The following is a 111,742-nucleotide window of genomic DNA, read 5'->3' as shown; positions in this document are numbered from 1 at the left end:
TCGGCGTGGAACCGCGTGAAGTGCGCGAGATGGAAAGCCGCCTGACCGGCCATGACATGGCCTTCGACCCAGCCGCCGAAGCGGATGACGACAGCGCCTTCCAATCGCCGGCCAACTACCTGGAAGACCACCGGTACGACCCGGCGCGTCAACTGGAAGACGCCGACTGGAGCGACAACTCCAACCACAACCTGCACGAAGCGCTGGAAGTGCTGGACGACCGCAGCCGTGACATCCTCTACCAGCGTTGGCTGGCAGAAGAAAAAGCCACGCTGCACGACCTGGCGCAGAAGTACAACGTGTCGGCCGAGCGGATTCGTCAGCTTGAGAAAAGCGCGATGAACAAGCTGAAGTTGTCGATCGCCGCTTAAAACGCTACGAACAAAAAATGCCCCGGTCGAAAGATCGGGGCATTTTTGTATGTGTTCGAAAAGTCTCAAGCCCAACTCGGCTTAATGTGGGAGCTGGCTTGCCTGCGATGAGGCCGTGTCAGCTGAAGCATGGGTTACTGACCCACCGCTATCGCAGGCAAGCCAGCTCCCACAGGTCCCATATTGTGTCAGTCGGACCAGGGTGCCTTTCGAGAGTTGTTCAGCTCCACCAGGTAACCCTCCCCACCCAACTGGCTCATCTGCTGGCGAATCCACGCCGCTCGCCGTGCCACATAGGCCGTCGGATGGCTGGCACTCCACACCCGTGGATTGGGCAACACCGCCGCCAGGTAACTGGCCTGCTGCCGCGAAAGCCCTTTGGCACTCACGCCAAAATGGTGCCGCGCCGCTGCCTCTGCGCCAAACACACCTTCATCCCATTCCACGCTGTTGAGGTACACCTCAAGAATCCGCTGCTTGGGCCACAACACCTCGATCAAACCGGTAAACCACGCCTCCAGGCCTTTGCGCAAATAGCTGCGGCCGGCCCACAGGAACAGGTTTTTCGACACCTGCTGGCTCAGGGTGCTGGCGCCGCGAATCGAGCCGCCACGCTCGTTGTGCAGAATCGCCGCCTGGATCGCGCCGAAATCAAAACCCCAATGTTGTGGGAAGCGCTGGTCTTCACCGGCCATCACCGCCACTTTCAGGTCATCGGATATTTCATCCCACGGCACCCAGCTGCGTTGCAGGTCGATAGGCTCACCGTCGACCCAGGACTCGACCTTGCGCTCCACCATCAGCGCAGTGAACGGTGGCGGCACCACACGAAACAGCAGCACCAGCAACACACTGCCGATGGCAAACCATTTCACGACGTTGAGAAAGCGTTTGAAGAGGACACGCAGCATAGAGATGGCTTGGCCGAACCCGTTGAGCGGGCCATTATACAGACCCTGCCCGATGAGTCTGACTGGAGTTCCCCATGCTGCGTAGCTTTCTGATGCTGGCTGCCTTTTTCGGCTTTACCGGTGTCGCCCTGGGCGCGTTCGCCGCCCACGGCCTGAAAAACCGCCTGAGCTCCGACTACCTGGCGATCTTCCATACCGGTGTGACCTACCAGTTGGTGCATGCCCTGGCACTGTTCGGCGTGGCCTTGCTGGCGGCGCATATTCCGGGCCGACTGGTCACTTGGGCGGGTATTTCGTTCACTGTCGGCATCTTGCTGTTCTCGGGCAGCCTGTATGTGTTGACGATGACCGGCATCAGTAAACTGGGGATCATCACGCCGTTTGGCGGGCTGGCGTTCCTGCTCGGCTGGTTCTTCCTGGGCCTGGCGGCGTGGCGTTTGCAGCTTTGACCGCTTGACGCTTGGAGCTGACCTTCAGGTTCCAATCGCGCTAGAATGCGGGCCCCTAAAAACGATGGCGGCCCGTGGCATGCGCATTCAGTTGAACGGTGAACCCTTTGAACTGCCCGACGGCGAAACCGTTGCGGCCCTGCTGACCCGTCTGGAGCTGACCGGGCGTCGCGTCGCAGTGGAGCTCAACCTGAATATCGTCCCGCGTAGCCAGCACGCCGAGACTGCGCTCACCGAAGGTGACCAGATCGAAGTGGTCCACGCCATCGGCGGCGGCTAGCCCGCCACGGCCGCAACGCATTCTGCAGAACCTCATCCAACCAGAGGATTTCCCATGAGCATCGTTCGTAGCGACAAGCCTTTCGTCCTGGCCGGTCGTACCTACCAGTCCCGTCTGCTGGTCGGCACCGGCAAGTACCGCGACATGGAAGAAACCCGCCTGGCCATCGAAGCCTCGGGTGCCGAGATCGTCACCTTCGCCGTGCGCCGCACCAACCTCGGCCAGATCGAGGGCGAACCGAACCTGCTCGAAGTGCTGTCGCCGGAGCGCTACACCTTTCTGCCAAACACCGCGGGCTGCTACGACGCCATCGAAGCCGTGCGCACCTGCCGCCTGGCCCGTGAGCTGCTCGACGGCCACAACCTGGTGAAGCTGGAAGTGCTGGCCGACCAGAAAACCCTGTTCCCCAATGTGATCGAAACCCTCAAGGCCGCCGAAACCCTGGTCAAGGAAGGTTTCGACGTGATGGTCTACACCAGCGATGACCCGATCATCGCGCGCCAACTGGCAGAAATCGGCTGCATCGCGGTGATGCCGCTGGCCGGTCTGATCGGTTCCGGCCTGGGGATCTGCAATCCCTATAACCTGCAGATCATCCTCGAAGAAGCCAGGATTCCGGTACTGGTGGATGCGGGTGTGGGCACAGCCTCCGACGCGACCATCGCCATGGAACTGGGCTGCGACGCCGTACTGATGAACTCGGCCATTGCCCATGCCCAGCAACCAATCATGATGGCCCAAGCCATGAACCACGCCATCGTCGCGGGCCGCCTGGCCTACCTCGCCGGGCGCATGCCGAAAAAACTCTATGCCAGCGCCTCTTCGCCGCTGGATGGTCTGATCAAGTAAGAGCTATTGATGACTGAATCAAACGAAACGCCGAACACCGTGGAAGAAGGCGACGAGTCCAAGCACCGCCGCATCAAGAGTTTTGTGATGCGCGCCGGCCGCATGACCGAAGGCCAACAAAAGGGCCTGGAACAGGGCACGCCGCTGTTCGTGTTGCCCCTGGCCGACGCGCCGGTGGACTATGACCAAGTGTTCGGCCGTTCGGCCCCACGCTCCCTGGAAATCGGTTTCGGCATGGGCCATTCCCTGCTGGAAATGGCCGCAGCCGCGCCGGAGCAGGATTTCATCGGTGTGGAAGTGCACCGCCCAGGCGTCGGCGCACTGCTCAACGGTGTGCTGACCCAAGGCCTGAAAAACCTGCGGGTCTACGACTGCGATGCGATTGAAGTGCTCAACCGCTGCATCGCCGACAACAGCCTCGACCGCCTGATGCTGTTCTTCCCTGACCCATGGCACAAGGCCCGTCACCACAAGCGCCGTATCGTCCAGGCGTCCTTCGCGGAGCTGGTGCGCAGCAAACTGAAAGTGGGCGGCATCCTGCACATGGCCACCGACTGGGAACCGTACGCGGAATACATGCTGGAAGTGATGAACGTCGCCCCCGGCTACCGCAACCTGGCCGAAGACGGCAAATGCGTGCCACGCCCGGCCGAGCGGCCGATCACCAAGTTCGAACGCCGTGGCGAGCGATTGGGGCATGGGGTGTGGGATTTGAAATTCGAGAAGCTGGCTTAAACAGTCATCAGCTTGAAACGCAATCAAATGTGGGAACTGGCTTGCCTGCGATAGCATCACCTCGGTATCACTGATACACCGAGGTGTCTGTATCGCAGGCAAGCCAGCTCCCACATGTGTTTTGTAGTGCCTGCTGGATCAGCGGCGGTCTGCTACCACGCCAATCAACACCAGCACCACGATCAACACCGGCGCCAGGCTGTAGTTATTGAACTGGCTCAACCCCCGCACAATCCACGGCGTGGCATAGATCAACGCCGCGCCGCTGCCGATCAGGCACAGCAGGGCCATCAAGGGTACGCGCAAGGCGCCGGCAATGTTGCCCAGGCGTGCTTCCACCCAGCCCTTGATGTCGGCGCCGAACAGCACCAGCAAACAGCCCACAAGGGCCAACGAGATTTCCGACAGGTTGCTACGGCTCCAGCGGGATACGGTGGCGAGCAGGTCGAGTACCAGATCCATTCGATTTCCTTAAGAGCTATCAGCTCAAAAACTTCTGCAACAGGTCATTGAGAAAGAGTTGCCCGCGGTCGGTGGCCGCCAGGCGTGACGGTTCGACCTGCATTAATCCACTTTGTTCTGCGTCGCGGCGGCCTTCATCGAGGCTCGCCAGATCGAGGCCGGTGCGCTCGGCGTAGAGCTTGGCATCAACCCCTTCGGTGAGGCGCAGCGCGTTCATCAGAAACTCGAACGGCAGTTCATCGTTGGTCAGTTCTTTCGCGCCGGCCTGGAAGCTTTTGGCCGGGTTGAGGTAGTCCTTTGGTGCACGGGTTTTCCAGGTGCGGATAATGCGCCCGTCCGGGTGGCTGAGCTTGCCGTGGGCCCCGGCGCCGATGCCGATAAAGTCGCCAAAGCTCCAGTAATTGAGGTTATGCCGCGCCGGCCGCCCCGGTTGGGCGTAGGCCGAGACTTCATATTGTGCGTAACCGTGTTCGGCGAGCAGTGCCTGGCCGGCTTCCTGGATATCCCACAGCGTGTCGTCTTCCGGCAACGCGGGTGGCTGGTTCCAGAACACGGTGTTGGGTTCCAGGGTCAGTTGGTACCAGGACAGGTGCGTCGGCTTGAGTGCAATGGCCTGGCGCAGGTCGCCCAAGGCGTCCTCCAGGGACTGGTTGGGCAGGCCGTGCATCAAGTCCAGGTTGAAGTTGTCGAACCCGGCCTGGCGCGCCATGCCGGCTGCGCGCACGGCTTCATCGCCATTGTGGATGCGGCCCAGGGCTTCAAGCTTCTCTTGCTGGAAGCTCTGGATGCCGATGGACAGGCGATTGATCCCCAGTTTGCGGTACGCCACGAACTTCTCTTGTTCGAACGTCCCGGGGTTGGCTTCCAGGGTGATCTCGATATCGTCAGCAAACGGGATACGCGCTTGAACGCCCTTGAGCAGGCGGCCCAGTGCAGCCGCGCTGAACAGGCTGGGCGTGCCGCCGCCAAAGAAGATCGAACTTAGCTTACGGCCATATACGGCGTGCAGGTCTTGGTCCAGGTCGGCCAGCAGGGCATCCACATACTCTTCTTCCGGCAGCACTTTGCTCGCGGTGTGGGAGTTGAAGTCGCAATACGGGCATTTGCGCACGCACCACGGGATGTGGATATACAGCGCCAGGGGCGGCAGATGGGGCAGGGCCGCCCGTGGTGTTTGCGCGCCACCGTGGATCAGCGGCTGCGCAGAGGTGTTCTGGGTCATTTCAAGCCCAGGCGCTGGCGCAGCAACGCCATGGCGCGGGCGCGGTGGCTGATCTGATTTTTGTCGGCCGGGCTCAGTTCGGCGCTGGAGACATTGCGCTCCGGCACCCAGAACAGCGGGTCATAGCCAAAGCCATGTTCACCGCTGGCCGCGTGCAGGATGCGCCCGTGCCACAAGCCTTCACACAGGATCGGCAGCGGGTCGTCGGCATGCCGCACCAGGGCCAATACGCAAACGAACTGCGCACCACGCTCGGCCTCCGGCACGTCCTTGAGGGCGTCGAGCAGCTTGGCGTTGTTGGCTGCGTCGCCCCGGCCGTCGGCGTAACGGGCCGAGTAGATACCAGGGGCGCCGCCGAGGAAATCCACGGCCAGGCCCGAATCATCCGCCAGGGCCGGCAGGCCAGAGATACGCGCAGCATTGCGGGCCTTGAGGATGGCATTCTCGACGAACGACAGGCCGGTCTCTTCCGGTTCGACCTGGCTGAACTCGCCGATCGAACGCAGTTGCACAGACTCGCCGAGCATGGCCTGCAGTTCTTTGAGTTTGCCGGCGTTATGGCTGGCGAGTACGAGTTGGGTGAGGTTCATCATTGGGCCGGGAACAGTTCTTGGTTGAATTGGAAGCCGTGGGCCTTGCCGCCGGTTTCAACGTTGATGGTGAAGGTCTTGTATTCCCGTTGCGTCACGGTGTAGGGCGCGAGGTAGCTGATGCCGCCTTTTTCTTCGATCTGCTTGAACGTCAGGATCTCGCTTTTGCCGCCCAGGTCCTTGATAGTGCCGGTGACTTGCGCGGCCACTGGGCTTACGCCCTTGATCACGGTCACGTTGATCAATCCCTTCTCCTTGCTGCGCACCACGCCGACTTTCTGGGCGGTCTCGGGTGGCAGGAAGCTTGAAGTGAAGGTGTTGTAATGAACGGTGATATCGCCAAAGTCTTTTTTGCGATTAGCGTCGATAGTGTCGGCGGCCATGGCGCTGGCGCCCAGGCATGCGGTCAATAGAAAAATAGCCAAACGACTCATGAACGTCCCTCTTGAAGATGATTAGACGGCAACTTTGTGGTCGGTCAGGCCAGGACTGCTGACCCGGTAGATACCAATTTCGCCCAACAGGTTGGGCCATAGCTTACTCGCCCAACCGTGGCGGTGCTGTTGATCGACGGCAAGGCGGTTGATCACCTTGGCTTCACGCTCGCCACACAGGGCTTCGAAGTCTTCGAAGGTGCAAAAGTGGATGTTCGGCGTGTTGTACCAGGTATACGGGAGGAAGTCGGAGACCGGCATGCGCCCCTTGGTGGCCAGGTACCAGCGGCAGCGCCAGTGGCCAAAGTTGGGGAAGGTGATGATGCATTGGCGGCCCACGCGCAGCATTTCGTCGAGGATGCGGTCCGGGTAGTGCACCGCTTGCAGGGCTTGGGTCATCACCACGATATCGAAGCTGTTGCTGGCAAAGTTGCCCAGGCCCTTGTCCAGGTCCTGCTCGATCACGTTGATGCCCTTGGCCACGCATTGGGCGATGTTGTCCGGGTCGTTTTCCAGGCCGTAGCCGGTGACTTGCTTGTGGTCGCGCAGCCAGCTCAGCAGTTCGCCGTCGCCGCAGCCCAGGTCGAGCACGCGGCTGCCGGCGGGGATCCAGTCTTGGATGATTTCCAGGTCGGCTCTCATGGCGTTCTCACAAGCGAAATACGGTTCATGTAGTTACTGAACGCCTGCAGGTAGCGTGGGATCGGAATCAGGAAGGCGTCGTGGCCTTGCGGTGCATCGATCTCCAGGTAGCAGACGTCTTTCTTGGCGGCCATCAGGGCATCCACCAGCTCACGGGAGCGCGCTGGCGAAAAGCGCCAGTCGGTGGTGAACGACATCACGCAGAACTTGGCCGTGGCGTGCTCGAAGGTTTTCGCCAGGTCGTCATCGTGATTGGCGGCCGGGTCGAAGTAGTCCAGGGCCTTGGTCATCAGCAGGTAGGTATTGGCGTCGAAACGCCCCGAGAACTCCTCGCCCTGGTAACGCAGGTAGCTTTCCACCTGGAACTCGACGCTGTGGAAGTCGTAGTTGAGCTTCTCGCTCTTGAGGCCACGGCCGAATTTCTCGCCCATGGAGTCATCGGACAGGTAGGTAATGTGGCCGACCATCCGCGCCAGCATCAAGCCACGCTTGGGGATCACTCCGGCTTCCTGGAACGAACCGCCGTGAAACTCGGGGTCGGTGAGGATTGCCTGGCGCGCCACTTCGTTGAAGGCGATGTTCTGCGCTGACAACTTGGGCGCCGAGGCGATAGCCAGGCAATGGCGCACACGGTCCGGGTAAGTGATGGTCCATTGCAGCGCCTGCATACCGCCCAGGCTGCCGCCAATCACGGCGGCCCACTGGCTGATGCCCAACAGGTCGGCGAGGCGTGCCTGGCTGTGCACCCAGTCCTCTACCGTCAGCACCGGGAAGTCGGCGCCGAACGGCTTGCCGGTTTCCGGGTTGAGGCTGCTGGGGCCGGTGGAACCGTTGCAGCCGCCAAGGTTGTTCAGGCTGACCACAAAGAACTTGTTGGTGTCGATGGGCTTGCCGGGGCCGATGCAACTGTCCCACCAGCCGGGCTTGCGGTCGTCAACGCTATGGAAGCCGGCGGCGTGATGATGGCCGGATAAGGCATGGCAGATCAGCACGGCGTTGCTCGCCGTGGCGTTCAACTGGCCATAGGTTTCGTAGATCAGGTCGTAGGCTGGCAACGAACGGCCGCAGGCCAGGGCCAGCGGTTCGCTGAAGTGCGCCACTTGTGGCACGACCAGTCCAACAGAATCGGGGGGGAAGGCAGCTGGCATCGACCCTGCTCTCGTTTAAATGAGGCGTAAGTCTAAAGAGCGGGGACCCTAGCGGCAAGCAAAGGCCTGCACCCTTACGCAGATACAAAATACGGGAAGGGTTTCTGTGGGAGCCGGGCTTGCCCGCGATGCAGGCACCGCGGTTTTTCAGACACTCCGAGGTGATGCTATCGCAGGCAAGCCAGCTCCCACACAAGCCAGCTCCCATAGGGGCTACGGCATTCAGATCAGGCCAAACAACTCTTTTGGCATGTAGGCAAAGTACGCCAGGCGTGGAATCACCCAGCTCTGCAGCAGCTGAATCACGATAAACGCGAAGATCGGCGAGATATCCAGGCCACCCAGGTTCGGGATCAGGCGACGGAACGGCGCCAGCACCGGCTCGGTGATCTGAGAGACCAACTCGGCACCCGGGCTACGGCTGCCGGGTGCGACCCACGAGAGGATCACGCTAATGATCATCGACCAGAAAATGATCTTCAGGAACAGCGAGAAAATACCGATCAGGCCCCATGGCAACAGCAGCACGGTGAAGGCCTGGTAGCCATTGAGCATCAGGATCACCACGAACAGCAAAATCTGCAGCAACAGCGCCAGCACCAGCGACGACATGTCCAGGCCGAACAGGCTTGGGATCACCCGGCGCAGCGGCTTGAGCAGCGGTTGGGTGGCCTTCACCACGAATTGGCACAGCGGGTTGTAGAAGTTCGCACGCACCAGTTGCAGGATAAAGCGCATCAGCACGATCAGCAGGTACAGGCTGCCCAGGGTCTGGATGATGAAAATGGCAGCGTCATTGATTCCGAGCATGTTTGATTACCTTGGTAAGGGACGACTATTTGCCCAGTTGCTCAGCCATCTCGGCTGAACGATGTGCGGCGGCACCCAGTGCTGTTTCCACCAGGGCTTCAAAACCCCCGGCCTGGAACGACTCGATAGCCGCTTGTGTGGTACCACCTGGCGAGGTGACGCGACGGCGCAGTTCGGCGGCATCCACCTCGCTGCCGACCGCCATTTTCGCGGCGCCCAGGGCGGTTTGTTCCGCCAGTTGCTCGGCCACGTCGTGGGGCAGGCCCAGCTTGACGCCGGCGGCCGTCATGGCCTCGATCAACAGGAAGAAATAGGCCGGGCCACTGCCGGAGACGGCGGTGACCGCGTCCAGTTGCTGTTCCTGCTCGAGCCACACGGCGATGCCCACCGCAGACAGCAGTTCCTGGGCCTGGTCACGTTGCTGCGCGGTGACTTCGCCAGTGGCATACAAACCGCTGACGCCCTGGCGCAGCAGCGCCGGGGTGTTGGGCATGCAGCGCACGATGGGCTGGGCGCCGAGCCAGTTGGTCATGCTGGCGCAGGTGATGCCAGCGGCAATCGACACCACCAGTTGGTGAGGTTGCAGGCTCGGGCGCAGGCTCTCGCACACGGCCTTCATGGCCTGGGGCTTGACCGCCAGCACGATCACATCGACGCCGTGGATGGCCTCGGCGTTATCGGCGAAGGTCTGGATGCCGTGTTCGGCGCTGACGCGCTCGCGGGTCTCGGCGCCCGGGTCGCTGGCGCGGATCTGCTCGGCGTCCAGGCCCTTGGCCCGCAGGCCACCGATCAGGCTGGCCGCCATGTTACCGGCGCCGATAAAGGCAATACGCGTGTTGCTCATGACAGGTCCTTATTTTCGAGGGATGTCAGCCATTTCACGGCTGGCCGTAGTCGCGGGCGCCAAACAGGGCGGTACCGATCCGCACCCAGGTGGCGCCTTGGGCAATGGCCGACTCAAGGTCATGGCTCATGCCCATGGAAAGTGTGTCCAGCGGCAGGTTCAGGCTGGCTTGCAGGTCGCGCACCGTGGCAAACGCCGCATCCTGCTCCGCCCGGTCTTCAGTCGGCTCGGGAATTGCCATCAAACCCCGCAGCTTCAAGCGCGGCAGGGCGCTGATCGCCGTGGCCAGGGCCGGCAGGTCGGCGGGTGTACAGCCGGACTTGCTGGCTTCGCCACTGACATTGACCTGAATGCAGATATTGAGCGGCGGCAGGTCGGCCGGGCGTTGTTCGGACAGGCGTTGTGCGATTTTCAGGCGGTCCACGGAATGCACCCAAGCGAAGTGCTCGGCGATAGCGCGAGTCTTGTTCGATTGAATGGGGCCGATGAAGTGCCAACTCAAGGGCAGGTCGGTCAAATCCGCCTGTTTGCCCAAGGCTTCCTGCAGGTAGTTTTCCCCAAAGTCGTGCAGCCCGGCGGCATAGGCTTCGCGTACCGCCTGCGCGGGTTTGGTCTTGCTCACGGCCAGCAGGTGGATGCTGCTTGCGTCACGTTGCACGGCGTCGGCTGCGGCGCGGATGCGCTGGCTAACCAGGCCGATGTTGTCTGCTATCGTCGACATTCAAGATACGCCCGTGGATATGGAGTCCGCGGCATTCTACTGGAAATGGAAAGCCCTATGGATATCACGCAATTGCTGACGGCCAGCGTAAGCCGAGGCGCCTCAGACCTGCATCTGTCAGCCGGCCTGGCACCGATGCTGCGCATTGATGGCGAGGTTTGGCCGCTGGATGGGCCAGCGCTGAACGCTACCCAAGTGGTCGACTTATTGAGCCCTTTGCTGAATAAACATCAACAAAAGGATTTCGAAACATCTCTTGAAACGGATTTTGCCTTCGAATTGCCAGGCGTCGCCCGGTTCCGGGCGAACGTGTTCCGCCAGGATCGCGGCGTGGGTGCGGTGTTCCGGGCTATTGCGACGGAGGTCCAAAGCCTGGAGGACCTGGGACTGGGCGAGGTGTTCCAGCGTATCGCCCGCCTTCCTCGCGGCCTGGTGCTGGTGACCGGGCCCACCGGCTCGGGCAAGTCCACGACCCTGGCGGCGATGATCGACGACCTCAACCGGCATCGACGCCAGCATATCCTCACGCTGGAAGACCCCATCGAGTTTATCCACAGGCCGAAACTGGCGCTGGTCAACCAGCGCCAGGTGCATCGCGACACCCACAGTTTCTCGGTGGCCCTGCGTTCAGCCCTGCGGGAAGACCCGGATGTGATCCTGGTGGGTGAATTGCGCGATCTGGAAACCATCCGCCTTGCGCTGACGGCGGCAGAGACCGGACACCTGGTGTTCGGCACCCTGCACACCTCGTCGGCGGCAAAGACAGTGGACCGGCTGGTAGACGTCTTCCCGGCCGGGGAGAAGGCCATGGTCCGCTCGATGCTGTCGGAGTCGTTGCAGGCGGTGGTGTCTCAGGTGCTGGTGAAGAAGGTGGGCGGTGGGCGCGTGGCCGCCCATGAAATCATGCTGGGCACCCCGGCGATTCGTAATTTGATTCGCGAAGACAAGGTGGCGCAGATGGTTTCGGCTATCCAGACGGGAGGGGCGTTGGGGATGAAGACCCTGGATATGAGTTTGAAGGCGTTGGTCGGCGCGGGGCTGGTCAGTCGGGAAGAGGCCCGGGAGAAGGCGAGGGTGCCGGCAGATATCTAGAACAGACAGATACACAATGTGGGAGCTGGCTTCCCTGCGATAGCGGACTGTCAGGCACTCTCTCTGCCAACTGACACACCGTCATCGCAGGCAAGCCAGCTCCCACATTTGATTGCATTTCAAATGGGGAGCTTCAGTGGCGCCAGGCTTAGCGCTGCACGATTCGCAGGTTGTTGTTCTGCTCTTTAGGCAGTACCCGCTTGGCAATCACGTAGTTCTTGTCCCAGAACGGCTTTTTCAGTGTGTCGATGCTCACCGACTTGCCACGGCGCGGTGCGTGGATAAAGCGGTCGTTGCCCAAGTAGATGGCAACGTGATTGACCTGGCGGCTCTTGAGTTTGAAAAACAACAGGTCGCCCGGTTTCAGGTCTTTGCGGTCAACCTTCAACCCATGGCCGGCCGCCATGGCGTTGGAAGTGCGTGGCAGGTCCACCGCTTTTACATCGTTAAATGCATATTTCACCAGGCCGCTGCAGTCGAACCCTTTACTTGGGCTGCTGCCGCCCCAACGATAAGGTGTACCGAGCACGTTGACGGCACGACTCAAGACGTTGCTGCTTTGCTTGGTGTTCACGGCCAACTGGGTGGAAAGCGCTTTGCCGTGGGCCTTGCTCAGTTGAGTCGGGCGGCTGACGGTCGGCTTTGCCGATTTGGCAGTGCTGGGCGTGCTATGGACTTTAGGGGTGAAACCGTTAACGTTCGGAAGTCGTTGCTCACGATTGGTGGCGTGGGCGGCCAGTGGCATTAATAGGCAAATGGTTAGCCATGTCTTGAAAAATGGTCGCATTAGGCGTGGCTCTTATGGGTTTGCGCGCAACTTTATAACAGCTTTTTGTGCTGTTCTCAGCCCGTTTGTCGACTGAACCTTGGGGTCAAATTCAGGAAAAACGCGACGATTCGCCGCAATTGTCCTACACAAGTCAGGCGCTACAAGGCTTTGAGGGCAGAACGATACCATTTGCCGTACGTCGGGCGCCCGTAAAAAAGTCACAAAGAAAATGAAAAAATTTATCTATCGAAGCAAAAGAGGTCCTTCATGAACACCTATCAACAGGTTGCTCAGCAGCAAGACACCCACAGCAAGGCGATTGGTTACCTGCTGTGGATTTTCGGTTTTACCGGGGCTCATCGCTTTTATTACGGCAAGCCTGTGACGGGCACGATCTGGTTTTTCACCTTCGGCTTGTTCGGCATTGGCTGGTTGATCGACTTGTTCCTGATCCCGGCCATGGACCGTGAAGCCGACCTGCGGTTTACCGCTGGGCCGATTGAATACAGCGTCGCGTGGATTCTGTTGGCGTTCCTGGGGGTGTTTGGTGTGCACCGTATGTACCAGGGCAAATGGATCACCGGCCTGATCTACCTGCTGACCGGCGGTTTGTTCCTGATCGGGGTGCTGTATGACTTCTGGACGCTGAACACGCAGATCTCGATCCGCAATGCCGAGCGCAACAGCGGGCGCTGAGCACTTTAGCGCAATGTGGGAGCTGGCTTGCCTGCGATGCAGGCACCTCGGTGTATCAGGTAGACCGAGGTGATGCTATCGCAGGCAAGCCAGCTCCCACATTGACCGTAACCACATTAGATCGGCGAGCTATCAAGCCTGGTAGCTGATCCGCCCATCCATCAAGGTATACCGCACCGTCGCCGGCAGGCTGTGGCCGATGAACGGGCAGTTTTCGCCCTTGGACAACCAACGCTCACCAGCCACCGTCGAGCTTGCCAGGTCGAACAGCACCAGGTCCGCCGGTGAACCCACCGCCAACTGGCCCGCCGGCAAGCGCAGGGCCTCGGCCGGGCCGGCGCTCAGGCGTGCCAGCAGTGTCGGCAGGTCCAGCAAGCCGTCTTCCACCAGCGTCATCGCCAGTGGCAACAACAACTCCACGCTGCTGATGCCTGGCTCGGTCGCGCCAAACGGTGCCAGCTTGGCGTCTCGCTCGTGAGGTTGGTGATGGCTGGAAATCGCCGACACCACACCCGACTTCACCGCCGCACGCAAACCGTCAAGGTCAGCCTTGGTGCGCAGCGGGGGCTGTACGTGGTACAGGCTGGAGAAGTCGATCAGCGCCTCATCCGTCAGGATCAATTGGTACAGGGCGACATCCGCGGTGACCCGCAAGCCGCGGGCCTGGGCCTGGGCGATCAGAGCCACGCCCCGGGCGCTGGTCAACTGGCTGAAATGCGCACGCACGCCGCTTTGTTCCACCAGCAACAGGTCACGAGCGAGAGCCACGGTTTCTGCTGTTTCCGGAATGCCCGGCAGGCCGAGGAAGCTGGCCACTGCGCCTTCGTGGGCCAGGCCGCCTTCGGCCAGGTCGCGATCCTGGGAATGGAAGATCACCGTCAAGTCGAAGGTGGCCGCGTATTCCAGGGCGCGGCACAAGGTGCGCGTGCTGCGAAAGCTTTCCAGGCCGTTGCCGAAGGCCACGCAACCGGCGTCACGCAGAGCGATCAATTCGGCGAGTTGTTCGCCATCCAGGCCCTTGCTCAAGGCACCAATGGGAAACACTTTGCAGTTGCCGGCTTCGCGGGCGCGGTCGAGGATCAGCTCGGTCACGGCCGACGTGTCCAGCACCGGCTTGGTGTTGGGCGGGCAACACAGGCTGGTCACGCCACCGGCTGCCGCGGCCTGGGTTTCGCTGGCGATATTGCCTTTGCGGCTGTAGCCCGGTTCACGCAGTGCGACATTCAGGTCCACCAGCCCAGGCGCGGCCACCAGGCCCTTGGCATCGATGCTCTGGCCGGCGTTGAAGCCTGCGGGGGCGGCGCCCATGGCGACGATCTTGCCGGCGTCCAGGTGTAGATCGGTAACTTGGTCCAGGCCACTGGCCGGGTCGATGACTCGGGCGCCGAGAATGCTGAGCTTCACTGGGCCTGCTCCTGCTCGAATTGACGTTGCGCGGTTTGCCCGCTCATGGCCATGGACAGCACGGCCATGCGCACGGCGATGCCGTAGGTCACTTGGTTGAGAATCACCGACTGCGGGCCATCGGCCACCGCCGACTCAATTTCCACGCCGCGGTTGATCGGCCCCGGGTGCATCACGATTGCATCCGGCTTGGCCATGGCCAGGCGTGCGGTGGTCAGGCCGAACAGGCGGTAGAACTCACCTTCGCTGGGCAACAAGCCCCCGGCCATGCGCTCGCGTTGCAGGCGCAGCATGATCACTACGTCCACATCCTTGAGGCCCTCGGCCATGTCGGTGTAGACCTTCACGCCATACTGTTCGATGCCGATTGGCAACAGGGTCTTGGGCGCGATCACGCGGATATCCGGGCAACCCAGGGCCTTGAGAGCCAGCATGTTCGAACGCGCCACCCGCGAATGCAGGATGTCGCCGACGATGGCTACCGAGAGGTTTTCAAAGCTGCCCTTGTGCCGACGAATGGTGAGCATGTCGAGCATGCCCTGGGTCGGGTGCGCGTGACGGCCGTCGCCGCCATTGATGATCGCCACGTTCGGGCACACATGCTCGGCGATGAAATGCGCAGCGCCGGAGTCGCCGTGGCGTACCACGAACATGTCGGCTGCCATGGCTTCCAGGTTGCGCAGGGTATCGAGCAGGGTTTCGCCCTTGCTCGCCGACGAGGTGGACACGTTCAACGTGATCACATCGGCCGACAGCCGCTGGGCCGCCAGTTCAAAGGTGGTGCGGGTGCGGGTGGAGTTCTCGAAGAACACGTTGCAGATGGTTTTACCGCGCAACAGCGGGACTTTCTTCACTGCCCGGCCACCGACTTCCAGGAACGAGTCGGCGGTGTCGAGGATCTCGGTGAGCAACTCGCGGGGCAAACCGTCGAGGGACAAGAAGTGTTGCAACTGGCCCTGAGCATTGAGCTGCAGCGGGCGCTTGGCATCTAGAGGCGTCATCGCGGGGACTCTTTACAAGGCGGTTTAAAGGACAAGGTCTTGCAGTTCGAGTTCGAGCGGCGTAGGACCGGACAATTTTACCCGCTGCTGGGGGGCAAGCGACAGGGTCGCGCCTACGACGTCCGGGCTGATCGGCAGTTCGCCGGCATCCAGGTCCAGCAGGCACACCAGGGTCACGCTGGCCGGGCGGCCATAGTCGAACAGTTCGTTCATGGCGGCGCGGATGGTGCGGCCGCTCATCAGCACGTCGTCGATCAGTACCAGGTGCTGGCCTTCGATCTCGAAGGGCAGGGCCGAAGGGCGCACTTGTGGATGCAGGCCGTTCTGGCTGAAATCGTCGCGGTAGAAGGACACATCCAGGGTGCCCAGGGGCGAATCGCTGCCCAGTGCTTCCAGCAATGCCTGGGCTACCCACACGCCACCGGTGCGTATGCCGATAAAACGCGGTTCGCTGATGGCACGGTGTTCCAGGTGCGCCTTGAGGCGTATCGCCATCTGGCTGATCAGTTCGGCAGGGTTCGGCAAGCTCATGGTGGCTCCTTATCAAGTGTGTAGGAGCGAGCTTGCCCGCGAAAAACTCATGGGCACCGCGTTCATCCAGCCTTATCGCGGTATCGTTAACGTTCTTCGCGGGCAAGCCCGCTCCCACAGGATCGCGGCGGGTCAGGATTCAAATAAAGCGGTGTTTTCATCCAGCCAGCCCTGCAACAGCAAGGCCGCGGCGATGGCGTCTACCGGGTTGTCGCGGTAACTGCCCTTTTGCCCGCCACGGTCGCGGCGCTCCCCCTTGGCTTCGAAGGTGGTGAGGCGTTCGTCGTGGGTATAGAAGGGCAGGTTGTAGCGGCCATTGAGGCGGCGCGCGAATTTCTCGGCGCGCAGGCACATGTCACTGGGGGTGCCATCCATGTTCAGGGGCAGGCCGACCACCACCGCGTCAGGCTTCCACTCTTTAATCAGGGCTTCGACCTGGTTCCAGTCCGGCACGCCGTTCTGGGCCTTGAGGGTGCACAGTTCGCGGGCCTGGCCGGTGATGACCTGGCCAACCGCTACGCCGATCTGTTTGGTGCCGTAGTCAAAACCGAGGATCAGACGCAAAGCCATCAGGCGTGCCCCGCCTGGCTGGTCAGCAGGCTGAGGTTGACCCGCAGCTTGGCTGCTGCCGCTTCCAGGCGCAGTTCGCTGGCGGTGTTGAACAGGATGTCAGCGTCGAACGGGCAGGTCAGCCAGGCATTGCTGGCCAGTTCGGCCTCCAGTTGCCCGGCTTCCCAACCGGCGTAGCCCAGGGTGATCACACTTTGCTCAGGGCCGACGCCGTCGGCGATGGCGAACAGCACGTCCTGGGATGTGGACAGTGACACCCCATCAAGGTCTACCGTGGCCTGAAACGTCGGCCCGGTGGGGTGCAGCACAAAACCGTGATCGGTCTGCACCGGCCCGCCGATGTAGATCGGTACGCCCTGGCAACGCGCCGGCGGGTCGATTTCCGGGCGCAGTTGCTCAAGGATATCGGCCAGGTTCAGCTCCTGCGGGCGGTTGACCACCAACCCCATGGCACCATTGGCCGTGTGCTCGACGATGTAGGTCAAGGTCTGCGCAAAGTTCGGGTCGGCCATATGGGGCATGGCGATCAGGAATTGGTGCTTGAGGTAGGTCGGGCTGACGTTTTTCATGTCCGCTAGTGTGGCGTTGGAGGGACGAACTGACAAGTGCGGGCGCGAGCCCGGTCGCGGAGCGTGGGAACGATCTGTGCGATCAGTTGCTGGACAACCGGTCGCCCTTGGCGAACCGCCAGGTGCGGATGATTTCCAGGCGGTCCACGTCGCTCAAGTCGCCGCTGAACGGCGCAAAGGGCGCGGCCAGGCGCACGATGCGTTGCGCAGCCTGGTCCAGCAGCGGCTGGCCGGAGGACTCCAGCACCTGCACCTCATACAGCGAGCCGTCACGGTTGATCGACACCAGCAAGCGCAAATTGCCATAAATCTGTTGGCGCCGCGCCTCGTCCGGGTAATTGAGGTTGCCGATGCGTTCGACCTTCTTGCGCCACTCGTCCTTATACCAGGCACCTTTATCGCGCATGGTTGAGGCGGCGTTCAGGCGGTAGATGCGCGGGCGCTTGGCATAAAGCTGTTGCTCATGGGCCAGTTCGGCTTCCAGGCTGGAAATTTCGTCGGATAACGTCGAACTGTCGAACGTCGGCGCAGGTTTCACTGGCTCGGGCTTGGGTTCGGTCTTGGCCTTTTCGCGCTGGGTCGGGGCTTTTTGCGGTTTGGGCGCGACAGTGGTCACCGCAGCCTTGGGCGTGGCCTGCCTGACCTCAGGCTTGGGCGCTGGCGGCGGAGTGACCTTCTTGACCTGGTTGTCGTGGAAGGGCGCTACCTCGGTGGTCTTGGGCACTGCTTTCTTGTCGAGGGTGCCGCTGCCCTGTTGGTTGTCCTGGGCGAGAAAGTCAGCCTTTTCGGGCTTCTTTTCGCTCTTGAACGTGGCGAGAGTGATTTCCAGGGTCTTGGTGATCTGCTTGGGTTCGACCAGGGTGAATCCCACGCCCAGGAGCAGGGCGAGATGAATCAAGGCAGCAAGAAACAGGGTAAAACCGAGACGATCGGCCGGGCGCACGCCGCTGGGGGAGAATTCGGGGGGCAGATCGGACGGGAGTGTCATGACAAGAAAACCAACATCGCGCGTTTCACAGGTGGCGCATGATAACGCAATGTTGGTAGGTGTCCGGCTGTTCTATGTCACTTGGCTTGTAGCTTGCGTTCAATGGCGGCCATCAGCATTTCGCCGATGTTCGTGCCAAATGCGTTGTCGATCTCGCGAATACAGGTCGGGCTGGTGACGTTGATTTCAGTGAGGCTCTCGCCAATTACGTCTAATCCGACAAATAGCAGACCTTTTTCCCGCAGGGTTGGACCGACTTGAGCGGCAATCCAGCGGTCTTTTTCTGATAACGGCCGCGCTTCACCGCGACCACCGGCCGCCAGGTTGCCACGGGTCTCGCCGGCTGCCGGGATGCGCGCCAGGCAATAATCCACCGGCTCGCCGTCAATCATCAGGATACGCTTGTCGCCATCCTTGATCGCCGGCAGGTAGGCCTGGCCCATGATCTGCTGGGTGCCTAGGGCGGTCAGGGTTTCGAGGATCACCGACAGGTTCGGGTCGCCGGCGCGGTGACGGAAGATCGAGGTGCCACCCATGCCGTCCAGCGGCTTGAGGATCACGTCGCCATGCTTGGCGGCGAATTCACGCAGTACATCGGCGCGGCGGCTGACCACGGTCGGTGGCGTGCACTGCGGGAACAGGGTGGCGAACAGCTTTTCATTACAGTCGCGCAGGCTTTGCGGCTTGTTGACGATCAACACGCCTGCACGTTCGGCCTGCTCCAGCAGGTAGGTGGAGTACACAAATTCCATGTCGAACGGCGGATCCTTGCGCATCAGGATCACGTCGAGGTCGCTCAGCGGGCTGTCGATTTCGTCAGAAAGCTCGAACCACTTCTCGGGGTTGGCAAACACCTGCAGCGGGCGCATGCGTGCGCGGGCCTCGCCGTCACCCTGGTAAAGGTCGCGCTGCTCCATATAGAACAAGGTCCAGCCGCGGGCCTGGGCGGCCAGGAGCATGGCCAGCGAACTGTCCTTTTTATAGGAAATGCTGGCGATAGGGTCCATGACAATGCCGACGCGAACGCTCATGGGGATTTCCTCTAGCAAATTAGGGCGCATAAAAGTGGCGTCAGAGTGGCGCTGCGGCTGTTGTGGGTCAAGGAAAAACCACTGGGCGGGTGCCTCGATAGATTGCGCCAGGAGACTGTGCTAAAAAGGCTGGCACGGCGCAGCAGCCCTTGAATTCCAAGGCTTGCGGCGTTCATCCTGTGCAACATCAGGCAGTACACACCGAAAACCGATTCGCTGTGGCGATGGTAGAGCAGATATGGAACAGCATTCCAACGCCTTGAAGGTGATGGTGATCGACGATTCGAAAACGATCCGCCGCACCGCCGAGACGCTGTTGAAGAACATGGGGTGCGAGGTCATCACGGCGATCGACGGTTTCGACGCCCTGGCCCGTATTGTCGATCATCACCCGCACATTATCTTCGTCGACATCATGATGCCGCGCCTGGACGGCTACCAGACCTGCGCCCTGGTGAAGAACAACCCGGCGTTCAAGTCGATCCCGGTGATCATGTTGTCTTCCAAGGACGGCCTGTTCGACAAGGCCAAGGGGCGCATCGTGGGTGTCGATCAATTTTTGACCAAGCCTTTCAGCAAGGAAGAACTGCTGGGGGCGATCAAGGCCTATGTGCCTGGGTTCGCCGCAGTAGAACAAGCACACTGACGCCGCCTCACGAGGGCCGGCGCCGACCAATGTAGCGGGGAAAACCATGGCACGTGTTCTGATCGTCGACGATTCGCCGACCGAAATGTACAAACTCACCGGCATGCTGGAAAAGCATGGTCACCAGGTGCTCAAGGCCGAAAACGGCGCGGACGGCGTGGCCCTGGCCCGCCAGGAAAAGCCCGACGCGGTGCTGATGGATATCGTGATGCCCGGCCTCAACGGCTTCCAGGCCACGCGCCAGTTGTCCAAGGAGCCGGAAACCAACGGTATCCCGATCATTATCATCACCACCAAGGACCAGGAAACCGACAAAATCTGGGGCGCACGCCAGGGCGCCAAGGACTACCTGACCAAGCCTGTGGATGAAGAAACCCTGATTGCCACCCTGAACAAGGTGCTGGCCGGCTAAGGCTTGCGATCATGACCGAGTCGCAAACCGCCTTCGAGCTGCTGCTGGACATCGACCGCCGCTGCCGCTTGCTGGCCGCGGACCTGCCATCCCAGGAAACGCGCCTGCAACGCTGGAGCGGCATCGCTTTCCGCATAGGGCCAAACGCCTACGTGGCGCCCATGGGCGAAGTCGCCGAGGTGTTGCATGAGCCACGTTGCACCTTGATGCCGGGGGTCAAGCCCTGGGTCAAGGGCGTGGCCAACCTGCGCGGGCGCTTGCTGCCGGTGATGGACCTGGGCGGTTTCCTGGGCCTTGAGTTGTCCAGGGCGCGCAAGCAACGGCGGGTGCTGGTGGTGGAGTTCAACGACCTGTTTGTCGGGCTGCTGGTAGATGAGGTGGTAGGCATGCAGCATTTCCCATTGGATGCCTGGGTGGCGAGCGCTGCCTCGAGCGCGCCGTTTATTCAGGGCCAGTTCGACGGCGACCCGCCGTGGCACGTCTTCAGCCCCTTCGCCCTGGCCCAGGCCCCTGGCTTCATGGATGTTGCCGCATGAGCACCGCTACCACGCCCAAACCCCAGGCCGCTTCACGCAGCCGTTCGCAGATCATCGTGCTGTTTATCGCCTTGATCGTGTTCATCATGCTGCTGTTCGCCAACTTCGCGTACCTCAACACCCAGTCCACCTACGATAAGCAGTACATCGGCCACGCCGGTGAGCTGCGCGTGCTGTCCCAGCGCATTGCCAAGAACGCCACCGAGGCCGCTGCCGGGAAAGCGGCGGCGTTCAAGCTGCTGGGCGATGCGCGCAACGATTTTGCCCAACGCTGGGGCTACCTGAAAAAAGGTGACCCGCAAACCGGCTTGCCGGCGGCGCCCAGTGCGGTGCGCGCCGAAATGCGGGCGGTGCAGACCGACTGGGAGGCGCTGCTGAAAAACACCGACGCCATCCTGGCCAGCGAGCAGACCGTGTTGTCGTTGCACCAGGTGGCGGCGACCCTGGCCGAAACCGTGCCGCAACTGCAAATGGAGTCGGAAAAGGTCGTCGATATCCTGCTGCAACGCGGCGCGCCGGCCAGCCAGGTGGCGTTGGCCCAGCGCCAGTCGCTGCTGGCCGAACGTATCCTGGGGGCGGTCAACACGGTGCTGGCGGGGGATGAAACCGCCGTGCAGGCCGCCGATGCCTTCGGTCGCGATGCCAACCGTTTTGGCGTGGTGCTCAATGGCATGCTCAACGGCAACCCGGGGCTGCGTATCACCCAGGTTGAAGACCCGGACGCCCGGGCGCGGCTGGCGGACATCGCCGAGCTGTTCGAATTTGTCTCCGGCTCCGTGGATGAAATTCTCGAGACCTCGCCGCAGTTGTTCCAGGTGCGCGCCTCGGCGAGCAATATTTTCAACCTGTCGCAAACCCTGCTCGATGAAGCCTCGCACCTGGCCACGGGTTTTGAAAACCTCGCCAGCGGGCGCAGCTTCGACACCATCGGCGGTTACGTGCTGGGCTTGCTGGCGCTGGCCTCGATCATCCTGATCGGCCTGGTCATGGTGCGCGAGACCAACCGCCAACTGCATGAAACCGCGCAGAAGAACGAGCGCAACCAGAACGCGATCATGCGCCTGCTGGATGAAATCGAAGACCTGGCTGACGGCGACCTCACCGTCACCGCCTCGGTCACCGAAGACTTCACCGGCACCATCGCAGACTCCATCAACTATTCCGTGGATCAACTGCGCGACCTGGTCGCCACCATCAACCTCACTGCCGGGCAGGTCGCCGGTGCGGTGCAGGACACCCAGGCCACCGCCATGCACCTGGCCCAGGCGTCGGAGCATCAGGCCCAGCAGATTGCCGAAGCGTCCACGGCGATCAATCAGATGGCGCAGTCCATCGACCAGGTGTCGGCCAACGCGGCCGAATCCTCGGCGGTAGCTGAACGCTCGGTAGAGATCGCCAACAAAGGCAACGAGGTGGTGCACAACACCATCCACGGCATGGACAACATTCGCGAGCAGATCCAGGACACCGCCAAGCGCATCAAGCGTTTGGGCGAATCGTCCCAGGAAATTGGCGACATCATCAGCCTGATCGACGACATCGCCGACCAGACCAACATCCTCGCTCTCAACGCCGCGATCCAGGCCAGCATGGCCGGTGACGCCGGGCGCGGTTTTGCGGTGGTGGCCGATGAAGTGCAACGGTTGGCCGAACGCTCCTCGGCGGCCACCCGGCAGATCGAAACCCTGGTGCGCACCATTCAGGCTGACACCAACGAAGCGGTGATTTCCATGGAGCAGACCACCACCGAAGTGGTGCGCGGCGCACGCCTGGCCCAGGACGCCGGGGTGGCGCTGGAAGAGATCGAAGGCGTGTCCAAAACCCTGGCAGCGCTGATCCAGAGTATTTCCAACGCGGCGCAGCAACAGACCTCATCGGCGGGGCAGATTTCCCTGACCATGAACGTGATCCAGCAGATCACCACCCAGACGTCGTCGGGTTCCACCGCCACCGCAGAAAGCATTGGTAACCTGGCGAAGATGGCCAGCCAGTTGCGCAGGTCGGTATCGGGTTTTACCTTGCCGCCGCCCAAGCAGGTCGATGATTGAAATACGACCTGAAGAACACCACAGTCCAACTATGGCAAGCCAGCTCCCCCATTGGATCTCCATTGTTTGTGAGATACCAGCAACTCATGAATTCTAAGCGGAGCAGTTATGGTTGATCGGCACGACTATGTGGCCCTCGAATGGGTCAAGGGCGATATTGCCGAAACCCTGAAGCAGGCCCGGTCGGCCCTGGACGCGTACGTTGAAACCCATGACGACGACGCTCTAAACGAATGCCTGGCCGGTATTCATCAGGTACATGGCGCGCTGCAAATAGTCGAGTTCTACGGCGCGGCGCTGCTGGCCGAAGAGATCGAGGAACTGGCCCTTGCGCTACAGGCCGGGCACGTTGGCCAACGCGATGAAAGTATCCGCCTGCTGCAACAAGCCCTCGGCCAACTGCCGCTGTACCTCGACCGCGTGCACAGTGCCCGCCGCGACTTGCCGCTGGTGGTGCTACCGCTGCTCAACGACCTGCGCAGCGCCCGTGGTGAAAGCCTGCTATCGGAAACCAGCCTGTTCAGCCCGCAACTGCTATCGATCGAACCGTTGCCTGAGCAAGCCCTGGCCCAACGGGCCACGCCGGATCTGCATGAGCAGTTGCGCCAATGGCGCCACCTGCTGCAACAAGCCCTCGCCGGGTTGCTGCGTGAAGACCACGGCCCCAGCAACCTGGAAGACATGGCGCGGGTGTTCGCACGCCTTGAAGCGCTATGCCAGGGTGCGCCGCTGCTGCCTTTGTGGCAGGTCACCTCGGCGTTGGTCGAAGGCATGCTCACCGGCGTGGTCGCCAACAGCCCGGCGCTGCGCAGCCTGCTCAAGGCCAGCGACAAGCAACTCAAGCGCTTGCTGGTTCAAGGCATCAATGGCATCAACCAGCCGGCACCGGACGAGTTGCTCAAGAGCCTGTTGTTCTACGTCGCCAAAGTCACCCGGCCGACGCCGCGCATGCAGAGCCTGAAGGAGCGCTACGGCTTGGACGAAGCCTTGCCCGACAGCGCCGTGGTCGATGCTGAACGTGCACGGCTGGCCGGGCCGGATCGCAATGCCATGGGCTCGGTACTCGGGGCGTTGTGTGAGGAACTGGTGCGGGTCAAGGAACGCCTGGATCTGTTCGTGCGCAGTGATCGGCAGCACACCCAGGACCTCGAGCCGTTGCTGGCGCCGTTGCGGCAGATCGCCGATACCCTCGCGGTGCTGGGTTTCGGCCAGCCGCGCAAAGTGATCATCGACCAACTCGCCGTGGTGTTGAGCCTGGTCCAGGGGCAGCGCGAACCCAATGACGCGGTGTTGATGGATGTGGCCGGCGCGTTGCTGTATGTCGAAGCGACGTTGGCCGGGATGATCGGCACCGTCGAACCGCAAAGCCGTGAAGACAGCCGCTTGCCCACCACCGACCTGACCCAGATCCATCAGTTGGTGATTCGTGAGTCGTGCCAGTGCCTGCGCCAAGCCAAGGAGCTGGTGATCGACTGCATTGAGGCTGATTGGGATCGTCAGCGCCTGGAGTCCTTGCCCGAGCTACTGAGCCAGGTGCGTGGTGCCCTGGCGATGATTCCCTTGCCGCGTGCGGCGAGCCTGATGCGCGGTTGCACCGATTACGTCGACGAGCAATTGATGATCAACGAGGCCGCCCCTTCAGCGACACAACTGGCGCATTTCGCCGAAGTGGTCAGCAGCCTGGAGTACTACCTCGAACGCATGCTTCAAGACCCTGACGCGGCAGGGGAAAAAGTGCTGGAGTTGGCCACCCAGGGCTTGAATGCATTGGGCTACCTGCCGGTGGAAAAACCCTGGCGCCAGGCCTTGGTCGCGCCGGAGGGGGCACTGTCCACCGAGGTTGCGCCAAACCAATCCCAGTTCGATGCCTTGGCCAGCCCTGCATCACGTCTCAACCCTCCAGCCTTGCAGCGTCCCGGTAGCCTGTTGCCGCCGCCGGCCGGTGAAGAACCGATTGACGATGAACTGCGCGAAGTCTTCCTGGAAGAAACCGATGAAGTCCTCGACGTGTTGCATCGCTACCTGCCCGACAGCGCGGACAAAGCCGCCCAGGGCGAAATGCGCCGGGCTTTCCATACCCTCAAGGGCAGCGGCCGCATGGTGCGCGCCCTGGTGCTGGCCGAGCTGGCCTGGGCCGTGGAGAACCTGCTCAATCGCGTGCTGGAACGCAGTGTAGTTCTTGGCCCTGAGGTGCGGCAGGTGTTGGATGAGGCCGTGGCCCTGCTGCCGGAGCTGATCGCCGATTTCGCTAGCGACGACCAGCGCCAGCGCGATGAAGTCGACGCCTTGGCCGCCCGTGCCCATGCCCTGGCCAGTGGCGCTGCAACGTCGACCACCGAGCCCCATGACCCAATGCTGCTGGAGATCTTCCGCAACGAAGCCCTGGGCCATCTGGACAGCCTCGACCACTTCCTGCAACAGGCCGCCGAGCAGGTGCCGCTGCAGGTCAGCGATGAACTGCAGCGCGCCTTGCACACCCTCAAGGGCAGCGCCTACATGGCCGGCGTGTTGCCCATTGCCGAACTGGCGCGCCCGCTGGATCACCTCACCCGTGAGTACAAGGCCCACCGCGTGCCGCTGGACAAGGACGAAGTGGCGTTGTTGCTTGAGGCACAAGGGCTGTTCCAGCGCGGGGTGCGTGACCTGGACAACAATCCCCTGGCGCCGATCCACGGCGCGGCCAGCGTGATCAGCCGCACCCAACACCTGCTGGAGCATCAACTGGCCGCCTTGCTCGACGCGCCCACGGCCGGCCTGCGCGTCAAGCGTGACCCGCACTTGATCACCAACTTCCTGGCCCAGGGCATGGACATCCTGCTCGACGCTGAAAGCCTGCTGCGCCGCTGGCAGCAACACCCCGGCGACCGTCAGGAACTCACGGCGTTGCTGGACGAACTGACCACCCTGGGCGAGGGTGCGCACCTTGCCGACCTGCATCCTATCGACGCGTTGTGCGAAGCCTTGCTCGACCTGTATGGCGCGGTAGAGGAAAGCAGCCTGGCGGTCAGCGCCCGGTTCTTCCACGAGGCCGAACAGGCCCATGACGCGCTGATCAACATGCTCGACCAGTTGGCCGCCGGCCAGGAAATCAGCCCCGCGCCCGCACGGCTGCAGGCGTTGCGTGCGTTGCTGGACGAAGCCTTGGACCCGTCCGCCACAGGCCTGATCAAAAGCGACGGCAGCCGCACCCTGAGTATCTCCGAGTTGGGCGCGGCCACTGCGCAGTTGGATCACGCCACCGCGATGGACGACGAGATTGTCGAGATCTTCCTTGAGGAGGCCGTAGACATCCTCGACAGCGCCGGCCAGTCGCTCAAGCGCTGGTTACTGGAGCCCGACAGCGCTGCGCCCTTGTCCTCGTTGCAGCGGGATCTGCACACCCTCAAGGGTGGTGCGCGCATGGCCGAAATCGACCCGGTGGGCGACTTGGCCCATGAGCTCGAATGCGTTTATGAGGGTCTGGTAGACCGCCGCTACAGCTATTCCGTCGAGCTGTCCCAGGCACTGATGGCCAGCCACGAACGCTTGGCACAACAATTGGAAGAACTGCAACAACAGCAACCCTTGAGTGACGGCGCCGAACTGATCGAAGGGCTGCGGCAATTGCGCCAGGCCAGCAGCCCGGCAGCGCCGGCTGCGGTGGCGCCAGCCTCGGGTGCCGACCCGGAATTGCTGGATATATTCCTCGAAGAAGCCGCCGATATCCTCGACAGCTCAGGCAGCGCGCTTTTGCGCTGGCAAGACGAGCCGGGCAATCGCCAAGAGGTGGAAACCCTGCTGCGTGACCTGCACACCCTCAAGGGTGGTGCACGCATGGTCGAGATCGGGCCGATCGGCGATCTGGCCCATGAGCTGGAATTTCTTTACGAAGGGCTTTCCGCCGGTTTGCTCGCGCCGAGCCCTGAGTTGTTTGCACTGCTGCAAGGTTGCCATGATCGCCTGGCGCAGATGATCGACGCCGTGGCCGAGGGGTTGCCGGTGGGTTCGGTGGATAAACTCATCGAACGCATCAAGAGCCTGGTGCACCCCAGTGATGAGCCGGTCACACCGGTGGCGCTGCCGGCGGGCAAGGCCGAAGCGGTCGCCGATCCGGCTGCCGACATGGTGAAAATCTCTGCCGACTTGCTCGATGACCTGGTCAACCTGGCCGGCGAAACCTCGATCTTCCGTGGGCGTATCGAGCAGCAAGTCAAGGATGCGCGCATTGCCTTGAGTGAGATGGAAACCACCATCGAGCGCATGCGCGACCAACTGCGTCGGCTCGACAGCGAAACCCAGGGCCGCCTCTTGAGCCGCCAGCAAGCCGAGGCCGAACGCCTGGGCTACGAAGAATTCGACCCGCTGGAAATGGACCGCCACTCGCAGTTGCAACAGCTGGCCCGTGCGCTGTCCGAATCTGCCTCCGACCTGCTCGATCTCAAGGACACCCTTGAGCGCCGCAACCAGGATGCCCACAACCTGCTGCAGCAACAGGCACGCATCAACACCGAATTGCAGGAAGGCCTGATGCGCACGCGCATGGTGCCTTTCGAGCGCATGTTGCCACGCCTCAAGCGCATCGTGCGGCAAGTGGCGGGCGAGTTGGGCAAGGACGTGGAGTTTATCGTCGGCAATGCCGAAGGCGAGATGGACCGCAATGTGCTGGAACGCATGGCGGCCCCCTTGGAGCATATGCTGCGCAACGCCGTCGACCACGGCCTGGAGTCCCGCGAAGTGCGGCTGGCTGCGGGTAAACCGGAAAAGGGCCGCATCACCCTGGACCTGACCCACGAAGGCGGCGACATCGTCTTCGACATGCGTGACGACGGCGCGGGTGTGCCCCTCGAAGCGGTGCGACGCAAGGCGATCAAGCGCGGCCTGCTCGCGCCCCATCAAGAGATCAGCGACCGTGACGTGTTGCAGTTCATCCTGCAACCGGGCTTTTCCACTGCCGAAAAAATCACCCAGATTTCCGGGCGCGGCGTGGGCATGGACGTGGTGCATGAAGAAGTACGCCAGCTCGGCGGCTCGATGGTGATCGACTCGACGCCGGGCATGGGCGTGCATTTTCGCATTCGCCTGCCGTTTACCGTGTCGGTCAATCGTGCGCTGATGGTGCACTGCGCGGACGACCAATACGCGATCCCGCTCAACACCATCGAAGGCTTGGTGCGCGTGCTGCCCCACGAATTGGCGGGGCACTACCAGCAAGACCCACCGCACTATGAATACGCCGGCCAGCGCTACGAGTTGTTCTACCTCGGTGACCTGCTGCACACCGCCAGCCGCCCTAAACTGCTGGGCCAGTACCAGCCGGTGCCGGTACTGCTGGTGCACTGCAATGAACGCCGCGTGGCGGTGCACGTGGATGCCATGGCCGGTACCCGCGAGATTGTGGTCAAGGGCCTGGGGCCGCAATTCTCCGGGGTGCAGGGCGTGACCGGCGCGACCATCCTGGGCGACGGCCATGTGGTGCTGATCATCGACCTGCTGGCGCACATCCGCGCTCGGCAACCGGCCTTGCCGGCCCAGGCAGTGGATGCGCCGCTGATCCTCAACGACCCATTGAAAAAACGCCCGCTACTGGTGCTGGTGGTAGACGACTCGGTCACCGTGCGCAAAGTCACCAGCCGCCTGCTGGAGCGCAACGGCATGAACGTGCTCACCGCCAAGGACGGCATCGACGCCCTCGCGGTGCTTGAGGAGCACACCCCGGACCTGATGCTGCTCGACATCGAAATGCCGCGCATGGACGGCTTCGAAGTGGCCATTCAGATACGCAACGACCCACGCCTGATGCGCTTGCCGATCATCATGATCACCTCACGCACCGGCCAGAAACACCGCGACCGCGCCATGGCCATTGGCGTCAACGACTACCTCGGCAAGCCGTACCAAGAGTCGGTGCTGCTGGAAAGCATCGCTTATTGGAGCAAGTCCCATGCTTGAACACCGCACCAGCCAGCTCACCGGCCTGCTACTGCCCCTGGCCGACCGCCACCTGGTGCTGCCCAACGTTGCCGTGGCCGAACTGATCGACTTCCAGCGCGGCGAACCGGCCAGCGATGCGCCGCCGTGGTATCTGCGGCAAGTGACCTGGCGCGATCGGCAAATTCCGTTGATCAGTTTTGAGGCTGCCTGCGGTGAAGCCAGCATGACGGGAGAACGCTCACGCATCGTGGTGTTGAATGCACTGGGCGGGCGACCGACCTTGAAGTTCATTGCCCTGGTGATCCAGGGTATTCCCCGCTCGTACAAGCTCGACAGCGAATTGAGCTACGTGGACGTGCCCCTGTGCCCGCTGGAGCTGGCAGCAGTGCAAGTGGGCGAGCAGGTGGCGAAGGTGCCGGATTTGATGGGGCTTGAAGCGCTGCTGGTAGAGTCCGGCCTGGCCTGATCCTGAGCCCTATGACGATCAAATGTGGGAGCTGGCTTGCCTGCGATAGCGGCCTGTCAGTCAACATCTCTGCAACTGACCCATCGTTATCGCAGGCAAGCTGCTCCCACACTGAGCTGCGCTCATCTCCAGGTCTCAATCAATCCACGCAGAGCGTGCAAATAATCGATGAGTGTCGGAATAGGATGGAGTTGCTGTAGGCGAGTTCTGAATTTGGAATAGGCGGGTTTTAGGCCGTAGTGCAGTGGCTAGTTTCTGCACTCCTCACTGCCAGCAAGGACTCGCAAATGGCCGTACCGTTAATGCCGCCCGGTGTTTCAATTCTTGAAAACATGGCGATATCCAACTGCAAACGCATTTATCTCAAGCCCGGCTCGGCATTCGCCTATTCCCGGTTTTACTCCCAGGTCCGTGCGGCCGGCCCTTGGAACTACAAGAAGCAGGGGCGTCAGTACGAAGCCTTTGGTAACTTCAATTACGGTGCCACGGGCACGGTGCTGGGCATTCCCGAAAATGTGTTGCTGCGAGCCGCCGGTGTGGCTCAAACCGTCGTCAGAACGACTCGTCCGGATTTTGGATCATGGTGGGGCGGTGAGCCTTTTGGTGATGACCCACGGGACCAATATTGGATAAGAAGAGGTATCGAATATGCCATTTCGCAAGGCCACTAAGCGCCTCATACCTGTTCTGCGTAATTGCCTGCTTGTGATCTGCCTGCTCTATATCGGCGGCAGTTGGGTCCTGTCGCCCGGAACACCGGACCTGGATGAAGTGGTGTTGAAGCATTCCCTGGGCAACGGTATGTCGATCTATGGTGCGCGAGATGCCCAAGGTGGCGCGACGGTGGGGTTTTCCTACAGGTACTACGTGCATAAGGATTTGGGAAGTGATCAGGAAATACTCAGCGCATTAGTGTCGGCACCTGCTTTTCTCAAAACAAAAGAGCCGGATGTTCAAGTCAATAATGAGGGTGGTGCCCTGCATCTGGTTATTCAGGGAGAAGTGTATGAGTACCACAGTTATGCGCTGGAGGGCCTTGGGAAGGTCAGGGTGATGATGGTGTTGTGATGGGCCGGCGCTCAGATTTTTCCTGCAAGCGGGCCTTTTTTATGCCTGCCGTACTCGTTATGACAGCTGTGCGTGGGAGAATCTTCGGAATCTGCCGGGGTCCGATATGCCCGGTCTTGCACACCTGCGCACGGCTGCACCTTATCTGCGTGCAAGCGGAAGAGGGCAGCCTCCATCACATATCGGAGCTGTAAATCATGGTCAATGCCAGCGAAACCCTGTCCTCGCTCAATGCGCTCACCTGCAACCTGGCCTTCGACCTGGACACTTCCCAGCGCGCCATCATGCTGGGGGTCCAGCAAATGGCAGAGTTGGGGCAGTTGTTGGTCGATAGAGCGCTGGAGCAAGTCAGCCCGTCGCCAGCAACTTGAAACGGTCCCAAAAAGGGGCTGATCGTTCCCTCTTTGGGACCGCTATCTAACCAACACCACCGACCAATGTGGGAGTAGGCAAGCTCCCACAACGAGCTACGCGCATCTCTAGGTCTCAATCAATCCGCGCAAACCGTTCAATCACTGGCTGCTCCCGGTGCTCGGCCTGCCATAAGTCATAAGCACTTTGCATCGACAACCATAACTGGGCGGTACTCACGCCCGCGCGCTCCAACCGAACGGCAAGATCCGGGCTGACCGGGGCGTGGCCATGCAAGATCCTTGAAAAAGTCTCACGGGCGAAACCCAGGCGTCTCGCCATCTCGGTGATGGTGATGCCCAAGGCAGGGATCACATCTTCAAGCAGGATCTCACCTGGGTGAGGTGGATTGTGCATACCCATATCAATGCCTCTACTCAGTGGTAGTCAAGATAGTCGACTAGTTCGACCTGATCGTCGAACATCCGAAAAATAATGCGCCAGTTACCACTTATGCTGACGGACCAGTAGTCAAGCAGGTCGCCCTTCAAACGATGGAAGCGCCAGCCGGGCAGGTCCAGTGCATCTGGGTGCTCGGCTTTGTCCAGAATGAGCAGAACGCGGCGCAAGCGCTTTGCATGATTTGCGTTGATGCCTCTGGTTGAACCGGTCTCATAGAAGGCCCTGAGTCCCTTATGTTTCCAGCTAACGATCATGGCATGATTGTGATGTGATGCATCACACTCTGCAATGGCCTTGCATCGGGTTTAACGGTCGGATTCATGATGTCTGCCCGTGGCACGATTCGGATGGAAAAGGCTAGAGAGGCGAGTTCCGAGCAACAACCTGAAAAGCCTGTCGGAGCATTCTTTGCTGCCTATCGGAAGGATGATGGTGGAGGTGGACTTAGGATTTTTCCCGCAAGATTTTGGGCTATGCATGAACTTGTGGTGAGAGGTCCGCACGCCTAGTCTTCGCTCCGTCATCGCAAAAAACGGTGACACGGACGTGCAAGTCCGAGAAACCTGTTTAGGCGCACAAGACGCCTAGAACCAAAGGCGTTCCTTAATGAGACATTCAGGAACCGCATACCATGTCGAACTCCTCCTCATCCAACCTCTTCACCGTAAACCCGCACCAAGACACCGAAACCCTGCTGGTCAACGCCAGCGAAACCCTGTCCTCCCTCAACGCACTCACCTGCAACCTGGCCTTCGACCTAGACACTTCCCAGCGCGCCATCATGCTGGGGATCCAGCAATTGGTAGAGTTGGGGCAGTTGTTGGTTGATAGAGCGCTGGAGCAAGTCAGCCCGTCGCCAGCAACTTGAAACGGTCCCAAAAAGTGACTGATCGTTCCCTCTTTGGGACCGCTATCTAATCAACACCACCGACCAATGTTGGAGCAGGCAAGCCAGCTTCTACATCAAGCTTTATGTGCTACGGCCGATAAGGAGGATTCAGTTTTAGGGATGGAGTGATGTGGGCGTGATGGAATTTCTTGGCGCAGTAGGCAACAGTTTTTCATTTCTCTACAACATGGTTACCGGCGCTTTGATCTTATGGGGCCTGACAGTGACCGCAACAGCGTCCGCAGTCAGGTCATTGGCTGAGGGGCGTGGTGCGCTATGGGGGGCCATGATTTCGACTGTAGGTGCAGTGATCATCCTACTGCTGATCCAGTTGATCGGTGTTCCCGAAGACACAATTAACGTTTTAAACAACTTCATCATCATGACCCTAGGAGGGCTGGGGTCCGGTCTGCTAGCTGTTGCACTCGTGACCAAGCCGAACGCGGTCGAGGCGTTGAAATTCAAACTGGCGTTGTTCAACATTCTTGATTACGCCTTTGTCTGGTTGGGGCTGTCCTCTCTGTCCATGATTTTTCTTTTCCTTATTTCGAAGCTCTCCGGTCGCATAGTGGCAACTGATCATGCGCTTGGCATCATGCTTATTACCTTCCTGTTCACCTTTTTGAGCATTGTGCTGCTTGAGTGCCGTAACAAATTCGCTAAATGGGAAGAGTCGGTCGGACTGGGTCTATTCCTTTTACTACTTGTGCTCTTGGTGCTCTATACAGGGACGCTCGCCTCGGTATGGTCCAAGGCACCGGGTTGGATACTGACGTTAAATAGTCTGGTGGCTTGCTCGATAGTGAGCACATCAATGTATTACCGCAGGCGTGGTGCTGCACCGTTACTCCAGCCGTAACGATCCAGCACCAAGCTTGATTGATACCTCTCCACATTCGCTCCTAAGGTACAGCCCACGACAGCAAACCCCGTGGAGCGACCATGACAACAACCATCACCCCCGACTCGCGCTGGACGCGGCGGCGCGACGAGAAGCAGCGGCGGCTCGGGCTGGTCAAACAGTATGCAGACGGGGCGGTGTTGCCCAGTGACAAGATCGTCGAGGCCCTTGAAGCCTTGATCCTCCCCGGCGACCGCGTGGTGCTGGAGGGCAACAACCAGAAGCAGGCCGATTTTCTCTCGCGCTCCCTGGCCAAGGCCGACCCGGCCAAGCTCCACGATTTGCACATGATCATGCCCAGTGTCGGGCGCTCCGAGCACTTGGATTTGTTCGAGAAAGGCATCGCCCGCAAGCTCGACTTTTCCTTCGCCGGCACCCAATCCCTGCGCATCAGCCAGTTGCTGGAAGACGGCCTGCTGGAAATCGGCGCGATCCACACCTACATAGAACTTTACGCCCGGCTGGTGGTGGACCTGATCCCCAACGTGGTGCTCTCCGCTGGTTTCATGGCTGACCGGGCCGGTAACATTTACACCGGCGCCAGCACCGAAGACACCCCGGCGCTGATCGAGCCCGCCGCCTTCAGCGATGGCATCGTCATCGTGCAAGTCAACCAGTTGGTGGATGACGTCACCGACTTGCCCCGCGTCGACATCCCCGCAAGCTGGGTCGATTTCGTGGTTGTGGCCGACAAGCCGTTCTACATCGAACCGCTGTTCACCCGCGACCCGCGCCATATCAAGCCGGTGCATGTGTTGATGGCGATGATGGCGATCCGTGGCATCTACGAAAAACACAATGTGCAGTCGCTCAACCATGGCATTGGCTTCAACACCGCCGCCATCGAATTGATCCTGCCCACCTACGGCGAATCCCTGGGCCTCAAAGGCAAGATCTGCCGCAACTGGACCCTCAACCCGCACCCCACATTGATCCCGGCGATTGAAAGCGGTTGGGTGCAAAGCGTGCATTGCTTCGGCACCGAACTGGGCATGGAAAACTATATTGCCGCACGCCCGGATGTGTTCTTCACCGGCCGCGATGGCTCGATGCGCTCCAACCGCATGTTCTGCCAACTCGCCGGCCAATACGCCGTGGACCTGTTTATCGGCGCCACCCTGCAAGTGGATGGCGACGGGCATTCCAGCACCGTGACCCGTGGCCGCCTCGCAGGTTTCGGTGGCGCGCCGAACATGGGCCACGACCCACGGGGCCGCCGTCATGGCACACCAGCCTGGCTGGATATGCGCCACGACGATGCCCCCGAAGCCTTGCTTGAACGCGGCAAAAAACTTGTGGTGCAAATGGTCGAGACCTTCCAGGAAGGCGGCAAACCGACCTTTGTCGACACCCTCGATGCGGTGGAAGTGGCCCGCAAAAGCGGTATGCCCCTGGCGCCCATCATGATCTACGGCGACGACGTTACCCATTTGCTCACCGAAGAAGGCATCGCCTACCTGTACAAGGCACGCTCTCTGGAAGAACGTCAGGCGATGATCGCCGCCGTCGCCGGGGTGACCGCCATCGGTATGCGCCACAACCCCAAGGACACTGCGCGCATGCGCCGCGAAGGCTTGATTGCCTTGCCCGAAGACTTGGGTATTCGCCGCACCGACGCCACCCGCGAGTTGTTGGCCGCCAAGAGCGTGGCCGACCTGGTGGACTGGTCCGGTGGCCTCTACAACCCGCCCGCCAAATTCAGGAGCTGGTAAATGCGCGCGCTCAAACAGCATGAACTGAGCCTGGCCGATCGCCTGGCGGATATGGCCGTGGATGCGCTGATCGACGAAGCGGATTTGTCGCCTAAACCTGCCCTGGTAGACCGGCGCGGTAACGGCGCCCACAGCGATTTGCACCTGGGGCTGATGCACGCCTCGGCGCTGTCGTTGTGGCCGATGCTCAAGGAAATGGCCGAGGCCGCGCTCGACATCGGCGAAGTCGGCCTGCCCCTGCGCGAAGCGCTCGGGCGTATTGGCCGGGAAGGCGAGCAGGCCATGCTTGCCACCACCCAGGGCGTGAACACCCATCGCGGTGCGATCTGGGCCCTGGGGTTGCTCACCGCTGCGGCGGCCCTGGAGCCGCGCACCATAACCCTGACCGCCGCCAAGCTGGCCCTGCTCAACGACCGCTTCGCCCCGCAGCCCATGAGCCATGGTGCCCAGGTTGCGCAGCTCTACGGCGCACGCGGTGCCCGTGAAGAAGCCCAGCTCGGTTTTCCCTCGGTGATGCAGCGCGGCCTGCCGCAACTGCACAAGAGCCGCCGCGAAAACGCCGGTGAGCAGAACGCCCGGCTGGATGCTTTGCTGGCGATCATGACGGACCTGGCAGACACCTGCGTGCTCTACCGCGCCGGTACCGAAGGCCTGGCTACCATGCAACAGGGCGCCCAGGCCGTGCTCGACGCCGGTGGCAGCGCAACCCTGGCCGGACGCCGCCAACTGCATGAACTGGACCTGCAACTGCTGGCCTTGAATGCCTCCCCCGGCGGCGCCGCCGACCTGTTGGCCGCCTGCCTGTTTATCGACCGCCTCGACGGAGCGTTGTGATGGAAACCTTATCCTTTGAATTCCCCGCCGGGCAGCCCCCCAAAGGCCGTGCGCTGGTGGGTTGCGTCGGCTCGGGCGACCTGGAAGTGCTGCTGGAGCCGGGCACGCCCGGCACCTTGACCATCCAGGTGCAAACCTCGGTCAATGGCGCGCAGCAACGCTGGCAGCACCTGTTCGAACGCATCTTCCAGGAGCAGACGCCACCGGCCCTGAACATTGATATCCACGACTTCGGTGCCACGCCCGGTGTGGTGCGCTTGCGATTGGAGCAAGGTTTCGAGGAGGTCGGCCATGACTGACTTACTCGCTAAACACAGCTTTGTCGAACTTGGCGCCCGGCAGCGCGCCAAGGCGCTGTTGGATGCGGGCACCTTCCGCGAGTTGATCGACCCGTTCCAGCGGGTCATGTCGCCGTGGCTCAGCCGCCAGGGCGTGGTGCCCCAGGCCGATGATGGTGTGGTGATCGCCAAGGGCAGCATCGGCGCCAAGCCTGTGGTGATTGCCGCGATCGAGGGTAATTTCCAGGGCGGCAGCCTGGGTGAAGTTGGCGGCGCGAAAATCGCGGGCGCCTTGGAGCTGGCGGCCGAAGACAACCGCAACGGCATCCCCACCTGCGCGGTGCTACTGCTGGAAACGGGCGGCGTGCGCTTGCAGGAAGCCAACCTGGGCCTGGCTGCCATTGCCGACATTCATGCGGCGATTGTCGACCTGCGCCAGTACCAGCCAGTGATCGGCGTGGTGGCCGGCACTGTCGGTTGCTTTGGGGGCATGTCCATCGCGGCTGGCTTGTGCAGTTACCTGGTGGTCACTCGCGAAGCACGCCTGGGCTTGAATGGCCCGCAGGTGATCGAGCAGGAGGCTGGCCTGGAGGAATACGACTCCCGCGACCGCCCCTTTATCTGGAGCCTTACCGGTGGCGAGCAGCGCTTCAACAGTGGCTTGGCCGACCGTTATGTGGCCGACGATGTGGCGCAGATCCAGCAAACCGTCAGCGCGCTGTTGCAGCAGGGCGTGCCCGCACAACCACGCAGCCGGCGCGCTGATTTTTACCTGGCACGCCTGGCCGAACTGGACGCGAGCGCGCAAATCGAGCCGGCGACGGTTCGCGCGCTGTATCAGGGAGAACGCTCATGAGAGGCTTGCAGTGGTTCAACGCATTGAGCGCCAACGCAACGCCGGTCGAAGGTTTGCCGGGCTCATTGAAAGTGGCGGATGGTGTGTTGGGTGAACAGGCGGTGCGCTATATCGCCGTGGTCCCCGACCCGCACAACCGCTTCCCCCGCGCCCGCAATGGCGAAGTCGGCCTACTGGAAGGCTGGGGCTTGGCCAAGGCGGTGGACGAAGCCATCGCCCGGGGTGACAAGCGCCCCATCATCGCTATCGTCGACGTACCCAGCCAAGCCTATGGTCGTCGCGAAGAAGCCCTTGGCATTCATCAGGCCTTGGCCGCCGCCGCTGACAGCTACGCTCGCGCTCGGCTCGCCGGCCACCCGGTGATCGCCCTGCTGGTGGGCAAGGCCATGTCGGGGGCGTTCCTCGCCCACGGCTACCAGGCCAATCGCCTGATCGCCCTGCGCGACCCGGGCGTGATGGTGCATGCCATGGGCAAAGCCTCGGCCGCCCGGGTGACCTTGCGCAGCGTCGAAGAATTGGAAACCCTGGCCGCCAGCGTGCCGCCGATGGCCTACGACATCGACAGCTATGCCAGCCTGGGGTTGCTGTGGGAGACGTTGTCAGTCACCCGGATTGAACACCCCACGACGGATGACGTGGCGCGAGTCAGCGATTGCTTGGTGCAGGCAGTCAAGGATATCGGCAGTACCGACTTGAACTCACGCCTCGGCGCCACCAACCGAGCCGCCTCCAGCCGAGTGCGCCAGCTGTTGCGGGAGCAATGGTGAACGCCCACGACTTGCTCTGGGGCATGACCCTGGCGCATTTGCCTGCCGATGCCCCGGACTGGGTGCGGGACGCGATCCGTGCCGGGCATCCGGTAGTGGTGCGGCGCGCCATCGCCGAGCCGGGTCATGTGGCGGTCGGTGTGCGTGGGCGTTTGCGTGAGCAGCGTTTTGCCGCCCGGATGCCCGTGGCGGCGGTGCAACGGCGGGTGGCTCCGCAAGCTTTGCGAGCGGTGGTCTCACCACGGGATTTACCGGCGCTGCGGGCCCTCGATCAACTGCGGCCGGTGCTGGCGCAGCAAGACTGGGGCGTCAGCGGCAGTGCCGGGTTTGAATTGGCCAGTGGCATTGAAGCGCTGCATGCCAACAGTGACCTGGATTTGATTCTGTGCACGCCCAAGCCCCTGGATCGTAGCGAGGCGCGAGCGCTGTTGGCGATCCTGGACACCGCGCCCTGTGCCGTCGACCTGCAACTGCAAACCCCTTTCGGCGCCGTCGCCTTGCGCGAATGGGCCGGCCCCTCACGCCGTGTGCTGCTCAAGACCGTCAGCGGTGCGCACCTTGTATTCGACCCTTGGCAGGCCGTGGCATGAGCAGCCTTCTGGTGTTTCCGGGGCAGGGCGCCCAACGCAGCGGCATGCTCCAGGGGTTGCCGGCCGACATTCTGCAAGAGGCCAGTGATGCCCTGGGTGAAGACGTTCGTCGACTCGACTCGGCGCAGGCGCTTGAATCGACGCGGGCTGTGCAACTGTGCCTGTTGATCGCCGGCGTGGCCCATGCCCGGCGATTAGAGTGCACGCCGGATTATGTGGCGGGCCTGTCCATCGGCGCCTACCCAGCCGCGGTGATGGCCGGGGCCCTGGACTTCGCTGATGCGATAAAACTGGTCAGCCTGCGGGGCGGACTGATGCAGCAGGCTTATCCACAGGGCTATGGCATGACCGCGCTGATCGGCCCTGATCTTTCCAGCGTCGAGGCCTTGCTGGCGGATATCCACAGCCCGCAAATGCCGGTGTACCTGGCCAATATCAATGCCGACAACCAGACCGTCATCGCCGGCAGCAATGAGGCAATGAAGCGAGTTGCCGAGCGCATCAAAGGCAACGGTGTCGCCAAGCGCCTGGCCGTCAGCGTGCCGTCTCACTGCCCGTTGCTGGAGCAACCCGCCCAGGCACTGTTCCAAGCCTTCGTCCCACTCAAGGCGACGCGCATTACTTACCTGAGCAGCACCCGCGCGCGACCTATCCACAACCCCGAACAACTGCGTGACGACCTGGCCTTCAATATGTGCCGCGTCGTCGATTGGCGCGGCACCGTGCAAAGTGCCTACGAGCGTGGTGTGCGGCTGCAAATCGAACTGCCCCCGGGCGCGGTGCTCACCGGTCTGTCACGCCGTGTTTTCGAACAAGGCACGGTGATCGCCTGCGAAGGCGCCCGCCTGGACACCTTGCAGGCCCTGCTGCAAGAGGAGGAGCGCCGCCACCGATAACGCAGTACCCAAGGCTTTCGAAGCACAAAAACAACAATTTCGAACGAGCACTTTGAGGACAACAACCATGATTATCTACGGTGTGGCTTTTTTGGCGTTCTGCACGTTGGCAGGGCTGTTTGTGGGTGAACTGCTGGGCAAGCTGTTGGGTATTCCGGCCAACGTCGGCGGCGTGGGTATTGCCATGCTGCTGTTGATCGGCCTGGGCAGCTACCTGAGCAAACGCGGCCTGTTTACCGGCAAATCAGAGCAAGGCGTGAGTTTCTGGGCCGCGATCTATATCCCGATTGTGGTGGCGATGGCTGCCCAGCAAAACGTGTATGGCGCGATCAGCGGTGGGCCTATGGCGATTCTGGCCGGGACCCTCGCCGTGGTGCTTGGCTTTGCCCTGGTGCCCGTGCTGGTGCGTATCGGTAACCGCGAGCCGGTTGCGGTTGCTCCCACTAAAGAAGCAGGGTGATCGCCATGTACGAATCGATGATGAAAGTGATCACCGGCTACGGCTTGATCAGTGGTTTCGCCGTGATCGGCCTGACCATGTGGGTGTCTTATTGGATCTCCGATACCTTCACCAAGGGCCGCCTGCATGGTTCGGCCATTGCCATTTTGCTGGGGTTGGCGCTGTCGTATGTGGGCGGTGCGTTTACGGGTGGTTCCAAGGGCGTGGTGGATATTCCACTGTTGTCGGGCATCGGTCTGCTGGGCGGTGCGATGCTGCGCGACTTTGCCATTGTCGCCACGGCGTTTGGCGTGAGTGTCGATGAGCTCAAACGCGCCGGCTTCGTGGGTGTGCTGGCGCTGTTTGTCGGCGTGGGCTCGTCGTTCGTTGCCGGGGTAGGGGTGGCGATGGCGTTCGGGTACACCGATGCGGTGAGCCTCACCACCATCGGCGCCGGGGCCGTGACCTATATCGTCGGCCCGGTGACCGGCGCGGCGATTGGGGCCAGCTCCGAGGTGATGGCGCTGTCGATTGCCGCAGGGTTGATCAAGGCCATTCTGGTGATGGTGATGACGCCGTTCGTGGCGCCGCTGATCGGGCTGAACAACCCACGCAGCGCGGTGATCTTCGGTGGCTTGATGGGCACCTCCAGCGGCGTGGCGGGCGGCCTGTCGGCGACTGATCCGAAGCTGGTGCCTTATGGGTGTTTGACCGCGGCGTTCTATACGGCGCTGGGGTGTTTGCTGGGGCCGTCGTTGTTGTTTTTGCTGATGCGTGGGTTGGTGGGCTGACGGGTCGGGCCTCATCGCAGGCAAGCCAGCTCTACAGGCGATCTCGGTCCCCTGTGGGAGCTGGCTTGCCTGCGATGGCGGCCTCAAGCCTGGCGATTGGCATACATCCGACACTCCGCCAACAACGCCAGCAAGTTCGGATCGCGCTCCTTGGCTTTCAGGAACACCACACCGATCTGCTGTTGCAAGCGATACCTGGGCTGCAGCGGTATCAGCTTCACGCGGTTCTCATACACCGCTGCGATACGTCCTGGCAGCAGCGCATAACCCACCCCTGAACTGACCATGCTCAGCAAGGTGAAGATATCGTTCACCTGCATCGCCACCTTCGGCTCGAACCCGGCCTGATGGAACACCCGGTTGCCGTCCTGATGCGTGGCGAAGCCCTGGGTCAGGGTGATGAAGGTGGCATCGCGCACGTCGGCCAGGTCGATTTCCTGATCGCGGTCCAGGGGCGAATCGGCCGGGGTGGCGAGGAAGATGTCATCGCTGAACAGCGCGATCTGCTCACAGTCGGGGTCGTGGGCGTGTTCGTCGAGGGAGATGAGGATCGCGTCCACTTCCATGTTCTTGAGCTTATAGAGCAGGTCGAAGTTGGAGCCCAGGATCAGGTCGATATTCAGTTCGCTGCGCCGGATTTTCAGGCCCATGATCAATTGCGGCACGGTCTTGACCGTCAGCGAATACAGCGAGCCGAGCTTGAAACGTTCGGCCGAGAACCCGGCGGCTTCGCGGGTAAGGCGCACGCTGTCCACCACATCAGTCACCAGTTTCTGCGCACGCTCTTCGAGCACGTAGGCGCTTTCCAGCGGGGTGAGGTTGCGCCCTTCGTGTTTGAACAGCGGGCAGCGCAGGGCACTTTCCAGGGAGTGAATGGCGCGGTGCACGCTGACATTGCTGGTTTGCAACTCGGCGGCGGCGCGGGCCAGGTTGCCGGTGCGCATGAACGCCAGGAAGATCTCCAGCTTCTTGAGGGTGAATTCTTCGTCGATCAGCATGGCCTTGGGCTCTTGTTCGATTGCACTCGATTGTGCCCGTAAACGCGGCTGTCGTCGCCGGAACGTCACGTGCCGCTTGCACTCTGATGCGCAAGGCTGGACGCTTGTCCGCCTGTTCTTGAGGGTTACGGGAGGTCAATGGCAGATGTACCACGGGGAACGATTCAACGCCTGGAGCCATTTGCTCGGTGCAGTCGCGGCCTGTATTGGCGCCGTGTGGATGTTGGTAGTGGCGAGCCTTGACGGCAGCCCCTGGAAGATCGTCAGCGTGGCGATTTATGGTTTTACCCTGATGGTGCTGTACAGCGCGTCGACGGTTTACCACAGCGTGCGGGGGCGGCGAAAAGCGATCATGCAGAAGGTCGATCACTTTTCCATTTACCTGTTGATAGCCGGCAGTTATACGCCATTCTGCCTGGTGACCCTGCGCGGGCCGTGGGGCTGGACGTTGTTCGGGATTGTGTGGGGGCTGGCGGTGATCGGCATCCTGCAGGAGATCAAGCCGCGTTCGGAGGCGCGGATTTTGTCCATCGTGATCTACGCGGTAATGGGCTGGATCGTGCTGGTAGCGGTCAAGCCGCTGATGGCGGCATTGGGCACGGCAGGGTTTATCTGGTTGGCGTCCGGTGGGGTGCTGTACACCGTAGGCATTATCTTTTTTGCCCTGGAGGATCGCTTGCGCCATTCCCACGGCATCTGGCATTTGTTTGTGATTGGCGGCAGCCTGCTGCATTTTGTGGCGATCATGCATTACGTGCTCTGATTGTGGGAGGGGGCTTTGGTGGTCTTAGAGACGTGCCAATAACTCACAGGCGCGACTGCCGAAAATCTGCAGCAGCTTGGCCAGCATATGCGGCGGTGGCTCGTCGGCGCGGGTCAGGGCGTAGAGGGTGATGGGTAGCGGTGGGGTGAGCGTGCGGATCTGAGTGGTGGCCGTTGAGGCGCCCAGGGCTGTGAAAGGGTCGATCACGGTCAGACCGGCGCCGGATTCGACCATCGCACGCGCCAGGGAATAGGTTTGCACCGAGAGGGTCACCCGTGGCGGTGGATCGACGCTCTCCAGGTAGCTGTCCAGCTTGGTCGCCAGCGGATCAGCACTGGAAAGCCCGATCAATGGCGCGCCCGCCAGTTCGCTCAGCGATAATGGCCGGTTGATTTCAGCCGCCGACCAATAGCCCTCCGACGCCAATGCAACCAGTACGCCATTGGCCAGCACCTGTGTGGTCAACCCGGGATGGCCGGAAAAGTTGAGGGTCAGCGCCAGGTCGATTTCGCGCATTAACAGCTTCTGGACCAGCTCACGGCTATGGTCGCTGGACAGCTCGCAAGCCATGTCGGGGTATTCGCGCTTCCATTCCAGAACCGCCGGAGGCAGCAGAGACAAGGCCAACGCGGGTATCGCACCAATGCGCACGCTTTGCCCTGGGGCGCGGCGCAAGCTCTTGGCCAGGCGCCTTACACCTTGCAAGCTTTCGGTGACTTTCTCGACTTCGCGTTCCAGCGCCAGGGCTTCCGGGGTGGGTTGCAATTTGCCGCGTACGCGCAGAAACAGCGCAAAGCCCAGCTGCATTTCGGCGTGCTGCAACACTTTGGTCACCGCCGGTTGCGAGACGTGCAGCAACTGCGCGGCGGCACTGATCGAGCCAGTCTGGCGAATGGCCTGGAAGATTTCGATATGACGCAAGCGCATGGCAGGTCCATAACCTTTGTTTATAGGTGACCCATCTTTATTCATTGTCGGTGGTCTGTCACCTGCGCCTACGCTTGGCCTTCAGTTAATCAACGGTCCGGGGGCTGGGATGGCGAGGCAGGTTTGCATCATCGGTGGTGGGGTCATCGGCCTGGCCAGTGCTTACGCACTGGTGCGGGCCGGCCACGAGGTCACGGTGATAGACGCCCGTGACTCCCTGGGCAGCGAAACCAGTTTTGCCAACGGTGGGCAACTGTCCTATCGCTATGTTGCGCCACTGGCTGACGCGGGGGTGCCCTTGCAGGCAATCGGGTGGTTGCTGCGGGGCGACTCGCCCTTGAAGTTGCGACCCCGCCTCGACCCACAGCAATGGCGTTGGATGGCGGCCTTTATCGGCGCTTGCCGGGGTTCGGTCAATAAGCGTAACGGTGCCCATCTTCTGCGCCTGGCTACCCTGAGTCAGAGCACGTTACAGCAGTGGCGCGAGGATGATCGCCTGGGCGACTTCGACTGGAGACGCAACGGCAAGCTGGTGATGTTTCGCAGCGCCAGCACCTTTGAACATGCCCGCGCCAAGGTCACAAATTTCCTGCAGCAACAGGTGTTGTCGTCTGTTGAGTGCGCTCGCCTGGAGCCCGCACTGGCGGCCGGTGGCTTTGTCGGCGGCATCTACACGCCGAACGAGGAAGTGGGGGATTGCCACGCTTTTTGCCGGCAATTGGCAGCCCGGCTTGAGGCGTCGGGGCGTTGCAGGTTCTTGCTCGGGCGCAAGGTCACCGGGCTGCGCCATGCTGGCGGTGCGGTGCAGGCCATCGAACTGGGTGACGAGGTGATGCCGGTCGAACAGTTGGTCCTGGCGGCCGGTTATCGCAGCGCTGAGTTGGCGCTGCCGGGGCTGTCACTGCCCTTATATCCGCTCAAGGGCTACAGCCTGAGCGTGCCGATTGGCCCGCAACACAAGGCGCCGAATGTGAGCATCACCGACTACGACCGCAAGATCGTCTACGCGCGCCTTGGCGAGCAACTGCGGGTCGCGGCCATGGTGGATATTGTGGGATTCGATGCCGGCCTCGAACCTTCGCGCCTGGCGTTGATAAAGCGCCAGGCAGTAGAGACATTTCCCCATGCAGCTGACTACGCGCACGCGCTCGAATGGGCTGGCATGCGCCCGGCCACGCCAACGGGCGTGCCGCTGATTGGTGCCAGTCCCTATCGCAACCTGTGGCTGAACCTGGGCCACGGCGCGCTTGGCTTTACCCTGGCCTGCGGCAGCGGCCAACTGCTGGCCGAATTGATCGACCAGCGCACCCCTTCCATTGATATGCAGGGCCTGACGCCCCGCGCCGCTTGAGGATGCAGCCGTGACCATTACCCGAATCAACAGCAACGAACGACTCAGCGGTGCCGTGACGTTCAAGGAACTGGTGTTCCTGTCGGGCCAGGTGCCGGGCGACGGCCTGGATGTGGCTACCCAGACCCGGGAAGTGCTTGCCAGAATCGACACGCTGTTGGCCGAGGCGGGCAGCGATAAGGACCACTTACTCAACGCGACGATTTACCTGAAGGACATCGCTGCCGGTTTTACGCCGATGAATGAAGTCTGGTCCGCATGGCTCTCGCCAGGCATGGCGCCCACGCGCACTACCTCGCAGGCAGAGCTGGCGCGGCCGAGTGTGCTGGTGGAAATCAGCGTGATCGCAGTCCGTAAATAACCTCAAATACCCACGGAGAATAACAATGAAAACAATCCTGTTGACCGGCTGCGCGCTGGGGCTTTTGTTGAACGCACAGGCCCATGCAACCGAAGCGCCGCTGGAGGGCACTTTGAGCAAAATCGCCAGCGCCAAGTCCATCACCCTGGGCTACCGTGATGCGTCGGTGCCGTTTTCCTACGTGGGGGATAACAGTGGTAAACCGATGGGCTACTCGGTGGACCTGGCGAACAAGATTGTCGAGCGTATTCAGCAGAAAACCGCATTGGGCGACCTCAAGGTGAAGTACAACCTGGTGACGTCCCAAACCCGCATCCCGCTGGTGCAGAACGGCACTGTCGACCTGGAGTGCGGCTCCACCGGCGTGACGGCTGAGCGCCAGAAGCAGGTGGCATTCTCCTACGGGTTTATCTACGTAAAGGGCCAGTTGCTCACGGCCAAGGACAGCGGGATCAAAGGCTTTGCCGACCTTGCGGGCAAGAATGTGGTGACCACTGCCGGCACCACCAATGAGCGCTTTCTCAAAAGTTATAACGCTGAACACAAAGCCAATATGTTCGTGATCAGCGCCAAGGACCATGGCGAAGCGTTCAAGATGCTCGAGACTGGCCGGGCGGTAGCGTTTTATATGGACGACGCGTTGCTCTACGGCGAGCGCGCCAAGGCCAAGGACCCGCATCACTGGGTGGTCGTCGGCGAGGAGCAGTCGCGGGAGATCTACAGCTGCATGGTGCGCAAGGATGACCCGCAGTTTCTGGCTGTGGTCAACGAAACCCTGGGCGATCTGTACCGCTCGGGAGAGATCAACGGGATTTACCAGCGCTGGTTCGAGCAGCCGATTCCGCCCAAGGGCTTGAACCTGGAGTTCCCGATGACCAGCGAGTTGAAAGCGATCATCGCCAAGCCGGTGAGTGACCCAGTGGAGTAAGCCTGGGGTAACCCGATAAAACTGTGGGTGCAGGCAAGCCAGCTCCCACAGTTGATTGGGTTTACAGGTTGAGGTTAGAAGTCGCCCCAGAGTTGTTGGGCGACGGATAGTGCGACGACGGGCGCGGTCTCGGTACGCAACACCCGCGGGCCGAGGCGAGCGGCGTGGTAGCCGGCGCCCTGGGCGGTCTCGACTTCATTATCGGTGAGCCCACCCTCGGGGCCGATCAAGAACGCCAGGGTTGATGGCTTGGCGTGGCTGATCATCGGTTCTGCCACCGGGTGCAGCACCAGCTTCAAATCCGCCTCGGTTTGCTTGAGCCAGTCTGCCAGCAAGAGCGGGGGGTGAATCACCGGCACCGTCGAACGCCCACATTGCTCACACGCACTGATTGCCACCTGGCGCCAGTGCAGCAAGCGCTTGTCGGCGCGTTCGTCCTTGAGGCGCACTTCGCAGCGGTCGCTGAAGATCGGTGTGATGGCGTTGACGCCCAGTTCAGTGGCCTTCTGGATCGCCCAATCCATGCGCTCGCCCCGGGACAGGCCCTGGCCGAGGTGAATATGCAGGGGCGATTCGGCCTGGCCGGTAAAGCTATCCGTGAGTTGCACGGTGACGCGTTTTTTACCGACTTCCAGCAAGGTGCCACCAAACTCCTGGCCGGAGCCGTCGAACAATTGCACGGCATCGCCTTCACTCATGCGCAACACACGGCTGATGTAATGCGCCTGGGCTTCGGGCAGTTCGTGGTCACCGAGACTCAGCGGGGTGTCGGTGAAAAAGCGGGACAGTCTCATGTCTGTTCTCTGGAAAATTCAACATCGATAGGGCTGTTTTTTGTGGCGATGGAGCGGTCAGCCTGGGTCTCGGAAGCCTGGGTGAAAATCTTTGGGCACCGCCACACTGACCTTGCTGTTGGTGGCGATATCGATCCCCTCGCTGGCGACCTCAGCCAGGAAGTCGATCTGCTCGGGTGTAATCACATAGGGCGGCAGGAAATACACCACGCTGCCCAGTGGCCGCAACAGCGCCCCACGCTCCAGCGCGTGCTCGAAGACCTTCAGGCCACGGCGTTCCTGCCATGGGTAGGCGGCCTTGGTGGCTTTGTCCTGCACCATCTCGATCGCCAGCACCATGCCGGTCTGGCGCACTTCCGACACGTGAGGATGGTCGACCAAGTGCGCGGTGGCCGTCGCCATGCGCTGGGCCAGGGCCTTGTTGTTTTCGATGACGTTGTCTTCTTCAAAGATATCCAGCGTCGCCAACGCCGCCGCACAGGCCAGCGGGTTGCCGGTGTAGCTGTGGGAGTGCAGGAAGGCACGCAGGGTCGGGTAGTCGTCGTAGAAGGCGCTGTAGACCTCTTCGGTGGTGACCACGGCGGCCAGCGGCAGGTAACCGCCGGTGAGCGCCTTGGACAGGCACAGGAAGTCCGGGCGGATGCCGGCCTGTTCACAGGCGAACATGCTGCCGGTGCGGCCAAAGCCCACGGCGATCTCGTCGTGGATCAAGTGCACGCCATAGCGGTCGCAGGCTTCGCGCAGCAGCTTGAGGTACACGGGGTGGTACATGCGCATACCACCGGCACCCTGGATCAGCGGCTCGACGATCACGGCAGCGACGGTGTCGTGATGCTCGGCCAGGGCCTGTTCCATCGCCATGAACATGTTGCGCGAGTGTTCTTCCCAGCTCATGCCTTCGGGGCGCAGGTAGCAGTCCGGGCTCGGCACCTTGATAGTGTCGAGCAGCAACGCCTTGTAGGTCTCGGTAAACAGCGGCACGTCGCCCACCGACATCGCGGCGATGGTTTCGCCGTGGTAGCTGTTGGTGAGGGTGACGAAGCGCTTTTTGTTCGGCTGGCCGCGGTTGAGCCAGTAGTGGAAGCTCATCTTCAGCGCCACTTCGATGCAGGACGAACCGTTATCGGCATAGAAGCAGCGGGTCAGCCCTTCGGGTGTCATCGCGACCAGGCGCTCGGACAGCTCGATCACCGGTTGATGGCTGAAACCGGCGAGGATCACGTGCTCCAGCTGATCGACCTGATCCTTGATGCGCTGGTTGATACGTGGGTTGGCGTGGCCGAATACGTTGACCCACCATGAACTGACGGCATCAAGGTAGCGCTTGCCTTCGAAGTCTTCCAGCCATACGCCTTCACCGCGCTTGATGGGCACCAGGGGCAATTGCTGGTGGTCTTTCATCTGGGTGCAGGGATGCCACAGCACCGCGAGGTCGCGTTGCATCCACTGGTTGTTCAAGCCCATCGGTATCTCCTCGAAGCGGTCCTGCGGCGGACGCAGGCGAAACAATCGCGCAAGCCTATGCAATGGTGGCTTGGGTCACAAGCCATTGTGGGGAAATTCGCGGTAAATGCAGGACGGTCTGTCACGTTTCCCAGGGATAGTCTTAATCCCTCGTTAATTTATGATGCCTAGCCTCTTTATCGTATTTCTCGATATTTCAAAGCAAAATTTTCCGCTTTAATTCGATAGGTAAAGCGCTAGTCTTGGGCACAGTTCTTACGGGATTAAGTACATGCAGCTACGTAATTCGCCGGCCCGCTATGGTTGGGTCAGCATGGTTCTGCACTGGGGCGTAGCCCTGGTGGTGTTCGGTTTATTTGCCCTGGGCTTGTGGATGGTCGGTCTCGATTACTACAGCGCCTGGCGCAAAGATGCGCCCGACTTGCACAAGAGCATTGGCATCACGCTGTTCGCCATCATGCTGGTGCGGATCGTCTGGCGCCTGGTCAGCCCGCCGCCACCACCGCTGGCCACCTATAGCCGCATGACGCGCCTGGGTGCTGCATTTGGGCACGCTTTTCTTTATCTCGGGCTTTTTGCCGTGATGATTGCCGGTTACCTGATTTCCACCGCAGACGGTGTCGGTATCCCGGTGTTTGGCCTGTTTGAAATTCCTGCCGTGGTTTCCGGTCTACCGGACCAGGCAGATACCGCCGGTTGGGTGCATCTGTACCTGGCCTGGGTGCTGGTGGTTTTCGCCGGCTTGCACGGTGTGGCAGCACTGAAACACCATTTTATCGATCGTGATGCGACCCTTACGCGAATGCTGGGACGCAAAGCCTGATGTTCAACCTCGACTCACAAGGAATAGAAAGCATGTTGAAAAAAACACTCGCTGCGCTGGCAATCGGTTCTGCCCTGCTGTCCGCAGGTTCGGCGATGGCCGCTGACTACGTGATCGACAAGGAAGGCCAGCACGCCTTCGTCGATTTCAAGATCAGTCACCTGGGCTACAGTTTCATCACCGGTACCTTCAAGGACCTGGACGGTAAGTTCAGCTTTGACGCTGCCAAGCCTGAAGACGCCAAGGTGGAAGTGAATGTTCGCACCGCCAGCGTGTTCTCCAACCACGCCGAGCGCGACAAGCACGTCACCAGCAAAGACTTCCTGGATTCGGGCAAATTCCCTGATGCCAAGTTCGTCTCCACCAGCGTCAAGCCAACCGGCAAGAACGCTGATGGCAAGCAGACTGCGGACGTAACTGGCGACCTGACCTTCCACGGCGTGACCAAGCCTGTCGTGGTCAAGGCCACGTTCCTGGGCGAAGGCAAGGATCCATGGGGCGGCTACCGTGCCGGCTTTGAAGGCACCACCTCGATCAGCCGCAAAGAATTCTTCCCGGCTGGCATGGACGTAGGCCCACAGTCCGACGCTGTTCAGCTGTACATCACCTTTGAAGGTGTGAAAGCGAAGTAATGCTTTGTATGTAGGTGCGAGCTAGCTCGCTCCTACAGGCAAAAAAAACCCGTATCTCGCGATACGGGTTTTTTTTATGCTTCGCGGTTGCGAGTCAGCAGCGCTGGTTTCTCACCACGAGGACGGCCTGGCAGTTGATCCAACTGCTCAGGTGTCGGGAAGCGATCCGCTTTCGACTCCTTGTGGATGATCTTCGGCGCCGGGCCACCCCGTGGGTTTTGTACTGCAGGCTCGGACGAGCGAGGCTGATCGTCACGGGCCGGGCGGCGGTTGTTGCTGCGTGAATCTTCGCGACGGGCCTGGCCGTCACGCGGTGCGCCATTACGCGGGCCGCTGCGCTTGGCAGGTGGGGTACCGGTGGTACCGCCGCTGCTGTTGCGCGGGGCGTTCTGGCGACCGCCCTGTGGCTGGCCGCTACGTGGAGCGCCTGCGCCCTGAGCCGGAGCCCCTGGACGACGGCCACGGCCCTGGGCCGGTTTGGCCTGGGGCACGTAGTCGACGCGGTTACCGAAGTTATCGATATCGTCGTCAAGGAACTCGTCCGGGGCGCGGTCGGCCGCGGCGCGTGGTGGCTGGCTCGGCTGGCGCTGTTCGCGGGCCGGGGTGCCTTCACGGGGCTTCTGCTCACGGGCCGGGCGTTCGCCACGGCTGCTGGTCGCGGATTTTTCCTTGCCCTTGTCCTTGCCTTTGTCGCGACGACCACCGCCACCACCGCCGCCGTTCGGGCCATCGCCCTTCGGACCACGTGGGTTGCGAGGGTTGCGCACATCCGGACGCTCGCGCGCTTCTGGCTTCTCGGCCTCCACGGCGCTGGCATCGAAGCCCATCAGATCGCCATCGGCGATTTTCTGCTTGGTCATGCGCTCGATGCTTTTCAGCAGTTTTTCTTCGTCCGGCGCGACCAGCGAAATGGCCTCGCCCGAGCGACCGGCACGGCCCGTACGGCCGATACGGTGCACATAGTCTTCATCGACGTTTGGCAGCTCGAAGTTGACCACGTGTGGCAACTGGTCGATATCCAGGCCGCGTGCGGCGATATCGGTGGCCACCAGGATACGCACGCTGCCGGCCTTGAAGTCGGCCAGGGCTTTGGTGCGCGCGTTCTGGCTCTTGTTGCCGTGAATGGCGACGGCGGTGAGGCCGTGCTTGTCCAGGTACTCGGCCAGGCGGTTGGCGCCGTGCTTGGTGCGGGTGAATACCAGCACCTGTTCCCAGGCACCCTGGGTGATCAGGTGCGCCAGCAGCGAGCGCTTGTGGCTGGCGGCCAGGCGGAACACGCGTTGCTCGATACGCTCGACCGTGGTGTTGGGCGGCGTGACTTCGATGCGCTCGGGGTTGTGCAGCAGCTTGCCGGCCAGGGCGGTGATGTCGTTGGAGAACGTTGCCGAGAACAGCAGGTTCTGACGTTTGGCCGGCAGGCGGGCGAGGACCTTTTTCACGTCATGGACAAAGCCCATGTCGAGCATGCGGTCGGCTTCGTCCAGCACGAGGATTTCCACGTGGGACAAATCGACGCTGCCTTGGCCGCACAGGTCGAGCAAACGACCCGGGCAGGCCACCAGTACATCGACGCCACGGGACATGGCCTGAACCTGAGGGTTCATGCCGACGCCGCCGAAGATGCAGGCGCTGACGAACTTCAAGTCGCGGGCATACAGCTTGAAGCTGTCGTGCACCTGAGCGGCGAGTTCGCGGGTTGGGGTCAGGACCAGTACACGCGGTTGGCGCGGGCCGTGACGTTGGGATTTGTCCGGGTGACCGTTGGGAAACAACCGCTCCAGGATCGGGAGGGCGAAACCGCCGGTTTTACCAGTACCTGTCTGAGCCGCGACCATCAGGTCGCGACCTTGCAACACGGCGGGAATGGCCCGCTGTTGCACCGGAGTAGGCTCGGTATAGCCCGCTGCCTCGATGGCGCGGACTAAAGCCTCGGAGAGACCGAGGGAAGCAAAGGACATGAGTAATCCTGTTTTAGTTAGGGCTTGGCCCAAAGGGATAATCTTGCCGGGCGTGAATGGCGCTTAGGGGAGCGCAACCCCGTCCGGTCCTGCTGCGTCTGGCGGGCACTCCACCGGCTCGCGCGGGCTGCAAAGCTGCGCAGTAGCTGGGTTGGGTGCCGTTTTCAAGACCCGAGCGGCCGGGCGTAAGCCTGGCGGAAAGGCCGCAGTATAACAGAGCAATCACTGCGCGCTGCTTTCCTGCTGCTCAACGGCGTGTTCGGGGGCTGGTATGGGGGCTGTTTGCTCGTGCATCCGCCCATATTTGGCGCTCAATGTGGCATAGGCGGGCTCTTGCTTGAAGCGCTTGAGCTCGGCGGCAAAGCGTTGCACCAGCAGGTCCATGCCTGCGCCACGGCGTACCGCAAGAAATTGCTGCTGGCGGCTGACCACCACCGACGCCTGGCTGACTTTACCTTCCAGGCCCAGCGCCTTGAGCACGTGGTGCCCCACGCGCCGGTCAGTCACCACCATATCGACGCGACCCAGCATGAGTTTGCCAAAGTTGGCTTCATGGCTGGGTGCGGGTTCGCGCTGGAAGGCGTTGGACTTACTGAACGCGTCGCCATAAAGGTAGCCAGGCGAAACGCCAACGGTCAGGCCACGCAGGTCGTCGAGCGTGGCGGCGGGGTGAGGGCGTTCGTTGGCATAGAACAAGACAAATTCGACTTCCGACAACGGCTCGCTGGGATAGAGCAGCAACGCGTCGCGCTCCTGGCTATGAAAGATATCCAGCGCGCCGTCGGCGTGGCCCTGCTCGAGCATCGCCAGGCAGCGCTTCCAAGGAAGGAACTGCCATTGCACGTCCACCCCCAGGCGCTGGAACACGATCACTGTGGTTTCATAATCCAGGCCGGCCATGGTGCCGTTGTCTTCGTAGACATAGGGCGCCCAGGGTTCGGTGACAATGCGCAGTTTCTCGCCATGAGCGGTCAGGCTCAGGCAAGAAAACAGCACAGCGGTCAACAGCTTGAAGAGGACGGGCATACCCTGAGGTTACGACGCTCCCCGAAGAAAGAGAAGCTCTGGCACGCGCATTGGCGGGCGGTCTTACTTCGCGGGAGCGTTCAGCAGGTGTTCGTGGATCGCGGCCCGGCGCTCACCCAGAATCAAACGCACCACGGGGTTGGCGAACCAGTGTTCCAACTGGTGGGCATCAATCGGGCGCTTCTGGCGTTCTTCCTGGTTTTGTCGGGCCTTGTCCCACCAGACCGGGCCGCACGCCTGGTCGAACTCGTTTTCGTGTTCGTAGCAGCCGTAGAGAATCTCGCGGATGAACTGTTGCTGATGCTTGGGCAGCAGCAGGGTGATCAGCTTGTACATCAAACGCTGCAAACGCGGCGGGCGCGGCAGGTGCGAGGAGACCTGCCGCGTATCGGCCAGGGCTTGTGCACTGGTGGGTGCGCTGGCGTGCTTGGCGATCCACGCCTTGACCTTGGCCCGGAACAGCTGTTTGCGGCTCCAGTAATGGTGGATCAGGTCGGGGCACTCGCGCACCTTGAGGGTACGGTAGGCGGCGATGGACAGGCAGAACTCTTCCAGGGTGTAGGCGCCCTGGGCGTGGGGGAACAGTTCATCCATCAATTCGATGGAGCGGTCGAGGATGTGCGCATCCTGTTGGGTCAGGCCCATGACGCCGGAGTTGAGGGTCATCATGTCATCGTCGGCCACGCCCATGTCCAGCAGGCGCTGGCGCAGGGCGGTGTAGAGGATGCTTTCGTGATTGTCGCCGTACTTGGTGTAGAAAGCGTTGCACAGCAGGGTGCCGGGCTGTACGCGTTCGAACAGGGCCATGGGCGAATGATGGAAGAAAGTGTCGGTGTCGATCAGCAGTGCCACCGGGGATTCTTGCAGCACCTGGCGCAGCACCACGTGTTTGGTACGAAAGTGATAGCCGTGGGGCTCGCTCCAGCGTTTGCGGGTGGCCTCGTCCAGCGGGCGGACGCGCACCGGCAGCAAGCGATAGGGTTCGGGGTTGTCGCTGAATACCTGAATGTCGATGTTCGCGTCCGGCGTGTCCTGCAGGAATGCCAGTGCGCTGGCGATGCTGAATACGGCTTCCTGATGGTAGGTGTCGGCGCCGAAGACCAGGTAGACCAGTTGCGGGCGGGACGTCGAGGGCACTGTATTCATGGACTGCGGGGTTCCGTGGGTAACGTAAAACGACAAAGGCCCTCGTCAGAACGAGGGCCTTGGTACAACCGGTCAAGCGTTAACGTGGCAGCTTGAGGTTGTTCCAGATGGCAAGGCTGGGTTCAGCCTGGTTCAGGGTATAGAAATGCAACCCTGGTGCACCACCTTGCAACAATTGCTCACACATCTCGGTGATGACCTGCTCGCCGAACGCCTGGATGCTTTTGACGTCATCGCCATAGGCTTCCAGTTGCTTGCGCACCCAGCGCGGGATCTCGGCGCCGCAGGCGTCGGAGAAGCGCGCCAGCTTGCTGTAATTGGTAATCGGCATGATGCCCGGCACGATCGGGATGTTCACGCCCATCGCCCGTACACGCTCGACGAAGTAGAAGTAGCTGTCGGCGTTGAAGAAATACTGGGTGATCGCACTGTCGGCGCCGGCATTGGCCTTGCGCACGAAGTTCTGCAAATCGTCTTCGAAATTGCGCGCCTGGGGGTGCATCTCCGGGTAAGCGGCTACTTCGACATGGAAGTGATCGCCACTTTCTTCGCGGATGAAGCTCACCAGATCGTTGGCGTAGCGCAGCTCACCGCTGGCCATGCCCATACCCGATGGCAGGTCGCCACGCAGGGCAACGATGCGCTTGATGCCGGCGGCTTTGTATTGGGTCAGCAGGCTACGCAGGTCGGCCTTGCTGTCGCCCACGCAGGACAAATGCGGAGCGGCGGGAACTTTGACTTCACTTTCAAGCTGCAACACGGTGTTGATCGTGCGATCACGGGTCGAACCGCCAGCGCCGTAGGTGCAGGAGAAGAAGTCAGGGCTGAAGCTGGCCAACTGCTTGGCAGTTGCCATCAGTTTTTCATGCCCAGCATCGGTCTTGGTCGGGAAGAACTCGAAGCTGTAGCGACGGTCTTGGGACATGGTCATACCCTTGGAAACTCGAAAGCCTGGAAGGCATACGCAATCGATGCGGGTGCCTGGCTTTCTGTGGGAGCTGGCTTGCCTGCGATAGCATCAGCTCGGTGTTACTGGAACACCGAGGCGTCTGCATCGCGGGCAAGCCCGGCTCCCACAGAAGAGCCGGCGCCAGCAAGGCCGATCAGTAGCGGTAAGCGTGCGGCTTAAACGGACCTTCAACCGTCACGCCGATGTAGTCGGCCTGGGTCTTGGTCAGTTGAGTCACCACGCCGCCGAAGCCGCGGACCATTTCCAGGGCCACTTCTTCGTCGAGTTTCTTGGGCAGTACTTCCACGGTCAGGCGCTCGGCTTTCTGGGCTGGCGACAGGTCGGCGTACTTTTGTTCGAACAGGAAGATCTGCGCCAGCACCTGGTTGGCGAACGAGCCATCCATGATGCGGCTTGGGTGACCAGTGGCGTTGCCCAGGTTCACCAGGCGGCCTTCGGCCAGCAGGATCAGGTAGTCATCGTTCTGTGGGTCGAAATCACCAGCGCCGGTACGGTGAACCTTGTGTACCTGCGGCTTCACTTCTTCCCATGCCCAGTTCTTGCGCATGAAAGCGGTGTCGATCTCGTTGTCGAAGTGACCGATGTTGCAGACAACGGCGCGCTTCTTCAGGGCCTTGAGCATGTTCGCATCGCACACATTCACGTTACCGGTTGTGGTGACGATCAGGTCGATCTTGCCCAGCAGGGCTTTGTCGATGCTGGCTTCGGTGCCGTCGTTCTGGCCGTTGATGAACGGCGAAACCACTTCGAAACCGTCCATGCAGGCTTGCATGGCGCAGATCGGGTCGACTTCGGAGACCTTGACGATCATGCCTTCCTGACGCAGGGACTGGGACGAACCCTTGCCCACGTCACCGTAGCCGATCACCAGGGCTTGCTTGCCCGACAGGAGGTGGTCGGTGCCGCGCTTGATCGCATCGTTCAGGCTGTGACGGCAGCCGTACTTGTTGTCGTTCTTGCTCTTGGTCACCGAGTCGTTGACGTTGATGGCCGGGATTTTCAGCTCGCCCTTGGCCAGCATGTCCAGCAGGCGGTGTACGCCGGTGGTGGTCTCTTCGGTCACGCCGTGGACGCGGTCGAGGATCTGCGGGTATTTCTTGTGCAGCAGCTCGGTGAGGTCGCCGCCGTCGTCGAGGATCATGTTGGCATCCCATGGCGCGCCATCTTTGAGGATGGTTTGCTCCAGGCACCACTCGTACTCTTCTTCGGTCTCGCCTTTCCAGGCGAATACCGGGATACCGGCAGCAGCGATAGCGGCAGCGGCCTGGTCTTGAGTCGAGAAGATGTTGCAGGACGACCAACGCACTTCGGCACCCAGGGCAACCAGCGTTTCGATCAGCACAGCAGTCTGGATGGTCATGTGGATGCAGCCGAGAATCTTGGCGCCCTTGAGCGGCTGCTCAGCGGCGTACTTGCGACGCAGGCCCATCAGGGCTGGCATTTCGGATTCGGCGATAAAGGTTTCGCGACGGCCCCAGGCAGCAAGGGACATGTCGGCGACTTTGTAGTCGTTGAAATCTGCAGGCGTCATTACAGCGCTCATAGAGAGCCTCCATTCGTAGTGTGCGAATGGGCGCCGTTGTGCGTTTAGTATCAGGCCAGGGCAACCAGGCCGGACAACGCCCCATCCGAGCCTGACAGGTTGAACCTGCTGCAGCGCCCCTCGGACAGGTGGCGGGAGAACGGTATCAATCGAAGATGACCGTTTTGAAGCGGAGGCGATTATAGCCGTGTAAGCGGCACTTCCCAAGCCTTTCTGTCGGCGGCATGAAGATCGCTCATGGGCTTGATAGCTAATGGCTCATAGAGCTTGGGCCCTTGCTCTGCCATGATGTTGCCTATCATTTGGCAAGACGCTTTGGAGTGACCATGAACTTCCACACCCGCAAATGGGTAAAACCCGAAGACCTCAACCCCAACGGCACACTGTTCGGCGGCAGCCTGTTGCGCTGGATCGACGAAGAAGCGGCCATCTACGCCATTGTCCAACTCGGCAACCAGCGCGTGGTCACCAAGTACATCTCGGAAATCAACTTTGTCAGCGCCTCGCGCCAGGGCGACATCATCGAGCTGGGGATCACGGCCACCGAGTTTGGTCGTACCTCTATTACCCTGACCTGTGAAGTGCGTAACAAGATCACGCGCAAAAGCATCCTGACGGTAGAAAAAATGGTCTTCGTCAACCTCGGCGAAGACGGTTTGCCCGCGCCTCACGGCCGTACAGAGATCAAGTACGTCAAGGATCAGTTCCAGGAAGACGGCCTCAGCGAGTAATCCCGCGCAGGACCAGTGAACGCTCTTCATCAACCATAGGTCGTACCTGAACATCGCCCCCCGTTCAGGTATCACCATGGCTACGCAAGAAGACGGCAAGACCCCCAACCTGTCCCAGGAAGAGCAGCAGGACGTCGACAAGAACCAGCCGCCCCGCGCAGCGGTATTGCACGAAATCATTCGTACCCAGGGCGACCAGGAGCTGGAGCGCAGTGTCGCCGCGTTGTGGTGGTCGGCCTTGGCAGCCGGGCTGACCATGGGCTTGTCACTGATGGCCATGGGGCTGCTCAATTCACGCCTGCCTGAGGGCGAAGCCTTCAAGGTAATTGCCAGCTTCGGCTACTGCGCGGGCTTCCTCGCGGTGATCCTGGCACGCCAGCAACTGTTTACCGAAAACACCCTGACCGCCGTGCTACCGGTGATGAGCAAGCCAACCCTGGCGAATGCCGGGCGTCTGTTGCGGCTGTGGTCAGTGGTGCTGGTGGGTAACCTCTGCGGCACACTGTTGGTGGCGTATGTGATGCTGCACCTGCCGATTTTCGACAGCAAGACCGACCTGGCCTTCCTCGAAATCGGGCGCAAGATCATGGAAAACGACGCCGGCCAGATGTTCGCCAAGGGCATCGTCTCCGGCTGGATGATCGCCACCATGGTGTGGATGATCCCGTCGATGGAAAGCGCCAAGATGTGGATCATCATTCTGATCACCTACCTGATGGCCCTGGGGGATTTCACCCATATCGTGGTGGGTTCGGCGGAAGTGTCATACCTGGTGTTTGCCGGTGAGTTGCCGTGGAAGGATTTCTGGCTGGTGTTTGCCGGCCCTACACTGGCCGGCAACATCATCGGTGGCAGCTTCATTTTTGCGCTGATCAGCCATGCGCAGATTCGCAGCGAGGGTAGCTTGCCGGGCAAGAGCGCTGCGGACCCGAGACATCCGCAGCGGATCAACAAAGATCAGTGAGCGTCAGGTGTGGCCTGGGATTCGTCTTGGGTCACGCGCTTGACCAACTTGCCGATGCTCAAACCCTGCAACAGGATCGACGACAGCACCACGATGTAGGTGATGCTCAGCAACAGATCGCGCTCTGGGCCCAGTGGCAGGGCCAGCGCCAGTGCCACTGAAACCCCGCCGCGCAAGCCGCCCCAGGTCAGGATACGGATGGTGCCGCGCGGTACCGTGCGCCAACGGCGCAGCAACAGGATCGCCGGGGCCACGGTCAGCAGGCGCGAGAGCAGGATCGCCACTGCCAGCAGGCTGGCCGCGAACACGTGCAGCCAGTTGAAGGGCAATAGCAGCAGCTCCATGCCGATCAGCGCAAACAGCAAGGCATTGAGCATGTCATCGAGCAGTTCCCAGAAACCATCCAGGTAGCGACGCGTCATGTCGTTCATCGCCAGTTTGCGCCCCAGGTTGCCGATGATCAGCCCTGCGACCACCATCGCAATCGGTGCGGACACATGCAGCTCCGAGGCCATGGCCGAGCCGCCGATCACCAGGGCGAGGGTCAGCATGACTTCGATCTGGTGCTGTTCGATGCTCTTGATCATCAGGTACACGAGATAGCCGATCAGCCCGCCAAACAGCACGCCGCCAATGGCTTCGTGGGCAAACAGCATGGCCGTGGCGCTCACGGTGGGCGTCTCACCCAACTGCGCGATACCCAGCAGCACGGTAAACACCACCACCGCGGTACCGTCGTTGAACAGAGACTCGCCGACGATGGTGGTCTTCAACGGCTTCGACGCGTTGGCGGTACGCAGCACGCCGAGCACCGCGATCGGGTCGGTGGGGGAAATCAGAGCGCCGAACAGCAGGCAGTAGAGGAAGCTAACGTGCCAGCCAAACAGGGCGAAGATGTAGTACGCCAGGCTGCCGATGACCACGGTGGCAATCAACACACCAAAGGTTGCCAGCAGGCCGATGGGCCAGCGGTAACTGCGCAAGTCGTTCAAGTTGACGTGCAAGGCACCGGCGAACAGCAGGAATGAGAGCATCCAGTTCATCAGCAAATCGCCGAAGTCGATCTGGCCGATCAGTTGCTGGACGCGTTCCTCCAGGCCCGGGTAGCCGAGCACGCTCAGGCCTTGCAGGATCAGCGAGAAGATCAGCGCGGTGACCATCACGCCGATGGTCGGCGGCAGTCCGATAAAACGGAAGTTCACATAGGTGAGCAGGGTGGTGAGGCAGATGAAGGCGGCGACAAGTTCAAGCATCCGGGGTCCTTGGAGCAGGGAAATATAGGCGCACGGGGTGCGTCGAATCGGTGGTTAGTATAAACAGGTGCTGTTACATGACGTATCAATTAAGGAGGTTCTGGTGGTAGCGACAGCCTTGGTGCTGGTAGCGGCGCTGTTGCATGCGACGTGGAACACCTTGATCAAGTTCAGTGGCGAGCGCCTTTTAGTCATTGCCTGCATGGACAGTGTGGCGCTGCTGTTCGTGGTATTCGCGGTGGGCTTCGTGTCCTTGCCGCCGCTGGACATCTGGCCGTGGATCATGGCCTCTGCGCTGTTTGAATTGCTCTATCGCTATTTATTGATCCAGGCCTATCGGGTGGGTGACCTGGGCCTGGTGTATCCGTTGATGCGCGGTTTGTCGCCGCTGGTGGTGCTGGTGCTGACCCTGGTGTTTGCCGGCGAAGTATTGAATACCCAGCAGATTCTGGGGATTCTGCTGATTCCGTTCGGCATGGTGTGCCTGCTGTGGCAGGGCGGCGGCGGTGACCGGTTGCCCTGGTCGATGCTACCGGTGGTGGTGTTGATTGGTCTGTGCATCGGCTGCTACACCTTTCTGGACGGGCAGGCGCTGCGGCGCTGGTCGCATCCGCTGGATTATCTGGTGTGGCTGACGCTGATCAGCGCCTGGCCGTTTCCGTTGCTGGCGCTGGTGCGCAAGCGTGCGGCCTTCAGCCTGTTCTGGCGCACCCAGTGGCGGTTGGGCTTGAGCGTGGGGCTGTGCGTATTGTTGAGCTACGCTTTGGTACTTTGGGCCATGCAGTTGGGCTCGATTGCCGAAGCCGCCGCGCTGCGCGAAGTCAGTGTGATTCTGGTGGTGCTGTTCGGCATGCGTTACTTGAAAGAACCTTTTGGCCGTCCACGGCTCATAGCCTGTGGGGTGGTGTTGATTGGCATGTTGGTGATGAAACTCTAACCGTCGGATAAAACTAAAAGGAATCGGTGATGACAGTCGCTTTATGGTGTGTATTGATCGCAATCTTTCTGCCGTACATTTGCACCGGTGTGGCCAAGTTCAGCACAGGCAAGTTCGGGTTACGGCATAACCACGACCCGCGTGCCTTCCTCGATAGCCTGGAAGGCGTCGCCAAGCGTGCTCATAGCGCGCAACTCAACAGTTTCGAAGTGACCCCGGCGTTTGCCGCTTCAGTCATCATTGCGCACTTGGCCGGCAACGCCGAACTGGTGACGATCAACGTGCTGGCAGTGCTGTTTATCACCAGCCGCCTGCTGTACATCATTTGCTACCTGGCGGACTGGGCGATCTTGCGTTCGCTGGTGTGGGCCGTGGGTATGGCGTTGATTGCGAGTTTCTTCTTCGTTTCGATGTGAGGGACGCCGCCGTCGCTATGCGGGAGGGAGCAAGCCCTCATGTCGATCAATTAAATGTGGGAGCTGGCTTGCCTGCGAAAGCGGTCGCGCAGTAACAGATGCAGTGACTGACACATCGCCTTCGCGGGCAAGCCCGCTCCCACAGGGGATTTGCGATAACTGACTGGGTTCAGGGCACGCCTCTCCCACATTGATTTTCAGCGATTGTCAGGTTCCGGCAGGCGCATCCGGCACCTGGGGCAACGCCGCGCCTTTGGGCCACAGCATCCAGATCTGCCCTTGCTGTTTCATATTCCCCGCCAACTCGCCTGCGGCATTGCCTGTGCCCCAGAACAGATCTGCGCGCACTTCTCCGGTGATTGCGCCGCCGGTATCCTGCGCGGCGACAGGGCGTGCCAGTGGCGTGCCGTCTGGTTTGGTGGTCGACAACCACAACAGGCTGCCCAGCGGAATCACCTTGCGATCCACTGCCACGCTGTAGCCGGCGGTCAATGGCACGTTCAGCGAACCGCGCGGGCCTTCGTTGCTGTCGGGGCGGGCGCTGAAGAATACGTAGCTGGGGTTGCTCGCCAACAGTTCTGGAATGCGCTGCGGGTGGGCCTTGGCCCAGGCGCTGATGGCGCCCATGGTCACGTCTTCTTTTTTCAGTTCGCCTTGTTCCACCAGCCAACGGCCAATAGGGCGGTACGGGTAGCCGTTCTGGTCGCCGTAACCCACACGCAGTTGACGCCCGCCGGCCAGTTGAATACGCCCCGAGCCCTGGATTTGCAGGAACTGCAGGTCCATCGGGTCGGTCAGCCAGGCGATCGGCTTGGCGGTAGAGCCTTGGCTGTTGAGGGTGCTGGCGTCGTCATACGGCTTGAGCACACGGCCTTCCAGGCGCCCGCGCAGGCGCTTGCCCTTGAGCTCCGGATAGATGCTGTCGAGGTTGACGACAATCAGGTCGTCCGGCACGCCGTATACCGGCACGTGGGCGGTGGCGGTCTTGGTCAGGCTGCCGGGGTAGACCGGCTCGTAATAACCCGTGATCAAGCCGTTTGGCGTGTTGTTGGCCGAACGCAGGCCGAAGACATCCAGGTGTTCCTTGAGAAAGCTACGAACCGCTACGGCATCGCCCGGTACGCTGGCCGCTGTCGCGCAGGTCGCGCCCCAGATCGGGTCGGCCTTGAGGCGCTGGCAGGCGCTGCGCCAGGATTCAAACCCGGCGAGCAAGTCGCTGTCGGAAACGCTCGGCAGGGCTTCCCACGGTGCGCTCACATAGGTGGCAACGGCGTGAGGTTTGGTTGGCTCCTGGGCAACTTCTTTGTCGGTGTCTTTACCAGCATCGCAGCCGGCCAGTAGCGCGAACATTGGCAGAGCCCAAGCCAGGCGGCGGCCCCAGGGTTTGAAGGTGACATTCATGCAAGCAATTCCTGAAACGATTGCCCGCGCTTCACGGCATCCGGGCAACCTTATTATTAATAGGGCTATTGGTCTTTGTGGGCGGTGCGAGGATACTGGCCGCCGTTTCCCGTGACCTTGAAGCCATGATGATGTTAAAAAAACTGACCGTTGTATTGCTGGCCTGCCTGGCTTTGTCTGCCTGTGGCGGTGTTGATCCCAATTCCCCCCTGGGCCAGCGCAAGGCGATCTTCAAGCAGATGCTCAAGACCGGTGAAGACCTGGGCGGCATGCTGCGCGGGCGTATCCCATTTGATGGCGCCAAGTTCGCCGAGGGTGCGGTCAAGCTGGATGCGTTGTCCCATGAACCGTGGAAACATTTCCCGAGCGTACGCGAAGAAGACCACACCAGTGCCAAAGATGATGTGTGGCAAAAACAGGCGCAGTTCCAGCAACTGGCCCGCGATCTTGAGGCGGCCACCGGTGAATTGGTGATCGCCAGCCAAGTGCAGCCCTACAAGGCCAGCAACCTGCAACCGGCGGTGCAAAAAGTTGAAGATGCCTGTAGCGCCTGCCATAAACAGTTCCGCGATCATTGATCGGTTTTACTGGTCGAGTTCTTCCACTGCGTCCTGCAGCTCTTTACGCGAGTCGGCCAGCTTCTCCTTGCGCTTGTTGATCTTGTCCGGGTCGCCTTTTTTCATGGCCTTGTCGAGGTCGGCCTGACGGCGGCTGACTTCGTGCTTGGCGTCGAGCACCTTGTTTTCACGTTCTTTCTTCAAGCCGGCATCGGTGCAGTGGGCGGTAACTTCGGCCAGGGCTTTTTCCAGGCCAGCCTGTTGCGCGCTGTTGCCGTGGGCCTTGGCTTGTTCGATCTGGCTGCTGATGGCCTGGCGCTTGGCGGCGCAGCCGGTGAGGGGTTGTGCGTCTTCGGCGGCCAACAGCGGCGTGGCCATGAAGCTCGCGAAGGTCAGCAAGGCAAAGGGGGCGAGAAATTTCATATAAGGCTCCAGGTTCGCAATCAGGTGGCGGAGGGGATCAAAACCCATCTATCCCGGCTCCGCGTAATGTTTCAGCCAAGGCTTGTACCTGCGGGTCGCGAAAAAAAGCGCTGAGTTGCGCCGCGCGTCCCGGGCCGATGCCATCTGAGGCCAGCCAGGCTTGAGTGTCTTTGGCGACCAGCGTCTGCCAGTCTCCTTCCAGGTTGTTGCGCGCCGCCGGCGGCACGCCCAAGGCCTTGAGCCATAGTGAAAAAGGGCGTTGCCGGGCGCTTTGAATACTGTCGAGCACCCGCGCACGGGTACGTTCGCCTAAGCCCTCAATGGTAGCAAGCTCGGCCGCATCAAGTGTCAACCAATCGAGAAAGCCTGCGATTAGACCGGCCTGGATCAATACGTTCCAGGTTTCGCGCCCCATGTGGGGCAAGGCCAGGCCGTGTTTACCGCTCAGCCAGGTGAGGCGGGCGAGCAGTTGGTCTTCGCAGCCAGGGTCCAGTTGCCAGCAGCTCAAGGCATGAAAGTCTTGAGGGTCGGGTACCTGCATGTCCACGCGTGTCTCGTTGCGCAGGATCACCTTGTCCAGTCGCGGTATGACCTGGCCCGCCAGGCTGATCGACACATGATCGCCAGGGCGGATATCCAGGGTTTGCCAGCGTTTCAGGGAGCCGACGCTCACTCGGCTGATCTGCCGATCATCCAGCCGTACGGGCTCCAATTCGAGAATAGGTGTAATACGCCCGGTACGTCCGACCCTGAACGCGACCTTGCGCACCAGGGCCAGTGCCTTGATAGCCGGGTATTTCCAGGCAACCGACCAGTAGGGCGCACTGGCTTGCCAGCGCTCGGCGGGCGCTCGCGCACCCTGGTGCAGCACCACGCCGTCGCTGGCGAAGGGTAGTGGTGCGTTGTACCAATGCGTGCGCCAATGCGCAGCTTCGCTGATGGTGCCCACGGGTTGGCTGTACTGTTGGCTATCGGTGAAGCCCCAGCGCGCCAAGGTGGCCAGGTGTTCGGTGAAATCCGTCGGGCCGTCGGGCCACGCCCAGATGAACAGGCCGATCCCGGCAGCCTCGGCATCGCTCAACTGACGACGGTTCATCAGGCCAGCCACTTTGCTGCGCGCATTGAGCCCGCCCTTGAGCGATTGCACATGGTGGTTGAGGCGCCAATAGAGTTCGCCTTGCAGCACCACATCAACGGCGTCGGGCAACTGTTGGACAATGCCGGGGATCTTGGCGGCGGAGGCTGACCAATCGTGGCCCAGCAGGCCGTCGCCCCGACTGATGAGCTGATGCAAGCGGCCCTGGCGATACACCAGTGTCACCGCAACGCCATCGACCTTGGGTTGGACCCAGACATCCTGTCGAGTGCTGAGCCAGTCACTGACGGCGGGCTCGCTCGGCAGCTTTTGCAGGCCCGTGTGCGCAACCGGGTGAGGTAAGGTACCGCGCGCACTGGCCAGCGGGTTATCAGGCTTGGGTGTCTGCTCGCGGGTGCACTCCTGCCAATGCGCCAGGCGTCTGCGGGCTTGGTCGTAGAGCTCATCGCTGATCAGGGCTTGGCCCTGTCGATGGTAGCTGTCGTCCCACTGCTGGATTTGCCCGGACAGGGTTTCCAGCTGTGAGTGAACGTCATCGGGGCAGGTTTCGGCCCAGGCCCAGGCTGGTACGGCGCTTATGAGAACAGCCAGTAATACGTGCATCGTGAGCATCCTTGCTCGAAAAGGGGGCCCAGCCTAAGTGATCCACGCGCCCACAAAAAAGCCCCGACCGAGCGGGGCTTTTTACCGGGTATTTCTGTTTACTTGAACAGGCCGCCCAAGGCCTTCACAGCATCATTGTTTTCCGTCTTGGCCTGCTGCTTTTGCTGCTTGGCGTCTACTTTTGCCTGGCTGTCGGCGAGTTTGTTGCAAGCTTTGTTGACCTGCTCCAGCGCAGCCTCATACGCCCGCACTTTCAGCAGATCGTTCTTGGCATTGGCCGCGTCGATCTTGGCTTGCAGGTCTTTGGGTTGCTGCTGGCAGTCGCCGGCATTGCCGCCACCGAGCTGGGCACTCAGGGCGCCGCTCAAAGCGTTCAGGTCAGCGGCCTGGGCCGACAGGGTGAACAGGCTGAGCAGAAGGGCGGCAGGGGCGAGCGTGGAAATGCGCATGAAAACCTCAATGTTCGATTGCCTGCGCGCTTATCCATCCCGGGCGGGCGCAGTGCAATATCCAAATAAGGTGAAGGGCCCGAGAGGGCGCGGATTCTAGTGGGCCATCATTTGGCCTGCAAGCCTTGGATCCAAAAAAGCCCGAAGTGGTCCTGCAGGCAACAAAAAGCCCCGCCAGGCAGACCTGGCGGGGCTCTATTTGCCGCGAACGATTACAGGCCGGCGGCGGTACGCAGGTCGTTGGCGCGGTCGGTTTTTTCCCAGGTGAAGGTGCTGAAGGTGTCATCACCCACAGTCTTCTGCGCAGGGGTGCGGCCGAAGTGGCCGTAGGCTGCGGTTTCCTGGTACATCGGGTGCAGCAGGTCGAGCATGGTGGTGATTGCGTAAGGGCGCAGGTCGAAGATCTCACGCACCAGCTTGACGATCTTGTCATCGCTGATCTTGCCGGTGCCGAAGGTGTTCAGCGAGATCGACGTAGGCTGGGCCACGCCAATGGCGTAGGAAACCTGGATTTCGCAGCGCTCGGCCAGGCCGGCAGCCACGATGTTCTTGGCCACATAACGACCGGCGTAAGCCGCAGAGCGGTCAACCTTGGAAGGGTCCTTGCCGGAGAATGCACCACCGCCGTGACGGGCCATGCCGCCGTAGCTGTCGACGATGATCTTGCGGCCGGTCAGGCCGCAGTCGCCCACGGGGCCACCGATGATGAACTGGCCGGTCGGGTTGATGTGGAACTGGGTGTCCTTGGTCAGCAGTTCGGCAGGCAACACATGCTTGACGATCAGTTCCATCACGCCTTCACGCAGGTCGGCGTAGGACACGTCCGGGTTGTGCTGGGTCGACAGTACGACGGCGTCGATGCCCACGACTTTGCCGCCTTCGTAGCGGCAGGTCACCTGGGACTTGGCGTCAGGGCGCAGCCATGGCAGTACGCCGGATTTACGCGCCTCGGCCTGGCGTTGTACCAGCTGGTGCGAAAAGGTGATCGGCGCGGGCATCAGTACGTCGGTTTCGTTGCTGGCGTAGCCGAACATCAGGCCCTGGTCGCCGGCGCCCTGGTCTTCAGGCTTGGCCCGGTCAACGCCCTGGTTGATGTCCGGGGACTGCTTGCCGATGATGTTCATCACGCCGCAGGTTGCGCCGTCAAAGCCGACGTCGGAGCTGTTGTAGCCAATGTCGGTGATCACGTCACGCACGATCTGCTCCAGGTCGACCCAGGCAGTGGTGGTAACTTCGCCGGCGATGATCGCCACGCCCGTTTTCACCAGCGTCTCGCACGCCACACGGGCGAACTTGTCTTCAGCGATGATAGCGTCCAGCACCGCGTCAGAAATCTGGTCGGCGATTTTGTCCGGATGCCCTTCAGACACGGACTCGGAGGTGAAAAGGGAGTATTCGCTCATCTCGATGTTTTCCTGATATTTACCGATGGTGAGTGTCGCCAGCCGGTCGCTGAAAATGGCGGACCTGAATCTGGAAACCATTACGTAAACCTACATAGAGGCTTTCCCCGGGAACGAGTCCCGCAGCGGTGGCCCAACGGGCCAGATCGTCCTGTTCAAAACCCAGCCAGAGATCACCGCAGGCCTCCTTGGCCCAATTCTGGTTGTGGCTGCATAAATCCGTAACCAGCAGGCTACCGCCGGGGTGCAGCAACCCGGCCATTTGCTTGAGAGCTTCTGCCGGTGCGGCGAAATGGTGCAAGACCATGTTCAGCACCACGCAATCGGCTCGCAGGCCGGTGTCACTCAGGGCGTCGGCCAACTGTAGGCGCACATTGCCCAAGGCTTCGCGCTCACAGAGTTGGCGCGCCAGTTCAAGCATCGCCGGGCTGTTATCCAGCGCGGTGACCTGCTCGAAGCGACGCGCCAGTTCGGGCAGGAAACCGCCGTCGCCAGGGCCGACTTCCAAGGCCGTGGCCTCTTCACTGAAGCTCAGCTTGTCCAGCAGCGCCAGTACGCTTTCGCGGTACTGGGCCAAGCCGGCGATCAGATCCTGCTGGGCGCGAAACTTATCGGCCACCCGTGAGAAAAAATCCTGGCTGGCGGCGGCGCGTTGCCCGTGCACCTGGCCGATACGCGATTGCACATCGCCGGGCAGGCACAAGTTATCCACTTCTTCGAGCAGGGCAGCGTGCAATTTGCCGCCAAGCAGTTCGGTATGGGGCAGTGCACGCCGGTAGAAAATCGCATTGCCTTCGCGACGGGTGGCCACCAGGTCGGCCTGGGCCAGCACCTTCAAATGGTGGCTCATGCCGGACTGGCCGATGGCAAAGATCTGCGCCAGCTCCAGTACCCCGAAAGAATCGTTGGCCAGTGCGCGCAGTACGTTCAAGCGCAACGGATCGCCAGCGGCCTTGCACAAGGCAGCCAGTTCATCGCCGTCGTCAGGACGCAGGGAGGGCACGGGTAGGTTCATAAGGCCAGCAGTCTAGTGACGGGTGTAGATCCTCGCAAGGCCAATATCAAAAAGTTTTGATATTGAACGATAAGTGGCGGTTATAAGCCGTCGCTATAACCTTTAGACGAACCGGTTAAAGGTTTCTGCAAGGGATTGATGCCCAAAGCACAGGAAAAACGCCCTCAAGTGACTATCTGTCATTGCCCGCAGGCGGTGGCTGAGGGAAAATGCCGGTCCTTTTTTCCGTTTCTTTTCAGCAAACTCCAGGAGATCAGCGATGCCCAGCCGTCGTGAGCGTGCCAACGCCATTCGTGCCCTCAGCATGGATGCCGTGCAAAAAGCCAACAGCGGCCATCCCGGTGCCCCGATGGGCATGGCGGATATCGCCGAGGTACTTTGGCGTGACTACCTGAAACACAACCCGAGCAACCCGTCGTTCGCCGACCGTGACCGCTTCGTGCTGTCCAACGGCCACGGCTCGATGCTGATTTATTCGCTGCTGCACCTGACCGGCTACGATGTCACCATCGACGACCTCAAGAGCTTCCGTCAGCTGCACAGCCGCACCCCGGGCCACCCGGAATTCGGCTACACCCCGGGCGTTGAGACCACCACCGGTCCCCTGGGCCAAGGCCTGGCCAATGCGGTTGGTTTCGCCCTGGCGGAAAAAGTCCTGGGCGCGCAGTTCAACCGCCCTGGCCACGACATCGTTGACCACCACACCTATGTATTCCTGGGTGATGGCTGCATGATGGAAGGCATTTCCCATGAAGTCGCCTCCCTGGCCGGTACCCTGGGCCTGGGCAAGCTGATTGCCTTCTACGATGACAACGGCATCTCCATCGACGGCGAAGTCGAAGGCTGGTTCACCGACGACACGCCCAAGCGTTTCGAAGCCTACAACTGGCAAGTGATCCGCAACGTCGACGGCCACGATCCGGAAGAGATCAAGACGGCCATCGACACCGCTCGCAAGAGCGCGCAACCAACCCTGATCTGCTGCAAGACCACCATCGGTTTCGGCTCGCCGAACAAGCAAGGTAAAGAAGACTGCCACGGCGCCCCACTGGGTGACGCGGAAATCGCCCTGACCCGCGAAGCGCTGAAGTGGAACCACGGCCCGTTCGAAATCCCGGCCGACATCTACGCCGAATGGGATGCCAAGGAAAAAGGCCTGGCGGCTGAATCCGAGTGGGACCAGCGTTTCGCTGCGTACTCCGCCGAATTCCCTGAATTGGCCAACGAGCTGGTACGCCGCCTGGCCGGTGACCTGCCTGCCGACTTCTCGGAAAAGGCCTCGGCCTACATCGCTGAAGTCGCGGCCAAGGGCGAGACCATCGCCAGCCGTAAAGCCAGCCAGAACACCCTGAACGCCTTTGGCCCGTTGCTGCCTGAGTTCCTCGGCGGTTCGGCTGACCTGGCCGGTTCCAACCTGACCCTGTGGAAGGGTTGCAAAGGTGTCTCGGCCGAAGACGCCAGCGGCAACTACATGTACTACGGCGTGCGCGAGTTCGGCATGAGCGCCATCATGAACGGCGTGTCCCTGCACGGCGGCCTGGTGCCATACGGCGCGACCTTCCTGATGTTCATGGAATACGCACGTAACGCCGTACGTATGGCGGCGCTGATGAAGAAGCGCGTGATCCACGTCTACACCCACGACTCCATCGGCCTGGGCGAAGACGGCCCGACGCACCAGCCGGTCGAGCAACTGACCAGCCTGCGCACTACGCCGAACCTGGATTGCTGGCGCCCGGCCGACGCCGTGGAATCCGCCGTGGCCTGGAAGCACGCCATCGAGCGCAAGGACGGCCCTTCGGCGCTGATCTTCTCGCGTCAGAACCTGCAGCACCAGGTGCGTACCGACGCGCAGATCGCCGACATCAGCCGTGGCGGTTATGTGCTCAAGGACTGCATCGGCGAGCCGGAGCTGATCCTGATCTCCACCGGTTCCGAAGTGGGCCTGACCGTTCAGGCGTACGACAAGCTGACCGAGCAAGGCCGCAACGTTCGCGTTGTATCCATGCCGTGCACCAGCGTGTTCGAAGCCCAGGACGCCGGTTACAAGCAATCGGTGTTGCCGTTGCAGGTCAGTGCGCGTATCGCCATCGAGGCGGCTCACGCCGACTACTGGTACAAGTACGTGGGCCTGGAAGGCCGTGTGATCGGCATGACCACCTACGGTGAGTCGGCACCGGCGCCAGCGTTGTTCGAAGAATTCGGTTTCACCCTGGAAAACATCCTGGGTCAGGCTGAAGAGTTGCTGGAAGACTAAGTCAGTCTGCGTTGTCTGTACTGGCGCCATCGCGGGCAAGCCCGCTCCCACATTTGGATCACGGTCCACTGTGGGAGCGGGCTTGCCCGCGATGGCGCCAGTACATTCATCACTGAACTAACCTTGATCGAGAACCCCATGCCCCAACCGCGTCCCTACAAAGTTGCACTCAACGGCTACGGCCGCATTGGTCGTTGCGTCTTGCGTGCTCTGTTCGAGCGAGGGGCGGCGGCCGGGTTTGAAATTGTCGCGATCAATGATTTGGCCGACATGGCCAGCATCGAATACCTGACACGCTTTGACTCCACCCACGGCCGCTTCCCTGGCGAAGTGCGGGTTGAAGGCGATTGTCTGCATATCAATGGCAACTGCGTGCAAGTGTTGCGCAGTGCCACCCCCGAAGGCATCGACTGGAAAGCACTGGGCGTCGACCTGGTGCTGGAATGCTCCGGTGTTTATCACACCCGTGCCGATGGCCAGCGTTTTCTCGACGCCGGCGCCCCGCGTGTGCTGTTTTCCCAGCCGATGGCCAGCGAGGCGGATGTCGACGCGACCATCGTCTACGGCATCAACCAGGATTGCCTGACCGGCGATGAGCTGCTGGTGTCCAACGCGTCATGTACCACCAACTGCAGCGTGCCGTTGTTACGCCTGCTGGACCAGGCGATCGGCCTGGATTACGTGTCGATCACCACGATTCACTCGGCGATGAACGACCAGCCGGTCATCGACGCCTATCACCACGAAGACCTGCGCCGCACGCGTTCGGCGTTTCAGTCAGTGATTCCGGTGTCCACCGGCCTGGCGCGCGGCATCGAGCGACTGCTGCCGGAACTTGCCGGGCGAATCCAGGCCAAAGCCGTACGGGTGCCGACGGTGAATGTGTCTTGCCTGGATATCACCATGCAAACCGTCAGTGACACTGACGCGGCCGAGGTCAACCGAATCCTGCGCGACGCCGCCACCAGCGGCCCGCTCAAAGGTCTGCTGGCCTACACCGAGTTGCCCCACGCCAGTTGCGATTTCAACCATGACCCGCATTCGGCGATTGTCGATGCCAGCCAGACCCGCGTTTCCGGCCCCAGGCTGGTGAACATCCTGGCCTGGTTCGACAACGAATGGGGCTTTGCCAACCGCATGCTGGATGTTGCCGAACACTATCTGCACATCGCTTCTAAACAACCTCAACAGTAATTCAGGAACTGCGACCCATGACCGTGTTGAAGATGACCGACCTCGATCTGCAAGGTAAGCGCGTACTGATCCGCGAAGACCTCAACGTCCCCGTCAAGGACGGTGTTGTCACCAGCGATGCGCGAATCCTGGCCTCGCTGCCGACCATCAAGCTGGCCCTGGAAAAAGGCGCGGCCGTGATGGTCTGCTCCCACCTGGGTCGCCCGACCGAAGGTGAGTTCTCCGCCGAAAACAGCCTCAAGCCGGTCGCCGAATACCTGAGCAAGGCCCTGGGCCGTGACGTGCCATTGGTCGCAGACTACCTGGGCGGCGTGGACGTGAAAGCCGGCGATATCGTGTTGTTCGAAAACGTGCGCTTCAACAAGGGCGAGAAAAAGAACAGCGACGAACTGGCCCAGCAATACGCCGCCCTGTGCGACGTGTTTGTGATGGACGCGTTCGGCACCGCCCACCGCGCCGAAGGTTCGACCCACGGCGTGGCCAAGTTCGCCAAGGTCGCCGCGGCAGGCCCGTTGTTGGCTGCCGAGCTGGATGCGCTGGGCAAGGCCCTGGGCGCTCCGGCCCAACCGATGGCGGCCATTGTTGCCGGCTCCAAGGTATCCACCAAGCTGGACGTGCTCAACAGCCTGAGCCAGATCTGCAACCAACTGATCGTCGGCGGCGGCATTGCCAATACCTTCCTGGCCGCTGCCGGCCACCCGGTGGGCAAATCCCTGTACGAGCCAGACCTGCTCGACACCGCCCGCGCCATCGCTGCAAAGGTCAGCGTGCCGTTGCCGGTGGACGTGGTGGTTGCCAAGGAATTCGCGGAAAGCGCCGCGGCGACCGTCAAGCTTATCGCTGACGTGGCCGACGACGACATGATCCTGGACATCGGCCCGCAAACGGCAGCCAACTTCGCCGAGCTGCTCAAGGCATCCCAGACTATCCTGTGGAATGGCCCGGTGGGCGTATTCGAGTTCGACCAATTTGGCAACGGCACCAAAGTGCTGGCTAACGCGATCGCTGAAAGCTCGGCGTTCTCCATCGCTGGCGGTGGCGATACCCTGGCGGCTATCGATAAATACGGTGTGGCTGATCAGATCTCCTACATTTCTACCGGTGGCGGCGCTTTCCTCGAGTTCGTCGAGGGCAAGGTGTTGCCCGCTGTGGAAGTGCTGGAAACCCGAGCCAAAGGTTAAGGCTCGCGTGATCAGGAAAAGGAGCGTTCCCATGATCAAGTCGTTGGCACTGGTGATCGCAGTGGGCCTGTTGGCCGGCTGCGGCAGCACACCCAGCGCGGCGCCCGAGGCGGATAACGCCAAGGCACCGTTGAGAAAAAGCTGTTACCAGGCTGACTGGCAAGCCGAGACCATGCCGGTGATCAACAAGCGCATCGGCAACGAACGGTTGGAGAAATACGACTCCGCGCCCAACGGTCAGGAACAGGGTTGCCCATGACGGGTCTGATCCACTAACCGATAGCAACGGCGGCCCCAGGTCGCCCTGCGAGGATTGGCAATGAAAGGCGTTTTCGCCCTGGCAGCCCTGGCCCTGTTGGCCGGCTGCAGCAGCATGAACCTGTTCGACAAGGCAGAGCCAGCCGACAAATGGACCACCTGGACCTGCGACAGCAAGGCCGAGGTCAACTGGCGCTTTGCCAACCAGGCCCGCTCCGAAGTGGATGTACGCCTCGGCGGTTCGGACCAGGTTTACCGTCTCAAGCAAGAGGTAGCCGCCTCCGGCGTGCTGTACAGCGACGACCAGTTGGCGTTTCACACCAAAGGTGAGGAAGGCCTGGTGTACTGGGTAGCGACGGATGATTTGATTGGGCGCGGCTGCAAAGCCAACTGAACCCAGCAGCAATAACGATTCAGCAGCTCAAGCTCAACCCCTTGATCTGCAATAACTTGAATAGCAGCCGCCGCTACGGCAGGCTTGCACGATTAACGACCCTCGACCGGGAGAGACAACACAATGGCACTTATCAGCATGCGTCAAATGCTGGACCACGCAGCCGAGTTCGGCTACGGCGTCCCAGCCTTTAACGTCAACAACCTTGAGCAGATGCGCGCCATCATGGAAGCCGCTGACAAGACCGACTCTCCAGTGATCGTCCAGGCTTCGGCCGGTGCGCGCAAATACGCTGGCGCCCCGTTCCTGCGTCACCTGATCCTCGCCGCCATCGAAGAATTCCCGCACATCCCGGTGTGCATGCACCAGGACCACGGCACCAGCCCTGACGTGTGCCAGCGCTCGATCCAACTGGGCTTCAGCTCGGTGATGATGGACGGTTCCCTCGGCGAAGACGGCAAAACCCCAACCGACTACGAATACAACGTACGCGTCACCCAACAAACCGTGGCCATGGCGCACGCCTGCGGCGTTTCGGTTGAAGGCGAGCTGGGCTGCCTGGGTTCGCTTGAAACTGGCATGGCCGGCGAAGAAGACGGCATCGGCGCCGAAGGCGTGCTGGACCATAGCCAGATGCTGACCGACCCGGAAGAAGCCGCCGACTTCGTCAAGAAGACCCAGGTCGACGCCCTGGCTATCGCCATCGGCACCAGCCACGGCGCCTACAAGTTCACCAAGCCACCTACTGGCGACGTGCTGGCCATCGACCGCATCAAGGAAATCCATAAGCGCATCCCTAACACCCACCTGGTGATGCACGGTTCTTCCTCGGTACCGCAAGAGTGGCTGGCGATCATCAACCAGTACGGCGGCGACATCAAAGAAACCTACGGCGTACCGGTTGAAGAAATTGTCGAAGGCATCAAGTACGGCGTGCGCAAGGTCAACATCGACACCGACCTGCGCCTGGCATCCACCGGTGCGATGCGTCGCCTGATGGCGACCAACCCGAGCGAGTTCGACCCACGTAAATTCTTCGGCGCCACTGTGACGGCGATGCGTGATGTGTGTATTGCGCGTTATGAAGCCTTTGGTACTGCGGGTAATGCTTCGAAGATCAAGCCGATCTCGTTGGAAGCGATGTACCAGCGGTATTTGAAAGGTGAGTTGAACGCTAAGGTGAACTGAGCCTCAAGTGTTAATAAAAGCCCGCAGCGATGCGGGCTTTTTTATGGACACCATTTAATCAACTTGCAGATGAAGCGCCGAAACCACGGTGTTCTTTGGCTTGTCGCAACGGTGCTGTAGCATCCACCCCGGACCTTGAGCCGACGCACGGTCAATGTGGGAGCCGGGCTTGCCCGCGATGGCAGTGTGTCAGGCGCCGAGGATATTGGCTGATACGCCGCTATCGCGGGCAAGCCCGGCTCCCACAGGGTTCAACGGTGTGTTTAAGACTTTGGGTTTATCTGGGAAAAATCCTGTGTCTCACGGGACGATTCACTCGTGATCAATATCCAATTTCGCAAACGTCACCCGCGCACCCTCATTGGTGTCGCCCGTATTGTCCTGCACATACACCCCCGCCTTGAAGTACAACGGCTTGTCGCCCCAGGCCGCGCCAATCCGTTCATTCCACTCACTGTCAGCGGCATACACGCTCAGCAGCCCGGCTTTGTTGAGGTTGATCACGTAGGTGAAGCTCTTCTGCAGTGGCACATTGGAGGCGACGATGATCACCTGGCTTTCGGCCTCGTCCGGGCGCATGCGCACTTTGGCGACGATGTTGCCGGTCTGGGTTTTCTCCTTGAATTGGTACTCCAGCTTGATCAACGGTTTCTGGCTGTCGTAGGCGTGGATCTGGCCGATCACGATCTTGCCGGAGGAGGGCACCTGGTTGACGGTGAGGGTGGCGCGCAGGAAGTTGTCGGCCTCGGGGTAGGTCCAGTTACGCAGGCGGCCGTCGGCGTAGGTTTCGCGCAGTTCGCTGCGTGGGTAGATGGCGTTTTCGGTGCGCGAGCCCGTCACAGGTGTCCAGAACTGCACGTCGCTGCCTTCGGCCTGGAAGTATTGATCGTTGAAGCCGCTCAGCAGCCTTGGCGTTTCAATGGTCGTGGGTGGGGAGCCGACCGGAATGCTCAGGTTCCAGGTGGAAAGGTCGATCATGGTGTTGGCCTTTTTACAGAGGGTGTAGGCATTGGCCCAAAGGGCCTTCCAGGTTCTTTATAGGCGGTGCGGGTGAGATTGTTAAACAATTGCTGGCAATTTATTGGCGTCAGCTAAATGTCAAAAAGCCATGTTGCCCGTGAACCGCGGGCTACAGGGCCTTACCGTTAGTCGGCTTCCTGGCCTTTGGCACAATGAGGGCACCCACGTCACTTCTGCTTTTTTGGCCGCGCGGCTAGAGTGAGCCCTCAGTGTTTATCCGGCCTTGGTAGCAAAAGTGACCGGTGCAGCTCCCTAAGGAAGAGACGTAGCATGGATGGCGCTCCACAACACGACGATGCAATTTCGGTTCTGTTGGTGGTCGATGACTACCCGGAAAACCTCGTCAGCATGCGTGCGCTGTTGCAGCGTGACGACTGGCGGGTAATAACCGCCGCGTCTGGCCTGGAAGCCTTGGAGTTACTGCTGGCCCACGAGGTCGACCTGGTGCTGCTGGACGTGCGCATGCCGGGCATGGACGGTTTCGAGGTGGCGCGCCTGATGCGTGGCAGCCAGCGTACGCGCATGACGCCGATTATCTTTCTGACGGCCACCGCCCATTCGCCCGACGCGGTGCTGGAAGGCTACGCCAGTGGGGCGATCGACTACCTGTTCAAGCCCTTTGACTCGCACATCCTCAAGCCCAAGGTGCAGGCGTTGCTCGAACACCAGCGCAATCGCCGTGCCTTGCAGCGCCTGAGCCATGACCTGGAATTGGCCCGCGCTTTTAATGCCTCGGTGCTGGATAACGCCGCCGAGGGCATTCTGGTGGTGAGCGAAAACAGTGTGATCGAGTATGCCAACCCGGCCATTTCCCGGCTGTTGAATGCAACGATGGCTGAGTTGCAGGGCGAAAGTTTCCTCAGTTTCCTGCAAAAGCCCCATGTGCCAGCCTGGTTGGGCTTTCCCATGTACGAGGCGTATCGCAGGGGCGAGACGTGGCGCCAACACGATGCCATTTTGCGCACCGGTCGGGGCCAGCAGGTGCCGGTAGCGTTGTCCTGCGCGCCTTTGCCTGCGGAGCAGAGGGCAATGGTGGTGACGGTGCTGGACATGTCTGAAGTGCGTCACCTGCATCAGCAACTGGAATTCCAGGCCGTGACCGACCCGCTGACCGGGCTGCTGAACCGGCGCGGTTTCCATCAGGCGATGGAGAATACGTTGCTGCGCAGCGAACGTAGCGAGCAGGCGCTGGTATTGCTGTACCTGGACCTGGATGGTTTCAAGCGGGTCAACGATACGCTGGGCCATGACGCCGGGGATCGCGTGCTGCGTTGGGTTTCGGAGCAGATGCAAGCATGCCTGCGTTCCTACGACATTCTCGGGCGCATGGGCGGGGATGAATTCACCGCGTTGCTGGAGCTGGAGTTTCCCGAGCAGGCCGCGAAGATCGCGGAAAAGCTCATCGAGCGGGTATCGGTGTGCCAGCAGGTCGATGGTCTGGAGGTGATGCTTGGGGTCAGTATTGGCATCGCGACGTTCCCGGATTGCGGCTCGGACTTGAGCGGCCTGCTACGGGCCGCGGACATTGCCATGTACGAAGCCAAGCGCGCCGGCCGTCAGCAGTATCGTTACTACGACCAGGAAATGAACGGCCGCGCCCGCTCGCGGTTGATGCTGGAAGACAGTGTACGTACCGCCATCGCCAACAAGGATTTCACCTTGGTGTACCAGCCTCAGGTCTGTCTGGAAGACGGGCGTTTGCGCGGCGTCGAAGCGCTGTTGCGCTGGCAGCATCCCAGCGTCGGCGATGTGCCGCCGGGCCTGTTCTTGCCACTGCTGGAAGAGGCGCGGTTGATCAACCAGTTGAGTGCCTGGATCTACCAGCAAGTCGCCGCCCAGCGCCAGGCCTGGCAAGCCACCTTCGACCCCGAACTGGTGTTGAGCGTGAGCCTGAGCAGCAGCCAGTTCAACATGCCCAACCTGGCCAACCAACTGCAGCAGATGCTGGAGCGACATGGGTTACAGGCGCGACAACTGGAGGTGGAAATCGGCGAAGACTGCTTGATGAGCAATCTCGCCGAGTCCACCAAGCAACTCCAGTTACTGCGCCGGATCGGGGTGCGGATTGCCTTGGACGATTTTGGCTGCGGCCAGTGCTCCCTGACCCATTTGCGCGACTTGGCGTTCGACACCCTCAAGCTCGACCCTCAACTGGTGGCGCGCCTGCCTGGCTCGGTGCGGGATGCGGCGATGGCGCGCAGCATCATCCAACTGTGTGAGCATTTTGGTGTGCTGGTGATCGCCGAAGGCGTGGAGACCCTTGAGCAAACCCAGTGGCTCAAGGCCAATGGCTGCGCCCATATCCAGGGGCCGTGGGCTGCGCTGCCGTTGATGGCCGAGGACGTTGCCGGCTGGTCGTACCCTCGCGCGCTTTGAATTCGCTACACTGGCGCCCGTCCCAATTGCGTTGCAGAGCCCATGACCGCGTTGAAATACCTCCAGGCATACCCCGCCGCGCTCCAGGAGCAAGTGCGCCAACTGATCGCCAAGGACCAGTTAGGGGCTTACCTGGACCAGCGTTACCCCGAACGCCATGCGGTGCAGAGCGACAAGGCCCTGTACGCCTATGCCCTGGCCTTGAAGCAGGAGCACCTGCGTAACGCGCCGTCTATCGACAAAGTGCTGTTCGACAACCGCCTGGACCTGACCCATCGTGCCTTGGGTTTACACACCACGATTTCCCGGGTGCAGGGCGGTAATCTCAAATCCAAGAAAGAGATCCGCATCGCTTCGCTGTTCAAGGAGGCGGCCCCGGAGTTTCTGCGCATGATCGTGGTGCACGAGCTGGCGCACTTCAAGGAATCGGACCACAACAAGGCGTTCTATAAACTCTGCCAATACATGATGCCGGGCTACCATCAGGTGGAATTCGACCTGCGTATATACCTCACCTGGCGCGATTTGCAGGGCAAGCCCTAACCCCAAGGCGACTGACCATGGATGTGAGCAAGACCAAAAGCAGCTTCTACCGCCGCCTGTACGTGGCGTACTTGATCGACAGCCAACTGGCCAGCAGCGTCCCGGCGTTGACCGAGGCCACCGGCATGCCTCGGCGTACCGCCCAGGACACCATTGCGGCGTTGGCCGACCTGGATATTGTGTGTGAGTTCGAGCAGGAGGACGGTGCGCGCCACCATGCCGGGCGCTATCGGATTCGGGACTGGGGGGCGATTGATCGGGGGTGGATCGAGGCTAATCTGGCGTCGATCAAGCAGGTGTTGGGCTATCCCTGAAGGTCGGCTTAGGCAGGACTGACGCTATCGCGGGCAAGCCCGGCTCCCACAGTCCAATGTGGGAGCTGGCTTGCCTGCGATGGCGCCCTCAGATGCGCCGCATACCAATATGTGGAATATCATCTTCCAGGTATTCCTCACCCGCCACCACAAACCCATACCGCCCGTAGTACCCCTGCAAGTGCGCCTGGGCCGAGAGAAAAATCGGCGTTTGCGGCCAGATATCCTCAATACGCTCAAGCGCCTCCTCCATCATTTGATGCCCCAGCCCGGTGCCCCGTGCCGCTGGCGAAACGATGACGCGACCAATCACCACATCGCCGCCCTGGGATTCCGGGTCCAGCAGGCGCAGGTAAGCCAATAGCTCATTATCTTGCCAGGCCATCAGGTGATGGGTGTCACCCGCCAGGTCCTGCCCGTCGATGTCCTGATACGCGCATTTCTGCTCGACGACGAATACCTCGCTGCGCAAACGCAGGACGGCATACAGCTGGTCCTTGCCCAAGTCGTCGTGATGTTTGCAAATCCAATCAACCGTCATGATGTGTGCTCTTGTAAAGACGTGCCTGGATAGTAAGCGCGGCGGGCGCTGCTGTCTAAAATTGGCAAATGTGTGAATGGCGTCAATTTGCCATCATTGAGTGCGTGCGCTGCTGGCTGCTTTGTGTAATCTGCAATGCAGGCTCATTGATGAGCTACTGTTATCAGGCCACCGCCTGCCCGCCAAGGACTTTGAGCATGCCGAGATTGACTCGTGCCGTTGCTTTGATCGCAGTGCTGCTGCTGGCCCAGCCGGTGCTGGCACAGCGTCTGCGTCTGGTGGCGGATGGCTGGCCGCCCTTCACCGATGCCACCTTGATCAATGGCGGTTTGGCCACGGATATCGTCAGCACGGCCCTGGCCCGTGCGGGGTACGCCAGTGATTTTGAACAGGTGCCCTGGGCCCGTGCGCTCAAGGGCGTGGGCGATGGGCGCTACGATGTGCTGATCAACGCCTGGTACGACGAGGCCCGCACGCAGTTTGGCCAGTTTTCTGCTGAGTACCTGCTTAACCGTGTGCGCTTTCTCAAGCGCAGCGACGATGACATTGTTTATCACAGCCTGGCCCGACTGCACGACGAGACCATCGCCGTGGTACGCGGTTACGCTTACTCGGCGGCATTCGATCAAGACACCCAGCTACAGAAAGTACCCGTGCACAACTTCGCCATGGCGGTGCGCATGCTCGCTGCGCGGCGGGTGCGGTTGACGCTGGAAGACGAATACGTAGCGCGTTATTACCTGGCTCGGGAGTCGCCGCGGGTGCGCAATGCGGTGGCGTTTGTGGACAAGCCGTTGAGCGAGAACAGCCTGCACATTCTGGTCAGTTTGAAGAACCCCGAGCATGCGCAGATTGTCGCCAGCTTTGATCGGGAGATTGCCAGGATGAAGGCTGATGGCAGTTATGCGCGCTTGATGAAGGCGCATGGGATGTAGCGTGCTTGCGGGCCTCATCGCGGGCAAGCCGGGCTCCCACATTTTGCCCGCATTCTTATGTTGGAACTCGGTTAAATGTGGGAGCTGGCTTGCCTGCGATAGCGGTCTAAGCCGCACCGGTATCCTTGATCAGATGCGCCGCCAACGTACGCAACGGCCCCAACTGCCGGCAAATCAACGCCAACTGTGTCTGCACCAGCCGCTGCGCCTCATCAATCTCATCCGGCATTTGCTCCAGCTCTGCCGCCAACCCTTCCTCGGCATCACTCTGGATCGCAATCGGCTGTTTGTTGGCCAGGCCCGTGGCAATCTCATCGATGCTCGCCGCCAGGCTGTTGCCCGCGCCTTCGATCAAGTGCTCGCGCACGTCGGCCGGTAACTGAGTATCGCGGTGCGCACCCAACCCCGACAAATAGCTGAGCAAGGTGTGAGACAGCACCAGGAACCGAAAACCCACGTCGGCTTCCTTACGAAAGTGCCCCGGCTCCATCAGCATATTGGCCAGGGTGGTGGACAACGCGGCGTCGGCGTTGTGCGCGTTGCGGCGGGCCAGGCGGTAAGCCAGGTCGTCGCTCTTGCCGGCGGCGTATTGCTGCATGATCTGGCGCAGGTAGATGCTGTTGCAGGTCAGGGTGTTGGCCAGCACTTTGTTCAAGCGCCGGCCTTGCCAGTCCGGCAGGAACAGGAATACCGCCAGGCCAGCGATCAGGCTGCCGAGCAAGGTATCGAACAGGCGTGGCAGGAACAGCCCGTAGCCATCACCCACCTGGTTGAAGCAGAACAGCACCATCAGGGTGATCGCCGCCGTCGCCAGGGTGTAGCGGGTGGTGCGGTTGATAAAGAACACCAGGCCGGCGGCGATAGCGAACATCGACTGCACCACCGGGTTGGGGAACAGATCAAACAGCGCCCAGGCCACGGTGAGGCCGATGGCGGTGCCGATAATCCGCTGGCCGAGCTTGCGCCGGGTGGCGCCGTAGCTCGGTTGGCAGACGAACAGGGTGGTGAGGATGATCCAGTAACCCTGGGACGCGTGAATAGCGTGCAGGGTGGCGTAGCCGACGGTCAACGCCAGGGACAGGCGCAGGGCATGGCGAAACAGCAGCGAGGTGGGTGTGAGTTGGGTGCGCAGGCGCGTCCACATTTCCTTGAGGTTGCGCGGGGCACGGTCCAGCAGGTTACTGTCGGTGGCGTCCGCCAGGGCATCGGGGTTGCTGGCATCGCCCAGCAGGCGGTCGAGTGTGGACAGGTTGGCCGCCAAGGCGCGCAATGAACGCAGCAGGCCGCGCCAGGCCGGGTTGCTCTGGATGCGCAGGTGCTCCAGGGACGCGTTGAGGTCGCCCAGGGCTTGGGCGAAGCTGTCGTCATAGATGAACGGTTGGCGCAGTTGGATCGACTCGGCCAGGGTCTGGCAGGCCTTGCCTTGCTGGCGCAGCAAGCGCTGGCAGCGAAACAGCACATCGCTATGGAAGAAGGCTTCAGTGAGGGCGTTGTAGGGGTAGTGGGAGGAACTGGCGCGCTCGTGGATGTCCTGGGCCAGGAAGTACAGTTTCAGGTAGCGGCTGACCTTCGAGCCCGGTCGCCCATTGCCGACGCGGTGCAGGATGATTTCCTTCGCGGCATTCAGCGCAGCCACTACCCGGCCATTTTGCTGGGCCAACTCCAGGCGCCGCGCTTCCACGTCCAGCTGCCGGATCGGTTCGAACAACGATGACTTGAGCTTGAGGTAACGCCCCAGCTCGCGGAACAATCGCGCCAGGCTCTGCTGCACCGGCTGGTTGGAAAACAGCGCCTGCCACAGCACGGACAACACGCCGTACCAGGCGGCACCGGCCACCAGCAGCAGCGGCTCATGCCAGAAATCCGTGACGGCGCCACCGCGCTGGTCCACGCCGATCATGGTGTAGACCGACAGAATCAAGGTGGCCGAAGCAATCGCGCCATAGCGTTCGCCCAGTGCGCCGAGCATGGTCAGGCCGAAACTGGCCAGGGCCAGGGCGATGGCAAATATCCAGGGGTAAGGGAACAGCAGCTCCACCGACAGCGCGGCAATGCTGAAACACACCAGTGTCACCGCCAGCGCGTTGAGGCGGCCTTGCCAGCTGTCATCGGTCTCGGCCAGGGCGCTGGCGATAATCCCTAGGAACAGCGGGATCAGCAGCGTCATTTCATCCTGGTACCAACACAACGCCATGCTGCCGGTGAGGGCGATGAACACCCGTACGCTGTAGCTGAATTTATCCAGCGCCCACAGGCGCCGCATGGACTGCTTGAACGAGGTCGATGACATGAAGTCTGGAGTCTTCCGGGACGTTGTCGCTAAATTGAGCCAGTAATGACGCCACGGCAAGCGTAGCGATCACATCGGACAGCAAAATTTTCAGTATCACTGCAAAACCAATGTGGGAGCGGGCTTGCCTGCGATAACGATGTGGGATTCACCGCCGCTATCGCAGGCAAGCCAGCTCCCACAGGGGATTGCATCTCAAGGTGCACATCAGGCGTATTGCGCCGCCGCGTAGCCCGAGGCCCAGGCCCACTGGAAATTGAACCCGCCCAGGTGGCCGGTCACGTCCAGCACTTCGCCGATAAAGTACAGGCCGGGGCTTTTCAGCGATTCCATGGTCTTGGACGACACTTCCCGCGTATCCACCCCGCCCAATGTTACCTCGGCGGTGCGATAACCCTCGGTGCCGGCCGGTACCAGTTGCCAGCTCCCCAGCTTTTGCGCGATATCGGCAATTTCAGCGTGGGCGTACTGCTTCATCGGCTTGGATTCGAACCAGCTTTGGGCCAGCAGGTTGGCCATCTTCTTGGTGAAGATCTCACCCAACAGGGTTTTCAATTCGCTGTTGGGGTGTTCGGCCTGTTGCTGTTGCAGCCAGGCATGGGCGTCGTGGTCGGGCAGCAGGTTGATTTCTACCGTGTCGCCGGAGTGCCAATACGAGGAAATCTGCAAAATCGCCGGCCCGCTCAGGCCGCGATGGGTGAACAGGATGTTCTCGCGAAAGCTCTGGCCGTTGCAGCTCACCAGGCAGTCGACCGAGGTGCCGGACAACTCGCCGCACAACTCCTTGAGCTGGTCGGTGATGGTGAACGGCACCAGCCCGGCGCGGGTCGGCAGCAGTTCATGGCCGAATTGTTTGGCCACCTGGTAGCCGAAACCGGTGGCGCCCAGCGTCGGGATCGACAAGCCGCCAGTGGCGATCACCAGGGATTCACAGCGCAGCTCACCCAAGGTGGTTTGCAGTTGATAGCCGCTTTCGAGCTTGGCGATTGCCTCGATGGAGGTGTCCAGGTGCAGGCTCACGCCGGTCTGGATGCACTCGTCGAGCAGCATGCCGAGGATGTCGCTGGACTTGTTGTCGCAGAACAGTTGGCCGAGTTTCTTCTCGTGGTACGGTACGCCGTGTTTGGCCACCAGCCCGATGAAATCCCACTGGGTATAGCGGGCCAGGGCGGATTTGCAGAAGTGCGCGTTGTGCGAGAGGAAGTTGGCCGGCTCGGTGTACATGTTGGTGAAGTTGCAGCGGCCGCCACCGGACATCAGGATTTTCTTGCCGGCCTTGTTGGCGTGGTCGATCAACATCACCTTGCGCCCACGCCCGGCGGCGGTCAGCGCGCACATCAAGCCTGCGGCGCCGGCGCCAATGATCACAACTTCGGTCGAGCGCACAGCCATGTCCTCACAAAACTATTGATTTGAAATGCAATCAACACTGTGGGAGCTGGCTTGCCTGCGATGGCGGTAGTGGATTCACCGTCGCTATCGCAGGCAAGCCAGCTCCCACAGTGATTTGGTCCCTGCAGTCACTATGTTGTTACAGGATCCGCACGCGCAGCGAGCGGCCTTTGATCTTGCCGTCATTCAAACGCTGCAACGCCTGCTTGGCGATGCCGCGTTCCACGGCCACGAAGGCCTGGAAGTCAAAGATAGCGATCTTGCCGACCTGGGCACCCGGAATGCCGGCTTCACCGGTCAATGCACCGAGGATGTCGCCTGGGCGCACCTTGTCTTTACGCCCGGCGGCGATGCACAGGGTGCTCATCTGCGGCAGCAACGGGCCACCGCTTTGCGGCTTGAGGTTGTCCAGTTGGTCCCAGTTCAGCGGCGACTTCTGCAGTTGCTCGATGGCCTGGGCGCGGTGGGCTTCGGACGGCGCTACCAGGCTGATGGCGATGCCGGTCTCACCGGCACGGCCGGTACGGCCTACACGGTGGATGTGAATTTCCGAGTCGCGGGCCAGTTCGACGTTGATCACCATGTCCAGGGCGTCGATGTCCAGGCCTCGGGCGGCGACGTCGGTGGCCACCAGCACCGAGGTGCTGCGGTTGGCAAACATCGCCAGTACCTGGTCACGGTCGCGCTGTTCCAGGTCACCATGCAGGCCAACAGCGGAAATGCCTTTGGACGTCAGGTGGTCGACGGTTTCCTGCACTTGCTGCTTGGTGAAGCAGAACGCCACGCACGAAGCAGGGCGGAAGTGCGCCAGCACCTTGGTCACGGCGTCCATGCGTTCTTCCGGGGAGATCTCGTAGAAGCGCTGTTCGATCTGATCGTCGGAGTGGAACGCTTCGGCTTTCACTTGCTGAGGCGCACGCATGAACTTGGAGGCCAGTTGCTTGATGCTCACCGGGTAAGTGGCCGAGAACAGCAGGGTCTGGCGGCGCGGTGGGGTCTTGCTGATGATGTCTTCGATGGCGTCGTAGAAGCCCATGTCGAGCATGCGGTCGGCTTCGTCGAGGATCAGGGTGTTCAAGCCGTCCAGCACCAGCGAACCTTTACGCAGGTGCTGCTGGATGCGGCCCGGGGTGCCGACGATGACGTGGGCGCCGTGCTCCAGGGAGGCGATCTGTGGGCCGAGGGACACGCCGCCGCACAGGGTCAGTACCTTGATGTTGTCTTCGGCACGGGCCAGGCGACGGATTTCCTTGGCGACCTGGTCGGCCAGTTCGCGGGTCGGGCACATCACCAGCGCCTGGCACCCGAAGTAGCGCGGGTTGATCGGGTTCAGCAGGCCGATGCCGAATGCGGCAGTCTTGCCGCTGCCGGTCTTGGCCTGGGCAATGAGGTCCAGCCCTTTGAGGATCACCGGCAAGCTTTGCGCCTGGATCTGCGTCATCTCGACGTAACCCAGCGAGTCGAGGTTAGCCAGCATGGCGGCGGACAGGGGCAAAGTATTAAAAGCGGTGGCGATGGTAGTCACGGGACTGGCTCTGCAAAACAAAATGTCGCGCAGTGTACCAGCCTCGTGGGATTTTCCCCGCAAGTTCTCGACGAGACGCCCGTTAGTGCTCGATATCGTGCTCGCGGCTGACCACCCGTTTGCCGTCCTTGGGCGACAGCTGCAGGAAGATCGCCGCCGCCAGCATCGCCATGAGGCCCACGGTGAGGAAGGTCAGTTGGAAGGCGCCCAGCACGGTATTGACCCCGTCATTGCCGGCTTCGGCGGTAAAGCCGCCGAGCAATGCGCCGGCACAGGCCACGCCCAGGCTCAGGGACAATTGCGCCACCACCGACAGCAAGCTGTTACCACTGCTAGCCTGGGCGTCGTCGAGGTCGATCAGGGTGACGGTGTTCATGGCGGTAAATTGCAGGGAGTTGATGGCCCCCAGTACCGCCAGCATGGCCAACAGCAGCGGGTAGGGCGTTTGTTCGCTGACCAGGCCCATGCTCGCCAGCATCAGGCCCAGGGCCAGGGTGTTGCCGGTCAGGACGATGCGGTAGCCGAGGCGCTCGATAAGCGGGCGTGCGATGGACTTGGCGAACATCGCCGCCGCCGCCAGCGGCAACATGCTCATGCCGGCTTCCGACGGCGAATAGCCCAGCGCCACCTGCAGCAGCAGCGGTACCAGGAACGGCAATGCGCCGCTGCCCAGGCGCGCAAACAGATTGCCCAGAATCCCCACGGCAAAGGTGCGCGTCTTGAACAGCACCGGCGAGAACAGCGGGTTATCGATATGCCCGGCGCGCAGCCAGTACGCCGCCAGGCAGGCGAACCCGCCGAACAGCAGCAATATCACGCGCAGATGCGGCAGGTGCAGTTCGCCCAGGCCTTCCATGGCGATGGTGATCAGCACCATCGCCGCGCCGAACAGCAGAAAGCCCAGGCCGTCGAAGCGCGTGCGCTCGCTGCCGCGCAGGTCGGGGATGAATTTCCACACGGCGTAGCAGCCGATCATGCCCACCGGCAGGTTGATCAGGAAGATCCAGTGCCAGGTCAGGTATTGCACCATCCAGCCGCCCATTGTCGGGCCAAGCAAGGGGCCAAGCAGGCCGGGAATGGTGATGAAGCCCATGATCCGCACCAGCTCGGAGCGCGGATAAGCCCGCAGTACCACCAGCCGTCCGACCGGCAGCATCAGCGCACCGCCCAGGCCCTGGATCACCCGTGCGCCCACCAGCATGCTCAAGCTACTGGACAGCGCACACAGCAGCGACCCGATGCTGAACAGCATGATCGCACCAAAGAAAATCTTCTTGGTGCCAAAGCGGTCAGCGATCCAGCCCGACGCCGGAATCAGCAAGGCAACGGTGAGCATGTAGGCGATCACCACGCCTTGCATGCGCAGCGGGTTTTCCGCGAGGTCCTGCGCCATGGCCGGTAGCGCGGTGTTGAGAATCGTCCCGTCCAGCGACTGCATGAAGAAGGCAATCGCTACCACCCAGGGGAGCCAGCGGGCGGTCTTGGCATCGAGAGGGGCACGATTCGGCATGGGATCCCTTTTAATTAGCAGGCTATGTGTTGGCGATTATGCGCCATCCGTCGCCGCTTTTCCCACTGGCGGTTCGTCTATATCTGACAATGTCACATGCTCGCCCACCAGGAAATCCAGCAACGCCCGATGCACTGCCAGCGCGGCTTCGCGGGACTCCAGGTCCAGCAGATGGCCGGTGTGTTCGGCCACCGCAAAGCTGCTGCGGCCTACGTAGTGTTTGAACAGCTGGGCTTCGTCGGCCGGCGTGTATTCGTCCAGCGCGCCGTTGAGAAAGTGCACCGGTGTTTCAATCTGCCGCAGTGCCGGCAAGTAGTTGCCATCGCCCAAGCCCAGCACCTGATGGATATGAAAGCGCGCCTGGCGGTATTCGGTAGTGGCCATGGTCGACAGGTGTCGATGGTTATTGCGCTTGAGGCGCGGCGACAGGTATTTGCCAACCGTTTCGTTGAGCAGATGGCCGACCGCCGACTTGTCATCGGCCTCGATCAGCACACGCACGCGCTCGACATATTCCAGCATCGCCTGGTTGAGGTTGGGCGCCAGGGCCATCACCACCGAGCTTTCGATGGAGGGCGGGTTGTGCGCCAGGGTCAACAGCGTGGAGATGCCGCCCCAGGAGGCCGAAACCAGATGGTTGACCGCAAAGCGCGCTACCAAGGCACGCAGGATTTGCACCTCGTCGTCCTTGGTGACCAGGTCGAGTTCGGTGTTGTGCTCGCGTGACAAGCCAGAGAAGGGCAAGTCGAACAGCAGCACATTGAAGTGCTCGGCCAGGCATTTGCTGGTGCGGGCAAAGGAGCGCGTGGTGGACAACGCGCCATTGACCATCAGTACGGTTTTTCTATGCGGGTCGTTACCCAGTTGCTCTACGTGAACGTTGTAGTGCTTGTACAACTTCTCAATGACGAAACTTCCATGGTTCATCGCAGTACTTCCAGTGTGTGGCGGTATGCCACCAGCTGTTATAGCGAGGTTTTTTGCGGGCGACAACAGGTTGCCCGTGCAAACGGGGAGGAAGAGAATTTACGGTAGGAAGGACCGAAGCCGAGCCGTCTGAAATCAGCCCTTCCCACAGGTGTTTTGGATGTTTAGAGGGTCAGCGTCAGGCGTTTTACCAAAGCGCCTGGCAACAGGTTGGAAGCGGTGTTGCGCTGGTCATAGGTACTGGCCGACAACAGCAGTTCCCGATCAGCGGTCAGCGCTTCCAATTGCGAACCGAGCAACTGATAGACACTGTCATCAAAGCGCATGGTGCTGACTGGCGCCTTGATCTCGCCGTTTTCCACCCAGAAGGTCGCAAAGCGCGTCATGCCGGTCAGGCGCGCTGCCGGCAGGTCGGAGTAGTTCAGGTACCAGAGGTTGCTGATATACAGACCGGTGCCCAACTGCTTGAGAATATCGGCCTGGGCCAGGCTGCCGGCCGCCATTTGCAGGGCGCTGGGCGACTCGTCGCTGCTGGCGCCGTTGGTGTTCAAGCCGTATTCGGCGGCGCTGCGCGAGTTGACCAACTGGCCCTCGGCCTTGCCTGCGTTGATCAGGGTCACATCCTCACGCGGGTAGCCTTCAGTGGAAAACGCCTGGCTCAGGGAGCCGCTGATCTGCTCATCTACCGTCACCAGCGGGCTCAATGACTGATCACCCGCGTACAGGCGTTGCAACGAACTGCCTTTGCTCGCAATGGCCTGGGCCGAAAAACCACCCCAGGTGATGATGCTGATGATTTCTTCCAGCGCTGCCGGCGCCAGGTAGGCGCGGTACTGGCCGGGCGCCAGGGTGTGGAGCGGGCGACCGAGAAACGCCAGTTGCTCACGGGCCTGTTGGAAACGGGCGGCGAATTCGGCGCTGTTCCAGGTGTGCCCGGCGTAGCTGGCTTTTACCGCTTCGCCATTGGCGTGGAACAGGCTGAAGTCGAAATTGAAGCTGTTAGCCCGGTGCCAGCCGAACGCCCCCGATGAGCTGGCGAAACCACGACTGATCGGGCCGGCGGCGTAGAAGCCAACAAGGTCCACGCCATCGGCGGCCTGGCTGATATCGTCCAGCACCTGGGCCAGTTCCGGCAGCGGGCGCAGCTGTTCGTTATGGCTGTGCCAGGCGTCGGGGTTCAGCAGCAGGTACGGGTCAGGCGGCAACAGCGGCAAGGTTTCGCGCAATTGTTGCAGGCCGTCGGCCAGGCGCTGGCGATCCAGCTGCGCCTCGCCGGACAGGGTGATACCCAGGTCGGCGTGGCGCCCATCGTTGATCAGCTTGAGGTTCAGGCTGGCCTGCTGTACCTGGCCCGCCTGGCGTACCTGCGCGTGGTTGAAGCGCACGAACTCGGACGCCTCATCCGCGTAGCCGAGTTGAAAGTGTTCTTGATCGGTGACCGCCTGCTTGAGCCAATCCACCAGAGCCTTGAAGTGGTTCATCAGGCATCTCCCCCAAACACATCGACATTGCTGAATACACAGGCCGGCGAAGCATGGCCGACACGGATCACCTGGTTGGGTTCGCCCTTGCCGCAGTTCGGCGTGCCCAAGACCTTGAAGGTGCTGGCGTCGCCTACCGCGCTGAGCTTGCGCCAAAACTGCGCGGAAATCGCGCGGTAGTTGGGGTTCTTCACCACGCCCTTGAGTTCGCCGTTTTCGATCAACTGGCCCCACTCGCAGCCGAACTGGAACTTGTTGCGCGCATCGTCGATGGACCACGAACGGTTGGTCGACATCAGGATGCCGCTCTCAATGCCGCCCACCAATTGCGCGAGGCTTTTATCCCCAGGCTCGATATTCAGGTTGGCCATGCGGTCGATGGGCGCACGGTTCCAGCCGCAAGCGCGGCTGTTGGCGACGCCTGGCAGGTTGGCGCGAAATTGCGATAAGGCCCCGCCCAAGGGCCTGAGCAGCAGGCCCTCGCGAATCAGAAATTGCTTGCTGGCAGGTGTGCCGTCATCGTCATGAGCGTAGCTGGCAAGCTGTTCGGGGATGTCCGGGTCGAAGGTGACGTTGAGCAGCGGTGAGCCATATTGCAGGTGGCCGAAGTCGCTGGCTTTCACAAAACTGGTGCCGGCGTAATTGCGCTCGTCACCAAGGATGCGATCCAGCTCCAGCGGATGGCCGATCGACTCGTGGATCTGCAGGATCATTTGGTCGGGCATCAGCAGCAGGTCACGCGGGCCGTGGGGCGTATTCGGTGCGAGCAGCAATTGCAGGGCTTCATCGGCCACCTTGCGGGCGGCGCCCACCAGGCCAAAACGCTGGATCACCCCGGCACTGCCTTGCTGGCCGAAGTTGGTACCGCCCAGGGTACGGGTCTGGCTGTCGTTGCCGTCGAAGGCGGTCACACTCAGGCCTGGGAACACGAAGCGCTGGGCCTGACGCAATTGCGCACCGGCGCTGTTGAGGTAGATCTGTTCAACCCGCGTGGTCCCCAAACTGACTTCCCAGCTCACCAGGCGCTCATCCTTGGGCACGGCGGCGGACTCATCGCCGAGCAATTGGTAGCAGTCGCTCAGGGATGGGAAGGGCTGGTCGAGGTCGGGCGACAGGTAGTCGGCGACGTCGCTGGACACTGGCTGCTGGTGCAGGTCGAGCAGGGCGTGGGGCTTGATCAACCGGGCTTGCTGTTCAGCGCGCTCAAGGGCGGCTTGCAGGCCGGCAAGGGAAATGTCGTTGGTCGCGGCGTAGGCTTCCACGCCGTTGAGACGCACGGTAAGCATGGCGCCTTCGTCATGGCCCAGGTGAGGCGGCTCGGCGACGTTCTTGCGTACCGACAGGTACTGACCGGATTCGCGCACGTAGCGCAGGGAGAAAAATTCGGCGGTGGTGCGCAGGGCACCGAAGTGTTTCTTGAGCGTGGCGTGGTGTTCGAACATGGGGCCTTCCTTGTGGGCGGCTCGGCGCGGGCAGGCGAACAGAGTAGGCCTGGGCGGGGAGCTGATCAAGGAAAGTGTCGGCGGGTGGTTTTGCGGTGTCTGGTCGGGCCTCATCGCGGGCAAGCCCGGCTCCCACAGTTGATCGAGTCGTTCAGGCGAACTCGGTCAACTGTGGGAGCTGGCTTGCCTGCGATACAGGCGCCGCGGTGCTTGAGTTACTGCGCCAATGGCCCTACTTCACGCATAGGCTTGCCACGCACCGGCGCATCGCCTGCTACGTAGTAGTCAGCGGTGCTGCGCGGCAGTGGCTGGCGGCCACGGATCTTGTCGGCGATTTTCTCGGCGATCATGATCGTTGGCGCGTTCAGGTTGCCGGTGGTGATGATCGGCATGATCGAGGCATCGACCACACGCAAGCCCTGCATGCCATGCACGCGGCCTTCGCCATCGACTACGGCCATCTCGTCGGTGCCCATCTTGCACGAGCAGGACGGGTGGAACGCGGTCTCGGCGTGCTCGCGGATGAACTTGTCCAACTGTTCATCGGTTTGCACTTCAATGCCGGGGCTGATTTCGCGGCCACGGTACGGGTCCAGTGCCGGCTGCTGCATGATTTCACGGGTCAGGCGGATGCCATCGCGGAACTCCTGCCAGTCCTGCTCGGTGGCCATGTAGTTGAAGAGGATGCTCGGGTAGTCCCGTGGGTTCTTCGACTTCAGCTGGATACGGCCACGGCTTGGCGAACGCATGGACCCCATGTGCGCCTGGAAACCGTGCTCTTTCACACCGTTGCTGCCGTTGTAGTTAATCGCCACCGGCAGGAAGTGGTACTGGATGTTTGGCCACTCGAACTCTTCACGGGTACGGATAAAACCGCCCGCTTCGAACTGGTTGCTGGCGCCGATGCCGGTGCCGTTGAACAGCCATTCGGCACCAATTGCCGGCTGGTTGTACCAGAGCAGCGAAGGGTACAGCGACACTGGCTGGGTGCACGCGTATTGCAGGTACAGCTCAAGGTGGTCCTGCAGGTTTTCACCCACGCCCGGCAGGTCGTGGACCACCGGGATGTCGAGGCTTTCCAGCAGTTTGGCCGGGCCGACACCAGAGCGTTGCAGCAGTTGCGGCGAAGCGATTGCGCCGCTGCACACCAGTACTTCTTTGCGCGCACGGGCTTCAACGCGCTCTTCGGCGGCGCCGATCAGGTAACGCACGCCCACTGCACGCTTGCCTTCGAACAGCACTTTGTCGGTGAGGGCATGGGTGACGATGGTCAGGGTCGAACGCTTTTTAGCCGTGTCCAGGTAACCGCGTGCGGTGCTGGCGCGACGGCCGTTCGGCGTGACGGTGCGGTCCATCGGGCCGAAGCCTTCTTGCTGGTAGCCGTTCAAGTCTTCGGTACGTGGGTAACCGGCCTGTACGCCCGCTTCAACCATGGCGTGGAACAGCGGGTTGTTGCCCGCTTTCGGCGTGGTCACGCTGACCGGGCCGTCACCACCGTGCCAATCGTTGGGGCCGATGTCGCGGGTTTCGGCTTTGCGGAAATACGGCAGGCAGTCCAGGTAGGTCCAGTCTTCCAGGCCCGGGAGCTTCGACCAGTTGTCATAGTCCATGGCGTTGCCGCGGATGTAGCACATGCCGTTGATCAGGGAAGAGCCACCCAGGCCCTTGCCGCGCCCGCATTCCATCCGGCGGCCGTCCATGTGTGGCTCTGGATCGGTTTCGTAGGCCCAGTTGTAGCGGCGGCCTTGCAGCGGGAAAGCCAGGGCGGCTGGCATCTGGGTGCGGAAGTCGAGGCGGTAGTCCGGGCCACCGGCCTCCAGCAGCAAAACAGTGACGCCTTCGTCTTCGGTCAGACGGGTCGCCAGGGTGTTACCGGCAGAGCCGGCACCCACAATGATGTAATCGTATTCTTGGGACATGAATGTACCCTCTTTGAAGTGTGGTCAGGTCTGGCGAGTGCTTCGCACTCGATCGCAGGCAAGCCAGCTCCCACATTTGATCGGGTTCACACAGAACAAATGTGGGAGCCGGGCTTGCCCGCGATGGCGGCCTTACAGGCAATACAAGTCTCGGGTGTTAGAACACCGAGGCGTAATCGCCCAACTCAACCTGTACCGATTTGATGCGGGTGAAGTTGTTCAGCGAGCTGATCCCGTTCTCACGGCCCACACCCGACTGCTTGTAGCCGCCAACCGGCATCTTCGCGTCGGACTCGCCCCAGGCGTTGATCCAGCAGATACCGGCTTCCAACTGGTGAATCACGCGGTGGGCGCGGTTCAGGTCCATGGTCACCAGGCCAGCGGCCAGGCCGAAGTCGGTGTCGTTGGCGCGGCGGATCACTTCTTCTTCGGTTTCGTAGGTGAGGATGCTCATCACCGGGCCAAAGATTTCTTCACGCACGATCACCATGTCATCGGTGCAGTCGGTGAACACGGTCGGGGCCACGAAGGCGCCTTTGGCGAAGTTGCCGTCGGTCAGACGGTCGCCGCCGCACAGCAGGCGGGCGCCTTGCTCTTTGCCTTTGGCGATGTAGCCCAGCACGCTTTCCATGTGGGCGAAGCTGACCAGCGGGCCGAAGTTGGTGTTTTCGTCTTCCGGGTTGCCGATGCGAATACGCGCAACACGCTCGACGATCTTGGCTTCGAACGCGGCTTGCAGGTGCTTGGGCACGAACACGCGGGTGCCGTTGGTGCAGACCTGACCGGAGCTGTAGAAGTTGGCCATCATGGCGGTGTCGGCGGCGCGGTCGAGGTCGGCGTCGTCGAAAATGATCAGCGGGGACTTGCCGCCCAGCTCCATGGTCACGTCCTTGAGCGAGGAGCTCGACGCGCTGGCCATGACTTTCTTGCCGGTGTCGGTGCCGCCGGTGAACGAGACTTTCTCGATGCGCGGGTGTTCGGTCAGCCAGGTGCCGACTTCACGGCCGCTGCCGGTCAGTACGTTGAACACGCCCGCTGGAACGCCAGCCTCGGTGTAGATCTCGGCCAGTTTCAGGGTGGTCAGCGAGGTGACTTCGCTTGGCTTGAAGATCATCGCGTTACCGGCAGCCAGGGCCGGTGCGGATTTCCACAGGGCGATCTGGATCGGGTAGTTCCACGCGCCGATACCGGCAACCACGCCCAGCGGCTCGCGGCGGGTGTAGACAAACGAGGTGTCGCGCAGTGGGATCTGCTCGCCTTCGATGGCAGGTACCAGGCCGGCGTAGTATTCCAGCACGTCAGCGCCGGTGACGATGTCGACGTACTTGGTTTCCGAGAAGGCTTTACCGGTGTCCAGGGTTTCCAGGGCGGCCAGTTCATCGTTGCGCTCGCGCAGGATGTCCACGGCACGGCGCAGGATGCGCGAACGCTCCATGGCGGTCATGGCGGCCCAGATTTTCTGGCCTTTTTCAGCGCTGACCACGGCACGTTCAACGTCGTCTTTGGTGGCGCGTTGCACTTGGGCGAGAACTTCACCGTTAGCCGGGTTGATGGCTTCGAAGGTGGCATCGCTGCCAGCGTCGCTGTAGCCGCCGTCAATGTAGAGTTTTTGCAGGTCGAAACGGGCCATAAAGTCCTCGCAAGTGCATAAGTGGTTGGCGTTACCCGCCGAACAGTGGGCCATGGGGTTGTGGCAACACTGAGCGGCGGACGTTCAGGGGTTGAGCATTTATAAGGGCTCTAACTCACCTGCTTGGCCAATTGGAAATCCATGTATTCGTAAGCGATCCGTTGCGCCTGCTCCGTGTCGAAAGCGTCTCCCGACAGGGCGCCGCGCAACCACAAACCGTCGATCAAAGCCGCCAGCCCGCGGGCTGCGCTGCGTGCCTCGGGTAACGGCATCGCACGGCGGAACTGGCAACACAGGTTGGAATACAGACGGTGATCGTTGATCCGCTGCAACCTGTGCAATGACGGGTGGTGCATGCTGGTGGCCCAGAAGGCCAGCCAGGTTTTCATTGCCGGGCCGTTGACCTGGCTGGCGTCGAAGTTGCCTTCGATGATCATCTGAAGGTGCGCCCGTGGGCTGTCATCCTTCAAGGCACGCCTGCGCTCTTGCACGTTCTCGATCAGCGCATTCATCAGGTAGCGCATCGTCGCTGCGATCAGGCCGTTCTTGTCCTGAAAGTAGTGGCTGATGATGCCGTTCGAGACGCCGGCCAGACGGGCGATCAGCGCAATGCTGGCATCTCCCATCCCGACCCGATCGATGGCCGTCAACGTGGCTTCGATCAACTGCTGGCGGCGTATGGGTTGCATACCGACCTTGGGCATGTAGCACCTCTCCTTAGGCCTGCCGATGGGCGATCCACGTCCGTCGGCTTGAGGGCCAGTCTATTTTGTTTTGATTGAACGTTCAATCAACAAAGAATAAGATCTGCGACAAATGGTCGCTGCCTACAGATGTTTCCTACCTGCGAGCTGCAATCTTCGACACCTGCAAAAACCCTTGAAACAGGCCACTTCAGAGCCTGATCACCGCTTCGGCGGGCTCAAGAATTTTGGGGTGTCTTTATAACACCCGTCCGTCGACTGCCGAAAAATCGATGTCCCGGGATAACCGTTGCCTTGTGTTTCTCTCTCGCACTGCCTGGAGCATCTGCGCCATGAGTTCTGCCTCTCTTATAAAGACCCCACCGGAAAAGGTCCGGGTCAACGGTTGGGTGTTCTACACCTCCACCGCGCTGATTTTATTGTTGACCGCCATTCTGATCGTCGCCCCGCAGGAGGCCGGGCGCCTGCTCGGTGTCGCACAGGCCTGGCTGTCGAAAAGCTTTGGCTGGTACTACATGGTGGTCATCGCTGCCTACCTGGTGTTTGTGGTCGGCCTGGCGTTTTCGTCCTATGGGAAACTTAAGCTGGGTGCGAAGGACGATACCCCAGACTTCAGCTACGGCGCCTGGGCCGGCATGTTGTTCTCGTCGGGTATCGGCATCTCGCTGTTGTATTTCGGTGCGTCCGAGCCGTTGGACCATTACTTCAACCCGCCCGAAGGCGCTGCCGCCAGCAATGGCGCGGCACGCCAGGCGCTGCAACTGACCTTCCTGCACTGGGGCCTGCACGGCTGGGCGATCTATGCGCTGGTCGGCCTGGCCGTGGCGTACTTTGCGTACCGCCACAACCAACCGCTGGCCCTGCGTTCGGCGCTGTACCCGCTGGTGGGCGAGCGTTGGGTGAAGGGCGCGGCTGGCCACGCGGTAGACGGTTTCGGCATGTTCGTGACCCTGCTGGGCCTGGTGACCAACCTGGGGATCGGCTCGATGCAAGTGTCGTCGGGGCTGGAAAACCTGTTCGGCATGGAGCACAGCAATACCAATTTGCTGATCGTGATCATCGTGATGAGCACCGTGGCGACCATTGCCGCCGTGTCGGGTGTGGAAAACGGTATTCGCCGCCTGTCCAACCTCAACATCGTGCTGTTCAGCGGTTTGCTGATCTTCGTGCTGCTGTTCGGCCCCACCTTGCACCTGCTCAATGGCCTGGTGCAGAACACCGGTGATTACCTCAACGGAATCGTGCTGAAAACCTTCGACCTGTATGTGTACGAAGGCGACGGTGCCAAGACCGAACGCTGGATGGGCCTGTGGACCTTGTTCTACTGGGCCTGGTGGATTTCCTGGGCGCCATTTGTGGGCATGTTCATCGCGCGTATTTCCCGTGGTCGCACCGTGCGCGAACTGGTGGCTGGCGTATTGCTGATCCCGCTGGGCTTTACCCTGGCGTGGCTGTCGATCTTCGGCAACTCGGCCCTGGACCTGGTGTTGAACCATGGGGCGGTGGAGTTGGGCAAGACGGCGCTGGAGCAACCGTCCATGGCCATCTACCAACTGCTTGAGCATTACCCGGCGTCGAAAGTGGTGATCGGCGTGTCGATCTTCGTGGGCTTCGTGCTGTTCCTGACGCCTGCGGATTCCGGCGCGGTGATGATGGCCAACCTTTCCTGCAAAGGCGGCAATGTGGATGAAGATGCGCCGCACTGGTTGCGTATCTTCTGGTCGGCGGTGATCACCCTGGTGACCATCGGCCTGCTGTTTGCCGGCAACTTCGAAGCCATGCAAACCATGGTGGTGCTGGCGGGGCTGCCGTTCTCTGTGGTGCTGGTGTTCTTTATGTTCGGTTTGCACAAGGCCATGCGCCAGGACGTGGCCACCGAACAGGAGCAAGCGCAATTGGCCGAACGCGGGCGTCGTGGTTTCAGCGAGCGCTTGACGGCGCTGGACCTGCAACCGAGCCAGGCCACCGTGCAGCGCTTTATGGACAAGCACGTAACGCCGGCGTTGGAAGAAGCCGCGAGTGCGTTGCGTGATCAGGGCCTGGAAGTGCAGACCTTGCTGGGCAAATCCAAGCGCTGCATCGGCGTGCGGATCGAGATGGACGAGGGCAACCCGTTTGTCTACGAAGTGAGCCTGGATGGCTACTCGGCGGCACCGGCTGACCTGCCTGAAGAAGAGCGCACCCGTTACTATCGTGCCGAGGTGTACCTGCACAACGGGCCGCAGGAGTATGACCTGATGGGCTTCACCCAGGAGCAGATCACCCGGGATGTGCTCGATCAGTTTGAAAGCCATCGGCAGCTCCTTGGCCGGGTCTATAGCTGATAGTTGAGCTGGCGGCGCCCTCACTGGCGCCGCTGTTGCAAGCATTGAATGCGGTCGAATGTGGGAGCTGGCTTGCCTGCGATAGCAAGGGTGAATCCAACATAGCTATCGCAGGCAAGCCAGCTCCCACACTGACCCAGTTTTTTCAGTAGGTTTTGCAGGGTTGCCTTAACCCAGGTTCTTGCCCAGCAGGGCGTGGTAGAGCTCACTGTCTCCCAAAATCCCCACCACCTTGTTGTTGTCGTGCAGCACCAGCTTGTTGCCTGTCTGGTAGCGAATCTGCAGTGCATCGCGCATGCCGATGTTCGAGTCCACCAACGTCGGTACGCGGCCCAAGCCTTCCACGGCTTGCCCTGGCGCCCAGTTCTGCAGGTTCATCGTCACGCCATTCTGGCGTGCGCCCTGGATGGTGTTGCCTTCAGCCAGGTCCAGCCAAGAGTCGCCACCCGGATCAAGGCACACCGAACCGTTCACACGCGTGCAGTTATCCAGGGTGCGCATCAGGCTGCGCCCGCACAGCACGTTCAACGGGTTGGTATGGGCGACGAAGGTGCGCACATAGTCGTCCGCCGGGTTCAGCACGATCTCTTCCGGCACGCTGTACTGGATGATCTTGCCGTCTTTCATGATCGCGATACGGCTGCCGAGCTTGAGTGCTTCATCCAGGTCGTGGCTGACGAACACAATGGTCTTGCTCAATTTGCGTTGCAGTTCCAGTAGCTCATCTTGCAAGCCTTGGCGGATCAGCGGGTCGAGGGCCGAGAAGGGTTCGTCCATCAGCAGGATATCGGCGTCCATCGCCAGGGCGCGAGCCAGGCCGACGCGTTGCTGCATGCCACCGGACAACTCGTCGGGCTTCTTGTTGCGCCATTGGCTCAGGCCCACCAGTTCGAGTTTCTCGTCCACCAGCGTGCGCCGTTCTTTCTCTGGGCGGCCCTGCATCTCCAGGCCGAAGCTGATGTTCTCGCGCACCGTCAGCCAAGGCATCAGGGCAAACTTCTGGAACACCATGGCGATGCGTTTGGTGCGCATCATTTTCAGCTCGGCGGGGGTGCAGGAGGCGATGTCGATCTGACGCCCTTCATGCTCCACAAACAGCTGGCCACGGCTGACGGTATTGAGGCCGTTGATGCAGCGCAGCAAGCTGGATTTGCCTGAGCCCGAGAGGCCCATCAGCACACAGATCTCGCCTTTCTCGATATCCAGGCTGGCGTTCTCGACGCCGACGATCTGCCCGGTCTTCTTCAGGATTTCGTTACGGCTCATGCCCTGGTCCAGCAGCTTGAGCGCTTCGCGTGGGTCTTTGGAAAAGATCACGTCGACTTTGTCGAATCGGATAATGCTCATGCATCACCCCCTACTTTAGCGTCGGGTTGTTTGCAGATACGGTCGAGCATGATGGCGAGCAACACAATGGCCAGGCCCGCTTCAAAGCCCAGCGCAATATCGGCAGTGTTGAGTGCGTTGACCACCGGCTTGCCGAGGCCGTCGGCGCCTACCAGGGCCGCGATCACCACCATCGACAGCGACAGCATGATGCATTGGGTAATGCCGGCGGCGATGCTCGGCATGGCGTGGGGCAGTTCAATGCGCGAGAGCAACTGGCGGCGCGAGCAGCCAAAAGCCTTGCCGGCGTCCATCAGCTCTTGCGGCACATCGCGGATACCCAGGTAGGTCAGGCGGATCGGCGCGGCAATCGCGAACACCACCGTGGAAATCAGCCCAGGCACCACACCCAGCCCGAAGAGGGTCAGGGTAGGGATGAGGTAGACGAAGGTCGGCACGGTCTGCATCAGATCGAGTACCGGCCGCATCATGGTGTAGAACATCGGCTTATGCGCGGCAACAATGCCCAGCGGCACACCGATGACCACGCAGACCAGGGTGGCGAACAGCACCTGCGCGAGGGTTTCCATGGTTTCCTGCCAGTACCCCAGGTTGAGGATCAGCAGGAAGGAGGCGATGACAAAAACAGTCAGTCCCCATTTACGTTGAATAAAGTGAGCCAGCAGCGCAATCAGACCGATCAATGCCAGTGGATTGAACCAGGTCAGCGCAAACGTCACGCCGTGGATCATCGTTTCCAGTGTCGATGCGATTGCGTCGAAGTAGTTGGCACCGTGTTGGGTCAACCAGTCGACGAAGGCAGCGATGTACTGGCCTAGTGGGATTTTCTGTTCAGTCAGCATGGTAGTGAATGTCCACATGCGAAGGGGAAAACATCCCAGGCCAGCGCACCGGCCTGGGGTCAGCGGGTGCTATTTGGCGAGGTAAGCTTTAACGGCATCGAGCCCTGGTTTGCCATCAACGGTGGTGACACCGGCGAGCCAGGTGTCGAGTACTTGCGGGTTCTTCTGCAGCCAGGCCTTGGCGGCAGCATCGGCCTTCATCTTGTCGTCCAGGACGTTACCCATCAGGGTGCTTTCCATGTCGAGCGTGAACACCAGGTTTTTAAGCAACTGACCAACGTTGCTGCATTCCTGGGTGTAGCCTTTGCGGGTGTTGGTGTAGATGGTGGCCTGGCCGTAGTTGGGGCCGAACGAGTCGTCACCACCGGTCAGGTACTTCATCTTGAAGCGAGTGTTCATCGGGTGCGGTTCCCAGCCGAGGAACACGATGGCCTGGTTGCGCTTGGAGGCGCGTTCAACCTGGGAGAGCATGCCGGCTTCGCTGGATTCGACCACCTTGAAACCGGCGGTTTTCAGGCCGAAGGCATCTTTGTCGATCAGCGTCTGGATGGTGCGGTTGCCATCGTTGCCCGGCTCGATGCCGTAGATCTTGCCGCCCAGCTCATCCTTGAATTTGGCGATGTCGGCGAAGTCTTTCAGGCCTTTCTCATACAGCGCCTCTGGGACCGCCAGGGTGTACTTGGCGTTCTCCAGGTTGGCGCGCACGGTTTCCACGGTGCCGGCATCACGGTACTGCTTGATGTCGTTTTCCATGGTCGGCATCCAGTTGCCGAGGAAAATGTCCATGTTCTTGCCGTCGGCCAGGGACTTGTAAGTCACAGGTACCGAAATCATCGTGGTGCGCGGCTTGTAGCCCAGGCCCTTGAGGATCTCGCTGGTGGTCGCGGTGGTGACGGTGATGTCGGTCCAGCCGACATCGGAGAAGTTGACGGTCTTGCACTGTTCCGGTTCTGCGGCGTGTGCCACGACTGGCAGACTCAGCATGGCGGCCAACAACAACGAGGGTGAACCTTTCATGTGGGTAGACTCCTGTGTCTTTTCTGGCGGCATTCGCCGCGCTTTATAAGTGTTGCGGTCGGAGCGTGCGACAACAGCTCTGGCGCGGTGCCTTGCAAACGAGTCGAGACTGATCATGTACCAGTGAAAATCTGACGCCTACAGGGGGCGTCGTATCCAGTACAGGGAGGGTCGCATCCAGTACCGATGACGTCGCTTACAGGTTTTTCCGAAGGTAAAACTGCTGTTTTTACCCTTCTGCACCGCAAAAAACGGCCAAAACTGGCGTTCGCACGCGAGCGCCGCTGGTGAGCATGAGTGCGTCGGTGTGAGACGCCGTGATGACGAATAAAAGCTTGATGATGCCGCCATCTGGGCGATCTGAGCGTAGCACCTCGTTCAAGCCCGGCCCGTGCTTATCGAGGAGTTCCACGTTAATGGCTATCAGCGTTTTCGACCTGTTCAAGATCGGCATCGGGCCTTCGAGTTCCCACACCGTGGGGCCCATGCGCGCCGCGGCGTTGTTCGTTCAAGGGTTGCGTGAGCGTGGGTGGCTGGAACAGGTGCAGCGTGTCGAAGTGCAACTGTACGGCTCGTTGTCGGCCACCGGCATCGGCCACGGCAGCGACACCGCCACCATCATGGGCCTGATGGGCGAGTGGCCAGACGCAATCGACCCCACGCAAATCGGCGCCCGTATCCACACCCTGCGCGAAACCGACACGCTGCTGCTGGACGGGCGTTTGCCGGTGCCCTTTGTGTGGGCGCGGGACATGCGCCTGCTCGATGAGAACCTGCCGTTCCACCCCAATGCCATGACCCTGGTGGTATGGGGCGATGACGGCGAACTGCATCGTGATACCTACTATTCGGTCGGCGGCGGCTTTGTGGTGGATGAGGCCCAGGCCCAAAGCGGTTTGGCGGATATGGACCGCACCGAGCTGCCTTATGAATTTTCCAGTGCCGTGGAGCTGTTGCAGCTGTGCAAGACCCACAACCTGCGCGTTGCCGAACTGATGCTGGCGAATGAAAAAACCTGGCGCAGCGAAGAAGAAATCCGCAGCGGCCTGATGAAGCTCTGGCGCGCCATGCAAGATTGCGTGGAGCAGGGCCTCAAGCACGAAGGCATCTTGCCCGGCGGCTTGAACGTACGCCGTCGCGCCGCCAAGTTGCACCGCAGCTTGCAGGAGCTGAACAAGCCCAATGTGATCGGCTCGACCTTGAGCGCCATGGAATGGGTCAACCTGTTCGCCCTGGCGGTCAACGAAGAAAACGCCGCCGGTGGGCGCATGGTCACGGCGCCCACCAACGGCGCGGCGGGAATCATCCCGGCGGTGTTGCACTACTTCATGAAGTTCAGTGAAGAAGTCACCGAAGCCAACGTGGTTGACTACCTGCTGGGCGCGGCGGCGGTGGGCATCCTGTGTAAAAAGAACGCCTCGATCTCCGGTGCCGAAGTCGGTTGCCAGGGCGAGGTCGGTTCCGCGTGTGCGATGGCCGCAGCCGGGCTGGCGGAGATCCTCGGCGCCACGCCGGAGCAACTGTGCAACGCTGCCGAAATCGGCTTGGAACACAACCTCGGCCTGACCTGCGACCCGGTGGGCGGCCTGGTGCAAGTGCCGTGTATCGAGCGCAATGCAATTGCGGCGGTGAAGGCGATCAACGCGGCGCAAATGGCGTTGCGTGGCGATGGTCAGCACTTCATCTCGTTGGACCGGGTGATCCGCACCATGCGTGATACCGGGGCCGATATGCATGACAAGTACAAAGAGACATCACGCGGTGGGCTGGCGGTGAGTGCGGTTGAATGTTGAGTCAATGATATCGCTATCGCAGGCAAGCCAGCTCCCACAGGAAACGCATTCCAAAGGTGGGAGCCGGGCTTGCCCGCGATGGCTATAGTGCTGACGCAATTGCTCACAAAGTGAACACTCTAAGCCAAAATCGCCACCTTTTAGCGCGTCGCAAATAGATAAGTAGCTTCCGAACGAATTCCTACACGATCACACGCCTGATGTGCTTTGGGTGACAGACTCCTCCTACGCCCGCAAAGCGCCTTCCCACAAGTGCTACCGATCTGCTCACCCCCCTTGAACTCCGCCCGTTATGCGTCATATCCCGCACTTCGCGCGTGGGCTCATATAGACACATAAACAGGTCGTTTTCAGGAGTTCTTGAATAGCCATTCAATTTTAGGCATGGCATTTGCTCTATCAATTACAAAGCCTCTCCTTTCCAGGACGAGCGCAATAACAAGAGCCTCGCCTGAGGCCGCCACCTGCTTTGTGTGATGTGAGGAGATACCGCGATGACGTCGACCAACTCCGGGGCCCAACCCCAGAACCGTGCGCCTCAATCCATCGGCTTTTTGCTGCTGGACAATTTCACGCTGATTTCCCTGGCGTCTGCCGTGGAGCCACTGCGCATGGCCAACCAGCTGTCCGGCCGCGAGCTGTATCGCTGGACAACCCTGAGTGTCGACGGCAACCAGGTGTGGGCCAGCGATGGCCTGCAAATCACACCCGATGCCTCCATGCACAAAGCACCCGTGCTGGACACGGTCATCGTGTGCGGCGGCGTGGGTATCCAGCGCACCGTCACCCGTGAACATGTGTCGTGGCTGCAAAGCCAGGCACGCCAGTCTCGTCGCCTCGGCGCAGTGTGCACCGGCAGCTGGGCCCTGGCCTGCGCCGGCTTGCTCGACGGCTTTGATTGCAGCGTGCACTGGGAATGCCTGGCGTCGATGCAGGAAGCCTTCCCGCGGGTGGCCATGAGCACGCGCCTGTTCACCCTCGACCGCAACCGCTTCACCAGCTCCGGTGGTACCGCGCCCCTGGACATGATGTTGCACCTGATCAGCCGCGACCACGGCCGTGAATTGTCGGCCGCCATTTCCGAGATGTTCGTGTACGAACGCATCCGCAACGAACAGGATCACCAGCGTGTGCCGCTCAAGCACATGCTTGGCACCAACCAGCCGAAGCTGCAGGAAATCGTCGCGCTGATGGAAGCCAACCTCGAAGAGCCGATCGACCTGGACGAACTGGCGGTGTATGTCGCCGTGTCGCGCCGGCAGTTGGAGCGGCTGTTCCAGAAATACCTGCACTGCTCGCCGTCGCGCTACTACCTCAAGCTGCGCCTGATCCGCGCACGGCAACTGCTCAAGCAGACGCCGATGTCGATCATCGAGGTCGCCTCGGTGTGCGGGTTTGTGTCTACGCCGCACTTTTCCAAGTGCTACCGCGAATATTTCGGCATTCCGCCACGGGATGAGCGCGTAGGCTCCAACACCACCCAGCAAGTAGCGATGATGCCGATTCCGCCGGCACTGGTGTTGTCACCGTTGTCGGGGCCGATGTCGGCGTTGAGCCAGGCGCGCAATGAGTCGACCTTTGCCAGTGTAAGGCTCTAGATCGAGTCGCCAGCTCCCACCTTGGAATGCGTTCTCCTGTGGGAGCTGGCTTGCCTGCGATGGCGGAGTTTCAGGCGCCAGAGTTCTGTTTGAACTGCACCAGCGCCGGCAGCAACTGCTTGTCGATCGCCTGCCTCACCGTTGGCAAAATCGTCGCGCTGCCGCTGTACATCTGTTCCACCATGCCCTTGAGCGCCTTGGCCCGCGCTTGGCTCAACCCGCGCACCGCACATTCGCAGGCCTGCTCGGCGGTAGCGCCGCTGGACACTTCAAAACCCAGCGAGCGTAGTTGGCTCAGCAGGTCATCCTGGTCAATCAAATCCGCGTGCATCATGACGGTCATCCTGGTGTAGGGAGCGGGAATGACTTGGATTCTGGTAGGCCACAGGACTGGCGGCAAGGGCAGAATCCAGCGATGGCTCGCATGGCTATGAACAGGTCGTTTTCGGGGTACTTGACCTGACCCGTAACAGGCACACTGAACCCAGGCACGCAGCTTGAAGGTTTGGTCACCCTCGAAATGCACCGCTCACACAAAGCACTCTGCCCCGATCCCGTCACGGCTGGATCGGGGCTTTTTTTTGCGCGGGCAGCCCGATCACCCTGCCGAGCAGGGCCGGCCGGGGTAGATCGGCGTGTGCCTGGCTGAGGGCGATGAGTTTTTCCAGCGTCGCGTCGGTAAACGGCGCCGACTGCGGACCGGCCAGGTCGACATGCAGCAGCATCTGTTCGTTACCCGCCAACTCGCGTGCTTCGCCCACAAGGTGCAGGCTGTGATAAAGGTGCAGGCGCTTGGCGTCATGGGCGATCAGTTGGGTATGCACCTCAACCTCGGCCCCGAGCTTCACCTCATGCAGGTAGTTCAGGTGCAGCTCCAGGGTGAACAGCGAGTGGCCACTGGCTTCGCGGTTTTCGCTGTCCAGCCCCAGCGCGTCCATCAGCGCATCGGTGGCGTAGCTGAAGATCAGCAGATAGAACGCGTCACGCAGATGGCCGTTGTAGTCGACCCAGTCGGGCAGGATTTTCGTGGTGTAGGTGGTCAGTGCGGGCATGGCATGAATCCAATTCAGTGTGTGGTCAAATGCGGGAGCTGGCTTGCCTGCGATAGCAATGGCGAGGCCAACACCGCCATCGCAGGCAAGCCAGCTCCCACAGGGTTATTCGGCGAAGTTCATGCCGTGCTTGGCCTTGGTTGTTTTTACGGCTTCCAGTACCGCCAGCAGGCAGTCATCACGATAGCGCTCCAGCGCCGAGATGCTGTGGTTACCTAACTGCTCCGCGGTGCCATCGACCACATCATCAATTAATTTTTCAGTCAATTCAGGCGCCGGTAGATAAGTCCACGGTAGCTGCAACGCCGGGCCGAACTGTGCCATGAAGTGGCGCATGCCGGCGTCGCCGCCCGCCAGTGTGTAAGTGAGGAAAGTGCCCATGAACGACCAGCGCAACCCGGCACCAAAACGAATGGCGTCGTCGATTTCGCCGGTGGTCGCCACCCCGTCATTGACCAAGTGCAGCGCCTCACGCCACAGCGCTTCCAGTAGGCGATCGGCAATAAAACCCGGCACTTCCTTGCGCACATGCAGCGGGCGCATGCCGAGGGATTCATACACCGAGATCGCCGCCTGGATTGCCTCTGGTGCGGTGTTTTTGCCGCCCACCACTTCTACCAGTGGCAACAGGTAGACCGGGTTGAAGGGGTGGCCGACCACGCAGCGTTCCGGGTGGGTAGAGCTTTCATAGAATTCGCTGGGCAATAGCCCTGAGGTGCTGGAGCCGATCAATGCGTTCGGCTTGGCCGCGGCGCTGATCTGGCTGTGCAATTGCAGCTTCAGCTCCAGGCGTTCCGGGGCGCTTTCCTGGATGAAGTCGGCGTCTTTTACGCAGTCTTCGATGGTAGTGACAAAGCGCAGGCGGTCCTGGGAGGCACCTGGCGCCAAGCCCTGTTGTTCAAGGGCTGGCCAGGCGTTGGCGACGCGTTTGCGCAAGGCCGCCTCGGCACCGGGCGCCGGGTCCCAGGCCACCACATCCAGACCATGGGCAAGGGCACGGGACACCCAGCCGCTGCCGATGACACCGCTGCCCAACGCAGCAAAGGTTTTGATTTCGGTGATAAAGCGCATGGCATATTCCTAAAGTGTTCGATGATCCTTTGTGGGAGCCGGGCTTGCCCGCGATGGCGGCATTGCAGGCTACAAAGATGTGGCAGATTTACTGGCCTCATCGCGGGCAAGCCCGGCTCCCACAGGAGTGGTGGTGTCTGTGTTAGCCGCGTTGAGTCAGGCCCATCTTGATGCGGCCTTCGGCTGGGGTCAGGACCCTCGCGCCTAACCGGCTGAGAATTTCACTGGCGCGATCCACCAGTTGCCCATTGGTGGCGAGCACGCCTTTGTCCAGCCACAGGTTGTCTTCCAGGCCCACCCGTACGTTGCCGCCCAGCAGCACCGCCTGCGCGGCCATTGGCATTTGCATGCGGCCAATGCCGAAGCCGGCCCACACCGCGTCGGCGGGCAGGTTATCGACCATGGCTTTCATGGTGGTGGTGTCGGCCGGTGCGCCCCAGGGAATGCCCAGGCACAGTTGGAACAGCGGGTTATCCAGCAGCCCTTCCTTGATCATCTGCTTGGCGAACCACAGGTGGCCGGTGTCGAAAATTTCCAGCTCGGCCTTTACGCCCAATTCCTGGATACGTTTGGCGCCGGCACGCAGTTGCGCCGGGGTGGACACGTAAATGGTGTCGCCATCGCCGAAGTTCAGCGTGCCGCAGTCCAGGGTGCAGATTTCCGGCAGCAGTTCTTCAACGTGGGCCAGGCGGGTCAGCGGGCCCACGAGGTCGGTATTGGGCCCGAACTCCATGGGATTCTCGCCGCCACCGATCTCCAGGTCGCCACCCATACCGGCGGTGAGGTTGACGATGATGTCGATGTCGGCCTCGCGGATGCGCTCCATCACTTCGCGGTACAGCGCGACGTCGCGACTGAACTTGCCGGTCTCGGGGTCGCGTACGTGGCAATGCACGACCGTGGCGCCGGCCTTGGCGGCCTCCACGGCAGCGGCGGCGATTTGCTTGGGAGTGACCGGCACGTGCGGGCTTCTGGCGGTCGTGTCGCCAGCACCGGTGAGTGCGCAGGTGATGATGACGTCGTGGTTCATGAGGCGGTTCCTTACAGGCGGGTGATTTCAAGGCGCAGGGCGCCGTTCGCAACCTTCAGGGGTTGCGAAGCGGTGATCTGGATGGGTTATTTCGTGGTCAATTGCAGGTTGGCAGCAGCCGGTTTGCCGTCGAAGGTGGTCACACCCTCCAGCCAGCGCGCCTTGTCTTGCGGGTGATCCTTGAGCCACTGCTTGGCGGATTCGATGGCATCCTTGTGGTCCAGCAGCGGTTGCATCATGCGGCTCTCGTCGGCGGCGGTGAACGTCAGGTTGGTCAGCAGCTTATGCACGTTGGGGCACTGCTCGGCGTAGGCCGGCGCGGTCACGGTCCACACGGTGGCCATGCCTTCGTTCGGGCCCAGGGCGTCTTCGCTGCCGGTGAGGTAAGTCATCGCCACATTGACGTTCATCGGGTGCGGTGCCCAACCAAAGAACACCACGGCTTCCTTGCGGCGCACGGCACGGTCTACGGCCGCCAACATGCCGGCTTCGCTGGACTCCACCAACTGGAACTTGCCCAGGCCGAACTGGTTTTTGGCGATCATCGCCTTGATCTGCGTATTGGCGCCCGAGCCCGGCTCGATGCCATAAATCTTGCCGCCCAGGTCTTTTTCGAACCTGGCGATGTCAGCAAAGGTTTTCAGGCCCTTGTCGGCCAGATAGGTCGGCACCGCCAGGGTGGCGCGGGCGTCTTCCAGGCTGGGTTTTTCGAGGACCTTGACTTGCTTGGCGTCGACGAACGGCGTGATGGTCTGGGTCATCAGCGGGTTCCAGTAACCCAGAAACAGGTCCAGGCGCTGGTCGCGGATGCCGGCAAAGATGATTTGCTGCGAGGCGCTGGTTTGTTTGGTCTTGTAGCCGAGGCCATCGAGCAGCACCTGGGCCATGGCGCTGGTGGCGATGACGTCGGTCCAGTTGACCACGCCCATGCGTACGTTTTGGCATGAAGCGGCATCCGCTGCAAGGGCGTTAGTGCTCAAAATGGCGCTGGCGCTGAGTGCAAGTACGCAGCGGCTGATCAGTCGGTTCATGGGTGGAGCCCTCGGCAGTCGTTATTGTGGGTGCCGGCGTCTTTGTGCGCCGTGGGATCACGTTACGCAGCTTGGCGCCCCGCAAAGCGCACGGCGGCGACCCGCTTTTGCACTGCAGCGACCTGGGCTCTTGAATGGCCGGTTGAACTGGCGTATCACAGTGACCACGCTGCCCGTCCGACGAGAGCGCCACCATGTCCCAGGATGTCTATTTCTTGCTGATGCCGGGTTTCTCGGCCCTCGGTTTTATCTCCGCGCTGGAACCGTTACGCGTGGCCAATCGCTTTCGCGGCGAGCTGTACCGCTGGCACATCTTGAGTGCCGATGGCGGCGCGGTACTGGCGAGCAACGGCATGTCGGTCAACGCCGATGCCGCGCTGGAACCGTTGAAAAAAGGCGCGACCTTACTGGTGGTGGCCGGCTTCGAACCCCTGCAGTTCGCCACGCCCGCCCTGGAGCATTGGCTGCGCCGCCTCGACCATGAGGGTGTGACCCTGGGTGCCATCGACACCGGCGCCTGCGTGCTGGCCGAGGCGGGCCTGCTTGACGGCCACCGCCTGACCTTGCACTGGGAAGCCATCGACGCCTTCAAGGAGGCCTATCCGCACCTGAGCGTGACCCAGGAACTGTTCGAAATCGACCGGCGCCGCATCACCTGCGCTGGCGGCACGGCGTCCATCGACTTGATGCTCGATCTCATCGCCCAGGCCCACGGCCCGGAGCTGGCGATCCAGGTTTCCGAGCAATTCGTACTCGGCCGCATCCGCCCGCGCAAGGACCACCAGCGCATGCAGATCGCCACGCGCTACGGCATCAATAACAAGAAACTGGTGCACGTGATCGGCGAAATGGAACAGCACACCGAACCGCCCCTGAGCACCTTGGCCCTGGCCGAAACGATCAAGGTCACCCGACGCCAACTGGAGCGGCTGTTTCGCCTGCACCTGAACGATACGCCGAGCAATTTCTACCTGGGCCTGCGCCTGGAAAAAGCCCGCAAACTGCTGCGCCAGAGCGACATGAGCGTGCTGGAAGTGAGTATCGCGTGCGGGTTTGAGTCTCCGTCGTATTTCACCAGGAGCTATCGCGCAAGGTTTGCCAAATGCCCGCGGGAGGATCGGCGACGGGAGGTGGTTTGACGGACAATTATAGTCAATTATACTCTTGGCTATAATTTATAGTTATTTCCATAATTGAGTATAAAACCATGTCCAAGCACAGCGGCTTTGTGTTTCGCCGCCCCACCCTGGCAAGCAGTATTGCCGATGGCCTGGTGGGGGCCGGTATTCAGGATTTCACCTCCGGCCTGTTTCTCGCGGCGCCCCGACGCACGGGCAAAAGCACTTTTCTGCGCGAAGACCTGATTCCGGAATGTCAGCTGCGGGGCTGGCTGGCGGTGTATGTCGACCTGTGGGCCGACAAGGAAAAAGACCCCGCCGAGCTGATCGCAGGTGCCATTGCGGGGGCGTTGGTGCCGTTTGAAAAGGGCATTCGCAAACTGGCAAAGAGCATTGGCATCGAGAAACTAAGCTTTCTGCGTACGCTTTCGTGGGACTTTACCAAGCCACAATTGCCTGTCGGTGCGACGCTGACCCAAGCGTTGGAATTGCTCCATAGGGCTGCAGAAAAACCCGTTGTACTGGTGATTGACGAAGCACAGCACGCATTAACCACCGAGTCAGGTATCAATGCGATGTTCGCGTTGAAGGCTGCCCGGGATCAGCTCAACCAAGGCCGTGACGAGGAGGGCAGCGGTTTGCGCCTGGTGTTTACCGGCTCCAATCGCGACAAACTCGCCCATTTGGTATTGGGTAAAAGCCAGCCATTCTTCGGTTCCAGCATCACGCCGTTTCCGCTGCTGGGCAAAGCGTTCACCCAGGCCTACACCGTGCACCTCAACGCGCACCTGGCCAAGAACAACCAATTCAACGCGGCTGACATTGATGAGGCGTTTGAGCTGGTAGGTCGGCGTCCCGAGATGTTGCGCACGATCATCGGTGAAGTCGCATTGGAGCTGGGCGAGGCGAGCAATCTTGGCCAACTGCTGCACAGTCGCGCAGAACTGCTGCGCGCGGGTGTATGGACCGAGTTCGAAAGCGCCTGGAACGCCCTGACCATCCCGCAGCGTGCGGTGTTGCAGGTGATGGTGGTGCGTTCGCAAAGCAATGAGCCATTTGCGCCGTTTACCGACAGCACGATTACCGCAGTCAGCAAGGCATTGGAGGTTATGCGCAGCGATGTGGTGCCCGGGACCCAGACCATTCAGGCCTGTATCGATGCCCTGCGCGACAAGGAATTGGTATGGAAGTCGAGCCGGGGAGGGTATGCCCTGGAAGACAAGTCGTTCGGGGATTGGCTGCTGCACAAAACCCGCATACCGACTAACGAGTGAAACCCGATGTAGCGCAGTTTATAAGGGAATCATGGAAGGTGTAGGAAGTTTCTTTTTTTCATCGCTAACGGAGACTTATAGCCAAGGACTGCTAACGTCCTATGGGTCTTAGAAGTGGCTCTTGACCAAATGCTTTTGAAATGAAGCACGCAGGCCAGGAAGTCACTACTTAACCAGAAGAGGTTGGCATGCTTAGAAAACTAGTTACTGTCATCGCGTTCGCGACCACCCCGGTGTGGGCAGTCCAGGCGTCTGCACCTTTCACCGGAGCCGACTACAGCGGGCGCTATGAATGTACCGGCCAGGATAAACATATAGGCAGCTATAAGGGTGTTGTTGATATGGCGCTCGACGCCAAGCAAAGCACTGGCAAGTACGCCGCCTACACCTTCACCTTGACCTTGGAAGACAAGTCCCGTTATGACGGAATGGCCGCCGGGACTTCGGATGCGCTGGGCGTTTATTTTGCTCACACCGACCCTGTCTTGAAAGACTTCGGCGTGGGGGTCGCACAAATGACGTCAACCCCGGAGGGCAAAGTGTCTTTCGTTAAGTACTACTACACGCCTGAATACGAAAGCGGTGGTCACGGCTTGGAACACTGCGTCAAAAGCTGATGGGTAGTTACTTTTTCATCAGGGTTGAACAGGCTGTTTTATAAGCTTCATGCTGATACTTGTTCAACGTCGTCGGCAGATCAAAGCTGTGCTTCTTGTTTTGCGCATTGATGGTCTGCGGCGACAGCAGCGTCACCTCCACCCCATCCAGCAACTGAAACACCCCTTCGATCTTGAACGTCGTCGGGCCACCGGCGAACTCGCCTTTTTTACTGCGTTTCTTGATGGCAATGCGCGTGATGCCGTTGGCTTGAACGAACGCCTTCACCTGGGCGGCGAAGGCTTTGACGTTGGCTGCATCATCGTCGTCTTCAAGGGCGATTTTCTTGGTGGCCAGGGCGACGTGGGTCAGCGCCTGGTTGTCCAGGGAGGCGACGGCGATGATGGCTTCGCTGCCTTTGATTTCGATGCCGCAGATGGTCATGAGCGGGTCCTTTGCGAGGGAGAGGCTTCAGGAAAGGGCTTGTTGAAATGCAATTCAAAGAGCTGCTCTATTGTCTTGCTCATTGGTTGAAGTTGGGAAATTTCTATCTTAAGTTTCAATAAGCTTGCTTCTTTGATTTTAATATCTAGCTCATTCAGTACTTCGCCGGGCTTTTGTATTTTCTGAAACCAGCGGCTAAAACCTATCACCGTGCACAGTGACGTGAGCGTCGCGTACAGACCTATGAAAATATAAAACTCTTTTTCGTGGACGAGCAGATAGTCCATGAACGTGTCGAGGTTATCTTTCTCTCGTTCTTTGTAGGTAGAAAGTTTTCTTTCTTGTATAACGAGGCTGTTCTTCAGGAAGGTGACGTCGTTGTTGAATGAATCCGGCAGATCTGCGATTTTATGCAGCTCCGGTGTGCCTTTCTCAAGTGCTTCAATGCGTTTGGTGAAGTCGTTTACCATTTGCTCCGTTTGCGAATGGTGGCTTTCCTCGCGTGTTTCTTTTTGGAGTCTGTAGTCCAGATAAGAAAAAATAGACACCAGTGTCAGCGCACCTGCAATTAGCCATAAACCAAATACAGCAAGCAACTTATAAATATTGTCGGTGGGTGGAGATGGAAGCCATTGCATGCCGAAAATTCCTTAAATCAGCGTCAGGTAGCGAAAAGCGACAGTGGGACGCTTCTAGTGTAGGAATATAGTTACTGTTCTTGGCCAATCGACTCCAAAAACTCCGACCGCTCATCACTCATGCGCGCCAGGCAGTCGTTGTGCGCAATCGCATAGGCCTTGGTGCCGGTCACTGCCGGGAAGGTGTCCACTGCACAATCGGCGTCGCGCAGTTTTTCCCACTTCTGCTGTGCGTCCTTCAGACGGGCGGTAATGTCCGCCAGTTTGGTCTTGTCGCTGCCGTAGGTCGAACCCATGCGCTCCAGCAACCCCTGATAATTATCTTTGAGCAATTGCTCGGCGGTGGTCTTGTTGTAGGTGGCGCATTCCAAGGTTTGCTGGTCGTTCTCGATACCGTCGCACGGCGTGCTGTCGGTGTCTTCGGCCGCGTGGGCGGTGGTTGCGATGAGTGCCAAAGCCAGGAAAATCGATTTCATTGCGCCGTCTCATATCACGTGATGCGCAATTCTGGCTCAAGCGTAAGACAAAGAACAGCCGACCGTGGGGCCTGTCTTCACAGGCTTTGTCGCGGATTGACGCTTTCGGCAATTCCCCTGTCGTTTTTGCACCCGGCTCCGCCGGTCCCTGGGCATATGCTGGCCC

113 protein-coding genes and 1 riboswitch (1 of these 114 running past the window's edge) are annotated in these 111,742 nt (G+C 60.9%); of the genes, 54 read left to right on the top strand and 59 right to left on the bottom strand.

The genetic code is table 11. The annotated features are described in order from the left end of the window. On the top strand, positions 1-371 hold the end of the coding sequence (gene rpoH, locus JJD66_RS08300) for an RNA polymerase sigma factor RpoH (protein WP_003176698.1). The gene continues 484 nt to the left of window position 1, outside the view; only the last 371 of its 855 coding nucleotides appear in the window; its start codon lies beyond the left edge, outside the window; its stop codon occupies positions 369-371. A 188-nt stretch (positions 372-559) separates the two neighbouring features. On the opposite strand, the gene mtgA is transcribed toward rpoH, so the two are convergent. Then, positions 560-1,282, bottom strand: coding sequence for a monofunctional biosynthetic peptidoglycan transglycosylase (mtgA, locus tag JJD66_RS08295; RefSeq protein ID WP_014720337.1), 723 nt, complete (start codon positions 1,280-1,282; stop codon positions 560-562). Positions 1,283-1,356: 74 nt separating this feature from the next. Here mtgA and JJD66_RS08290 point away from each other — a divergent pair, with 74 nt between their 5' ends. The 4 genes from JJD66_RS08290 (at position 1,357) to trmB (ending at position 3,595) form a co-directional block, all read left to right on the top strand. After that, positions 1,357-1,731 (top strand): DUF423 domain-containing protein, encoded by a 375-nt coding sequence (locus JJD66_RS08290; RefSeq protein ID WP_057702111.1) that lies wholly within the window; start codon positions 1,357-1,359, stop codon positions 1,729-1,731. A 79-nt stretch (positions 1,732-1,810) separates the two neighbouring features. Next, entirely contained in the window at positions 1,811-2,011 is a 201-nt protein-coding gene (gene thiS, locus JJD66_RS08285; protein ID WP_200647944.1) for a sulfur carrier protein ThiS, read from the top strand. 54 nt (positions 2,012-2,065) lie between these two features. Beyond that, a complete protein-coding gene (locus tag JJD66_RS08280) occupies positions 2,066-2,860 on the top strand; it encodes a thiazole synthase (protein ID WP_054897581.1) in 795 nt (264 codons plus the stop codon). A gap of 9 nt (positions 2,861-2,869) precedes the next feature. Then, positions 2,870-3,595, top strand: a complete 726-nt coding sequence (gene trmB / locus JJD66_RS08275) for a tRNA (guanosine(46)-N7)-methyltransferase TrmB (protein ID WP_003195101.1) — start codon at positions 2,870-2,872, stop codon at positions 3,593-3,595. A 138-nt stretch (positions 3,596-3,733) separates the two neighbouring features. Here the strand turns inward: trmB and JJD66_RS08270 are convergent, their stop codons facing one another. The 9 genes from JJD66_RS08270 to JJD66_RS08230 form a co-directional block, all read right to left on the bottom strand. Continuing rightward, the gene (locus JJD66_RS08270) at positions 3,734-4,057 is read right to left on the bottom strand and encodes a DUF3392 domain-containing protein (protein WP_005792278.1); all 324 of its coding nucleotides are present in this window, start codon (positions 4,055-4,057) and stop codon (positions 3,734-3,736) included. A gap of 19 nt (positions 4,058-4,076) precedes the next feature. Continuing rightward, a complete protein-coding gene (gene hemW, locus JJD66_RS08265) occupies positions 4,077-5,279 on the bottom strand; it encodes a radical SAM family heme chaperone HemW (RefSeq protein WP_054897580.1) in 1,203 nt (400 codons plus the stop codon). Continuing rightward, positions 5,276-5,872, bottom strand: coding sequence for an RdgB/HAM1 family non-canonical purine NTP pyrophosphatase (gene rdgB, locus JJD66_RS08260; protein WP_200647943.1), 597 nt, complete (start codon positions 5,870-5,872; stop codon positions 5,276-5,278). Before rdgB ends, hemW begins: the two co-directional genes overlap by 4 nt. Further along, the gene (locus JJD66_RS08255) at positions 5,869-6,303 is read right to left on the bottom strand and encodes a DUF4426 domain-containing protein (protein WP_032894709.1); all 435 of its coding nucleotides are present in this window, start codon (positions 6,301-6,303) and stop codon (positions 5,869-5,871) included. The genes rdgB and JJD66_RS08255 overlap by 4 nt, the downstream gene beginning before the upstream one ends. A gap of 21 nt (positions 6,304-6,324) precedes the next feature. Then, on the bottom strand, positions 6,325-6,945 hold the full coding sequence (gene metW / locus JJD66_RS08250; protein ID WP_003195091.1) for a methionine biosynthesis protein MetW: 621 nt from the start codon (positions 6,943-6,945) through the stop codon (positions 6,325-6,327). Next, positions 6,942-8,093: a homoserine O-succinyltransferase MetX gene (gene metX, locus JJD66_RS08245; protein ID WP_034128945.1), complete on the bottom strand. Its 1,152-nt coding sequence runs from the start codon at positions 8,091-8,093 to the stop codon at positions 6,942-6,944. Before metX ends, metW begins: the two co-directional genes overlap by 4 nt. A 222-nt stretch (positions 8,094-8,315) precedes the next feature. Then, positions 8,316-8,903, bottom strand: coding sequence for a YggT family protein (locus JJD66_RS08240; RefSeq protein WP_105228854.1), 588 nt, complete (start codon positions 8,901-8,903; stop codon positions 8,316-8,318). A gap of 25 nt (positions 8,904-8,928) precedes the next feature. After that, positions 8,929-9,747 (bottom strand): pyrroline-5-carboxylate reductase, encoded by an 819-nt coding sequence (proC, locus tag JJD66_RS08235; RefSeq protein ID WP_032902278.1) that lies wholly within the window; start codon positions 9,745-9,747, stop codon positions 8,929-8,931. A gap of 34 nt (positions 9,748-9,781) precedes the next feature. After that, entirely contained in the window at positions 9,782-10,468 is a 687-nt protein-coding gene (locus JJD66_RS08230) for a YggS family pyridoxal phosphate-dependent enzyme (protein WP_073525983.1), read from the bottom strand. Between the two features lie 57 nt (positions 10,469-10,525). On the opposite strand from JJD66_RS08230, the gene JJD66_RS08225 reads away from it, so the two are divergent. Then, complete coding sequence (locus JJD66_RS08225; RefSeq protein WP_054897576.1) at positions 10,526-11,560, top strand: type IV pilus twitching motility protein PilT; 1,035 nt, start codon at positions 10,526-10,528, stop codon at positions 11,558-11,560. 148 nt (positions 11,561-11,708) lie between these two features. Here the strand turns inward: JJD66_RS08225 and JJD66_RS08220 are convergent, their stop codons facing one another. Beyond that, positions 11,709-12,347 (bottom strand): C40 family peptidase, encoded by a 639-nt coding sequence (locus tag JJD66_RS08220; protein ID WP_034128941.1) that lies wholly within the window; start codon positions 12,345-12,347, stop codon positions 11,709-11,711. A 249-nt stretch (positions 12,348-12,596) separates the two neighbouring features. Here JJD66_RS08220 and JJD66_RS08215 point away from each other — a divergent pair, with 249 nt between their 5' ends. Then, positions 12,597-13,025, top strand: coding sequence for an NINE protein (locus JJD66_RS08215; protein ID WP_054897575.1), 429 nt, complete (start codon positions 12,597-12,599; stop codon positions 13,023-13,025). A 132-nt stretch (positions 13,026-13,157) separates the two neighbouring features. Here JJD66_RS08215 and JJD66_RS08210 read toward each other — a convergent pair whose 3' ends face one another. The 7 genes from JJD66_RS08210 to gshB form a co-directional block, all read right to left on the bottom strand. Then, entirely contained in the window at positions 13,158-14,429 is a 1,272-nt protein-coding gene (locus tag JJD66_RS08210) for a dihydroorotase (protein ID WP_200647942.1), read from the bottom strand. After that, positions 14,426-15,430: an aspartate carbamoyltransferase catalytic subunit gene (locus JJD66_RS08205; RefSeq protein ID WP_034128938.1), complete on the bottom strand. Its 1,005-nt coding sequence runs from the start codon at positions 15,428-15,430 to the stop codon at positions 14,426-14,428. Before JJD66_RS08205 ends, JJD66_RS08210 begins: the two co-directional genes overlap by 4 nt. A gap of 24 nt (positions 15,431-15,454) precedes the next feature. Then, positions 15,455-15,961, bottom strand: a complete 507-nt coding sequence (gene pyrR, locus JJD66_RS08200; RefSeq protein WP_198715570.1) for a bifunctional pyr operon transcriptional regulator/uracil phosphoribosyltransferase PyrR — start codon at positions 15,959-15,961, stop codon at positions 15,455-15,457. 132 nt (positions 15,962-16,093) lie between these two features. After that, positions 16,094-16,531, bottom strand: coding sequence for a Holliday junction resolvase RuvX (ruvX, locus tag JJD66_RS08195; protein WP_003195067.1), 438 nt, complete (start codon positions 16,529-16,531; stop codon positions 16,094-16,096). After that, positions 16,531-17,100, bottom strand: coding sequence for a YqgE/AlgH family protein (locus JJD66_RS08190; RefSeq protein ID WP_200647941.1), 570 nt, complete (start codon positions 17,098-17,100; stop codon positions 16,531-16,533). Before JJD66_RS08190 ends, ruvX begins: the two co-directional genes overlap by 1 nt. 82 nt (positions 17,101-17,182) lie before the next feature. Then, positions 17,183-18,088, bottom strand: a complete 906-nt coding sequence (locus tag JJD66_RS08185; RefSeq protein WP_034128937.1) for an energy transducer TonB — start codon at positions 18,086-18,088, stop codon at positions 17,183-17,185. Positions 18,089-18,165: 77 nt separating this feature from the next. Beyond that, positions 18,166-19,119: a glutathione synthase gene (gshB, locus tag JJD66_RS08180; protein WP_200647940.1), complete on the bottom strand. Its 954-nt coding sequence runs from the start codon at positions 19,117-19,119 to the stop codon at positions 18,166-18,168. A 238-nt stretch (positions 19,120-19,357) separates the two neighbouring features. Here gshB and pilG point away from each other — a divergent pair, with 238 nt between their 5' ends. The 9 genes from pilG (at position 19,358) to JJD66_RS08135 (ending at position 30,576) form a co-directional block, all read left to right on the top strand. Then, positions 19,358-19,765, top strand: a complete 408-nt coding sequence (gene pilG / locus JJD66_RS08175) for a twitching motility response regulator PilG (protein ID WP_014720321.1) — start codon at positions 19,358-19,360, stop codon at positions 19,763-19,765. Positions 19,766-19,811: 46 nt separating this feature from the next. Further along, on the top strand, positions 19,812-20,177 hold the full coding sequence (pilH, locus tag JJD66_RS08170; RefSeq protein WP_014720320.1) for a twitching motility response regulator PilH: 366 nt from the start codon (positions 19,812-19,814) through the stop codon (positions 20,175-20,177). Positions 20,178-20,188: 11 nt separating this feature from the next. Beyond that, a complete protein-coding gene (locus JJD66_RS08165) occupies positions 20,189-20,713 on the top strand; it encodes a chemotaxis protein CheW (RefSeq protein ID WP_105228850.1) in 525 nt (174 codons plus the stop codon). Continuing rightward, the gene (locus JJD66_RS08160) at positions 20,710-22,761 is read left to right on the top strand and encodes a methyl-accepting chemotaxis protein (RefSeq protein WP_105228849.1); all 2,052 of its coding nucleotides are present in this window, start codon (positions 20,710-20,712) and stop codon (positions 22,759-22,761) included. The genes JJD66_RS08165 and JJD66_RS08160 overlap by 4 nt, the downstream gene beginning before the upstream one ends. Before the next feature lie 108 nt (positions 22,762-22,869). Continuing rightward, positions 22,870-28,689: an Hpt domain-containing protein gene (locus JJD66_RS08155; protein WP_200647939.1), complete on the top strand. Its 5,820-nt coding sequence runs from the start codon at positions 22,870-22,872 to the stop codon at positions 28,687-28,689. Continuing rightward, complete coding sequence (locus JJD66_RS08150) at positions 28,682-29,137, top strand: chemotaxis protein CheW (protein WP_003195048.1); 456 nt, start codon at positions 28,682-28,684, stop codon at positions 29,135-29,137. The genes JJD66_RS08155 and JJD66_RS08150 overlap by 8 nt, the downstream gene beginning before the upstream one ends. Before the next feature lie 287 nt (positions 29,138-29,424). Beyond that, positions 29,425-29,808 carry a polymorphic toxin type 44 domain-containing protein gene (locus JJD66_RS08145; protein WP_105228847.1) on the top strand — a complete coding sequence of 128 codons (384 nt, stop codon included), beginning with the start codon at positions 29,425-29,427 and terminating at the stop codon, positions 29,806-29,808. Next, entirely contained in the window at positions 29,786-30,205 is a 420-nt protein-coding gene (locus JJD66_RS08140) for a hypothetical protein (protein WP_105228846.1), read from the top strand. Before JJD66_RS08145 ends, JJD66_RS08140 begins: the two co-directional genes overlap by 23 nt. 194 nt (positions 30,206-30,399) lie before the next feature. Beyond that, a complete protein-coding gene (locus JJD66_RS08135) occupies positions 30,400-30,576 on the top strand; it encodes a DUF6124 family protein (protein WP_219848556.1) in 177 nt (58 codons plus the stop codon). Between the two features lie 115 nt (positions 30,577-30,691). Here the strand turns inward: JJD66_RS08135 and JJD66_RS08130 are convergent, their stop codons facing one another. Together JJD66_RS08130 and JJD66_RS08125 are read right to left on the bottom strand one after the other, a co-directional pair. Then, positions 30,692-30,979 carry a HigA family addiction module antitoxin gene (locus tag JJD66_RS08130; RefSeq protein ID WP_020301914.1) on the bottom strand — a complete coding sequence of 96 codons (288 nt, stop codon included), beginning with the start codon at positions 30,977-30,979 and terminating at the stop codon, positions 30,692-30,694. Between the two features lie 14 nt (positions 30,980-30,993). Beyond that, positions 30,994-31,272, bottom strand: a complete 279-nt coding sequence (locus JJD66_RS08125; protein ID WP_056783018.1) for a type II toxin-antitoxin system RelE/ParE family toxin — start codon at positions 31,270-31,272, stop codon at positions 30,994-30,996. A 377-nt stretch (positions 31,273-31,649) separates the two neighbouring features. Here JJD66_RS08125 and JJD66_RS08120 point away from each other — a divergent pair, with 377 nt between their 5' ends. From JJD66_RS08120 to madM, 11 genes are all read left to right on the top strand, one after another. Continuing rightward, positions 31,650-31,886 (top strand): DUF6124 family protein, encoded by a 237-nt coding sequence (locus JJD66_RS08120; protein WP_105228845.1) that lies wholly within the window; start codon positions 31,650-31,652, stop codon positions 31,884-31,886. Between the two features lie 151 nt (positions 31,887-32,037). Then, entirely contained in the window at positions 32,038-32,766 is a 729-nt protein-coding gene (locus tag JJD66_RS08115; RefSeq protein WP_200647938.1) for a hypothetical protein, read from the top strand. 83 nt (positions 32,767-32,849) lie between these two features. After that, entirely contained in the window at positions 32,850-34,520 is a 1,671-nt protein-coding gene (gene mdcA / locus JJD66_RS08110; protein WP_065885368.1) for a malonate decarboxylase subunit alpha, read from the top strand. Next, complete coding sequence (locus JJD66_RS08105; RefSeq protein ID WP_200647937.1) at positions 34,521-35,354, top strand: triphosphoribosyl-dephospho-CoA synthase; 834 nt, start codon at positions 34,521-34,523, stop codon at positions 35,352-35,354. Beyond that, a complete protein-coding gene (locus JJD66_RS08100) occupies positions 35,354-35,653 on the top strand; it encodes a malonate decarboxylase subunit delta (protein WP_054897567.1) in 300 nt (99 codons plus the stop codon). The genes JJD66_RS08105 and JJD66_RS08100 overlap by 1 nt, the downstream gene beginning before the upstream one ends. After that, positions 35,646-36,488 carry a biotin-independent malonate decarboxylase subunit beta gene (locus JJD66_RS08095; protein ID WP_200647936.1) on the top strand — a complete coding sequence of 281 codons (843 nt, stop codon included), beginning with the start codon at positions 35,646-35,648 and terminating at the stop codon, positions 36,486-36,488. The genes JJD66_RS08100 and JJD66_RS08095 overlap by 8 nt, the downstream gene beginning before the upstream one ends. Continuing rightward, complete coding sequence (gene mdcE / locus JJD66_RS08090) at positions 36,485-37,255, top strand: biotin-independent malonate decarboxylase subunit gamma (RefSeq protein ID WP_200647935.1); 771 nt, start codon at positions 36,485-36,487, stop codon at positions 37,253-37,255. Before JJD66_RS08095 ends, mdcE begins: the two co-directional genes overlap by 4 nt. After that, the gene (locus JJD66_RS08085) at positions 37,249-37,845 is read left to right on the top strand and encodes a malonate decarboxylase holo-ACP synthase (protein WP_200647934.1); all 597 of its coding nucleotides are present in this window, start codon (positions 37,249-37,251) and stop codon (positions 37,843-37,845) included. The genes mdcE and JJD66_RS08085 overlap by 7 nt, the downstream gene beginning before the upstream one ends. Then, positions 37,842-38,741, top strand: a complete 900-nt coding sequence (gene mdcH / locus JJD66_RS08080; protein ID WP_200647933.1) for a malonate decarboxylase subunit epsilon — start codon at positions 37,842-37,844, stop codon at positions 38,739-38,741. Before JJD66_RS08085 ends, mdcH begins: the two co-directional genes overlap by 4 nt. 67 nt (positions 38,742-38,808) lie before the next feature. Next, positions 38,809-39,201 carry a malonate transporter subunit MadL gene (madL, locus tag JJD66_RS08075; RefSeq protein WP_057976496.1) on the top strand — a complete coding sequence of 131 codons (393 nt, stop codon included), beginning with the start codon at positions 38,809-38,811 and terminating at the stop codon, positions 39,199-39,201. A 5-nt stretch (positions 39,202-39,206) separates the two neighbouring features. Further along, positions 39,207-39,971, top strand: coding sequence for a malonate transporter subunit MadM (gene madM / locus JJD66_RS08070; protein WP_200647932.1), 765 nt, complete (start codon positions 39,207-39,209; stop codon positions 39,969-39,971). Positions 39,972-40,054: 83 nt separating this feature from the next. Here the strand turns inward: madM and JJD66_RS08065 are convergent, their stop codons facing one another. Then, on the bottom strand, positions 40,055-40,969 hold the full coding sequence (locus JJD66_RS08065; protein ID WP_200647931.1) for a LysR family transcriptional regulator: 915 nt from the start codon (positions 40,967-40,969) through the stop codon (positions 40,055-40,057). A gap of 145 nt (positions 40,970-41,114) precedes the next feature. Between JJD66_RS08065 and trhA the strand changes: the two genes are divergently transcribed. Continuing rightward, positions 41,115-41,732 (top strand): PAQR family membrane homeostasis protein TrhA, encoded by a 618-nt coding sequence (gene trhA / locus JJD66_RS08060; protein ID WP_003195019.1) that lies wholly within the window; start codon positions 41,115-41,117, stop codon positions 41,730-41,732. 24 nt (positions 41,733-41,756) lie between these two features. On the opposite strand, the gene JJD66_RS08055 is transcribed toward trhA, so the two are convergent. After that, positions 41,757-42,659: a LysR family transcriptional regulator gene (locus tag JJD66_RS08055; protein WP_200647930.1), complete on the bottom strand. Its 903-nt coding sequence runs from the start codon at positions 42,657-42,659 to the stop codon at positions 41,757-41,759. Between the two features lie 109 nt (positions 42,660-42,768). On the opposite strand from JJD66_RS08055, the gene JJD66_RS08050 reads away from it, so the two are divergent. Genes JJD66_RS08050 through JJD66_RS08040 form a run of 3 tightly spaced genes read left to right on the top strand, consistent with a single transcriptional unit; the run spans position 42,769 to position 45,299 of the window. Continuing rightward, entirely contained in the window at positions 42,769-44,010 is a 1,242-nt protein-coding gene (locus JJD66_RS08050; protein ID WP_200647929.1) for a D-amino acid dehydrogenase, read from the top strand. A gap of 10 nt (positions 44,011-44,020) precedes the next feature. Continuing rightward, positions 44,021-44,371 carry a RidA family protein gene (locus tag JJD66_RS08045; RefSeq protein ID WP_200647928.1) on the top strand — a complete coding sequence of 117 codons (351 nt, stop codon included), beginning with the start codon at positions 44,021-44,023 and terminating at the stop codon, positions 44,369-44,371. Between the two features lie 25 nt (positions 44,372-44,396). Beyond that, positions 44,397-45,299 (top strand): transporter substrate-binding domain-containing protein, encoded by a 903-nt coding sequence (locus JJD66_RS08040; protein ID WP_200647927.1) that lies wholly within the window; start codon positions 44,397-44,399, stop codon positions 45,297-45,299. Positions 45,300-45,373: 74 nt separating this feature from the next. Here JJD66_RS08040 and JJD66_RS08035 read toward each other — a convergent pair whose 3' ends face one another. Together JJD66_RS08035 and JJD66_RS08030 are read right to left on the bottom strand one after the other, a co-directional pair. After that, positions 45,374-46,093, bottom strand: a complete 720-nt coding sequence (locus JJD66_RS08035; RefSeq protein WP_198714449.1) for a 16S rRNA (uracil(1498)-N(3))-methyltransferase — start codon at positions 46,091-46,093, stop codon at positions 45,374-45,376. 57 nt (positions 46,094-46,150) lie between these two features. Further along, positions 46,151-47,557: an adenosylmethionine--8-amino-7-oxononanoate transaminase gene (locus JJD66_RS08030; RefSeq protein ID WP_198714448.1), complete on the bottom strand. Its 1,407-nt coding sequence runs from the start codon at positions 47,555-47,557 to the stop codon at positions 46,151-46,153. 271 nt (positions 47,558-47,828) lie between these two features. Here JJD66_RS08030 and JJD66_RS08025 point away from each other — a divergent pair, with 271 nt between their 5' ends. Next, positions 47,829-48,380 carry a cytochrome b gene (locus tag JJD66_RS08025; protein WP_200647926.1) on the top strand — a complete coding sequence of 184 codons (552 nt, stop codon included), beginning with the start codon at positions 47,829-47,831 and terminating at the stop codon, positions 48,378-48,380. A gap of 32 nt (positions 48,381-48,412) precedes the next feature. After that, complete coding sequence (locus JJD66_RS08020; protein WP_105228825.1) at positions 48,413-49,012, top strand: YceI family protein; 600 nt, start codon at positions 48,413-48,415, stop codon at positions 49,010-49,012. A gap of 74 nt (positions 49,013-49,086) precedes the next feature. On the opposite strand, the gene JJD66_RS08015 is transcribed toward JJD66_RS08020, so the two are convergent. From JJD66_RS08015 to ahcY, 5 genes are all read right to left on the bottom strand, one after another. Further along, the gene (locus tag JJD66_RS08015; protein WP_054897559.1) at positions 49,087-50,970 is read right to left on the bottom strand and encodes a DEAD/DEAH box helicase; all 1,884 of its coding nucleotides are present in this window, start codon (positions 50,968-50,970) and stop codon (positions 49,087-49,089) included. A gap of 222 nt (positions 50,971-51,192) precedes the next feature. After that, complete coding sequence (locus tag JJD66_RS08010) at positions 51,193-51,996, bottom strand: substrate-binding periplasmic protein (RefSeq protein ID WP_200647925.1); 804 nt, start codon at positions 51,994-51,996, stop codon at positions 51,193-51,195. Between the two features lie 63 nt (positions 51,997-52,059). Beyond that, positions 52,060-53,142: a hypothetical protein gene (locus tag JJD66_RS08005; protein ID WP_200647924.1), complete on the bottom strand. Its 1,083-nt coding sequence runs from the start codon at positions 53,140-53,142 to the stop codon at positions 52,060-52,062. A 79-nt stretch (positions 53,143-53,221) separates the two neighbouring features. Beyond that, positions 53,222-54,067 (bottom strand): methylenetetrahydrofolate reductase [NAD(P)H], encoded by an 846-nt coding sequence (metF, locus tag JJD66_RS08000; RefSeq protein WP_034129073.1) that lies wholly within the window; start codon positions 54,065-54,067, stop codon positions 53,222-53,224. 178 nt (positions 54,068-54,245) lie between these two features. Beyond that, entirely contained in the window at positions 54,246-55,655 is a 1,410-nt protein-coding gene (gene ahcY, locus JJD66_RS07995; RefSeq protein WP_034128916.1) for an adenosylhomocysteinase, read from the bottom strand. Between the two features lie 21 nt (positions 55,656-55,676). After that, positions 55,677-55,783, bottom strand: a riboswitch (S-adenosyl-L-homocysteine riboswitch). Positions 55,784-55,981: 198 nt separating this feature from the next. Between ahcY and JJD66_RS07990 the strand changes: the two genes are divergently transcribed. Together JJD66_RS07990 and JJD66_RS07985 are read left to right on the top strand one after the other, a co-directional pair. Then, a complete protein-coding gene (locus JJD66_RS07990; RefSeq protein WP_034128915.1) occupies positions 55,982-56,386 on the top strand; it encodes an acyl-CoA thioesterase in 405 nt (134 codons plus the stop codon). Positions 56,387-56,462: 76 nt separating this feature from the next. After that, the gene (locus tag JJD66_RS07985; RefSeq protein ID WP_105228820.1) at positions 56,463-57,350 is read left to right on the top strand and encodes a formate/nitrite transporter family protein; all 888 of its coding nucleotides are present in this window, start codon (positions 56,463-56,465) and stop codon (positions 57,348-57,350) included. Here the strand turns inward: JJD66_RS07985 and JJD66_RS07980 are convergent. After that, on the bottom strand, positions 57,344-58,603 hold the full coding sequence (locus JJD66_RS07980) for a cation:proton antiporter (RefSeq protein WP_198714444.1): 1,260 nt from the start codon (positions 58,601-58,603) through the stop codon (positions 57,344-57,346). The genes JJD66_RS07985 and JJD66_RS07980 overlap by 7 nt on opposite strands. A 103-nt stretch (positions 58,604-58,706) precedes the next feature. On the opposite strand from JJD66_RS07980, the gene JJD66_RS07975 reads away from it, so the two are divergent. Further along, positions 58,707-59,540, top strand: a complete 834-nt coding sequence (locus JJD66_RS07975; protein ID WP_200647923.1) for an EamA family transporter — start codon at positions 58,707-58,709, stop codon at positions 59,538-59,540. Between the two features lie 29 nt (positions 59,541-59,569). Then, positions 59,570-59,956, top strand: a complete 387-nt coding sequence (locus JJD66_RS07970; protein ID WP_200647922.1) for an MAPEG family protein — start codon at positions 59,570-59,572, stop codon at positions 59,954-59,956. Between the two features lie 207 nt (positions 59,957-60,163). Here JJD66_RS07970 and mltA read toward each other — a convergent pair whose 3' ends face one another. Further along, positions 60,164-61,357 (bottom strand): murein transglycosylase A, encoded by a 1,194-nt coding sequence (mltA, locus tag JJD66_RS07965; protein ID WP_200647921.1) that lies wholly within the window; start codon positions 61,355-61,357, stop codon positions 60,164-60,166. 128 nt (positions 61,358-61,485) lie between these two features. Here mltA and JJD66_RS07960 point away from each other — a divergent pair, with 128 nt between their 5' ends. Then, positions 61,486-61,935 carry a c-type cytochrome gene (locus JJD66_RS07960; RefSeq protein ID WP_200647951.1) on the top strand — a complete coding sequence of 150 codons (450 nt, stop codon included), beginning with the start codon at positions 61,486-61,488 and terminating at the stop codon, positions 61,933-61,935. Between the two features lie 6 nt (positions 61,936-61,941). Here JJD66_RS07960 and JJD66_RS07955 read toward each other — a convergent pair whose 3' ends face one another. The 5 genes from JJD66_RS07955 to JJD66_RS07935 form a co-directional block, all read right to left on the bottom strand. Continuing rightward, a complete protein-coding gene (locus JJD66_RS07955) occupies positions 61,942-62,337 on the bottom strand; it encodes a DUF1090 domain-containing protein (RefSeq protein WP_034129072.1) in 396 nt (131 codons plus the stop codon). A 37-nt stretch (positions 62,338-62,374) separates the two neighbouring features. Further along, complete coding sequence (gene ligB / locus JJD66_RS07950) at positions 62,375-64,036, bottom strand: NAD-dependent DNA ligase LigB (RefSeq protein ID WP_200647920.1); 1,662 nt, start codon at positions 64,034-64,036, stop codon at positions 62,375-62,377. Between the two features lie 98 nt (positions 64,037-64,134). Beyond that, positions 64,135-64,485: a DUF1090 family protein gene (locus JJD66_RS07945; protein ID WP_200647919.1), complete on the bottom strand. Its 351-nt coding sequence runs from the start codon at positions 64,483-64,485 to the stop codon at positions 64,135-64,137. A 212-nt stretch (positions 64,486-64,697) separates the two neighbouring features. Next, positions 64,698-65,888, bottom strand: a complete 1,191-nt coding sequence (gene metK, locus JJD66_RS07940; protein ID WP_003194964.1) for a methionine adenosyltransferase — start codon at positions 65,886-65,888, stop codon at positions 64,698-64,700. Between the two features lie 19 nt (positions 65,889-65,907). Continuing rightward, complete coding sequence (locus JJD66_RS07935; RefSeq protein WP_054899040.1) at positions 65,908-66,903, bottom strand: ArsR/SmtB family transcription factor; 996 nt, start codon at positions 66,901-66,903, stop codon at positions 65,908-65,910. A gap of 259 nt (positions 66,904-67,162) precedes the next feature. Between JJD66_RS07935 and tkt the strand changes: the two genes are divergently transcribed. The 6 genes from tkt (at position 67,163) to fba (ending at position 73,375) form a co-directional block, all read left to right on the top strand. Next, complete coding sequence (gene tkt, locus JJD66_RS07930; protein WP_019817446.1) at positions 67,163-69,160, top strand: transketolase; 1,998 nt, start codon at positions 67,163-67,165, stop codon at positions 69,158-69,160. 138 nt (positions 69,161-69,298) lie between these two features. After that, a complete protein-coding gene (epd, locus tag JJD66_RS07925) occupies positions 69,299-70,354 on the top strand; it encodes an erythrose-4-phosphate dehydrogenase (protein ID WP_003194958.1) in 1,056 nt (351 codons plus the stop codon). A 17-nt stretch (positions 70,355-70,371) separates the two neighbouring features. Beyond that, entirely contained in the window at positions 70,372-71,535 is a 1,164-nt protein-coding gene (locus tag JJD66_RS07920; RefSeq protein WP_096143752.1) for a phosphoglycerate kinase, read from the top strand. A gap of 31 nt (positions 71,536-71,566) precedes the next feature. Beyond that, entirely contained in the window at positions 71,567-71,794 is a 228-nt protein-coding gene (locus tag JJD66_RS07915) for a hypothetical protein (protein ID WP_200647918.1), read from the top strand. A 60-nt stretch (positions 71,795-71,854) separates the two neighbouring features. Further along, entirely contained in the window at positions 71,855-72,187 is a 333-nt protein-coding gene (locus tag JJD66_RS07910; RefSeq protein ID WP_105228813.1) for an MliC family protein, read from the top strand. 123 nt (positions 72,188-72,310) lie between these two features. Continuing rightward, positions 72,311-73,375, top strand: a complete 1,065-nt coding sequence (fba, locus tag JJD66_RS07905) for a class II fructose-bisphosphate aldolase (protein WP_003177554.1) — start codon at positions 72,311-72,313, stop codon at positions 73,373-73,375. A gap of 312 nt (positions 73,376-73,687) precedes the next feature. Here fba and JJD66_RS07900 read toward each other — a convergent pair whose 3' ends face one another. Next, on the bottom strand, positions 73,688-74,353 hold the full coding sequence (locus tag JJD66_RS07900; protein ID WP_003194947.1) for a polysaccharide lyase family 7 protein: 666 nt from the start codon (positions 74,351-74,353) through the stop codon (positions 73,688-73,690). A gap of 312 nt (positions 74,354-74,665) precedes the next feature. Between JJD66_RS07900 and JJD66_RS07895 the strand changes: the two genes are divergently transcribed. The 3 genes from JJD66_RS07895 to JJD66_RS07885 are packed head-to-tail and all read left to right on the top strand — an operon-like array spanning position 74,666 to position 77,628. Continuing rightward, positions 74,666-76,771, top strand: a complete 2,106-nt coding sequence (locus tag JJD66_RS07895; protein ID WP_200647917.1) for a putative bifunctional diguanylate cyclase/phosphodiesterase — start codon at positions 74,666-74,668, stop codon at positions 76,769-76,771. Between the two features lie 42 nt (positions 76,772-76,813). Continuing rightward, positions 76,814-77,314, top strand: coding sequence for a M48 metallopeptidase family protein (locus tag JJD66_RS07890; RefSeq protein ID WP_200647916.1), 501 nt, complete (start codon positions 76,814-76,816; stop codon positions 77,312-77,314). 17 nt (positions 77,315-77,331) lie between these two features. Next, positions 77,332-77,628: a winged helix-turn-helix domain-containing protein gene (locus JJD66_RS07885; protein WP_014720272.1), complete on the top strand. Its 297-nt coding sequence runs from the start codon at positions 77,332-77,334 to the stop codon at positions 77,626-77,628. An 88-nt stretch (positions 77,629-77,716) separates the two neighbouring features. On the opposite strand, the gene JJD66_RS07880 is transcribed toward JJD66_RS07885, so the two are convergent. Next, positions 77,717-78,169 carry a GNAT family N-acetyltransferase gene (locus JJD66_RS07880; protein ID WP_105228809.1) on the bottom strand — a complete coding sequence of 151 codons (453 nt, stop codon included), beginning with the start codon at positions 78,167-78,169 and terminating at the stop codon, positions 77,717-77,719. Between the two features lie 197 nt (positions 78,170-78,366). On the opposite strand from JJD66_RS07880, the gene JJD66_RS07875 reads away from it, so the two are divergent. Further along, complete coding sequence (locus JJD66_RS07875) at positions 78,367-79,104, top strand: substrate-binding periplasmic protein (RefSeq protein ID WP_198714437.1); 738 nt, start codon at positions 78,367-78,369, stop codon at positions 79,102-79,104. A gap of 106 nt (positions 79,105-79,210) precedes the next feature. On the opposite strand, the gene yccS is transcribed toward JJD66_RS07875, so the two are convergent. The 10 genes from yccS to betI all read right to left on the bottom strand — a co-directional run bounded on the left by yccS (position 79,211) and on the right by betI (position 93,924). Continuing rightward, on the bottom strand, positions 79,211-81,394 hold the full coding sequence (gene yccS, locus JJD66_RS07870; RefSeq protein ID WP_200647915.1) for a YccS family putative transporter: 2,184 nt from the start codon (positions 81,392-81,394) through the stop codon (positions 79,211-79,213). A gap of 207 nt (positions 81,395-81,601) precedes the next feature. After that, positions 81,602-82,780: an NAD(P)/FAD-dependent oxidoreductase gene (locus JJD66_RS07865; protein ID WP_200647914.1), complete on the bottom strand. Its 1,179-nt coding sequence runs from the start codon at positions 82,778-82,780 to the stop codon at positions 81,602-81,604. A gap of 145 nt (positions 82,781-82,925) precedes the next feature. Further along, a complete protein-coding gene (dbpA, locus tag JJD66_RS07860) occupies positions 82,926-84,263 on the bottom strand; it encodes an ATP-dependent RNA helicase DbpA (protein ID WP_229999345.1) in 1,338 nt (445 codons plus the stop codon). 130 nt (positions 84,264-84,393) lie between these two features. Further along, positions 84,394-85,821 carry a multidrug transporter subunit MdtD gene (gene mdtD, locus JJD66_RS07855; protein WP_034128900.1) on the bottom strand — a complete coding sequence of 476 codons (1,428 nt, stop codon included), beginning with the start codon at positions 85,819-85,821 and terminating at the stop codon, positions 84,394-84,396. Between the two features lie 36 nt (positions 85,822-85,857). Continuing rightward, a complete protein-coding gene (locus JJD66_RS07850; protein WP_034128899.1) occupies positions 85,858-86,748 on the bottom strand; it encodes an alpha/beta fold hydrolase in 891 nt (296 codons plus the stop codon). Positions 86,749-86,912: 164 nt separating this feature from the next. After that, complete coding sequence (locus JJD66_RS07845) at positions 86,913-88,229, bottom strand: TldD/PmbA family protein (protein WP_200647913.1); 1,317 nt, start codon at positions 88,227-88,229, stop codon at positions 86,913-86,915. Further along, complete coding sequence (locus JJD66_RS07840; protein WP_200647912.1) at positions 88,229-89,671, bottom strand: TldD/PmbA family protein; 1,443 nt, start codon at positions 89,669-89,671, stop codon at positions 88,229-88,231. The genes JJD66_RS07845 and JJD66_RS07840 overlap by 1 nt, the downstream gene beginning before the upstream one ends. 215 nt (positions 89,672-89,886) lie before the next feature. Beyond that, positions 89,887-91,590: a choline dehydrogenase gene (gene betA / locus JJD66_RS07835; protein ID WP_073843781.1), complete on the bottom strand. Its 1,704-nt coding sequence runs from the start codon at positions 91,588-91,590 to the stop codon at positions 89,887-89,889. Between the two features lie 157 nt (positions 91,591-91,747). Beyond that, positions 91,748-93,220, bottom strand: a complete 1,473-nt coding sequence (gene betB, locus JJD66_RS07830) for a betaine-aldehyde dehydrogenase (RefSeq protein ID WP_198714431.1) — start codon at positions 93,218-93,220, stop codon at positions 91,748-91,750. Between the two features lie 110 nt (positions 93,221-93,330). Then, positions 93,331-93,924: a transcriptional regulator BetI gene (betI, locus tag JJD66_RS07825; protein ID WP_200647911.1), complete on the bottom strand. Its 594-nt coding sequence runs from the start codon at positions 93,922-93,924 to the stop codon at positions 93,331-93,333. Positions 93,925-94,313: 389 nt separating this feature from the next. Here betI and JJD66_RS07820 point away from each other — a divergent pair, with 389 nt between their 5' ends. Beyond that, the gene (locus JJD66_RS07820) at positions 94,314-96,248 is read left to right on the top strand and encodes a BCCT family transporter (protein ID WP_229999343.1); all 1,935 of its coding nucleotides are present in this window, start codon (positions 94,314-94,316) and stop codon (positions 96,246-96,248) included. Between the two features lie 168 nt (positions 96,249-96,416). Here the strand turns inward: JJD66_RS07820 and choV are convergent, their stop codons facing one another. The 3 genes from choV to JJD66_RS07805 all read right to left on the bottom strand — a co-directional run bounded on the left by choV (position 96,417) and on the right by JJD66_RS07805 (position 99,454). Further along, entirely contained in the window at positions 96,417-97,595 is a 1,179-nt protein-coding gene (gene choV / locus JJD66_RS07815; RefSeq protein WP_054922367.1) for a choline ABC transporter ATP-binding protein, read from the bottom strand. Beyond that, the gene (gene choW / locus JJD66_RS07810; protein WP_003194913.1) at positions 97,592-98,437 is read right to left on the bottom strand and encodes a choline ABC transporter permease subunit; all 846 of its coding nucleotides are present in this window, start codon (positions 98,435-98,437) and stop codon (positions 97,592-97,594) included. Before choW ends, choV begins: the two co-directional genes overlap by 4 nt. Positions 98,438-98,506: 69 nt before the next feature. Beyond that, positions 98,507-99,454 carry a choline ABC transporter substrate-binding protein gene (locus tag JJD66_RS07805; RefSeq protein WP_034128893.1) on the bottom strand — a complete coding sequence of 316 codons (948 nt, stop codon included), beginning with the start codon at positions 99,452-99,454 and terminating at the stop codon, positions 98,507-98,509. 416 nt (positions 99,455-99,870) lie between these two features. On the opposite strand from JJD66_RS07805, the gene JJD66_RS07800 reads away from it, so the two are divergent. Further along, entirely contained in the window at positions 99,871-101,247 is a 1,377-nt protein-coding gene (locus tag JJD66_RS07800) for an L-serine ammonia-lyase (RefSeq protein WP_200647910.1), read from the top strand. A 494-nt stretch (positions 101,248-101,741) separates the two neighbouring features. Continuing rightward, on the top strand, positions 101,742-102,845 hold the full coding sequence (locus tag JJD66_RS07795) for a GlxA family transcriptional regulator (protein ID WP_003194907.1): 1,104 nt from the start codon (positions 101,742-101,744) through the stop codon (positions 102,843-102,845). A 70-nt stretch (positions 102,846-102,915) separates the two neighbouring features. Here the strand turns inward: JJD66_RS07795 and JJD66_RS07790 are convergent, their stop codons facing one another. The 5 genes from JJD66_RS07790 to JJD66_RS07770 form a co-directional block, all read right to left on the bottom strand. Beyond that, a complete protein-coding gene (locus tag JJD66_RS07790) occupies positions 102,916-103,179 on the bottom strand; it encodes a hypothetical protein (protein WP_200647909.1) in 264 nt (87 codons plus the stop codon). 223 nt (positions 103,180-103,402) lie between these two features. Next, on the bottom strand, positions 103,403-103,897 hold the full coding sequence (locus JJD66_RS07785; RefSeq protein ID WP_105228799.1) for a thioesterase family protein: 495 nt from the start codon (positions 103,895-103,897) through the stop codon (positions 103,403-103,405). 105 nt (positions 103,898-104,002) lie between these two features. Then, on the bottom strand, positions 104,003-104,968 hold the full coding sequence (locus JJD66_RS07780) for an L-carnitine dehydrogenase (protein ID WP_200647908.1): 966 nt from the start codon (positions 104,966-104,968) through the stop codon (positions 104,003-104,005). Positions 104,969-105,110: 142 nt separating this feature from the next. Further along, on the bottom strand, positions 105,111-105,998 hold the full coding sequence (locus JJD66_RS07775) for a 3-keto-5-aminohexanoate cleavage protein (protein WP_105228797.1): 888 nt from the start codon (positions 105,996-105,998) through the stop codon (positions 105,111-105,113). A gap of 86 nt (positions 105,999-106,084) precedes the next feature. Continuing rightward, the gene (locus JJD66_RS07770; RefSeq protein WP_200647907.1) at positions 106,085-107,029 is read right to left on the bottom strand and encodes a choline ABC transporter substrate-binding protein; all 945 of its coding nucleotides are present in this window, start codon (positions 107,027-107,029) and stop codon (positions 106,085-106,087) included. A gap of 194 nt (positions 107,030-107,223) precedes the next feature. On the opposite strand from JJD66_RS07770, the gene JJD66_RS07765 reads away from it, so the two are divergent. The 3 genes from JJD66_RS07765 (at position 107,224) to JJD66_RS07755 (ending at position 110,038) form a co-directional block, all read left to right on the top strand. Further along, complete coding sequence (locus JJD66_RS07765; protein ID WP_054898194.1) at positions 107,224-108,168, top strand: GlxA family transcriptional regulator; 945 nt, start codon at positions 107,224-107,226, stop codon at positions 108,166-108,168. Between the two features lie 68 nt (positions 108,169-108,236). Continuing rightward, on the top strand, positions 108,237-109,421 hold the full coding sequence (locus JJD66_RS07760; RefSeq protein ID WP_034128885.1) for an ATP-binding protein: 1,185 nt from the start codon (positions 108,237-108,239) through the stop codon (positions 109,419-109,421). Positions 109,422-109,609: 188 nt separating this feature from the next. Continuing rightward, positions 109,610-110,038 carry a hypothetical protein gene (locus tag JJD66_RS07755; protein WP_105228794.1) on the top strand — a complete coding sequence of 143 codons (429 nt, stop codon included), beginning with the start codon at positions 109,610-109,612 and terminating at the stop codon, positions 110,036-110,038. A gap of 7 nt (positions 110,039-110,045) precedes the next feature. Here JJD66_RS07755 and JJD66_RS07750 read toward each other — a convergent pair whose 3' ends face one another. The 3 genes from JJD66_RS07750 to JJD66_RS07740 form a co-directional block, all read right to left on the bottom strand. Then, positions 110,046-110,462, bottom strand: coding sequence for a DUF3010 family protein (locus tag JJD66_RS07750; protein WP_096143761.1), 417 nt, complete (start codon positions 110,460-110,462; stop codon positions 110,046-110,048). Next, entirely contained in the window at positions 110,459-111,100 is a 642-nt protein-coding gene (locus JJD66_RS07745) for a hypothetical protein (RefSeq protein ID WP_198714428.1), read from the bottom strand. Before JJD66_RS07745 ends, JJD66_RS07750 begins: the two co-directional genes overlap by 4 nt. A gap of 71 nt (positions 111,101-111,171) precedes the next feature. Further along, positions 111,172-111,576, bottom strand: a complete 405-nt coding sequence (locus JJD66_RS07740; RefSeq protein WP_034128881.1) for a lysozyme inhibitor LprI family protein — start codon at positions 111,574-111,576, stop codon at positions 111,172-111,174. Positions 111,577-111,742 lie beyond the last annotated feature (166 nt).

The sequence above is a fragment of the Pseudomonas sp. MF6751 genome (assembly GCF_016613265.1).
Lineage (GTDB): Bacteria > Pseudomonadota > Gammaproteobacteria > Pseudomonadales > Pseudomonadaceae > Aquipseudomonas > Aquipseudomonas fluorescens_BV.
The sequence above is the reverse complement of the archived record's forward strand: the minus strand, read 5'-3'. Positions and strand labels throughout refer to the sequence as shown.

Coding starts and splice junctions, on each gene's coding strand:
- mtgA (WP_014720337.1), bottom strand. CDS start 1,282: ATGCTGCGTGTCCTCTTCAAACGCTTTCTCAACGTCGTGAAATGGTTT.
- JJD66_RS08290 (WP_057702111.1), top strand. CDS start 1,357: ATGCTGCGTAGCTTTCTGATGCTGGCTGCCTTTTTCGGCTTTACCGGT.
- thiS (WP_200647944.1), top strand. CDS start 1,811: ATGCGCATTCAGTTGAACGGTGAACCCTTTGAACTGCCCGACGGCGAA.
- JJD66_RS08280 (WP_054897581.1), top strand. CDS start 2,066: ATGAGCATCGTTCGTAGCGACAAGCCTTTCGTCCTGGCCGGTCGTACC.
- trmB (WP_003195101.1), top strand. CDS start 2,870: ATGACTGAATCAAACGAAACGCCGAACACCGTGGAAGAAGGCGACGAG.
- JJD66_RS08270 (WP_005792278.1), bottom strand. CDS start 4,057: ATGGATCTGGTACTCGACCTGCTCGCCACCGTATCCCGCTGGAGCCGT.
- hemW (WP_054897580.1), bottom strand. CDS start 5,279: ATGACCCAGAACACCTCTGCGCAGCCGCTGATCCACGGTGGCGCGCAA.
- rdgB (WP_200647943.1), bottom strand. CDS start 5,872: ATGATGAACCTCACCCAACTCGTACTCGCCAGCCATAACGCCGGCAAA.
- JJD66_RS08255 (WP_032894709.1), bottom strand. CDS start 6,303: ATGAGTCGTTTGGCTATTTTTCTATTGACCGCATGCCTGGGCGCCAGC.
- metW (WP_003195091.1), bottom strand. CDS start 6,945: ATGAGAGCCGACCTGGAAATCATCCAAGACTGGATCCCCGCCGGCAGC.
- metX (WP_034128945.1), bottom strand. CDS start 8,093: ATGCCAGCTGCCTTCCCCCCCGATTCTGTTGGACTGGTCGTGCCACAA.
- JJD66_RS08240 (WP_105228854.1), bottom strand. CDS start 8,903: ATGCTCGGAATCAATGACGCTGCCATTTTCATCATCCAGACCCTGGGC.
- proC (WP_032902278.1), bottom strand. CDS start 9,747: ATGAGCAACACGCGTATTGCCTTTATCGGCGCCGGTAACATGGCGGCC.
- JJD66_RS08230 (WP_073525983.1), bottom strand. CDS start 10,468: ATGTCGACGATAGCAGACAACATCGGCCTGGTTAGCCAGCGCATCCGC.
- JJD66_RS08225 (WP_054897576.1), top strand. CDS start 10,526: ATGGATATCACGCAATTGCTGACGGCCAGCGTAAGCCGAGGCGCCTCA.
- JJD66_RS08220 (WP_034128941.1), bottom strand. CDS start 12,347: ATGCGACCATTTTTCAAGACATGGCTAACCATTTGCCTATTAATGCCA.
- JJD66_RS08215 (WP_054897575.1), top strand. CDS start 12,597: ATGAACACCTATCAACAGGTTGCTCAGCAGCAAGACACCCACAGCAAG.
- JJD66_RS08205 (WP_034128938.1), bottom strand. CDS start 15,430: ATGACGCCTCTAGATGCCAAGCGCCCGCTGCAGCTCAATGCTCAGGGC.
- pyrR (WP_198715570.1), bottom strand. CDS start 15,961: ATGAGCTTGCCGAACCCTGCCGAACTGATCAGCCAGATGGCGATACGC.
- ruvX (WP_003195067.1), bottom strand. CDS start 16,531: ATGGCTTTGCGTCTGATCCTCGGTTTTGACTACGGCACCAAACAGATC.
- JJD66_RS08190 (WP_200647941.1), bottom strand. CDS start 17,100: ATGAAAAACGTCAGCCCGACCTACCTCAAGCACCAATTCCTGATCGCC.
- JJD66_RS08185 (WP_034128937.1), bottom strand. CDS start 18,088: ATGACACTCCCGTCCGATCTGCCCCCCGAATTCTCCCCCAGCGGCGTG.
- gshB (WP_200647940.1), bottom strand. CDS start 19,119: ATGAGCGTTCGCGTCGGCATTGTCATGGACCCTATCGCCAGCATTTCC.
- pilG (WP_014720321.1), top strand. CDS start 19,358: ATGGAACAGCATTCCAACGCCTTGAAGGTGATGGTGATCGACGATTCG.
- pilH (WP_014720320.1), top strand. CDS start 19,812: ATGGCACGTGTTCTGATCGTCGACGATTCGCCGACCGAAATGTACAAA.
- JJD66_RS08165 (WP_105228850.1), top strand. CDS start 20,189: ATGACCGAGTCGCAAACCGCCTTCGAGCTGCTGCTGGACATCGACCGC.
- JJD66_RS08160 (WP_105228849.1), top strand. CDS start 20,710: ATGAGCACCGCTACCACGCCCAAACCCCAGGCCGCTTCACGCAGCCGT.
- JJD66_RS08155 (WP_200647939.1), top strand. CDS start 22,870: ATGGTTGATCGGCACGACTATGTGGCCCTCGAATGGGTCAAGGGCGAT.
- JJD66_RS08150 (WP_003195048.1), top strand. CDS start 28,682: ATGCTTGAACACCGCACCAGCCAGCTCACCGGCCTGCTACTGCCCCTG.
- JJD66_RS08145 (WP_105228847.1), top strand. CDS start 29,425: ATGGCCGTACCGTTAATGCCGCCCGGTGTTTCAATTCTTGAAAACATG.
- JJD66_RS08140 (WP_105228846.1), top strand. CDS start 29,786: ATGCCATTTCGCAAGGCCACTAAGCGCCTCATACCTGTTCTGCGTAAT.
- JJD66_RS08130 (WP_020301914.1), bottom strand. CDS start 30,979: ATGGGTATGCACAATCCACCTCACCCAGGTGAGATCCTGCTTGAAGAT.
- JJD66_RS08125 (WP_056783018.1), bottom strand. CDS start 31,272: ATGATCGTTAGCTGGAAACATAAGGGACTCAGGGCCTTCTATGAGACC.
- JJD66_RS08120 (WP_105228845.1), top strand. CDS start 31,650: ATGTCGAACTCCTCCTCATCCAACCTCTTCACCGTAAACCCGCACCAA.
- mdcA (WP_065885368.1), top strand. CDS start 32,850: ATGACAACAACCATCACCCCCGACTCGCGCTGGACGCGGCGGCGCGAC.
- JJD66_RS08105 (WP_200647937.1), top strand. CDS start 34,521: ATGCGCGCGCTCAAACAGCATGAACTGAGCCTGGCCGATCGCCTGGCG.
- JJD66_RS08100 (WP_054897567.1), top strand. CDS start 35,354: ATGGAAACCTTATCCTTTGAATTCCCCGCCGGGCAGCCCCCCAAAGGC.
- JJD66_RS08095 (WP_200647936.1), top strand. CDS start 35,646: ATGACTGACTTACTCGCTAAACACAGCTTTGTCGAACTTGGCGCCCGG.
- mdcE (WP_200647935.1), top strand. CDS start 36,485: ATGAGAGGCTTGCAGTGGTTCAACGCATTGAGCGCCAACGCAACGCCG.
- JJD66_RS08085 (WP_200647934.1), top strand. CDS start 37,249: ATGGTGAACGCCCACGACTTGCTCTGGGGCATGACCCTGGCGCATTTG.
- mdcH (WP_200647933.1), top strand. CDS start 37,842: ATGAGCAGCCTTCTGGTGTTTCCGGGGCAGGGCGCCCAACGCAGCGGC.
- madL (WP_057976496.1), top strand. CDS start 38,809: ATGATTATCTACGGTGTGGCTTTTTTGGCGTTCTGCACGTTGGCAGGG.
- madM (WP_200647932.1), top strand. CDS start 39,207: ATGTACGAATCGATGATGAAAGTGATCACCGGCTACGGCTTGATCAGT.
- JJD66_RS08065 (WP_200647931.1), bottom strand. CDS start 40,969: ATGCTGATCGACGAAGAATTCACCCTCAAGAAGCTGGAGATCTTCCTG.
- trhA (WP_003195019.1), top strand. CDS start 41,115: ATGTACCACGGGGAACGATTCAACGCCTGGAGCCATTTGCTCGGTGCA.
- JJD66_RS08055 (WP_200647930.1), bottom strand. CDS start 42,659: ATGCGCTTGCGTCATATCGAAATCTTCCAGGCCATTCGCCAGACTGGC.
- JJD66_RS08050 (WP_200647929.1), top strand. CDS start 42,769: ATGGCGAGGCAGGTTTGCATCATCGGTGGTGGGGTCATCGGCCTGGCC.
- JJD66_RS08040 (WP_200647927.1), top strand. CDS start 44,397: ATGAAAACAATCCTGTTGACCGGCTGCGCGCTGGGGCTTTTGTTGAAC.
- JJD66_RS08035 (WP_198714449.1), bottom strand. CDS start 46,093: ATGAGACTGTCCCGCTTTTTCACCGACACCCCGCTGAGTCTCGGTGAC.
- JJD66_RS08030 (WP_198714448.1), bottom strand. CDS start 47,557: ATGGGCTTGAACAACCAGTGGATGCAACGCGACCTCGCGGTGCTGTGG.
- JJD66_RS08025 (WP_200647926.1), top strand. CDS start 47,829: ATGCAGCTACGTAATTCGCCGGCCCGCTATGGTTGGGTCAGCATGGTT.
- JJD66_RS08020 (WP_105228825.1), top strand. CDS start 48,413: ATGTTGAAAAAAACACTCGCTGCGCTGGCAATCGGTTCTGCCCTGCTG.
- JJD66_RS08015 (WP_054897559.1), bottom strand. CDS start 50,970: ATGTCCTTTGCTTCCCTCGGTCTCTCCGAGGCTTTAGTCCGCGCCATC.
- JJD66_RS08010 (WP_200647925.1), bottom strand. CDS start 51,996: ATGCCCGTCCTCTTCAAGCTGTTGACCGCTGTGCTGTTTTCTTGCCTG.
- JJD66_RS08005 (WP_200647924.1), bottom strand. CDS start 53,142: ATGAATACAGTGCCCTCGACGTCCCGCCCGCAACTGGTCTACCTGGTC.
- metF (WP_034129073.1), bottom strand. CDS start 54,067: ATGTCCCAAGACCGTCGCTACAGCTTCGAGTTCTTCCCGACCAAGACC.
- ahcY (WP_034128916.1), bottom strand. CDS start 55,655: ATGAGCGCTGTAATGACGCCTGCAGATTTCAACGACTACAAAGTCGCC.
- JJD66_RS07990 (WP_034128915.1), top strand. CDS start 55,982: ATGAACTTCCACACCCGCAAATGGGTAAAACCCGAAGACCTCAACCCC.
- JJD66_RS07985 (WP_105228820.1), top strand. CDS start 56,463: ATGGCTACGCAAGAAGACGGCAAGACCCCCAACCTGTCCCAGGAAGAG.
- JJD66_RS07980 (WP_198714444.1), bottom strand. CDS start 58,603: ATGCTTGAACTTGTCGCCGCCTTCATCTGCCTCACCACCCTGCTCACC.
- JJD66_RS07970 (WP_200647922.1), top strand. CDS start 59,570: ATGACAGTCGCTTTATGGTGTGTATTGATCGCAATCTTTCTGCCGTAC.
- mltA (WP_200647921.1), bottom strand. CDS start 61,357: ATGAATGTCACCTTCAAACCCTGGGGCCGCCGCCTGGCTTGGGCTCTG.
- JJD66_RS07960 (WP_200647951.1), top strand. CDS start 61,486: ATGATGTTAAAAAAACTGACCGTTGTATTGCTGGCCTGCCTGGCTTTG.
- JJD66_RS07955 (WP_034129072.1), bottom strand. CDS start 62,337: ATGAAATTTCTCGCCCCCTTTGCCTTGCTGACCTTCGCGAGCTTCATG.
- ligB (WP_200647920.1), bottom strand. CDS start 64,036: ATGCACGTATTACTGGCTGTTCTCATAAGCGCCGTACCAGCCTGGGCC.
- JJD66_RS07945 (WP_200647919.1), bottom strand. CDS start 64,485: ATGCGCATTTCCACGCTCGCCCCTGCCGCCCTTCTGCTCAGCCTGTTC.
- metK (WP_003194964.1), bottom strand. CDS start 65,888: ATGAGCGAATACTCCCTTTTCACCTCCGAGTCCGTGTCTGAAGGGCAT.
- JJD66_RS07935 (WP_054899040.1), bottom strand. CDS start 66,903: ATGAACCTACCCGTGCCCTCCCTGCGTCCTGACGACGGCGATGAACTG.
- tkt (WP_019817446.1), top strand. CDS start 67,163: ATGCCCAGCCGTCGTGAGCGTGCCAACGCCATTCGTGCCCTCAGCATG.
- epd (WP_003194958.1), top strand. CDS start 69,299: ATGCCCCAACCGCGTCCCTACAAAGTTGCACTCAACGGCTACGGCCGC.
- JJD66_RS07920 (WP_096143752.1), top strand. CDS start 70,372: ATGACCGTGTTGAAGATGACCGACCTCGATCTGCAAGGTAAGCGCGTA.
- JJD66_RS07915 (WP_200647918.1), top strand. CDS start 71,567: ATGATCAAGTCGTTGGCACTGGTGATCGCAGTGGGCCTGTTGGCCGGC.
- JJD66_RS07910 (WP_105228813.1), top strand. CDS start 71,855: ATGAAAGGCGTTTTCGCCCTGGCAGCCCTGGCCCTGTTGGCCGGCTGC.
- fba (WP_003177554.1), top strand. CDS start 72,311: ATGGCACTTATCAGCATGCGTCAAATGCTGGACCACGCAGCCGAGTTC.
- JJD66_RS07900 (WP_003194947.1), bottom strand. CDS start 74,353: ATGATCGACCTTTCCACCTGGAACCTGAGCATTCCGGTCGGCTCCCCA.
- JJD66_RS07895 (WP_200647917.1), top strand. CDS start 74,666: ATGGATGGCGCTCCACAACACGACGATGCAATTTCGGTTCTGTTGGTG.
- JJD66_RS07890 (WP_200647916.1), top strand. CDS start 76,814: ATGACCGCGTTGAAATACCTCCAGGCATACCCCGCCGCGCTCCAGGAG.
- JJD66_RS07885 (WP_014720272.1), top strand. CDS start 77,332: ATGGATGTGAGCAAGACCAAAAGCAGCTTCTACCGCCGCCTGTACGTG.
- JJD66_RS07880 (WP_105228809.1), bottom strand. CDS start 78,169: ATGACGGTTGATTGGATTTGCAAACATCACGACGACTTGGGCAAGGAC.
- JJD66_RS07875 (WP_198714437.1), top strand. CDS start 78,367: ATGCCGAGATTGACTCGTGCCGTTGCTTTGATCGCAGTGCTGCTGCTG.
- yccS (WP_200647915.1), bottom strand. CDS start 81,394: ATGTCATCGACCTCGTTCAAGCAGTCCATGCGGCGCCTGTGGGCGCTG.
- dbpA (WP_229999345.1), bottom strand. CDS start 84,263: ATGCTGGCTAACCTCGACTCGCTGGGTTACGTCGAGATGACGCAGATC.
- mdtD (WP_034128900.1), bottom strand. CDS start 85,821: ATGCCGAATCGTGCCCCTCTCGATGCCAAGACCGCCCGCTGGCTCCCC.
- JJD66_RS07850 (WP_034128899.1), bottom strand. CDS start 86,748: ATGAACCATGGAAGTTTCGTCATTGAGAAGTTGTACAAGCACTACAAC.
- JJD66_RS07845 (WP_200647913.1), bottom strand. CDS start 88,229: ATGAACCACTTCAAGGCTCTGGTGGATTGGCTCAAGCAGGCGGTCACC.
- JJD66_RS07840 (WP_200647912.1), bottom strand. CDS start 89,671: ATGTTCGAACACCACGCCACGCTCAAGAAACACTTCGGTGCCCTGCGC.
- betA (WP_073843781.1), bottom strand. CDS start 91,590: ATGTCCCAAGAATACGATTACATCATTGTGGGTGCCGGCTCTGCCGGT.
- betB (WP_198714431.1), bottom strand. CDS start 93,220: ATGGCCCGTTTCGACCTGCAAAAACTCTACATTGACGGCGGCTACAGC.
- betI (WP_200647911.1), bottom strand. CDS start 93,924: ATGCCCAAGGTCGGTATGCAACCCATACGCCGCCAGCAGTTGATCGAA.
- choV (WP_054922367.1), bottom strand. CDS start 97,595: ATGAGCATTATCCGATTCGACAAAGTCGACGTGATCTTTTCCAAAGAC.
- choW (WP_003194913.1), bottom strand. CDS start 98,437: ATGCTGACTGAACAGAAAATCCCACTAGGCCAGTACATCGCTGCCTTC.
- JJD66_RS07805 (WP_034128893.1), bottom strand. CDS start 99,454: ATGAAAGGTTCACCCTCGTTGTTGTTGGCCGCCATGCTGAGTCTGCCA.
- JJD66_RS07800 (WP_200647910.1), top strand. CDS start 99,871: ATGGCTATCAGCGTTTTCGACCTGTTCAAGATCGGCATCGGGCCTTCG.
- JJD66_RS07795 (WP_003194907.1), top strand. CDS start 101,742: ATGACGTCGACCAACTCCGGGGCCCAACCCCAGAACCGTGCGCCTCAA.
- JJD66_RS07790 (WP_200647909.1), bottom strand. CDS start 103,179: ATGATGCACGCGGATTTGATTGACCAGGATGACCTGCTGAGCCAACTA.
- JJD66_RS07785 (WP_105228799.1), bottom strand. CDS start 103,897: ATGCCCGCACTGACCACCTACACCACGAAAATCCTGCCCGACTGGGTC.
- JJD66_RS07780 (WP_200647908.1), bottom strand. CDS start 104,968: ATGCGCTTTATCACCGAAATCAAAACCTTTGCTGCGTTGGGCAGCGGT.
- JJD66_RS07775 (WP_105228797.1), bottom strand. CDS start 105,998: ATGAACCACGACGTCATCATCACCTGCGCACTCACCGGTGCTGGCGAC.
- JJD66_RS07770 (WP_200647907.1), bottom strand. CDS start 107,029: ATGAACCGACTGATCAGCCGCTGCGTACTTGCACTCAGCGCCAGCGCC.
- JJD66_RS07765 (WP_054898194.1), top strand. CDS start 107,224: ATGTCCCAGGATGTCTATTTCTTGCTGATGCCGGGTTTCTCGGCCCTC.
- JJD66_RS07760 (WP_034128885.1), top strand. CDS start 108,237: ATGTCCAAGCACAGCGGCTTTGTGTTTCGCCGCCCCACCCTGGCAAGC.
- JJD66_RS07755 (WP_105228794.1), top strand. CDS start 109,610: ATGCTTAGAAAACTAGTTACTGTCATCGCGTTCGCGACCACCCCGGTG.
- JJD66_RS07750 (WP_096143761.1), bottom strand. CDS start 110,462: ATGACCATCTGCGGCATCGAAATCAAAGGCAGCGAAGCCATCATCGCC.
- JJD66_RS07745 (WP_198714428.1), bottom strand. CDS start 111,100: ATGCAATGGCTTCCATCTCCACCCACCGACAATATTTATAAGTTGCTT.
- JJD66_RS07740 (WP_034128881.1), bottom strand. CDS start 111,576: ATGAAATCGATTTTCCTGGCTTTGGCACTCATCGCAACCACCGCCCAC.